Raw genomic sequence first — 115,343 nt, 5'->3', positions numbered from 1 at the left:
TACTGTTTAATTTTCAAAGTTCATTTTATTAAATAAATCATTTTGTACTCATTATTTTTTGGTTCCTTGTTGAGCACATTTATTATAATAACATGTTATTATAATATGGTCAACTACTTTTTTACATTTTTTCTTAAATTTATTAATTATTCATATTTTATAATACTATTGCGACTTTATTTTCAAATATGTAACTATTAATAATAACACTTTCAAACTATAATAATACTATATATAATTACAATTAATTTAGAAGGGAGCTAAAAAATGCTTAGAAAGATACTATACGTTTTGACAATACTTTCTATATCTATTTTTTTCGTTGTGGGATGTTCAAACTCACAAAAAAAACAAAACACAGAACAGAATAAAGAAATATCAACACAAGGAGATTCTCAAAATGCTGATGATAGTAAAAATACTTCCAATGTAACTGTTTCAGATGGAACAGACAGTCCATCAAATAAAAATACTGTGAACAATGATAATGAAAAGTTAGATGTGTCATCTTTGGATAATACTGCTCTTGATTGGTTTTATATACCAAATACTAAACATCAAACTCCAGAAGTAAATACTGACATCAAATTTAATTTTTCTGACTATAATGCTATATATAATGGACCCATCAAAGATGGTCAAAAAACATTATATCTTACATTTGATGAAGGTTATGAAAATGGATATACATCAAAGATACTAGATGTTTTAAAAAAAAATAAAGTAAAGGCCATTTTTTTCGTTACCTCTCCATATATAAAGGAACATGAAGATTTGATAAGAAGAATGGTTGCAGAAGGTCACATAGTTGGAAGTCATAGTAAAACTCATCCTTCTATGCCAACAAAAACAAGCAATCTAGAAAGCTTTAATGATGAATTTGAAGATGTTGAAAAACTTTATAAAGAATTAACTGGAAAAAACATAGTTAAGTTTTTCAGACCTCCTATGGGTAAATATTCAGAAAAAAGCTTAGCAATGACTAAAAACCTAGGTTATAAAACTATATTTTGGAGTTTCGCATATAGAGATTGGGATACTGAAAAACAACCATCACATGAGGAAGCTAAGAAGAAAATAATGGATAATTTACATGATGGTTCTATCTTATTACTACATGCTGTTTCTAAAACTAGTACAGAAATTCTAAGTGATTTTATATCAGATGCTAGAAAACTAGGATACAATTTTGAGCTTCTAAATTATTAACATTTAGAAATATATTTAAAAGCTATATTTTAAATGTAATATTCAGATATTAATTTACATAAACTATTTCAAATTAAATACTTCAAAAAAAAATAGATGTATAGTTTTTACATGATACAAAAGTCTTTTAGTAGATAATAACTGTACATCTATTTTTAATTTATATGATTTTTTATTTTTAATTTATATAAGCTTTGTTAATCTACAAGTAAAATAATATTAGCTTTTATTTTCTAAATAATGAATACTGCTACTATTGTTGTTACAATGAGACCTGTTATCACAGGAATAAAGTTCCTTTTTGCCAATTCAATAGGGCTAACTCCACAAATTGCTGCTGCTGAAATAAGCCCCCAAGGAACTAGACATCCTCCACCAACCCAAATACCACTAATTTGACCTAATGCAGCTAATGCACCAACACTTGCATTAATAGCAGTTCCAAATACAGATGCAAGTGAACCAACTAATGAGATTCCAGAGAACCCAGAACCATCAAGCCCAGTTATTGCTCCTACTACAGTTTCTATACCTGATACTGCAAATTTATTAAGTGGTATAGTTTGAGAAAGAGCTATCCCTATATCTGATAATAATCCTTGAGAACCAGGGGCTAATACCTTTCCAAATACACCAGTTAAAGGTGCAACTTCTCCCATGTAGAAAAACGCTGCTATTGGTATAATAGCTCCAAATATCTTTATACCAAACACAAAACCATCTATTATATTTTCACACACATTTTCAAGACTATTTTTACCGAAATTTATAGTGTTTATAATAATTATCAGAAACACTGCTGTTCCTCCTAAAAGAGCTGATGCATCTCCTCCTTTTAGGTCAAACATATACATAGCAATTATATCAGCAAGAAATCCTAAAGCTACTAAAATAGTTGCTATCTTAGACTTTCCATTAAATTCTTTTACTTCTTCACTTTCAAAATCTTTAAGCTCTTCTCTAAACATTCCTTTATTGATATCTCTTTTTAATGTATAAAACGCCATCGATATCGTTACAATTCCCATTACCCAAAATAAAATCATACCATCATTTATGACATATGATACTGCTACTCCTGCGGCACCAGCTGTTATACTTGGGGCTCCCTGAATAACAAAGTCTGTAGATAAGGCAAGACCATGACCAAATAAGTTTAATGCTACTGCAACACCAATCGCTGGTAATCCAGCTCTAATAGCAACAGGTAAAAATACAGCTCCGACTAAGGCAACAGCTGGAGTTGGCCAAAAAAACCAAGAAAGAATCAACATTACAAATCCAGTTACAAAAAATGCTGTGTTAGAATTTTTTATAACTTTGGAAAATGGTCTTACCATATACTGTATGGCATTATTTGCTTCTAGAGCTTTAGATAAAGCTACCATAATAGCTATGATTAAAATAATAGGTCCCAACTCATTTAAAGATATAATAAACGAGTTAAACACTGCTGTTATAGCTCCAAAGATATTTTTTTCAAAGAATAGCCCCATGAAAAAAACACCTAATATACATGGTACTATAGTATCTTTTTTCATAAGCATAGTAATTAAGATAATTACCATAAATACAATGTAAATATAATGCGCTCCTGTTAAAACCATATTATTATGTCCCCTTTTTTTAAGATAATAATATTATATGGTCTTACAAGTAAACTTGTTACTTGGTCATAGGCACATAACAATTGGCATGTGTAGTACTTAATTTAGACATTTATGATTCATTTACTGGAATAGATATTTCAATAGAAAACTCTTTGTCACCTGAGTTTACATTTATACTTCCATTGTGATATGCAATTATCTTTTCACAGTTTTTTATGCCAATTCCAAAACTTTCTACATCTTTATGAATGTTACTAACTTTGTTTTTTTGTATAATTAACAGCTTACCATCTTCAACTTTAATTAAAAATACTATTGGTCTATCCCTTCTTGCATACTTTATTATGTTGGAACATAGATTATCAAATATTCTTCTAAATTGTGTTACATCTACATAAATATGATATTGATTATAAAGTTCATTTTCTATTTTTATATGAAATCCCTTTTCTTCCAATGTATATGAACTATCTAAAAGCAGTTGAAATATAAATTCATTTGCATTAATCTTTTCATATTTTTTAGAAACTTCTTCTTCCGAATTAACAAAATGTGTAAAAAGGTCATCTGTCAAATCTTTTATCTGATATGCTTTTAATCTCACATTTTTTATATATTGCTCCAATTGCTCAGGGCTATTATACTTATGATCTTTAATTAAATCCAAATAACAAATTACTGATGTCAATGGAGTTCTGACATCATGTGATATTGAAGTTACTATATCCTTATTTTTATTCTTCATTTCTCTTTCTTTTATAATCTGATTATCAAGTGCCTGACTCATCTCATTAATACTAGATGCAAGTGATGATAATTCATCGTTACCCTTAACAGGAATTCTATACTTTAAACTACCACTTTCTACTATCTTTATGCCCATCTCTATTTTTCTTAGATATTTAATCTTTCTACTCAACAGCAATAAAAATGTTACAATAAATGTAATTGCCATAAATGTGATAGAAACAGCTTCTATAAAGTTTTGAAATCGAAATCGAAACAGTGCTACTATAACTACACTAGCTTTAATATCAGAAAATTGTATCTCATAATGTCTAGCCATAGAGCTACTATAAAATTCATTTTCTTCACTCTTATCAGGTACTTCATCTGGATAGTACAGTGTATCATAAAAAAGCTCATTTCCTTTATATACTTTCATAGATACAAACCAATTGTCATTATTCCAATTTGATATATCTTCTCCATCATTTGAACTTAAATTTTTATCATTCACATAGATTTGAAAATCAGCCATTAACTGGTCTGCTTCTCTTTTAAAGTAGGTTCTACCTTCTGATACATCCTTTACTATTGACTCAACGGCAGAATAAAATGGTATATTTAAAATAAAAGCCACCCCAGCTGAGATTACTACATATATCAATAGTATGACACCCAACTTTGATGGCTTAATTTTGCTAATCAATATAGTACCCCTTTCCCCATGCAGTTTTTACATATTGTGGATTTTTCTGATCTTTCTCTAATTTTTTTCTTAAATTTCTAATATGTACCATTATAGTATTATTTGCTGTATAAAAATATTGCTCATCCCAAATACTTTCATATATATTTTCAGACGAGAAAACTTTTTTTCTATTTTTTAGCATAAGAACTAGTATGCTATATTCTATAGTTGTCAAAAATATAGTTTCTCCATCCAATATGACATCTTGAGTATCCAAATTTACACTTAAACCTCTTGTTTTCAATATATTTTGCTCCTTATTCTTTTCCTTCCCCTGATATATATAATAACGTCTAAGTAGTGACTTAACTCTTGAAATTAACTCAGAATATGAAAAAGGCTTTGATAAATAGTCATCTCCTCCTGCTGAAAACCCAATAACCTTGTCGGAATCTTGAGTTTTCGCAGTTAGAAATAATATTGGAGCTGTTGTTTTTTCTCTAATCTCATTACATGCAACAAACCCTGTCTTTACTGGCATAACAACATCCAAAATAATCAAATCAATTGTACTGTCTACTAAATTTACGGCCTCTTCTCCGTTCGTCGCCATAACAACTTCATAACCTTCACCAGTTAAAAGTATTTCTACAATTTCCCTAATTTCTGGATTATCATCAGCTACTAAAATTTTTTTTTGAATCTCTTTATTCATCGCTAAGCTCCTTTTTTACTATATTTCTTAAATATTTCAAACTATATAAAATATTATACTTTATTAGTAAAAGCTTAGCAATGTCATACGTTTTAATACTTTCTACTATTGTAAGTATGCTCAAAGTTTAATCAAAACGTACACACATATCCTTGATGTAAAAAATAAACTATACAATACTATCTTACATAAACAACTTCTTTTACTGACTTAACTTTCTCAGAAGATTTAACATGTGCTACAATACATACTAAACCACTTATAGCAACGAATGCATAAAAACTTATTCCTCTGCTAAGTAACATCGCTGGCACTAATAAATGCCCTGGGAAAAATATCTTAAATAATGTCATAAAACTATTTTCAGATGCCCCAACAGCTCCTGGTAATGGTAAAGATGAAACAGCAATATTGAGTAATGATTGTATTGCTAATATTTCAAACACAGTATATGTTGATAGATGGAAAGCTTTGTATACAAAGAATGGTACTAAAAACATAGCTGTTATTTGCACAATAGTTATAAGTAAAATCTTAATTACTAACTTTGGATTTTGTTTTATATATTGAGCACCTTTAACATATTCTTCAATTTGAGAAGTTATCACTTTTCGTGAACCTTCAACATCTTTTATTATTCTTAATTTTCCTAATAAATTCGTTATGAATATTATGAAGTTATTTACTAATTTTTTTGAAAATATAACTGCAATTACTCCAACAACAAGAGCAACATTCGTTATTACACCATATATCAATAAAATACTCATTCCTCTTACATTGTTTAGTATAAATTCACGTTCCATAATGAACATTATTCCGCTATATGCCAATACAACAACTTGGTGAATGACAACAATAACTAATAGTATAAGTGAAGAATAAGATATGTTTATATCATCTTTCTTCATGTAATAAACTTGCGCTGGTTGACCTCCAGACGCTGAAGGTGTAATTGAACTAAAATAAAATCCAACAAACGCATATCCCATACATTTTAAAAATGTAGTTTTTTGATTTAAAGCCTTTATACCTAAATATATATTTATACCTTCACAAGCAACATATATAAACATCATTGCAAATCCAATTAATATAAACACAGGACTTGCACCTTTTAATGATTTTATTAACGATTCAATTGATTGACCTCTAAAAACAAAGTATCCAGTTATACCCATTAGTAAAACTAAGAAGGTTACACTACCTAGACACTTATTTTTCTTTTCAGTTTTACTTATCATAACTACATCCTTTCTGGTGTTACAAATTTAAAACCACTAGCTTTGAGTTTTGGAATAGCTATCTTTAATGCTTCGATAGTACGTTCAGGTGCGCCAACTGCTCCTCCTGAGTTTTCTCCTGCATCATGCAAACAAATTATAGAATTTTCTTTTGTTCTATCTATTAACTTATTTACTATAATCTCTACTGTACTATCTTTACTCCAATCTTCTGCCATTACATCCCATAAGGTCATCTTTAAGTTATATCTTTTAACAAATTGATATGAAAATATATTAGTATGACCCCATGGTGGACGATAGTAGTTTACATCTACACCTAAATTTTTCATTGTATTTGTACTTTCAATAAAATCTTTTTTAACATAATTATAACTATAAAGCCATGCATTCTTATGTTCTAGTGAATGTAAACCAACTATGTGATTTTCTCTTAACATTCTTTTTATAATTTCAGGCTCTTTTTCAGCATTCTTTGCCACTACGAAAAACATGGCCTTTATATTATTTTCTTTTAGTACATCCAACAATTTTTCTGTATATCTTTTGTCTGGTCCATCATCAAATGTAAGAGCAATTTCATTCTTCTCAGTCATATTTTTCAATACATCTTTATTTAATAATTTATTATAATATGTAGGTATAATTGAATGGATTAAAAAAATCAAAGCAACAACTATAATTAAACCTACTACATACATTCTCTACACACTCCTTGTCCATCAAATGAAAATAAAATATTTTCTAATGAATTATTATCAAATTGTTTTTTAAGTTTTTTCATATTCAAACTCATTTCTTTAAGTGTAACATCATCATAGATTAAGTCTTTTATCTCATCTACATAGTATTTTTTATTTTTATCAAGTATTCTTCCAATTCCATTATTTAGTATAAAATCAGCATTATTTATCTCTTGTTGCAAAAATGGATTGAATGCTAATATTGGAAGCTCTGAGTAAATTGTTTCAAATAATGTTATTCCACCTGGTTTAGAAATAATAAGGTCAGCACTCTCCATATAGTTGTATACTTCATTAGTATAGCCTACAACCTCAATATTTTCATATCTATTGTACAATTTATAGTACATTTTTTTATTATTACCAGTTATTACAGTAGTTTTTACTCCTTCTAAACTATTTAGTTCTCTATAAAATTGTTCTGACTTAGGCAATAAACCTAAGCCCCCACCCATTATGAGGATGTTTTTTTTATCTAAATGATTTATATGTTCTATTTTTTTAAATTCTTTTTTTACAGGTATCCCATTAACTTTTACTTTATCTTCATCTATTCCTTTTAAAATAAGTTCTTCTTTAGTAGATTCACTAGCCACTAAGTAACAATCTGTATTTTTACTAATCCATTCTGAATGACTACTTATATCTGTTATACATGTTATCAAAGGAAGATTTGAATTATACTTTTCTTTATATCTTGATACTACTTGAGAACAAAATGGAAAAGTTGAAATAACTACTGTTGGTTGTATTTCATTAAGTAACTTGTCTAATTTAGTTAAGAAATAATCTGAAAATGTAAATTTTATATCTTTTTTTCCATTTTCAGTGCATTTGTAAAATAAATTATAAAGACTACTTCCCCGATTTACAAGAATAGAAAAAGTTTTATACATTTTATCTGAGTAGTTAGGCATAATATATTCAAATATATCCTTAATTATTATTTCAGAATTATTAAATTTTGTTTTTATATCTTCACTTAAAGAGTTTGATGCTGAGTAATGACCCATACCAAATTTTCCTGTAAGAATTAATACTTTCATAAGATTCCCTCCTCATTAAAGCCTTTAAATACCTTTAATTACTATATTTATAAGTATAAACTTTAAATCTTTAGAAAAACCTAGTATAATTCTTAAGAAATCTTAAAGTTTTAATTAAAAAATACAAAACCCAATTAATATTGGAAGCTATCTCCTAATTAATTGGGTTTTGTCTTTATAAACATACTTAAACATAAATACTATCATTTTAATTCTTTAAATATGTCTTATTTAATTATACTTTTAATTAATCCATAATATTATATTCTTCATATAGAGGATATTTTTCAGTTAAACCAACAACCAATGTTCTTGCCTTAGATTCTTCATCATAAGTTAAACATAGGTCTATAGCCTCAGCAATTACTGCCATATCTTCCTCTTTCATGCCTCTAGTAGTTACAGCTGGAGTACCAAGTCTTACTCCACTTGTAACAAGTGCGCCATTTGGATCAAATGGTATTGTATTTTTATTAGCAGTTATGTAAGCATCATCTAATCTTTTTTCTGCGGCTTTACCAGTTATATTTTTATTAGTTAAATCTAATAATATTAAGTGATTATCTGTTCCTCCAGAAATCAATTTAAAATCTCTCTTAATAAGTTCTTCAGCTAAAGCTTTTGCATTTTTAGCAACCTGTTGTTGGTATGTTTTAAATTCATCACTTAAAGCTTCTTTAAAACATACTGCTTTAGATGCAATTATATGCTCAAGAGGTCCCCCTTGAATTCCAGGGAATATTGCTTTGTCTATAGCTTTAGCATATTTTTCTTTACAAAGGATAACTCCTCCACGAGGTCCTCTTAAAGTTTTATGAGTTGTTGTTGTAACAAAATCAGCTACTTCACATGGATTTTGATGAAGACCAGCAGCTACAAGACCTGCTATATGAGCCATATCTACCATAAGTAATGCTCCAACCTCATCAGCTATTTCTCTAAATTTTTTAAAATCTATCTCTCTAGGATATGCACTTGCTCCTGCAACTATCATTTTAGGTTTTACTTCATGTGCTATTTTTCTAACATCATCAAAATCTATAAGTCCACTATCTCTATCTATTCCATATTCATAAAATTTATAATATTGACCAGAAATATTAACTGGAGCACCATGAGTTAAATGCCCACCTTGAGATAAATTCATTCCCATAACAACATCACCTGGTTTTAGCATAGCAAAATATACACCGATATTTGCATTTGCTCCAGAATGAGGTTGAACATTAGCATGTTCTGCCCCAAATATCTTTTTAATTCTATCTATTGCAAGAGTTTCAACTTCATCTATGTACTCACATCCACCATAATATCTTTTGCCTGAGTAACCTTCTGCATATTTATTAGTAAGATGACTTCCCATAGTTTCCATTACTGGAACTGATACTATATTTTCAGATGCTATCAACTCAATATTCCTTTGTTGTCTTTTTAACTCTCTTTTCATACTTTCATAAATCTCAGGGTCCGCTTTTTTCAAGTTCTCAAACATATTACTCCTCCTAGTTATTATTTAAATTTTACTTTTACAGACATTTCATAATTTTCGTTTTTATCAATATGATAATTTATTATTATAGTCTTTTATAAATTAATAGTCAAGTGTTTTACTACTTTTACATGTTTTCTTTCTGTATTTTAAGTTAAAATATAATAAATAATATTGTCTAATTCTTTTAATTGGATATAATTTAGATGTGACTATTTTTAAATAAAAAAAAGATAATATAATTTATATATATATAAGGAATATTACTTAAAAATTTGATATAATTTCAATATTATGTTTTTTAATTTGGAGGTGTATTTATGAATCAAAATGAGGAACTTGAATATAAAAAAAATATTCTAAAATTAGCTCTATTTGTAGGGGAACTTATGATAAAAAATGGAGCTGAAACATCTAGGGTTGAAGACAGTGTCCTTAGAATATGCAGGTCAAGAGGATTTTATCATGTAAATATTTTTACAACTCCTACAGTAATAATTATTTCAGATGAAAAATTTGACGGTTTTTCGTTTATGAAAACGATTCAATCAAGAGGTATAAACTTAAATAAGATTTCCTTATTAAACAGTTTTTCTCGAGAATTTGTAAATGATAAAGAATATGATATTGATACTGCTATTGCACGTCTTTATGAAATTCAAGAGGTAAAACCTTATCCTTTATGGTTGTTTTACTCTTGTACAGGAATTGCATCTGCTTGCTTTGCTTGCTTGCTTGGAGGGAATTATATATTAAATTTTATTCTTACATTTATAATAGCAATATTTGCTGCAATTACTTATGATAAAACCATGAAGATAAGTGCAATATCTGCATTTTCATGTTTAGTATCTTCTTTTTTAATAGCACTTTCAGGAGTTTTACTAGTTGAAATAGGTATTTTGAATGACCCTAAAATGCTTATAGTTGGAGCAATAATGCCACTACTCCCAGGAGTTGCTTTTATAAAAGCCATCAGAGATTTAATATCAGGTAATTTAATATCAGGAATTTCTCGTGCTTTCGATGCTGCTATGATTATTATTGCAATTGCTTCTGGAGTCGGTTTTGTCCTTGATACATGGTATAGAATTGGAGGTCCTTTCTAATGACTGATATGTCAATGATTTTACATTTTTTATTTTCAGGCATTGCAACTGCTGGATTTGCTGTTTTTTTTAATGCACCACTTTATCTACTTCTTCCAGCTGGAATAACTGGTGGAGTTGGTTGGATTGTGTATGTATATTTATTTAATTTTACTACAAACTCAATTTTTGCGGGTTTTATAGCTGCCGCTTTGGTTTCAGCATGTAGTGAGATATTGGCTAGAAAACTAAAGCAACCAGCTATTGTATTTGTAATTCCAGGTATTCTTCCTCTGATACCAGGAATTGGATTATACAATACAATGTTATCTTTAATTCAAAAAAATTATGATTTAGCTATGTCAAAAGGTACTGATGCACTATTTTTAAGTGCTGCAATATCGCTTGGTGTATTGGTTGTAACTTCTTTTGTAAGAACATTAAACCTTTTAAAAATACGAAAGAACTTTATTCCTCAAAGAAAATCAAAATAAAAATATAAAAATAGCAATGTACCGAAATCCTATAAATATACATTAAGTGTTTATAAGAGTACATTGCTATTTTTAAATTATAATCATTTTAAAGGTCAATTAAGATTCTTGTGATTACTGGTATAAATTCTCTACTATCTCTAAATTTTTTATCATTCTTCTTTAAATACAAATAACAAATTATTGTAAGACAAATCCCAACTAATCCACTTATCGCTTCAACGCCAGATGTCATGCCAATTGCTCCCAATATATAGTATGTTCCTATTGTTCCAACAAGAAGTGCTACAAGAGGTATTATATAAGCCATCACAGCTGCTTTTAATACATTCATGTTATCCATACTTACTTCTACATGGTCACCAACCTTCGCACCAATTGTATTGTCTACCTCCACTAATATCTCTTTTGACTCTGATGAGTCAGCAGTAGCACATTTTCCACAAGCAGCACAAGCTGAGTGTCTTTGCATTTTTAATTTTGCAGTTCTATCATCAACAATCTCCATAATAAATCCTTGTTGATTCATACCTAACCGCCCCCTTATTTTGTAAATTTATTTATGGTATCCATAAGTTCTTTTATCATCTCTTCAGTTTTTTCACTATCATCATGTTTGATACTTTCTGCTACACATCCTTTTATATGATTTTCCAAAATAATTGTACCCACTCTATTTATAGCAGACCTTATAGCAGATATTTGAACTAATATATCAACACAATAACGCTCCTCTTCTACCATCTTTTGTATCCCTTTAACTTGACCCTCTATTCTTTTTAATCTTTTTATAAGAGCTTCTCGCTCATTGTTTGGTGCTAATTTTCTTTCTTCCATAAACTCACCTCATACTCTTATGATGTTCTATACAATTATGATTTACTTACCAATTTGCTTAAAATATAATACAGTTATTACTATTATAAATGCTAAAATTGATATTGCTATAGACCTGCTCTGATGCTTAGTTTGCTCCATACTTAATTTACCATTCATCTTAAACCCTGCTAATGGAAATAAAAATATAACTAATGCGTCAATTCCAAGTACAATTTGGGCTGCAATAGTCCATTTGCTCAAAAAGCAAAATATTCCACCTACACCTAAAAGAACCTCCAATATATTTATAAACTTATAAGTAGGTTTTTTTATTATATATTCTTCAATTTTTTCCTTACATTCTGTACGGCATGGATATATATTGGTATTGTCATCGTATTTTATAGCCAATTTATTATTTGGTGACTTTATATCCCTATTACAGTAAAGACATTTTTTCATTTTATGTTCTCCTCATAGTATTCCTCTTAAGAAATTTTATCTAAATTATTATATGTTTCAATACTATTATACCAAATAGATACAAAAAACAAAAATAAAAGGACTCATTTTAGCTATTTCTTTTATATTACTACTTAATTTATAATAATAATTAGATAAAATTATTTATATTTAAATTATCTCATCATATTAATATGCAATTTTGGTATTAAGCATCGGATTTTAAGTATTTATATATTAATAATATCTACAATAATAACTTCTAAAGTTAGGTTATCAAAATATAAATCATTATTAAAATCTACATTTCATAACAATAAAGAGACTGTCATTAATATTAAGACAGTCTCTTTATTGTTTATTATCTATAAGTTTAGATAACTGGTGTATCAGATAGGTAATCATTACTTACATAACCATATCCACTATTGTATTTTATTTTTACCCATCCAGTAGCAAACATTTCTACAGTTTCTACCTTACTTCCATATGGAAGTTGTCCTATTTTTTCATCTTCCGTACTTGGTCCTTTTCTAACATTTAGACCATCTTTTTCTTTTACATATTTTATCTTAACATTCTCACTGCTGTTATTAGGTTTATTACTTGTTAGATAAGACCCACTGACATATCCAATATCGTCATTGTATTTTATCTTAACCCATCCCGTTTTTAGTACTTCTAAAACTTCTACTTCATCACCATTGTTTAGATAACCCACTACAGAAGCTTCTATTGTAGCATCACTTCTTACATTTACTTTATCTGTATTAGCTACATACATTACTTTCTTACCAGTACTACTCCCTTGTAAATCTTTTAGTTCTGCAAATGCATTTTCATTTCCACCACTACCAACTTGAGTTATAGCAGTCGCCTTTTTATTTGTAAATATACTCTTTTGAGTTGCACTCAATTTATCTCCTACTATAAGTACTGGAGAATTTTCTTTTGATGCCAATACACCTACTGCTAGAGCATCTATAAGTTGATTTTGTTTTTTCATTCCATCTTTAGCTACAAATACATTATCTAAGTCATTTGATGTATAAAATTTTTCTATTACCTTTCCATTTGTTTCATTTCTATCTGCTCCACCTATTCTTTCTGAATTTGGTAGACTTTGTTTTATTTTATCTGATACAGCATTAGTAGAGCCTATTATGTATGACTTACTTATATTTTTAGAAGCTATAAAATCCTTAAAACTAGACACTCCAGATGCATCAGAAACCGGAAGTATAACCATACCATTAGTAGCAGCTACAGAAGCTATACTAACTGCATCTGCAAGACCTGTATATCCATTTATCACAGCTATTTCTGATATGTCTTTTAAACCTTCTATCTTTTTAGCTATGTTTAAAGCTGTCTGATGTCTGTCACTACCACCAATTCTATCAACTGTTAAGTTATTAGATTCTAGTTGTTTTTCTACACTATCTGATACAGAACCAGATAGTCCAATTATATAGACTTTTTTAACACCTAATCTTTCTAATTCTTTCTTTGTTTGTAAATTTAAATTATTTTTTTCTGTAAGTAGTATTGGAGCGTTCTTTAATTTAGCAAATGGTGTAACAGATAATGCATCCACAATAGATTCACTATTCACTATTACAGCTTCATTTGCGCTACTCCAACCCTCTTTACTTACTTCAATAGCTGTTTGATATCTATCTTTACCTATTAAAGTATTTTCTGTTGCCGTTCTACCCACTTCATTTGCATATGATATTGATGATAAGCTTAAAACTAGAGATAAACACAATACTGATGATATTGATTTTGTTGATTTCATATTAACTCCCCCTAAAATTATTATATCTACAATTTTTATTTACTCTAAATATTATATCACAATAATTTAGCCTATATCATCCATTCTAAAACATCAATAAAAGACAACTTTATTCTTCTCCAAAAGTTTGAAACTTATCTAAGCTTCCATATCTATTCATTAAAATATTCCATTCATGTTCATCATAAAACTCACAATTTCCACCACAATAGTGTTTTGCTACTTCAACAACAAATCTTCCTGCACTCTCTAAATCAGAATAATTACTTGCTCCAGTTGCACATCCAGCAACTGTTGTCTCAGTTGTTATAGCAACTCCTACTACAGGTGCTTTTGTAGCTACAGCAGGCTGAAGAATACTATTTATATGGTATAAACCATTTCCATATGGAGTTATATCTTGTATTGACACTGGAAATACGCAAGGAAGTCTTCCTGTAGTAGTCTGCATTATGTCTAATAAATCATTACTTGTTTTTAGAATATACCCTTCTTTTATTGTGGGAGATATAGCAAAACCTCTTGTATTTATAACTCTATTCCCTTTAGTTGTATCTATTGATAATATAGCATCACAGCTTAAATCAACTTCATTTTCATTCATAGTTCTCATATCAATTGGAGAATCCATAAATGGAACTGGTTTATGTTCTTTAGTAGGTGCATCTGGACATATGTGAGTTGAAACTATTACATCTCCATCAATAAAATCTCCCTTATTTTGCATGTCCAATAATTTTGCTCCTACTGCTATTGCTACTAAAGCTCCATCAGCGTCAGAAACCATACCTATCATTTCTGGTCTTGCTCCAATTCCTCCTAGTCTTCCTAAAACACCTAATGTCTTAGCTGTTCCTCCTGATGATTTTCCATTTTTTCCTGGTATTGTAAGCTTTACTAAGTCAGTAGACCCTTTTTCCGTACCTAAAGTTTTTACTAATATATTCTTCCCACCATAGCTTTCCAAATATTTTTTTACACATTCTCCATCTACTTCTGCACTATCAATAATATCATAAACTTCCAAAACTTGTTTTAACATCATATTTGCTCACCATCCAATTTTATTTCTTTTATTTATAGTTTTTGTGTAAATATTTTTACTTTTATTTTTATAAATATTACAGCATTTTTTTATTTTATCTATATTTTTATAAACTTTTTCTTATTATCTTTCATATCTTATTTATTTTTTTATTTTTATAAACTTTTTCCTAAGTATTTGTTTTATTTATAGTTTTATAGGTATTATATTGCTCATTAAATTTAATCAATTTTAATTCTTCAATCAATCAAATTACTACATATCCTAATTAACTCCAATTATTTTTTTATTTAATATATCTTCTATATCTTTTAATAATTCTTCTTGTGTCATTGTTATTGAAAGTTTTAAATTTTCTTTAGAAGTTTTTATTAAAACTATCTCTTGCCCTTCTCTGATTTCTGCTGATGTAACAGGCATGCCTGTGTTTTTATCAAAAGTCATAATTAAGTCTGGAAATGTTGCTATTCTATTATTCTCTTTTTCTATTGTCATATATTCATTCCAAAAAGTTACCTCATAACCATTTACAATCAATTTACCTACATCAAATCCACCTGTAGTTTCTAACTCTAAAATTTCTATTGTTCCTTCTGAAACTACATCTCCATTCAAAAATTCGACAACGTTGTTTATTGCTTTATCTTTTGATATTTCTAAACCTAAGTAAAACTCTCTACCCAAATCTATTGCATGGCTTATACCTCCTATAGCAGCATTTTCTTTTACAACAGATGCTTTTACAGGATTTCTAGCTACAGCAACTAAACCTTCTGCTGCTACAGCACACTGTCTAACAAGTCCTGCTGTCTTATTTAAAGAACCCTCTACAAATCCCTCTATATGATTATCAAGTTCTGGATTTCCACCAGACACAGCTTGATAAGACTTATATGTTTTATCTCTATGTAATCCAAGGCTCCCCATCAGGCCTGTTGGATGGGCTCTACCATTGCAAGGTGCATCTATTAGTGGTATTGTAAGTACAGAAGACTGAAGCCATCCATTTATTGTTGCACATCCTCCATTTTCATTTGTAATAATACCTTGTATATCTAATCCTAGTTTATCAATAAATATCTTGACTGTATTTATATAATCATCATTATCAGCATACTTGAGTGGTGCTGCTGGAGCTCCTACTGCTGATACATTTAAGACAATTGCATCATCATGTAATTCATCTATACTTATTAGATTTGGAAATCCATGTTGTAAGGCATATTCCCCCATCTCTCTTCCACTTTCCTTTGCACCACCACCTCCTCCACCTAAAATTGTACCTCCTATTAAAGCATATTCTAATATTTCCTTAGTTAATTTCATATTAAATATCTCCTTTATTAGTTAGATTATGTAAATGTATTAGTAAATATTTACATAACTTTATGCCATATTATAGTTTATTATACAAGCTTTGTATTATAATGTATAATATATAATTAATTATCAAATTTATATAATTCAAGTTATATTAAAAGAGGTGTATTTTATATTATGGATTTATTGCATCTTAAGTATTTTCAAACTGTCGCTAGAATGGAACACATAACAAAAGCATCACAAAAACTAAATATAGCACAACCAGCTTTAAGTAAAACCATATCTTCTTTAGAAAAAGAACTTGGGGTTCAGTTGTTTGATAGAAAAGGAAGATATATTGTACTAAATGAATATGGTAGATTATTTCTAAAAAGGGTGGATAGTATTTTAGATTTAGTAGAAATGTCAAAAAAAGAATTACAAGATATTTCCTTAGAAAACTCTGGTGAAGTAAAAATATTAGCTACAGCAGCTGCTAATGTATTACCGCCACTTTTGAGCAACTTTAGAAAACTATATCCTAATATTACCTTTAATGTTTCACATACTCTACCATCGTCTTATAAGAAAAGTGATTTTGATTTGTATATATCTTCTTCATTTACAAAATTAAACTCAGAAAATAATATAACATTAACCTGCGAGGAAATATTATTAGGAGTTTCAATAAACCACTCTCTATCCTTAAAAGATGAGGTTTATCTAAATGAAGTTTCAGATGAAAATTTTATAGTTATAACTAAAGGTGAGAATTACAGAGAAATAATAGATATATTATGTGAATCAGCTAATTTCAAGCCAAAAATAGCCTTTGAATCCGATTCTCCATATACAATCTATGCTCTTATAAAATCACTTCAAGGAGTTGGATTTATATGTGGAAAATCATGGGGCTTATCTCGAGACCCTGAAATTAAACTATTACATATAAAAGATATTGAATTTAAAAGATATTTAAATCTTTCATGGTTTAGTGAGAATTATGCATCTAAAGCAGTCTTATTATTTAAAGACTTTCTTATAAACTATTTCAAAAATCTTTAAACCAAAGCTGGTATTATTAAAGAGGATATATCAAACAGAGTTAATAACTTTATCTTTAGCGTTTGACATATCCTCCTATTTTATTTTTTATCAAAATTGTACCTTAACATATAATGTAAAATTATATATTGTAACTATTTTTTCTGTCTTTTAAGTATGGAATATCGTTCCTATATTTTTCTATTTCATCTAGGTCAATCTCTGCTAATATATATTTTTCTCTATATGTATCTAATTGACTTATTATAGTTCCTCTAGGATTGCATATTTTACTCTTTCCAAACAGTATCAAATTAGGGTCATTACTTACTAAATTTACTCCTACTGTATACACAGTATTTTCTAAAGCTCTTTGAGATACGTTTAAATCCCACATATCTTCATCTTGTATTCTCCATGCAGAAGGTATAAATATTATTTCAGAGCCTTTTAATGTCAACTCTCTAGCCACTTCTGGGAATCCTGCATCATAGCATATCATTACACCAAATTTACCAAAATCAGCATCATATACATCTACTTTTTCCCCTGCTTTAAAGTATACTGCTTCTAATGACCATAGGTGATTTTTACAGTATTCTCCCATCATATTACCTTGTCTATCGAATATAACAGCTGAGTTGAAAACATGTGTAGAGTCCTTTTCTAAAGTTCCATATGGAGATATTAGGTATACATTATTTCTTTTAGCTGCTTCTGACATTGATTCTTCTATGTATTTGTTATGTTCTCTTATTAGGTCTAATGTTTTAATTCCACCTAAATATTCTAAGTTATATCCTGTAGCAAATAATTCTGGCAAACAAATAATATCTGCACCTTGATTTCCTAAATCATCTATCATCTCTACTGCTTTTTCTATATTTTTTTTAACATCTCCAAGTACACTATGCTGTTGAATTATACCTATTTTCACTTTACGACTCATACAAATTCCCCCTTTATTTATCCTTACTTCCAAAACATTTCATTAGTATATAATAAAGAATCATACTTACTACAATTCCATTTATTGGTGGTATTAAGAAACTTATTTTTGAAGTATAATATGATGCTGCAAAACCAATTAACCAACTTATTACTGCAATCCAATTTATTCCTTCTCTGTGTTTATAAGTTCTTCCTTGTATAAAATAATATTCACACCACATAATTCCTGCTATAGCTGGAACTGCTATTCCTAAGAAAGATAAGAACGATTGGAATTTGAATATTATACCAGTAGCTGCTATTGTTGTACCTATTAGACCTGCAACTAAAGTTAATACATTTCTCTTTACATTTGGAAAAATAGTTTTTAGTGCCAATCCACCAGAATAGGCATTTGATACATTGGTTGACCAAGATGCAAGTATTAAAATAACAAATGCTATCCATCCAAATCCTAAATTAGCCAATACTTCTGTTATATCCCAAGTAGGAGCACCCATAGACATTACGCCTGCTGCAACTTGTTGGAACAATGAAATAATACCTAATCCTAAAAAACCAATTATCCAAATATCTTTTACTCCCCTTGTATATCTTAATTGGTCAGGTGATATAATCGCACCGACTATGATAAGACCAACAACCATATTTAATCCTTCAACCATACTCATTGTTGTTTGAGGAGTGTAATTGTAGATAGCTTCAACTCCATAAGTAGAAAAAGCTTTAAAAACTCCCCAAGCCATTAATATTATAAGTGGTGGTATAACTAAGTAATTAAACTTAGCCATTGCCTTAAAACCATACAAAGCGAAAACTACCATTAATAATCCAAGTATAACTGTGACTAGAGTTAAGTTTACACTTGGAAATATTTTTTGTACTGATAATCCCGCAACTCCTGCTTGTACACCAAACCAACCAAAGCTAGTTATTCCAAGCAATAGAGATATTAGATATTTTCCACCTATCTCTCCAAATGCCCCCTTAGCTAATACATATGTATTTAACCCTTCTTTACAACCAATATAACCTTGTATCATAATAATTGCGACTAATATTAAGTTCCCTATAATTGATGTAATAATCATATTGGAAAGAGTCATTCCTAAAATTAAGGTTCCTCCAACCATTAATTCTGATATGGCTATATTAGAGCCAAGCATATTAAATAATGGAGCTAACCATCCAACTCTTTCCTCTTTTGGAACTGGATTTAAAACTAATTCTTCTCTCTCTTGCAAGATTATCCCTCCCTTTCTTTGTAAAAGAATCTTTTCTACTTTTTTCTACATTTTTTTCACCCTTGATAGTTTTTTTTCTTTCTATAATTATAATTCTACTCTACAAAAAAGTATAATATATAGTTTATTATCAATTTGATATAATTTAAGTTATAGATAGATAAATAGTCTAAAATTATTATTTAAATTTAGACTATTCACACATATTTTAAATTTATTTCAGTTTTATTAGAATTATACTTATTTTATTAAAATTTTATAGTGTATAATTTATTCCCAAATATTTTTTATGAGGCTTATAAATACTTCAATTTTTACCTATTCTAACTTATTTTTAGTGAATTTATTACAACTTTACTAATCAAATTTAGTCTAAATTTTCTGATTATTATTATAAAAATAGTTTTTAAAACAAAATTTACTTAAAAACGAATTCATGATAAAATTTTAAAATACAGTATTTTTATTATATTGAATATGAATACAAAGGAGGATGTGTAAGATTATGGCTAGAAGACCAAAGATAAAGATAACTTTAATGGATAAAAAAGAAAAAGGTGCTTGCCACTATGGGCATAAAATTGGTGATTTATTTGAACTTAGTATTTACTTTTTATTCAAAAGGGGAGTCGCCTATTTTTTAGTACGCCCCCCCTTTATATATTTCAATTGTAGAAAAGATTATCAAAAATCATATTCATAATTTTACTTATACTACCCCAATTGCAGCTAATATTATACAAATAATCATAACTGAAATTAATATCGTAGTTGTCTTGACTTTTTTTCCTAATAACCAATACATAATTCCAAATATCATAGCTGGAAGCATACATGGCATTATTTGGTCTAAGTAAGTTTGAATAGGCTCTGCCCATTCTCCACTCCCTACATTAACACTAAGTTTTAGTATTACATTAGAGGCGGTCATCCCTCCAATTACCATAAGTCCTAGCATTGATGCTGCTTCCATAACTTTTGAGACTATATTTGAACCACTTACATCTTTAAAAAATTGAGTTCCATACTTAAATCCTTTATCTAGACATATATAACGAATAATAAAGTGAGGAATATTTATTATTAGAAGGAATAAAATTGGACCCATTATATTCCCCTGAGAAGCTAAAGCTATACCAACTCCAGCTGCTATAAGCTTTAATGTTCCCCAGAAAAATGAATCTCCTATTCCAGAAACTGGACCCATTAAACTTGATTTAACAGCATTTATACTCTTTGCATCAAACTCTTCATTCTTTGCATTTTCTTCTTCCATAGCTCCAGATATACCAACTAAAAGAGTACTTATATGAGGTGTAACTGACATAAATTCAAGATGTCTTTTTAAAGCTTGAGATTTTTTTTCTTTATCATTTTTATATAATCTACGGATTATTGGTGACATCGTATATGCATATGCTATATTTTGCATACGTTCATAGTTCCAAGATGAATCTAATGTTAAAGACCTTCTAAAACATTTCCAAAAGTCTTTTCTTGTTATTTTGCTATCTGGCGAAATTGTTTCTAATTTCTTAGAATTCGTTGTCATCTACTACTACCTCCTTTTCTCCTAAAAAGTTAACATATATTAAAGCTACTGCTAATCCAAATAATGCAACTCCTGTTACTGTTATTTTTAAATAAGCAACCATTATAAAACCTAATAATAAGAATGCTATCGTTTTCTTATTAAGCATCATTCTAGCTAACATGGCAAAACCTATTGCTGGTATCACGCCTGCTGCAACATCCATACCATGAATTACATATGATGGTATAAATGAAAGTATTTTTTCTATTACTGGAACACCTAATGAGAATCCTGTACCTACTATTATTGCTAGTATTAATTTATTGCCTATACCAAATAATAATTGTATACGTTCTACGCCTTCAATGTTACCATCTTCTGCATAACGGTCAGCAAGATGAGCTCCCCATGTAAGTACTACTGTCATTAAGAAGTTGTCTATAAGTAATACTAAAGTTGCTATAGGAACTGCAAGTACAACTGCTGCTGATACATCTTGACCAGTTAATATTACAAATGCTGTAGCAATAATAGAACCAGATACAAAGTCAGGAGGATTACTTGCTCCAACTGGGAATGCACCCATAAATACTAGTTCTAATGTTGACCCTATTACTATACCTGTACGTAAATCTCCTAGTGCTAAACCAACAAGTGGTGCAACAACTATAGGTCTATTATGCATTGTAGAACCTACAAAACAATGCATATATGCAAAGAATGCAATTAGAGTTATTAGAATAACTTGTGTAAATTCCATTTTTATCCCCCTAAAATTATATTAGTTTCATTACATTTGTAGCATCATCATCAGGAACTAATTGTACGAATACATTTACACCTTCTGAATCTAATTCTTTAATCATGTTTATATCATCCTTTGATACATGAACTGCTTTAGATATATTTTCACGATTATCATCTGATTTTGTTCCACCAAGGTTTATTGATTTAATAGATTTAACTTCTTTAGATAGTCTATAAACATCTTCTACAGATTCACAAAGTATCAAAAGATTGTATTTGTCAGTTACACCTGAATTAAGTGCTTTTATAGAATCTGCTATACTTTTCATTACAAGTTTGACATTAGATGGCTTAGCCATTTTAAGCCCTGCCATTCTTAAATCATCCTTTAATAGTTCATCACTTGCTATTAATATACAATCTGTATTTAAAAACTTTGTCCATGTAAATGCTACTTGTCCATGTATAAGTCTGTGGTCTACCCTTACTAATTTAATCATTATAATTCCTCCCTAATTTTTTTTATTTCATCCATAAATGTTTTTACGTGTTCTGCACTAACATCTCCAAAGTCTTGGTAATTATCTTTGAAGTAACTTCCTATTATTGCCATATCCCCTATCTCAAGCTGCTTTTTTGCATTTTCTAATGTAACTCCAGCTGCAATAACTAAAGGGAAATCTCCTACATTTTTGCGGAATAATTCTATTTTTTCCATTGATGTTTCTTGCCCTGTAGCATTTTCTGTAACTGCTATAGCATCACATCTTGTCATTCCTATCTTTAAATCTTCTTCAACAGTATTTTCTGATAAAACTGGTTGATACTTAAAACGTACCCCTCCAATTAAATAAGCTTGACATTTTGAGCGGTGTAATTTGAAAAATTCTTCTAAAGTAGCCTCATCTCTAGGTTTGACATGACCTACTACAGAGTCAACTTGTACATAGCTTGCATTATATCTTGTTGCTAGTTCAAATCCCATAGTATCAACATTTAAGCAATTTACTCCATATGGTATTGACAAATTAGATTTAGATACATATTCAAGTATTCTTTCTAAATCATAGTAATTGCCATAGTAATTTTCTAACATTATTCCATCTACACCATTTGCTTCTAAGATACTAATTTCTTTTTTAGCTCTTTCAAAAATATCATCTGAAGTATCTCCCTTTAGGTGTATCATTGCTATAATTGGCTTTTTGTTTTTAAAAACTGATAATATTCCCTTATTGTCCATAAACTAAAATACCTCTTCTTCTTCATTTATTTGTAATGTTACATTTTGTATTCCCATTCTAGATTCTTTTGCTAACTGTTCTGCATCTTCAGTTGTTAATTTATCAGAAAATCTTGTAAGAAGCTCTAATACCATATTTAAATTCATTCCTGAAAATAGCTTAACATTATGTAACTTAGTTAACCTTAACATAGCAGTACATACACTTGCTCCGTATAAATCAGATAAAATTATATATTCACATTCTTTATCTTCTACTATTGTTTTTTCTAACTCTAAAGCAAAATCTGAAGCGCTTTGTCCAGGATATAAACTGTATGAATTAACGCAATTTGCTAAATCTCCTACTATCATTTTTACTGAATCTAAAAGCCCTTTTGAAAAGTCTCCATGAGACGCTAATATTATTTTTCTCATATTTATTCCTCTCCTAAGTGTAAATTATATTTCTGCTGATACTGCATATTTATACTTATCACTTCTTATAAATTGTTCATTGTAATATAAAACATCATTATTCTCTGTATATACTAATTGTCTTACTTTTAATAATGCCATATTGCTTGCACATTTAAGGTGGTCAGAATATTCTTTGTTTGAGTGTTTTACTTCAAATATATTTTCCACACGATTAGGTAGTGTACTTATATTATTAGATATAACTTCCATTAAAGACTTATCTTCCAGCTCTTCTTTTAATAAAAACATGTAATCTATTCTAAAGTAATCAACTTCAAAAATAACAGGTACTTCATCTATTAATCGAAGTCTTTTAATACATATTATCTTCTCTTCTAGTTCAATATTTAAAGCTTCAGCCACCTGCTTATCAGCTTTTTTTATCAAAATAGAGATTATCTTAGTACTTGGTTTTGCATTAATACGATGACAAGAATTAGTAAAACTATTTCCTGCACATGTTGCTTCTATTCTCTCTGGAATAGTTACATAAGTTCCTTTTCCACGCTTTTTACATAATATATCTTCTTTTACAAGTTCATTAAGCGCATTTCTCACAGTTATACGACTTATATTAAACTCCTTACATAGGTCTACTTCAGATGGAAGTTTATCTCCTGGCTTATATATACCAGCTGCTATTTGTTTTTTTATGTTGTCATATAGTTGTTGGTACAAAGGAATAAATGAATTTACCTCTAAGTCCATTTCTTTTTTTTGCTTTTTTTCATCCATTTTACTCACCCCCTCATGTAGTATTTTTATAACATTATATAACAAGTTCTTTATTACATATTATAACAACTCGAAATCGTTGTCAATTTATTTTTAAATAATTTTTAATTTGGTAATTTTTTAATTTTTTTGTCTAATATAGTATTTTATTGTTTGTAGTATCAGGTAGGAATAGTTTGGATTATTAATCTAACAGAATTCTTTTTTAGAATTGTGTAAATAATAATTAATGTTACTTTTAATTGACAATTATTACTATTAAATAGTACAAAAAAAGACGTCACCCTATTTTTAGTGCGACAGTCTTTTATATATTATTTCTTATTCATATATTATTCTTTATCTTTTATATCAACTTTTATACTTAATTCATCCAATTGCTCATCATCTGCTACTGTAGGAGCATTTGTCATAGGACAAACAGCATTTTGATTTTTAGGGAATGCAATAACTTCTCTTATATTTTCAGCTCCTGCAAGCAACATAACAAGTCTATCAAGCCCAAAAGCTAGACCAGCATGAGGAGGAGTTCCATATTTGAATGCTTCTAATAAGTAACCAAACTTCTCATTAGCTCTTTCTTCTGTAAACCCAAGTGCCTTAAACATTCTTGATTGAACATCTGAATTTGATATTCTAACACTTCCTCCACCTATTTCATATCCATTTAATACAATGTCATAAGCTTTAGCTCTTAAAGATGCTTTATCTCCATCTTCTAGTTTATCTAAATCTTCATCCATAGGTGATGTAAATGGGTGATGCATTGCTGCAAACTTACCTGTTTCTTCATCTTCTTCAAAAACAGGGAATTCAGTTACCCATAATAAATTATATACATTCTTATCTAATATATTAAGTCTATTTGCCACTTCAAGTCTAACTTGTCCTAAAGCATCAAATACTACTGAGTTTTTATCAGCTACAAATAAAAGTAAATCTCCTGCTTCTGCATTCATTCTTGTAAGTATAGCATTCATTTCATCTTCGCTAAAGAATTTTGCTATTGGAGAAGTTACTCCATCTTGACCTACTTTCATCCAAGCAAGCCCTTTTGCTCTATATGTTTTAGCATGTTCTTCTAATGATGATATTTGTTTTCTAGTAAAATCGTCAGCTTTTCCTTTTACATTTATACCTCTAACGCTTTTTCCTGGTTGTGTAGCATCAGCAAACACCTTAAATCCACAATTACAAACGACATCAGATATATCTGTTAGTTCATAACCAAATCTAGTGTCTGGTTTGTCTGAACCATATCTAGCCATAGCTTCTGCATAAGTCATTTTAGGAAGTGGAAGTGTCAATTCTACATTTAAAACTTCTTTAAATATAACTTCAAGTAATCCTTCAATCATACTCATAACATCTTCTTGTTCAACAAAAGACATTTCACAGTCTATTTGTGTAAATTCTGGTTGTCTATCAGCTCTTAGGTCTTCATCTCTAAAACACTTAACAATTTGGAAATATCTATCCATACCACTTACCATTAATAATTGTTTGTATAATTGTGGTGATTGTGGTAATGCATAAAATTTACCTGGATTAACTCTACTTGGTACAAGATAATCCCTTGCTCCTTCTGGTGTTGGAGCAATTAAAAATGGTGTTTCTATTTCACAAAATCTATTATTTGATAAGTAATTTCTTGTAATATTCATTACTTTATGTCTTAACTTTAAATTTCTTTGCATAGATGATTTTCTCAAGTCTAAGTATCTATATTTTAGTCTTAGTGCTTCTGAAACATCATCATCATCTTTTATATAAATAGGTGGAGTTTCTGATTTATTTAAAAGTCTAAGTTCAGTTGCAAATATCTCTATGTCCCCAGTTGGCATGTTAGGGTTTTTAGACTGTCTTTCGCATACTTTTCCTTTTACTGCTATTACAAACTCAGCACCTAATTTTTCAGCTTTTTCAAAAGCTTCTTTATCTACATCTGTATCAAAAACTATTTGGCATAATCCACTTGTATCTCTTAAATCAACAAATACAAGTCCTCCTAAGTTTCTTTTTTTCTGTACCCATCCCATAAGTACAACTTCTTCATTTATGTTTTTTTCTCTCAACTCTCCACAGTAGTGAGTTCTCTTTAAACCCTTTAAAGTTTCCAAGATACTACCTCCATTTTATTTAATTTTAATGCTATATATTTATCTAATACACAAAACATCATACTTTCTTATTTTACAGCTTTTGCTTTAATTCTTCAACTAATGTACTTAATTTTACAGTAGTTTGCTCTGATGTTTTCATATTTTTTAATGTTGCAGTGTCATTTTTTAGCTCGTCATCACCAATTACTATTGTAAATTTTGAATTTATTTTATCTGAATACTTAAATTGTGCTTTTACACTTCTTTCTATATGGTCTTTATCCGCACTTATATGATTTTGTCTTAAATCTTTCAACAATTTAAAGCTTCTTGTATTTGCTTCTTCACCTATAGTTACTATAAATATGTCTGTAGATTGAGGGTTTTCTATTTCAATTCCATTACCTTCAAGTGTAAGTAAAAGTCTTTCAATCCCTAGTCCAAATCCAATTCCACTTATACCTTTTGGACCACCTAGTTGTTCAACAAGACCATCATATCTGCCTCCACCACATACAGTACTTTGAGCACCTATATCATTAGATATAATTTCAAAAGCAGTTTTTCTATAGTAATCTAACCCTCTAACTATTGTTTTATCAATTACAAAGTTTATATTCATTTCCTTTAAGTATTCTTGAAGTTTATCAAAGTGAACTTTACAATCATCACACAAATGGTCTGCAATAAATGGTATATCTTTGATATTTTCTTTACATGTAGGGTTTTTACAGTCTATAACCCTCATTGGATTTTTTTCTCTTCTCTCATTACAAGTTTCACATAATATATCTGCTTTTGAATCAAGATATTCTTTTAATAAAGCATTGTACTCTTTTCTACAAACTGGACAACCCACTGAATTTATACTCACTACCAAATCATTTAATCCAACTTCATTAAAAAATTGAACAGCTAGTGCTATTATTTCAGCATCCATTGAAGGAGTATCACTTCCAAGTGCTTCTATACCAAATTGATGAAATTGTCTCTGTCTACCAGCTTGTGGTCTTTCGTATCTAAAACAAGGTGTAACATAAAATAATTTTGTTGGTTGAGTATCTGCATATAATTTATTCTCTATAAATGCTCTTACTACACCAGCTGTACCTTCTGGCTTTAGAGTAATTTCTCTATCCCCTTTATCTTTAAAAGAATACATTTCTTTTTGAACTATATCTGTAGTATCTCCAACACTTCTCTTAAAAAGTTCTGTATGTTCAAATATAGGAGTTACCATTTCCTCATACCCATATAAAGCACATATTTCTCTAAATTTATTTTCTACATAACGCCATTTATAAGCCTCTTTTGGAGTTATGTCTTTAGTTCCTCTAGGAGCTTTAGTCAACATTTTTATATACCTCTTCTTTCTTCCTTTTTATCATTTCATCTACTCTATCAATGTATTGTTCAACATTCTTTACATTTTCTACTCTTTCAATTCTATCTTCATCTACATAGACAAATTTTGATATAGCACCTGCACCCAAGGCATAGTTGCTTTGTTTTTCCTCCATAATTTGTATATTGTAAATACACTCATATCCTTCTTTAGCATAACCTATATTTTCTAAGTTACCTAGCATATGTTTTTGTCTGTACATATAATATGGATTAAGTCCCATATCCTTGGCATATTTCATTGATAAATCTATCATTTTTATCATTTCTTCATACTGAGTTAAATGTTCTTTGTACTTATCCATATTTATATTTAGGTTAGAAGCTCTTTTTATAGCTAATGTATGAACTGTAAGACTTTCAGGAGAAAGCTTTTTTATTTCCTCTAATGTATTTCTTACCATGTCTAAGTCTTCATCTATAAGACCTAAAATTATATCCATATTTATATTGTCAAATCCCATATTTCGAGCCATATTAAAACATTCTACTAAATCAGAAACTTTATGTTCTCTTCCAATTTTAACTAAAGTATCATCATTCATAGTTTGAGGATTTATACTAATTCTACTTACATTGTGTTTTTTTAATACACTTAATTTTTCTTTGGTAATAGTATCTGGTCTACCTGCTTCTACCGTAAATTCTTTAATTTTGCTTAAGTCCAATTCTCTAAAGAGAGCATTTATAAGTAAATCCAATTCTTCCTCATCCAATGTAGTAGGAGTTCCACCACCGATATATAGAGTTTCAATTTCTTTATTAGTATCCTCAATAACTTTGGAAAACCCTTTAATTTCTTCAATCAATTTATAGACATATTCTCTTTTTAAATGGCCAAATTGCTTTAACGAGTTTGAAGGAAATGAACAGTATACACATCTAGTTGGGCAGAATGGAATACTTACATAAAGAGAAATTTTATTTTTGTCTATCGGATACATAAATAAGCGTTCTCTTTTAGCTATTTCAAGAGCTAAATCTATTTTCTCATCCATTATAAAATAGTTCTCTTTTAGAATAGTTCTTATACTATCATCATCTAGTCTTTCATCCATCAGATTGTGGACAATTTTGACTGGTCTTATACCAGTCAAAATGCCCCATGGAACATAAGAATTAAATATTTGTTTAAGTACTATAAACATACTTTTTTTAATACTTTCTTTGCATAATTTTCTAATCTTTCTCTTACTTTCACTGTCTAGTCTATCTAAAAACTCTTCAATCGTATTATTATTACAAAATCCATTTAAAAACTCCGTATTTATATCTTTGATATTTTGTATTGATTCATACTTTAAGTTACCACTTTCATAATATTCAGTAATTGAAAGTAAAGTATCATTTTCACAAATCAATCTATTTATTAAATATCTTGACTCTATACTATTGCTACACTCAGCAAAGTCATTAAATTTAAATTCACTAGTAAACAATTTTATAAGTTCTGCTACTTCATACTTATAATCATGTCCTTTTAAAAAAACATCCAACATCAACTTAACTCCTTCTATTTAAACACTAGAAGAACCCCATCACTGATACATTTATTAAATATTTGATACTATTTTTAAATATTAATATAAAATTACATGTAAGGATTTGTCTTCTTTTCAACACCTAGAGTACTAGTTGGCCCATGACCAGGATATACTCTAACAGCATCTTCATATTTACATAATTTTTTAAGTGATTTCTCCATTTGGTGGAAATCTCCACTATATAAATCAGTTCTACCAATACTTCCAGCAAACAAAGTATCTCCTGTGAACATGTCATCTTCAACTCTTATACACATACATCCTTGTGTATGACCTGGTGTATGCAAGAAAGTCATTTTTAATTCACCAAGTTCCATTTTATCTTTATCATTTACATATACATCTGCATCAAATTCTTGTGCGCCACATCTCATTGTGTAACTTAAGTTTTTATTTTTATCATTTAATAATTCTTTTTCATCAGTATGTGCAATTACCTTAGCACCAGTCTTATCTTTAATATCTTTAACATACCCTATATGGTCACCATGTCCATGAGTAAGAATTATATATTCAACATTCAATCCATTTTCTTTGACAAAGCTTAATGTATCTACTAAACTTCCTCCTGGGTCTATAACTGCACATTTTTTAGTTTTTTCATCACCTAACACATAAGTGTTTACTCCAAAATAACTATCTACAAATTTTTTTATAACCATTAAAGTTTTCCCCCTTAAAAAGATTTACTTGAGTCTAATAGTATTGTTACTGGTCCATCATTAGTTAATTCTACCATCATATGAGCTGCAAATTGACCTGTACCTACTGTTACACCTTTATCTTTGGCTTTTTTTACAAATTCTTCATACAAATCATTTGCAAGTTCTGGTCTAGCTGCGTTACTAAATCCAGGTCTTCTTCCTTTTCTACAGTCTCCATATAAAGTAAATTGAGATACTACTAAAAGTTCTCCACCTATGTCCATTAGAGATAAATTCATCTTATCATTTTCATCTTCAAAAATTCTTAGGTTTAATATTTTATCAATCATGTAGTCTACATCACTTGATTTATCATCATGAGTCACTCCCAACAGTACTAGCAACCCCTTATTTACTTGACCTATAATGTTTTCATCTACTGTAACTTTAGATGAAGATACTCTTTGTACTACTGCTCTCATATTTTCCTCCCTATTATTTTAACTCTAATTTGTCATTCTATAAATACTTTCTACACCAGGAATTGCTTTTAATTTTTTCATTAGAATTTTCAATTCCTCAGTGTCATTAACTTCTACAAGTAGATTTATACTTACAATACTATCTTTTCCTTTTCTTGCATTTATTCCATTTAAGCTAAGTTTATCCATTGCAACAATATGAGTTATTTCATTAACAATTCCTCTTCTGTCAACAGCCTTTATTTGAATCTCTGCTTCAAACTTGCCTTTACCTGCTGAACTCCATGACACTTCCACCAATCTATTTTGGAAGAAATCTCCATTGTTATTTGCATTTGGACAATCCGCTCTGTGTATAGCTACACCTCTACCTTTAGTGATATATCCTACAATCTCATCTCCTGGAAGTGGATTACAACATTTAGCAAACCTTACTAAGATATTATCAAGTCCTTTTACTACAATACCTTGTGATGAATTTTTCTTTCTCTTTTTGCTGTATTCTGTTTCGCTCATATTGTGTTTATTTAAATCTTCTTCTTGCATCTGTTGTTCTTTTTTTACTTTTTTAATTTCTTTTAAATACAAATCTTTTACTTTAGATACAACTTGAGATGACATTATACCACCATAACCTACAGTGGCAACTAAGTCTTCAACACTTGGCTGATTAAACTTCTTGGCAACTAATGCCATGTATTTTTCAACAAGAGGGTCTTTCTGTGGTATATCATGTTTCTTAAACTCTCTTTCTAATATGGTATTCCCACGGTCAACATTTTCTTCTCTTCTTTCTTTCTTGAAAAATTGTCTAATTCTACTTTTTGCATTTGGTGTTTTTACTATGTTAAGCCAGTCTCTACTTGGACCATTAGAATTAGATGATGTAAGTACTTCAACAATATTACCATTTTGAAGCTTATAATCAATAGGTACTATTCTTCCATCAATTTTTGCTCCAACACATTTATTTCCTACATTTGTATGGACTCTATAGGCAAAATCTATTGGAGTTGATTCTGCTGGTAATTCAATTACATCTCCTCGTGGAGTAAATACATAAACCTGACTATTAAATACATCTTCTTTAAGTGCATCCATAAATTCTTGTGGGTCTTTTAAATCTTTTTCCCACTCCATCATTTGTCTTAACCACTGAAGTTTCTCTTCAACTTTTACTTCTTTGCCAGAAATACCTTCTTTGTATTTCCAGTGTGCTGCAATACCATTTTCTGCTATATTATGCATTTCATGAGTCCTTATTTGTATCTCTAAAGGCTCTCCATCAGGCCCTACAACAGTAGTGTGCAATGATTGGTACATATTTGGCTTTGGCATTGCTATATAGTCTTTAAATCTGCCTGGGATAGGTCTCCATAATGTATGAACTATACCAAGTACAGCATAACAGTCTTTTACATTATCTACCAGTATTCTTACAGCCGTTAAATCAAAAATTTCTTCAAAAGTCTTGTGTTTTTTCTGCATCTTTCTATAAATACTGTAAAAATGCTTTGGTCTACCATATACATCACATGGTATACTTAAATCTTTAAACTTATCTTTAAGAAGCTCAACAATCCCTTGTATATAGTCTTCTCTTTGACTTCTCTTCATTGACACTCTATCAACTAATTCATAGTACCCTTCTGGGTCCATAAACCTTAATGCTCTGTCTTCTAGTTCCCACTTTATCTTAGATATACCTAATCTGTGGGCTATACCTCCATAAATCTCTAAAGTTTCTTTTGCTTTATACTTTGCTTTTTCTGGAGGCATGTATTTTAACGTTCTCATATTATGCAATCTATCAGCAAGCTTTATAAGTATAACCCTTATATCTTTTGCCATTGCTAGAAACATTTTTCTTAAATTTTCAGATTGAGTTTCTTCTTTTGAACGATATTTTATCTGACCAAGTTTTGTTACTCCATCAACTAAATCCGCTACTTCTTTTCCAAATTCTTTTGTTATGTCTTCATAGGTATATTCTGTATCTTCTACAACATCATGAAGCAAACCTGCTGTTATAGTTTCAATATCTAATTCCATCTCTATTAAAATATTTGCCACTGCCAATGGATGAATAAAGTATGGTTCCCCAGATTTTCTATATTGTCCATCATGCGCTTTTTTTGCAAGATTGTAGGCTTTTTCAACCTTTTCAAAATTTGCATTAGGTGCATAAACTTTTATCTTTTCAATTATTTCTTGTAATTCTTTATCATGCATATAACCACCTATTTTGTATAAAATTTTAATATATATGAAAATAGTTGGTGCTATACCAACTATTGTAAAAGTACTAGTATTTTATAAGAGAATTAACATCATAGTTAGATAACTTTTCTCTCCCATTTAAGAATTCTAGCTCAATTAAAAATTGCATAGAAACTACTTCTCCACCTAATTTTTCTACAAGCTTAGCAGCAGCTTCCATAGTTCCACCAGTAGCCAATAAATCGTCTACTATTGCCACTTTTTGACCTTTTTTAATTGCATCTTTATGTATTTCTAAAGTATCCGTACCATACTCTAATCCATACTCATAACTCTCAACTTCTCCTGGTAACTTTCCAGGTTTTCTAATTGGAACAAATCCTACTCCTAGTGCATATGCTACAGGTGTACCCATCAAAAATCCTCTTGCTTCTGGACCTACTACTAAATCCACACCCTTGCTTTTCAATTCTTCAGCCATAGAATCTACTGCATATTTAAATGCCTCGCCGTCTTTAAATAGAGTTGTAACATCTTTAAAATCTATACCTGGCTTTGGGAAATCATCAATATTCCTTATAAAGTTTTTTAAATCCATGGGAAACGCCTCCTAATAACTGCTATTGTATTGTTTTTCTAATTTTTTTAAATTATTGAGTATTAAACTCTCATTTAAGTCTAATTTTTTCTGTGGTTTTGGCAATATTCTTATGAGTACAGAATTTTTTTCATAATTTAAATTAAAGTCAAGTAAATTTAATTCTCTAAACACATTCAATATCGTAAAAAACTTTAATGGAATTACATTAAAAGTTCCCTTTATATTTACCATATCCAAATCAATTTCTTTTTTTATAAGTGCTTGTTTATAAATTGTTATAAATTCATCTCTTGATGGAACTATATTACTAACTACATTCTTTAAATATAATAGGTCTGTTTTATTATAATATTTTATAATTTCACTTTCTTCTCTTTTATTCTCATATATATACGAATATTCGCCTTTATTGTATAAATAATCATAAAGAATAATATTATTATATCTTTTTAAGTCTATTTTATCAATATTAGGAGAAAATATAAGCTCTAATTTATCAGTATTTTTGTTAATATCTTCAATAATATTGTAATTTATGTTAAAATCCAAATCTATAAGTGATACATCTGATATTGCTCTATAGAATCCATTTATAGAATTAGATATTATCAATGTCTCTTTTTCAAAATAATCAAATATATTTATATCTGTATTTCCATCAAATAATTCAAAACCAGACTCAGATATATTATACAAGCTTTGTGAATCTTTTGGTATTATTTTTGACATTAATTTTAGCGAAAGTTTGTCATTACTTGCACTTTTAGGTCGAGCTAATCTAATATCTTTAAGTAGAAACTGCACTTTCCTATTTCCCATATAGTTGTTCTCATCTAGTTGAAACAATACATCTACTTTATCTCCTACCTTGAATAATGATTTTAAATGACTCATGTTAAATCCTATACATTCATAGCACTTTTCATTTTCTATGCTTAATTTCAAATGTTGTTGATTTTTACCTATGATTTTTAAGTCTTTTAGAATATAGTTCCTAACTATAAATCTAGGATTAGGATTATTTAATCCAAATGGTTCTAACTTATGTAATTCCTCCACAAGATTTAAACTTATTACATTTTCTTGTAGTTCAAATTCAACATTTACATTTTCTATCATATCATCTTCAGTCAAATTATAATCTGCAAACTTATTTATTTCATTAGCCAAAGCTTCCACATTTTCTGAATTTAAAGACAATCCAGCTGCTTGCTCATGTCCACCAAACCTAGTCATTAAGTCTTTGCACTTTACAAGAGCCTCAAATATATTAAATCCTTTTATTGACCTTGCTGAACCAGTAGCTTCTCCATCTTCTACACCTAAAAGAATCGTTGGTTTATAGTATTTTTCAGTCAACTTAGATGCTACAATTCCTATTATCCCATGTTGCCAACCTTCTTTAGCTAAAACTAATACTTTATCTTCATTATATCTACTATTGGACTTTAATATTTCCTCAGCTTCATGATACATCTGAGCCTCAATCATCTGTCTTTCATTATTTTTTTCTTCCAATATATTAGCTATTTCAACAGCTTCATCTTTAGATTGAGTAGTAAATAACTCAACACCCAAATAAGAATATCCTAAACGTCCTGATGCATTTATTCTAGGCCCAATTGCAAAGCCTATATGAGAAGAACCTATTTTTTCACTTTCTACACCACAAACTTTTATAAGCTCTCTTAATCCAATATTTTTGCCTTCTTTCATTAATTTTAAACCATTTTTTACAATTATTCTATTTTCATCCACAAGTGGAACAATATCACAAATAGTTGCCAATGTTACTATTTCTAAATAATCATACATGCTAGTCTTAAAATCTTCTTTTGGAGTAAGTGCTTGTATCATTTTAAATGCTACACCACATCCACATAATGCATCAAATGGATAGTTACAATCTTCTTGCTTTGGATTTATTACTGCAAAAGCTGAGGGAATTTCATTTTGGCATTCATGATGGTCTGTTATTATAACATCTATACCCAAATTATTTGCTAGGTTAACCTCAGATACTGATGTAATTCCACAATCAACACTTATAATCAAGTCACATCCCCTAGAGCTTATAAGCTTTATAGCCTCTTCATTTATACCATAGCCTTCTTCTAGTCTATTTGGAATATAGTAATCCACATGATATCCTATACTATTAAAATATAAGCATAAAATAGAAGTAGAAGATACACCATCAACATCATAATCTCCATAAATCCAAATTTTTTCTTTTTTATCAATAGCTGACTTTATTCTATCTACAGCCTTTTGCATATCTTTCATTAATAAAGGGTCTCTTAAATAGTCTAAAGATGGATTCATGAATATTTCTGAATCTTTTTCAGTATATATACCTCTATTTTTTAAAATTTGGCAGATTTCCGGGGAAATATTAAGTTTTTTGCTAAATTCACTTTCCTCTATCTTCCCTTTATATTTCAGTGTCCATTTTTTCAAATTTAATTCCCCCTAATCTTTTTTGTATTTTGACCTAATACTTCTTATAACTAAGCATAGCCCTATTATAAAAGAAATAAAGAACCCTGCTATAGCAGTAAATTTTATCCATATATTATTTTCTATATTTGGTGATGCAATTATAAGTGAAGAACCTACTATGATGGATGCTAATACTAAACTTAATGACATTTGAGAAGTTAATTCTGTTATACAAATTTCTAATTTTGTCATTTTAACATCTTCAATTTGCATTTTTATATTATTTCTTTCTACATTTCTTAAGATTGCTTTTAACTGTTTTGGAATAGTTTTTACGTCAAGCAATATCTCTTCCACATTTTGTCTTGAATTTAAAACTACATTCTTAGGATTGAATTTACTTTTATAATGATGCTTCATAAACTCTTTTCCCATAGAGCCAAGAGAAAAATCTGTATTTAAGGTTCTACTTGTACCCTCTAATGTTATAATAGTCTTTGCAAGTGTTACAAACTGTGCAGGCATAATTATCTTATACTGTCTAAAAAATCTAAACAATTCATTTAATATATCTGTCACATTTATCTTTTCTATAGAGATATCATAGTAGTAATGTATTAGATACAGTAAATCCTGTCTAAGACCTTTAACATCAGCTTCTCCATTTAATGCATCCATTTCTATTAATAAGTAAATTATTTTATCAACATTTTTTTCTACACCTGCTAATGCAATTTCATTTAATTGGTTCAAAGTTCTATTATCAATAATTCCAATCATTCCAAAGTCTATATATGCTATCTTGTTTCTGCCAACTATAAATATATTACCTGGATGTGGGTCTGCATGAAAAAAACCATGTGACAATACCTGTATAAAAAAAGACCTAACACCTATTTCAACAATAGTTTTTGTATTGTAACCTAATTTTCTTATTTTTTCTACATCACTTAACTTTGTGCCATTAACTTTCTCCATTACTAAAATTCTCTTACTGTTATACTCTGAATATACTTTTGGTATATATACTTCATCACTATTTTTAAATATCCTAGAAAATTTAGTTGCATTTATAGATTCAAAATTGTAGTCAAGTTCTCTCATTAATTGAGTTTGAAATTCTTCTATCATTTGCTCTAAATCTAAATTAAAATCTTTTTTTAAGTCTTTTAATGTATGTGCAATAGTTCTAAGAATCTCCAAGTCAGATTTTATTATCTTCTCTATATTTGGCCTTTGAATTTTTACAATCACTTCTTCTCCTGTTTTAAGTATTCCTTCATAAACTTGACCAATTGAAGCTGCTGCTATTGGTTCTTCTTTAAATTCTGAGAATACTTCTTCTATGCTTAAGCCTACTTCTTCTTTAAATATTTCAATAGCTATATTTGAATCAAATTTTTCTACATCATCTCTAAGCTTTGATATTTCATCAATTATATCTTGGTCTAACAAGTCTTTTCTTGTACTCAATATTTGACCTATTTTTACATATGTAGGTCCTAGTTCTTCTAAGACTCTTTTCATTCTCTCACCAGTTGTCATGTTTTTTATTTCTTCTGGTGGGTCAAATAGTGGTATTTTATATGCTATGCCCTCTATATTTAATCTTTCTACAATAAAACTAAAACCATACTTTATCAAAATATATCCAATTTCTCTATATCTCTTTAAATTCCTATAACTTATTCTCAAATTTTTTCACTCCTAGAATAGGTATACCCAAAAACTTACACCTTAATTTATCTCTGTCTACGACATTATTTTACTAATTGATACTCTAATATCTTATATCCTCTTTAATATTTAATTTTATCACATATACTAGTAATTTTATTAAATTTCTTTAACTCAGTTAATTTTTATTTTTGACATTTCATACCTATTCTAAACAACTGCTTTCTCAAAATTAAAATACCAACTAACCTAATAAAATAAATTAGTGGTTGCCTCAAAACAAATTTAAGCATGTTTTGAAACAACCACTCTTTAATTGTTATTTTTGATTTTGTGCTGCTTCTAAATACCATTGATATGACTCATCAATATATTTTTTATCTTCTTCAGTAAGTTCTCTAACTACTTTTCCAGGAGAGCCCATTATTAAAACTCCTGGTGGGAACTTTTTATTAGATGTAATTAATGTACCTGCTCCAATTAAAGTGTATTCTCCTATTTCAGCATTATCTAGTATTATTGAACCCATTCCAATTAAAACATTGTCACTAATTTTGCAACCATGAACTATTGACCTATGCCCTACTGTTACATTATTCCCAATTACAGTATTTTCATCTCCATGTACTATTGAACAGTCTTGTATATTAGTATTTTCTCCAATAGTTATTGGTCCTTCATCTCCTCTAACTACTGCATTGTACCATACACTTGAATCTTTACCGATTTTAACATTTCCAATTATATCTGCTGATTTTGCTACAAAGACACTTTCATCAATTAAAGGTTTATCTTCTAAATACTCTCTAATCATATATAAACAACTCCTTTAAGATATAAATTTAATTATTTGCTCCTTCTAACATTAATTTTGCTTGTATCATAATAGAACATTCTGTACGCTTTCTTTGCATTTCACAGCCCAACTCATATGGTTTTGATATATCATTGTTGAAGTTTATTGCATTTGCATGACATCCACCTGAACAATAGAACTTATTCCAACATTTTTTACACTCTTCCTTAGTATATACATGAGCTTCTCTAAATGTATTTTTTAACTTTTCTGGAAGTACAATTTCTTTATCCAATATATTTGCCATTTTAAATTCTTCATTTCCAACAAATTGATGACATGGGTATATGTCTCCACTTGGTGTTACAGAAAGATACTCATTTCCAGCACCACATCCAGTTATTCTCTTTATTACACATGGTCCTTGATTTAAATCTATCATAAAATGGAAAAATTTAAATCCATCTCCTTGTAACTGTCTATCTGCATACTCCACCGCAAATTTTTCATATTCATCAAATATTTTTGGTAAATCTTCCTCTCTAAGTGCATATGGATTACTTTCATCTCCAACAACTGGCTCTACAGATGTTAATTTAAACCCTAAATCTGCAAAATGCATAACATCTTTAGAAAAATCTAAGTTATCTCTTGTGAATGTACCTCTTATATAGTAATACTTATCTTTTGCTCTTCCTTCTACAAGTTTTTTAAATCTTGGCAATGTAATATCATAACTACCTTTGTCATTTAAAGTTGGTCTCATATTATCATTGACTTCTTTTCTTCCATCTAAACTTAAAACTACATTATGCATATTTTCATTTATATAATCTATAATTTCATCATTTAACAGCACACCATTTGTAGTTATTGTAAATCTTATATTTTTATTATAATCCTTTTCAATACTTTTTCCATATTCAACTAATTGCTTTACAACTTCAAAGTTCATTAGAGGCTCTCCACCAAAGAAATCTATCTCTAAGTTTTTTCTACTTCCAGAATTGGCAATCAAATAATCTATTGCTGCTTTACCGACTTCAAAACTCATAAGTTCTTTTTCTCCACCAAAATCCCCTTGAGCTGCAAAGCAATACTTACATTTCAAATTACAATCATGTGCTACATTTAAACATAATGCTTTTACTACAGGCTCTCTATGTACAAAGCTTGGATGATATTGATATGTATCTTCTGTATATAAAAGACCTTCTTTTTCTAAATTTAATATTTCTTCATATGCTTCATTTATTTTTTCTTCTTGATATTTAGATTTTAATATATCTAGTACTTCTTCTTTACTTTTTTCTTTATAAAAATCTAATAAATCGTATGCAACATCATCTAATACATGAACAGCTCCTCCATTCACATCTAAAACGATATTATATCCATTCATAGAAAATTTATGTATTATACTCATAACCTACCTCCTAAACTACTATCTATACTAAAGTTTTTTACTGTTTTAATTAAACTTTACCCTTCATTATATCATACAGTTTGCTTAAAATACATACAATACAAAAATGACTTACTACTCGTAAGTCATTTCAATGGATACACTATATCCCCCTAAATTAGCACACTTATACATTACAAAATAAAGTATATTATGTACTCATAAAATAAAATTTTTGTATCTAATTACTTATTTTATATTTATTAAAAGTATAATAAGTTCTTTTTATAATAATTCTATATAAATAATTTGCTTATTTTGTATTTATTAAACCATAATATTTCTTATAATTATTTCATATAAATAATTGCTTGTTTTTAATTTATCTTTTTTAAATTCTTAATTTCTTTTGGTACCTTGGGTTGATGTATAATCCATGGACAAGTGCTATTTGCTGACAAAATTGCAGTACTCAGTGCTAATGAACTAGCACACTTCATAATTTTCACAATAAACTTTTTCATAATTTAATTCTCCCTCGTACACATTTTACTTATATTCTTTTTAGATTTTAATTTACCTAATACTAGCATTATACAAATCCAAAACATTGCAAAAGCACTATATATAAAGTAATCCATAAATACATTTGATGAAAAACTTGAAACTGTCATTAACAAGACTACTGTAGACATAGATATAGCAATTTTTTTATAAGTTAACTTTTCTATCTCACTTATAGGATTACTTTTATGCTCTACTGGACACATGATGCAAATTCCAATCCAACTAATACTAGCAATAATCATAATAATATTTTTAAATAAATATACATTTAGATTTTCTATAATAAATATTGTAGATAAGATTATAAAAATAAAGGTTAATAGACATCTAAAATAGTTATTTGCATGATACCCTCCAGAAAATTGTCTTATTGGACAGTAACATATTAAAAAAAATAATATATATGTAAATTTCCCAAATAAAAAACCTAAGAGTAGTATGGTCGTTATATTAACTATAAAAGCAATTAATATTTCAAATCCATAAGAATACACCCTAGATTCATGGTTATCTATCATGTTGTTATAAATTAAAACAGATGTCATTTTATCAGCATATCTCTTAAACATTATTACCTCCAGAAAAAAATTTTACATATATAGAATAGCGTCTTTTTTGAGAAAATTCAATATATTTTTCAAAACTAGTTATTGAAATTGTAAAACTGGTCAAAAAAAGACCTATATAATCATTTTGTTATTTTTTATATAATAAAAAAGTTATAATAAAAGAGTTTTATTAAGCTTTATATGCATAAAAGCACATAACTTATAGCATATAAGTTATGTGCTTTTATTTTTATTATAAATCCTTAATTTTATATTTATTTTTATGATATACCTTAGTTTTGCTTTTATTTTCGTAATATATATGTTTAACTTTGTTTTTGCTTCACATATTGAAGTGCTTTTCTATTCTGTTTTACTGCCTCTAAACAAACTTTTTCTGTTTGATTTTCTACATATTCCAAAGCTCTATAATTCTGTTTTACTGCTTCTAAACATATCTTTTCTGTTTGATTTTTAACATATTTTATCATTCTATAATCTTGTCTTACTGCCCTTAAACAAATATCCTCTGTTTGTTCTTTTACATATTTAAGTGCCTCAAAACTTTGATTTACTGCTTCCAAACAAACCTTTTCTGTTTGCTCTTTTACATATTGTATAGCACTGTAATTTTCTTTTACCGCCTCTATACACATTGATTCTGTTTGCTCTTCTATATATTTAAGAATATTTCCATTTTGCTTTACTGCCTCTAAACATACTTTTTCTGTTAGTATCTTTATATAGGTCAATATTTCTTTTATTTCAAAATCTTTAAATGAGCCCCTTATAGCTTCTATACATATTTCTTCTGTCTGTTTCTTTACATATTGTAATACTTTCCCATTTTGTCTTACTGCCTCTAAACAAATATTCTCTGTCTGCTCTTTTACATATTGTAGTGCTCTTCCATCATTTCTTACTGCCTCTAAACAGATTTCTTCCGTCTGCTTATTTACATATTGAAGAGCCATATAACTTCGTCTTACTGCTTCTATACATATATTTTCTGTCTGTTCATTTACATAATACAAGGCAAAATCATTTTGCTTTACTGCTTCTATACATATTTCTTCTGTCTGTTCTTCTACACAAGGCAATGCACTGTAGTTTTCCTTTACTGCTTCTAAACATATACTATTATTTTGTTCCTTAACATAAGCTAAAGACTTTCCATCTTTTTTTACTGCTTCTAAGCATATTGTTGGAGTCTGTTCTTTTATATCCTTTAATATTTCTGCCACATCATTTTTTGATGCCCTTTCTATTAATTCTAAACATACCTCTTCTGTCTGCTCTTCAACAAATCTAAAAACTTCCATAACATCATGAGTTGATGCACTTCTTATAGCTTCAATTAATATATTTTCTGTCTTGTCGTTTACGTAATATAAGGCTCTATAATTCTGTTTTACAGCTTCTATACATATAGCTTCGGTTTGATTTGTTATGTATTTGAGAGCTTTATAAGTCTGCTTTACTGCCTCCATGCACACCCTATCAGTCTTATCTTTTACAAATTCTATTATTGTACCATCTTGCCTTACTGCTAGTAAACACATTTCTTCAGTTTGATTTTCTATGTCTTTTAATTCTCTATAGTCATATTTCACTCTGCTTAAGTCATTTAAATGTACATTATTATCTTCTTCTGAATTATCCTCATTAATTTTTATATCATCCTCAAATTCTTCATCATCTAAATAGTCATCTTTATCTGGCAAAAACATAGATTTAATTTTATTTTTTATATCCATAAAATTAACCTCCTTTAATACGATTTTATCATTAAAGTAAATCATTTTTAAGTATTTATTTAATTAATTTTATATTAAGTTCTTTTAAAAGTCCATTCATTGTCGATAGATTCTATTTTATATTAATAATTTAATTATAAACATGCGGGGTAATAAAGTTAATAGTGGACATTTTTCATCCCATTAGTATATACTATTTATATTTAATACTCATTTATAGTTATTTTTTTCAATTTTTTCATCATTTACTATATCATATTCATTTAATTTATGATATTATTTAAGTATAATATAAGTTTTATAAAGTATATTAAATATATTATAAGATGGAGGTCGAGTAATTTTGAAAGGAAACATAGTACAATATAATTTTGCAGATATAGAGGAAGAAGTATATTCATTGGATTATGCTATAGCATGGAATATAGACGAGGAAAACGTAAACATTATACCATTTACAAATAAATTCTGTAAAGAATCTATAGAATCTTTTTGTTTAGGTAAAATTGACAACTTTGTTGAAATATTAAATGAAGGCTTTGTTGAAAATCATCATTATGTACATTTGGATAAGATGGTAAGTGTTCCTAAGAAAAAAGTTAATTTAGTATATCAACAAGACACATATGGTTCTCTTTTAAGAGATAGCAATAGTAATCTTATTCCTGTAAAAATAACTTCAGAACAATCTAAGTCTATATCAAATAAGGTTGATTTATTTTGTGCTGGTGAAGAAAAATGTTTAATTAATATATTACTAAAGGCTGACCCATCATATGTTTTGGATGTAGATAGCATAAAAGATAAAAACATCTTAAATTTAGGTTATGAATCTATTGATAGATACAAAGAATATAACTTTGATGATGATAAGATTTTAATATTTTTTATAAATAAAAAGCGTTATTCTGTAATTATGAAAAAAACAAATAATTCTAATGGAGATTTAGCTACTAGAAACAATGTTATTAAGGAGTTATTTGCTAATAAAGCAGGAAATATCAACTAATCTTAGGATTTTAATGTGATAATTTTTGATTAAATAATAATATACAAAGTGGGAGTAGAAAAATCTACTCCCACTTATTTATAATAAACAAATAAATCCCTGAATCTATTGAGTGATTATAATTTTTAGATTGTACTAGCTTACATTTTTAAATTTACATTTTAAAATTTAAGGTGCACTTTCTACTCTAAACTTTAATCTCTACATCAATATCATCAACTGTAACACTTACAATTAAATCTTTAATAATCAAACCTTAGACCATATATATTAAAACTCAAATTAAATTCAGGATTTATCTGGATATCACATTAGAATTATACATTCATATTCAATATCTTAAGTTCTTAATTTATTTTACCCTTAATTCTATTATTAAATACTTTTAATTATTTTTCAATATAATATCAAATTTTAACATTAATAATTTTAAGTTTAAATTTATTTCGTAAATCCAGATACTTTCCACACTCCACCATCATTTATAACATCAATATTAATATCAGAAAAACCTAACTTCCCACCAGCTTTTTCTACCCCATCATTGGCAAATATTACATTATAACTTCTTTTATCTTTTTCTTCTCCTAAATCCATTTTTTCTATATATACAATTGTATCGCTATTAATATAATCTGGTAAATTCATTTCAAATCTAGTATCAGTGAACTACCATCCACTTAACTACCTACGGTAATGTTTGAAGTGGTGGCTTCTTGGTCAAGATAACTATTGTTATCAGTATCTCCAAGCTATTGGGCTAGTTCCTAACCCTTATGATTACCATTTATATGGCTAAGTTTAGTAGATTGATACTTGCATTGATATCTCTATCGTGGAATGCTCCATACTCTGGACATTCCCATTCTCTTAGTCCTAAGTTCTTCACTAATGGATTTTTATATCCACATTTAGAACATATATCCACATTTAGAACATAATTGACTAGATGCGAAATTCTTATCTGCTACTATTATTTCTCTACCATACCAATTAGCTTTATATTCTAACATTCTTCTGAACTCCGACCAACTTGCTTCGCTTATAGCTTTCGCTAACTTATGATTTTTCACCATATTCTTTACCTTCAAGTCCTCAATAACTATAACTTGGTTTTCGTGTATTAGTTTAGTTGATAACTTATTTAGGAAATCTGCTCTTTGGTCTGATATCTTTTGATGCAACCTTGCTACCTTCAATCTTGCTTTATATCTATTATTGCTTCCTTTTTGTTTTCTTGATAAGTCCTTTTGTAGTTTAGTTAATCTTTTCTCTGATTTTCTAAAGTGTTTAGGATTATCTACTCTAAATCCATCGCTACATATTGCAAATTCTTTCAATCCAACATCTACACCTATTTTCTTATCAATAGTTTTTAGTTTCTCTATTTCAGTTTCTGCTAATATAGAAATATAATATCTATTACCTGGTGTTCTCGATATAGTACAACTCTTTATTTCTCCATCAAACATTCTATGTTGTTTTATCCTAACCATCGATTTTAGTTTAGGTAATTTTATATATCCATTTTCAATCCTTACAGTACCTTTTTGGTTGTTAGTAGTATAACTATGATAGTTTATTTTCTTAGATTTGAATTTAGGAAAACCTACTGATTTATCTCTAAAAAAGTTTTTATAGGCTTTATCTAAATTCATTTGTTCATTTGCTAGTGCTAAACTATCAACTTCTTTTAGGAACTCATATTCCTTTTTGTAATGTGCAGGTGTAGGATATTTTATTTTTTTAATATCTAAGTCCTTGTTTTCCTCATATGCTTTAATCCTATCGGATAACATAAGATTATATATAAGTCTGCTACATCCAAAAGTTTTAGCAAAATATTCTTTTTGTTCGCTATTTGGATATAATCTATATTTATATGCTCTTAGCATATTATCCCTACTTTCCTTGATTTTCTATGTATTGTTTTACAACATCCAATGGAGCTCCACCAGTTGTTACTAGACAATAACTTTTGCTCCAAAAGTATTATTTCCATAAGGACTTACGAATACTTGGAAATTCATTCTTTATTCTTCTACTTGATGCTGATTTATAAGCATTTAGGAGTTTAGATATCTCTGTATTTGGTTTTGCTTTGAATAACAAGTGCACATGGTCAATATCATGATTCCATTCTAGCAACTCCACTCCATAATTTGGGGAGATATCTACAAATATATCTTTTAGTCTATCTGATATAGAGTTATCTATTACTTTTCTTCTATATTTTATACACATAACTAAGTGATAGTGTAACAAAAATACTTAATGATTATTACTATCTAATTTCATTGTAGTTACTTCCTTTCAGTTTTTACTACTGATTTTATAATACAATACATTTTTTGAAAATCAAGTAAAATAAATAACCTATCGGTTAGGCTTACATCCTCCATCTCCTATGACGAGGAAGAGGAATTTCGCCATAGGAGGTTAAATATATACTCTTTAAACCATTCACCCTTAATATATATTACCATATTTCAAAAGTACATCCACATAACATTAATACATATTCAGGTGCAATTACCTAAAAAATAAGTCTACAAAAAACACAAACTATAATTAAAGTATTATAAATTTTAATTTATAATAATAAAAAAGCCATAGCGTATAAAATAAACTATGGCTTTTCTTTACTTATTGAGTTATTCATATTATTTATAACATATCTACATGGATATTTTATATAATATAAGTTTGTAAATTACATATTATATATTTTATAAATTACATGTTAAAAGTTGTTTCAATATATCTTTTTATTTCTTCCGCAGTACCCATATTAAGTACTTCATCAGCTAATTTTTTCATATCCGCTTCTTTAACTGAAGTTATTAATTTTCTAGCAGGAAGTATTGATATTGGAGACATAGAAAACTCGTCTAATCCCATACCTAAAAGTATTGGTATCATTTTTTGGTCTCCAGCAGATTCTCCACACATACCTGCCCATTTACCTTCTTTATGTGCATTATCTATAACTGTCTTTATAAGTCTTAAAACAGCTGGATTAAATTGATTATAAAGATAGCTTATCTTTTGATTCATTCTATCAACTGCACAAGTATATTGTATTAAATCATTAGTTCCTATTGAGAAGAAATCTACATGTTTAGCAAGTATATCAGATATTACAGCAGCAGATGGCACTTCTATCATCATACCGATTTCTACATCTTTAGCATAAGCTATACCTTCAGAATCAAGTTCTGCTAAAACTTCTTTTACAACTTCTTTAGCTTGTAATAATTCTTCTAAAGATGAAATCATAGGGAACATTATTCTCAATCTTCCATGAACACTTGCTCTATATAAAGCTCTTAATTGAGTCTTAAATATATCTGTTCTATCTAAACAAAGTCTTATTGCTCTGTAACCTAAAAATGGATTCATTTCAGGTTCCATAGTCAAGTAACTTAACTCTTTATCTCCACCTATATCTAATGTTCTTATAACTATAGGTTTACCTTCCATTCCTTCTAATACAGCTTTATAAGCTTCATATTGTATTTCCTCAGTTGGGAAAGAATCTCTATCCATATATAAAAATTCTGTTCTATAAAGACCAACACCTTCAGCATCATTCTTTATTAGACCTTCTATATCATTAGGAGTTCCTATATTACCAGCTAATTCAACGTGTTTCCCATCAAGAGTTACTGATTGCTTTCCTTTTAATAATTGTAATGCTTTTCTTTCCTCTTCATACTTAGCTTTTAACTCAGTATATTTGCTTATAGTTTCTTCATCTGGATTAACGATTACTTCACCAGTATCTCCATTGAAAACTACAAAATCTCCATCTTTAACATTTGAAGTTATATCACTTAGTCCAACGATTGCAGCGATTTCTAAGGTTCTAGACATTATAGCTGTATGAGAAGTTCTTCCACCTATGTCAGTTAAAAATCCTAAAACCATTTTTTTGTTCATAGTTGCTGTATCTGATGGAGTTAAATCATGTGCTATTAATACTACTTCTTCACTTAAAGCAGATAAATCAACAACTTTGATTCCTAGTATATGTCTAAGTATTCTATTTGTAACGTCCTTTATGTCTGCTGCTCTTTCTTTCATATATTCATTGTCCATAGACTCAAACATACTAACAAACATTTCTTTTATTTCATTTAAAGCATATTCTGCATTTACATTTTCAGTTTTGATTTTATCAATTGCAGAACCAATTAACTCTGGGTCTTCTAAAACTAATAAATGTGCTTCAAATATTTCTGCCTCTTCTTCTCCTAATTCTTGAGAAGCTTTTTCCTTAACTTTTATTAATTCTTCTTTAGAAACTACAACTGCATTTTCTAATTTAGCAACTTCCGCTTCAACATTATCTATAGTTTTTTTCTCAATTACTAATTCACTATGCTCAACTACTAACGCTTTCCCTAAAGCAATACCAGGAGAAGCTCCTATTCCTTTGTAAGCCATAACCCTACCTCCTAAAAATATCTTCTGTATTTTGATTCCAAATTTATAATTAAAAATATCTTACTTATTTCATCATTTAAAATATTTATATTTTCATACCCAATTAATAATAATCTTAATCTTCTGATTAAATAAACATGAAAGTAACAAAGAAACTAAATATTTACAAACTTTTGTCTGTATATTTTTAATGTTTCTCTGTTACTTTTACTCTAAGCAATGATTAGATTATAAATACCAAATTTTTAGAAATTATTATATCTACTCTCCAAATCCACTTTCAACTAATTCAACCATTGCTGCTAAAGCTACTTCTTCATCTTCTCCATTTACAACTAATTTTAATTCTTCTCCTTGAGCTAAACCTAAACTCATTATTCCCATGATTGATTTTGCATTTACAGTTTTGTCTTTTGCCACAACTTCTACTGTTGATTTAAACTCAGCAGCCTTCTTAACAAACATTCCTGCTGGTCTAGCATGTAATCCACTTGCATTTTTGATACTAACTACTTTTTCCATTTTTTAAATCCTCCTATAAACCTAACATTTTATATTTTTTAAAATTGTTTTCCTATTTTTTACTTTAATGGCACTTAGTGGTACTTTTTTGTCCTATGGTCATTTTTTGTTCCCACTAGTGCTACAAAAATATTATACTACTAATATACACTTTTTTCGAGTATAATTACAAATTTTTTTTTGTTTTTTATTTAACTTTGACTTTTTAAGTCTTTTATAATACAATTTGTCAATAATTTTGTGTTTTTGTTCTTTTTAATACTGATTTTAGGTCTAACTTCAAAATTTGATGCTAAATTCTTATTAGAATCAATATTTGTATTTACAACATCTATAACCTTATTAAAATCATATAATTTTACCCTATTTATACTATTTTCTTCAAGTTTTTTCTCATATACACAGTAAAATAAATCTTTATATGAAAAATTTTTGGGTAAACCAAGTGTCTCACCAAGCTTTGGTATTACATTTTCCATAACAGTTCTAAGCGAAACATCTCTTTTTATATTCAATAAGTTACAAATACATTGTATTGTTTCATTACTCATTCTTCTAAATCTATCAAAACAATACTCTTCATCATACTTATACTCTACATCAAAGTAATACTTAATACCATCGCATCTTTCATAAGCTTTCATAGTATCTAAATATCCTAATCGAATATTTTTTTCTACATTATCTCTATCTTTATTAAGAGAACCGCCTAAATATTCTGATGGTATTATGGTTTTTATATTTATATTTTGATGTTTATTTAGGTTCATTTTTCCAAGAAAATCATCAATTAACCTAATTACAACAACATCTTCATATCCTTTATCTTCTAAAAGCCCTATTGGCATATTATCACAAAACATTCCATCCAAATACAATTTATCATCCATTACATTTGTTTGGAAAATAGGCAAACTAGAACTAGCAATTAAATAATCAACCAATCTACCTTGTGGCATATCTTCTATATACAATGGATGAGGATTAATTTTTTTATCCCACCAAACCGTAACAAGTCCAAAGTCTTTTTTTGATTTTCTTATTATATCTTCATTTAATGTAGTTTCCATCAAGTGTCTTAATGGGCTTATATCTATACCTTCATTTTTTCTGGCTTTATTTATAAGTTCAAAAACTGCATTGATATTTTTCGTAGTAAAATCTACATTTTTAAATCTCTCATAGCTTTCTTTGTCAATATTCATAAAATGAGTATAATCATAGTTTAGCCATATATCTTCCATTACCTCAATATCGTTTTGAATTATATATGCTCCATTCAAAGCCCCAATTGATGTTCCTGTTACTCCTTGAAATTCTATACCAAGTTCTCTTAAAGCTTTATACGCACCTATTTGATAAGCTCCTTTTGTTCCTCCACCTTCTAAAACTAATCCTTTCATATTATCACCTACTATTTAAAGCGTTCCTAATTTATATTCCTCAGCAAATATTAATTCAAAAAACTACTTTTAGCTATTGGAGAAAAATAAAATTGTACAAATTTATTTTTATTTTATCAAAAAAATATTCAAAAGTATATATTTTTAATATTTTTTATATGGTTAACTTTTTCTTTATCAATTTAGATAAATTATTAACATTCAACATATTTTTTCATATCCATACTTATTTATATTCCCAAAGAATCTATTACTAATTTATCTATTTTTATCTGCAATTTTTCTACTCTGTCTTTGTCTATTGTTTCATTTAATAAAATTGATATTATTTGTTTTGATAAATCCTCTATTGCTTCATAATTATTATCTCTAAAAATTCTTATCTTCATAACCTTATTAGGATAATAATCATATATATTTTTACTCATTTTTTTAGCTGTTATTTTAAAGTATTTATCATATACACTAGAATTTAAAATTCCAACTAAATATTCATATGAAAATTTATCTAAATACTCATCTTTTATGAAAAAAGAATATACATCTGCACTTGAAAAATTATTATCATAATCTATAGCAAACCTATTTTCTTTGGATTTATATGGATACATTATCTTTTTTCTTTCGAAAAAAAGCTTTTCTCTACCCCATTGAAGCTCATACCACTTTCTTATTCCACTTTTACATTCTCTTCTGTTTTCTAATTTAGTCTTATACACACCTATAATTTCATCAAGTATTTTTTTGTTTTTAACCTCGTCATCTATATCATTTGAGTATATTAACTTATATTTACTTTTCTCTACTACATACTTGTTTATATTTTTGCTTTTTATCCAATCTTTTAAAAGCTTCTCATCTACAAAATTTAACTTTAAATCCCCTTCACTTAAAATAAAAGCCTTATCACATCCTGTAATTATGCCTTGAAAGCTTACAGCTATGTCTTCTAGGCTATATTTACCTTTTTCTTGTATTTTATTATAAAAAGATTCATTATCCTTATTTACAATTATCCATTCATCAGAAAGCAAGTTTTGATTTATATTAAAATATTCAAATTTACTACTATTTAAAAGTTCTTCTAGTGTTTCAAATTTATTTATAGATACATCTTCATTCTTTATTCTAAATATATCTATAGGCGTATCATTCAATTTTTTTTTATTAAAAGTAAGAATACAACTAGAAACACCTATATTTTTAAATATATTTGCACCCAAAAAATCTACTATTTCTTTAATATTAACATTTGACTTAATATAATCTCTCAAATCTTTTCCTGACAAACTTTCTAAGAAATATCTCGGCGTTATAACACTTCCAGTTCCTCCACATTTTAAGATATCTATAATCTTTTTATAAAAACAAAAATATAAGTCAGCTTTATCTTTATAAACTTCACTGTACTTTTCTAAAAGAAATTTTTTATATTTTTTTTCAAGTTTTTTATGTCCAATATACGGAGGATTACCAACTATGTAATCAAACTTATATCGCCAGTTTTTCTTTAGACTATCACAACAAAATAGGTTGATTTTAATACCTTCATCTTTTAAATCATTCGTTGTCTTTTTGTTTTTTAAGCTATCCTTTAGTATATTTATAGCATTTTCATCGATATCAGCACCATATATACAATAGTTCAATATATGATTGTGTATATTATCAATCTGCCAATAATTTTCATCATATTTATTTTTTAATTCATAAATATTTTTTTCAAATAAGTCATATAAAATATCATATACTTCCAAAAGAAAGTTCCCACATCCACAAGATATGTCAAGAATTCTCGGATATGGATTTTTAATTATATCGTGATTTCTCAAGGTTTTTTTAACAATATAATCGACAATGATTTTAGGTGTATAGTATATTCCACCTGCTTTTTTAGTATCTACATCTAAACTATTCTCATACTCTTTAGATAATAGAAAATTATCTTGAGATATATCATCCATAACTGAAAACCTCCAACTATTAGCTAAGCTAAAAATTTATTATTCTAATATCTGTCTTATAGATTTTCTTGATAAAAGTTTATAGATTTCTTTTTCTATCTCTAGTAATTCCTGATTTACCTTGCAACCTTTTAAACAATTACTACAATTAGATACATATCTAGTACATTTATTTATATATATTTTCCCATCAATTATTTCTACAATTGTTCTCAAACTTATTGTATCCAATGATACATTTAACATGTATTTCTTTCCATCTTCTTTATTAAAAGTAAGTAAATTATTTGCACAAAGTTTTCTAAGTAGTTTATATAGTGTTAATATTGGTATATCTTCATTCTTTAATATTGTTTTGACATCTATTGGATTATTTTCTCCATTATTAAATATAGCTCTTACAATTCTTATTGCATAATCTACGTCTTCTGAAATCATTATTCCACCTCCTCAACTGCCATATATTCTTTCAAAAGACTCTCTTCTAAACTTATATTACTTCTTCCAGTAAGAAGTTCCTTGTAACTACATTCATCTATTGGCTTAGAAAATACATAACCTTGTATAAAATTACATCCCATATTATTTAAAACTTTAACTTGTTCCATATCCTCTACACCTTCACATATAACAGCTAGATTTAAATCGTGCGAAAGATTAACAATGGCTTTTATCATAACCTTTGTTTTTGAGTTGGTTACTATATCTAATATAAGTGACCTATCAATTTTTATAACATCTACTGGTATCCCCTTAAGATTGATAAAATTTGAGTTCCCTATGCCAAAGTCATCCAATGATATATTCATACCTAAAGATTTAATTTCATAAAGTCTCTCACTAATAAATTTTACATCATTTAAAGCTGTTGTTTCTGTTATTTCTATTTCTACAAGTTTTCTAGGAACATTATATGTATCAAACATCGACTTAAAAAAATCTACTAAATCATTCTTATAAAGTTCTACTCTAGATAAATTTATTGAAACTGGTAAAACATTTATCCCTTCTGAAATCCATTTATCAATAGTAATAAAAACTTCTTCAATCACCCATCTACCAATATTATTTATCAAACCACTTTTCTCAGCTATAGGTATAAAATTATTTGGAGCAACCATACCTAAGGTTGGATGAATCCATCTTATTAATGCTTCTGAACCTATAATTTTATTTGTACTTGAATCAAATTTAGGTTGGTAGTGAATTATGAACTCTTTGTTTTTAATAGCTAAAAATAAATCTTGTTCTATTTTCATAAGTGATTTTATTTCTTTTTCCATAGCATCATCAAATTCAACATATTCTATATGCTTTAATCCTTTTGATTTAATTCTTGCCATATCAGCATTATCTATGGCTTTTTTTATGTCAATTTCATCATTATTAAATTTATAAATACCAATAGAAGCTTCAATGTTTATATTCATTTTAAAACTATCTATCTGACTCAAGGTCACAATTTTATTTTTAATAAGGTTTGCCAAATTAGGAATCTTTTCATCTCTATCTTCAAGTTTTATTATTAATAAAAAGACATCGCTTTTTAACTTTCCATAAATAGCTTCATTTCCAAAATAATTTTTTAAGTTGTTTGAGATATTGTCTAATGCTTCATCCCCTAGCTTATAACCATATATCTCATTTATAAGTTTAAGTCTGCATAAATCAAAGCATGCTAACACACAATTTTCTCTCTTATTAGCAAATATATAACTTTGAATATGTTGTAAAAAGTCATCATCCTTAGTGATGTTTATAAGTTTATCCAAATTACTTGTGATATCTAAATTAATTTCGTCTTCATATGCCTTAACCTTAAGGTATGAAATAAACATACTTATGCTAAATAAGATTAATAAAAGCAAAATTTGACTCTTAATGTCTATTCCAATATGCTTCGTAAGTAAAACTATTCCCAAAACACCAATTATAATAAAAACTATTTTATTTAACCAACAAATTTTCATTATACTTTTTTTATTCATATAAATTCCCCTATATTATTTTTTAAATTATTTTACAATCAAACTTTTTTTATATTATATATTAATTATAAGGCACAATTGCTAGTAAATCAATCTAACTTAAAATCACATATAAATAACTCCATTTCTACGATTTTATTTCTCTATTTTTTTCAAATACCAACTAATTTTGACAAAAAAAACTATGAAGACAGACATACATAAAACAGTCTGTAGTTTCATAGTTCTTGAATCTAAATAATCTTTTCAGTATGAAATCATACTTTTAATATAATTCACACCTTTGCATTTTTAATTTAACTTTTACATTTAGATAGTAATTAAATTATTTGTTTCCCTTAGAATCCAAATATGAAAGTATACCTTGAACAATTCCCTCTGTAAGTTGCTCTTGATATTTCGCATTTATTATTTTTTGCTCTTCTGAAGGCGTTGTTAAAAAACCACACTCTATTAATATAGCTGGCATATTTGATTCTCTAAGTACTTCAAAATTATTTTCAATTATTCCCCTATCCCTTACTTTAACATAAGATGCTATTGTACTTTGAACTGTTTGTGCAAATTCTTTTGAGCCATCTGTAGCTTTATTTCTATACCATGTTTCTATACCCGTTGCTGTATTTCCATTTTTTTCTGCATTTAAGTGTATAGAAACAAGTACATCAGCAGAGCTATTTTTTGCTAAGTTTACTCTATCCATTAATGATACATATGTATCATCAGTTCTAGATACAACTACTTGAATGTCCTTTTGCTTAGCTAATTTATTTGCTAATTTCTTTGAAATTTGTAAAGTGAGGTCTTTTTCATATCTGTTACTAGTTTTACTTTGAGTTCCTTTATCATTTCCTCCATGACCTGGGTCTATAAATACAGTATATTTTTTGTTTTTATTTTCGTTTTCATCACCAAGGTCAAATTGTTCTGAGTCAACTTTTTGTTGTTGATTTGCTTTATTATTTTTATCCATCCCTTTGACCAAAGCTACTACACCTTGAGTAGCCTTAAATGCAATAAATAAAAATAACGCTGTAAAGCAAATCAGTACTACTAACTTTTTTTTATTTATTTTTCTTTTTTTTCTATTTAGATAGCTGGTATTTTTAGATTTGTTTCTTGAATTATTGTTATTATTGCTTTTCGACATTTCTTCACCCTTCTTGGTATAGATTTTTACATTTTTTCATATTATTAGTGTTATTTTACCACCAAGAAGTTTTTTTTTCAATAATTTAAAATACTCTACAATCTAAAAACTGAAATTTCTTAATTATCCGCCTAAAGTGACATCTTGTGTATCATACCAACTAAAGGCATCTTTTATATCATCACCTTTGAAATCTGGCCAATAATTATCTATAACATAAAAGTCTGCATAAATTGATTGCACAGGCAAGAAACCGCTTAATCTGCGTCTTCCTCCCCATCTAATTATCAAATCCAGTCTTGACACATCAAATGACTGTATGTAATCCTGTATGTTATTCTTATTTACATTTTCTACTCCTGATATATTATTTAAATCCCAATACCATCCATAATTTACCAGTAAATTTGCTCTTATCTGTCCATCTTTAGCTTGAATTCGATTTGTATATGGTAATAATTCTTCTGGGAACATTGGAGATTTTGTGTTTCCAACAACTAGTAAAGCTGCACCTTCTTCTATCAATATATTTGCTGCATCAATACATGCTTTTGTAAACGCTTTTGTCTGGACTGATGGACGTCTTGTATTATCAGTTGTAAATCCATAAAAAGTTACTTCTTCACAACCTAAATCTCTACATAATCTATAAGATTCTAGTCCAGGATTTATTCCACTTTCATATCCTCTATCCTTTGTCATTCCATTTTGACTTGCCCATCTTCTGTTTCCATCTGGGATAATTCCTACATGTTTTGGTACTCTCATTTTTAATCACCTCTTAATAGGTATTATTATCAAATTCTTACATTATTAATCAAAACTGTAACATTAAATACATTTATTTTTATATAATTATGTAGTAAACTAAATTAAGATAGAGTTAAAAAAACTTGGAGGTTTCTCATGAAAAAAATTTTAATGTTGTTTTTTTCAATAATCTTATCCTTTGGAATGGTTAGTTGTTCTTCAAGTAGCGATTATAAAAACGTTTCTACATCAAAAATTGAAAAAGCATTAAAGTCTTCTGATTTGCTTATAAAAGAATCAAAAATTTTTGATGCAAAAGAATTTAATTATTTTAACGATGTAGAAGAAGACATTACACAAGGTTTTGTAATCAATTCTTCTGAAAAATTATATCTAGAAGATATCATTGTCATAAAAACTGACGATGTAAATAAAATCTATAAAACTCTAGAAAATTATAAAAGAGACATGATTCAAGCACCTTTTGGAGAAGGACATGGAGAAAAAAACAATTCTGAAATAGCAAACAGTACTATTGTTGAAAAAGCAGGTAAATATGTTTATTTGATTTCCGCAGAAAATGCATCTCAAATAGAGGACAAAATACTGAGTATCATAAAAAAATAAATATCTTTATTGATGTTTATTAAATATCAATGTAATTTTTATATAAATAAATTTATTTTATCAAAAATTACATTGATATTTTTTATTTATTCAATTAGTATCATTTAACCCTCTTTGATATTTATATTTTTCTTTTTTCCTAAAACTAAACTTATTAATATCAAATCGACCATAATTACAGTCAATACTAAGTATGTCATCCATGCTAATGTATATCCACCAGACATATCATATAGTTAGTTAGTTTCTATTTCTGCAATTTCTCCCAATACTTCTTCAAGCTGTAATTTATATGCTTCCTTTAATTTATCATTTATACCAGCCAAAATAATCTTTTTCATTTAGAACCCCATCATAGATGGCTATCCAATTTTTATGACTTCTTTTATCTTATCTACAACACCATTTTCAGTATTTCTTTTTGCTCTAAATCTAGCAATTTCTTTCAAATACTCATTTGCATTCTCCATGGCATAGCTATGATAAGCACTCTTCATCATTTCCACATCATTCAATTGGTCACCAAATACCATAGTTTCTTCATATTTTATATCTAACATTCTTTGTACTTTTTTTATGGCACTTCCTTTATTCGCACCTTTTGCAGTTAAGTCAAGCCACTCTACCCCAGAAATACATACTTGAGCTCTATCAGAAAACTTATCAAAGTAGATACTATTGTTATGTTCTGCACCTTTGAAATCATGTATAGCTATCTTTAATATATCACCTTCTACTTCAGTCAAGTCATCTACAATTTTAAACTTTGCATAGTAAGTATTAACTTCTTCTATAAAAGCTTCATCTTTGCTCTCTATATAGGCGTATTTTTTACCACTCATTACAATTTTTTTCCCTTTTATACTTCTTGTTGTCTCTATGATTTCATTTACTAACTCTTTATCCAAAGGATTTGATAATATTTCTTCTCCTTTATATACTACTAATGTTCCATTCTCTGAGATAAACATCATATCATCTTTTATATCTTCAAATTTTTTTATAAGATTTTGATACTGCCTGCCACTTGCAGCAGAAAACATTATTCCCCTCTCTCTTAATTTTTTAAATACTTTATAAAATTCTGGATTTATTTCGCTCTTTTCATCTAACAAAGTTCCATCTAAGTCTGTTGCTATTAATTTTATCATACATTTCCTCCCCCAAATTATATAATTTATGATTATTTTTTATTAATTTTTATCAGTTTAAATTTTCAATTCCTATTATACACCAAAAATTCTAAATTACAATTTACACCTTTTGTAAGATGATATAACTACAATCAGGAAAATATTTTTTCCAATATATACAGTAATTTATAAAAATTTAAATCTTCATATAATTATATTCCAAGAAAATTAATAATAACTACACACTTCCTTCTATAAAATATTATAAAAATAATTATATTATGACAAACTTATGCTAATTTATTGTGTTTTTTATTGCTTATGTAACAATTTTTTAATATAATTAACTATGTGTAATTAAAAAATTTAGAAAGTAGGGGATATTATTGTCAGGACTCAAAAAATTTGTTATATTTCTAGCCCTTTTAGTCATAGCATTTCCTGTCAGTGTATACGGATATGTTTTTACTAAATTAAAAACTATCCAAGATGATAGTATAAATACAGAGGCTCTTAGCAGTAATGACTATAAAAATGAAGAAGATATTACAAATATATTATTATTAGGTACAGATGCAAGACCAGGAGAAGAAGTTTCTCGTTCTGATGCCATGATGATATTAACTATTGATAATAAAAATAAAAGTCTTAAATTAACATCATTAAATAGAGATACGTACGTTAATATACCAGGACATGGAGAGCAAAAATTAACACATGCTTATGTATATGGTCAAGCTAATTTATTAATAGAAACTATAGAAGAAAATTTCCAACTCGATATACAGAATTATGCTGTAGTTGACTTTTTCTCTTTTATGGATATAGTTGATGCTCTAGGAGGGGTTACTGTTACAGTTGATAAGAGTGAAATAAGAGAATTAAACAAATTTATACCTGAAACTTATAAATGGCATAAAAATTCTGACAAAGGCTCTCTTGAGTATATAAGAAGTTCAGGTGAGCAAAAACTAAATGGATATCAAACACTTGCATTTTCTCGTATAAGAAAAAATGATAGTACAGATGAGAGAGATAGAAGACAAAGAAGTGTTATACAAAGTTTAATAAATGGTGTTAAGGATTTACCAGTTACCAAATATCCTAATCTAGTTAATACTATACTTCCATATGTTAAAACTAATATGAGTCCTAATGAAATAATTTCTCTAGGAACAAAACTTTTAAGTATTGGAAACTTAGACTTAAAATCAATGGAATTCCCTCTTTCTACTGAAAATGGTAGAAAAATTGGTAGTGCAGGCTATGTAATTCCTTTTGAAGAATATGAATTAGATGCAATGCACGACTTCATATTTGAAGATATTATGGTTGAAGAGTAAAATATTTATTTATATTAATAAAAAGTTATATACAGAATTTGACAGTAAGTGCATGCCTTTCAAGAAGCAAATTATTTTGTAATTGATAGGTGTGTACTTATTTTTATTGTAAAAAAACATATAAATCTTATTTTTCTTTAAAAATTTAATTAATTTTTTAAAGAGTATACTACACATACTTTTAATTATATATAAATTGACAAATTTTCTTATAAATTATGCCATTGTCTTTTTTTTGTAACTGAAACAAGTATTGAATATATCTCAATACTTTAATATAATTAAGTGTATGCTATTAAAAAATATACAGGAAAAAGAAGAAAGAAGGGGTACTTTTGTCAAAATTAAAGAAATTTGTTATACTACTGGCTTTCTTGGTAGTAATATTCCCTATAAGCGTCTATGGATATTTTTATTATAAATTATCTACTATTCATGACTCAAGCATAAATAGTGATTTATTAGATAATAATGACCATAAAAATGAAAATGGGATAACTAACATACTACTTATGGGAACAGATGCTAGACCAAATGAAGATTCTTCAAGGTCAGATGCTATGATGATATTAACTATTGATAACAAACATAATGATATCAAACTTACATCATTAGCTCGTGATAGCTATGTAGACATCCCTGGTCATGGTAAACAAAAACTTACTCATGCCTATGCTTATGGACAAGCTGATTTATTAATACAAACAATTGAAGAGAACTTTAATGTTGATATTCAAAATTATGCTTGTGTTAATTTCGAATCATTTATGTATATAATTGATGCTATTGGTGGCGTTGAAGTTACAATTGAAAAAGGAGAAATAAGTGAATTAAATAAATTTATTCCTGAAACTTATGGTTGGAATAAAAGTGATGATAAAGGTAGCATACAATATATTAGAAAATCTGGAGTACAAACTTTAAATGGATATCAAGCATTATCTTTTGCACGTATCAGACATAATGATACAGCTTTTGCAAGAGATGGAAGACAAAGAGAGATTATACAAGCTATAATCAAGAAAACAGAAACCTTACCTGTTACTAAATATCCAGGTTTATTAGATGCTGTTCTTCCATATGTTAAAACTAATATGAAGCCTAATGCAATACTTTCTCTAGGAGCTCAAGTTTTAAAAATGGGCGACTTAAATGTTAAACAATTTGAATTCCCTATTGATGATGAAATTCATAGTACAGGTGGTATATATGGAAAGGCTGGTTGGGTTCTTAGATTTGACCCAGATACTTTAGATATATTACATGATTTTATATTTAATGATATAGAATTTAAACAATAATAACACTAAAAAACATTTAATACAAATATTATTATAAAATATAAGATTAAATATAGAAAAAGAACTATATTACATAATTATTTTCAAGTTGTTATCCATGCTTGATTATAAAATGTATATAGTTCCTTTTTTAATTTCTACTTTTATTTAATACTTTTTAATTTAACATTTTCCAATTTGATACTTTTATTTTAATTTGCCTTTATAGAATTTATAATATAGCATCTTTATTAAATTCTTACTACTGAACTAAGTTTAATAAACTGTTTAATGCAGTTTGATTTATGCCATCTCCAGCTTCATATACTAGACTTGTCTTTTTAGGCTCTAGAGCAGTTTTCTGAGCAGATGTTACACTATTTCCAAGCATAACTACTGGTGATTTTAATTTTGCTGCTAAAGGTCCTGATGTTAATGCATCTACTAACTGATTACTCTTACTTACAAATATTGATGAATATTCAACATTTGGATAGAATTTCTGTATTACTTTTCCATTTGTTTCTTCTCTATTTTCTCCAGCTATTCTATTTTTAGATACATCATTAGTAATAACTTTATCTAATTTACTTATTACTGAATCAGATATACTTAAATTACCACCTATAAAGTATGCATCTTTTACATTTAAGTCTGATACCCAGTTATAGATTTCATCACTTACATTATCTTTTGATACTAATACGATTGGCTGTTTTTCTTCTCCTGCTTTTGAAGCTATAGAAAGAGAATCTGCTTCACCTGTACCACTTGTTATATATAGTTTGTCTACTGGATTAGTCTTAGCTAATTCTTTTGCTATTAAAAGAGATGTGCTATATCTATCTGAGCCACCTACTCTGTTTATTGATACATTTGATAATGTATCTTTTATCTCACTTTCAATTTTATCTCCAATAGAATTATTTCCTCCTATTAAGATAACTTTACTTGGATTAAGTCTTTTTATTTCATTTTTGGTAGATGTTGGTATGTCACCCTTATTTACTAATAATATAGGTGCATCATTTGCAGTAGCAAGTGGAGTTGATGTTATACCATCTACTATAGAATATCCATTTACTAATACTACTGTATCTGAATTTGTAGCCCATCCTTTTTTACTTATTGCAACTGCTGTATCATATCTTTCAGCACCTCTTAATTTTTCCACCTTGACATTAGATGGTGGAGTCACTGGCTGTTCATTGCTGTCAGAGTACAAGCTCTTTAAATCATTTTGTATAGATGTACTATTTGCTATATCTTTAGCTGAAAAATACATACTACCCTTTATTTCACTATATTTTCTATTTAATGTTACTTGCTTAACTATTTCTTTTGCTATGTTTTGCCCATTATAACTTGATTGCCCTTGCTTATATATGCCTTGTCCTATGTATAAATCTACATTTGTTCCTTTTACTTCATTTGCCCACCATGCTACTAATTTAGAGTAATCTGCAGCTTTAAGACCAATTGGCCAGTAAAGTTGTGGAACTACGTAATCAACTAATCCTTGTTTTATCCATGCTCTTGTATCTGCATATGTACCTACATAACTTTCATTACCTGATGTATCTGAACCTGTTGGGTCACTACTCTTATTTCTCCATATTCCAGCTGGACTCACACCAAACACAACTTCAGGCTTTATACTCTTTATAGATGCCTTTACATCTCTAAGTAGAGTATTTACATTTTCTCTTCTCCAATTGTCTTTGTTTTGTCCTTGTCCATATTTTTGATATGTAGCAGTATCATTGAAGCTTACTCCTGGATAGAAATAATCATCGAAATGAACACCATCTATATCATAATTTTGAACTACCTCTGCTATACTATCAACTATGTACTTTCTAACTTCTGGTAGACCTGGGTCATAGTAATACTTATTTCCATGTTTAACTACCCAGCTTGGGTTTTTCTTTGCTGGATGGTTTGCTGGCAACTTATCTATGCTCTCATCTGCCATAGTTATTCTGTATGGATTAAACCATGCGTGAAATTCCATTCCTCTTTTGTGTGCTTCTTCTATTAAAAATGGTAATGGGTCATATCCAGGGTCTTTACCTTGAGTACCTGTAAGATATTCAGACCATGGATTTATATTTGATTTATATAAAGCATCTGATTTTGGTCTTACTTGAACCACTGCTGTGTTTATCCCTGAACTTTTTAATTTGTCTAATAGGTCTGTGTATTCCTTTTTTTGCTTGGCTTCATTATTTTTAGTCTTAGGCCAATCTAAGTTATAAACTGTAGATATCCAAGCTGCTCTCATTTCCTTATCATTTGACGAATCAGCAAATGAACTTACACTACACATTGTAAGTGTCATTACCAACGATAATAGTAATATACTTATCTTTTTCATTTCATCCCCCTTAATTTCTTAAATTTATTTTTTTCTACAATATACTCCTTACTAAGTATATCTAAAATTCATATTATCTGTCAAATATTGAATAATATAGTTAATATTTATATTTAATATTTGATTATAATATGAAATAATTTATTATAAAAAAAACAGCAAAGAAATTTATCTTCTTTGCTGTTTTTATAACGTTCATCACTATTTTAATATTAATTAATACTTCACTCTCTATGTAAAACATTAAACATAACTGCATTTAATGTTAATATTCAATCCTATGTAAATTAAATCTATTATTATTGTAAAACACGTGTAGCAGTTATAAGTCTTCTAGCATAATTAGTTCCTGGAGCCATACTAGTAACTTTTACTACATCTCCTGTTTGTGGTGAATGTATAAATTTAGAATCTCCTATATACAACCCAACATGATTTATTGAACCACCTGAACCAAAGAAAACTAAATCTCCTGCTTTTAATTCTGCTCTAGATACTTTCTTTCCTACTGTTGCTTGTGATCTTGATACTCTTGGCAAATTAACTCCTGCTCCATTTTTGTAAACATAAGAAGTGAACCCAGAACAATCAAAAGAGTTTGGTCCAGTTGCTCCCCATCTATATGGTTTACCTTGTTGCTTAAATGCTAAGTTTAAAACATTTTGTACCTTTGCGTCTACATTTCCACCTTCAATAGTTAAATAATCTCCATTTACCCATCCTGTAACATTGTCAACTGTTTTTATTTTTATCCATCCATTTGAATGTAATTCTAAAACTTCAACCTTGTCACCTGTGTTTATCTTTCCTACTATTGCATCATTTGCACTAGCTCCACTTCTCATGTTTAAGAAGTCACATTGATCTACTGTCGCAGTCATAGGTGAATTAGATAACTCTGCTGCACTAGCTGTTATTGCTCCCGCCTCCACTGTAACAACTCCTGCTATTAACACCATCGCTATAAATTTTTTCAATATATGTTTTTTATTTTTAATATTCATCATAATCTCAAATACCTAATCCTTTCGAAAATTTAACATTTTGTTCCTTCGTTTCCAATTCCTAATTAACATTCTAACTTACATCAAAATAAATTGCAACCTTTTTTGTAATCTTTTTGTAATCTTTTTGTAATCTTTTGTTTCTTTTTAGTCTCTATTTGTTTCTTTTTGCTCCCCCTAGTTACAAATTAGAAATATATTCTACTTATCTCGAGTTATTGCAATTTCCTTGATATTAGCATCTTCTGGTTTAATGTAAGTTGGTACTAATTTTCTCATTACACTATCTATTTTTTCAGTTTCTTCATTATTTGTAATTTCTTTTAAAAGTTTTAAGTATTTTGTTATTTCTTCTCTATCAACATCTATTGGCCTACCAATAAAAATCTTTTTATGCTCTGTATCTAACAGACCTTCTTCTGACATAAGAAGTTCTTCATACAATTTTTCTCCTGGTCTAAGACCAGAAAATTCAATTTTTATATCAACATCTGGTTCAAACCCACTAAATTTTATTAAATTTTTTGCTAAATCCAATATTTTTACAGGCTCTCCCATATCAAGCACAAATACTTCTCCACCTTTAGCCATAGCTCCAGCCTGTATAACAAGTCCTACAGCCTCTGGTATCGTCATAAAATATCTAATGATATCTGGATGTGTAACAGTTACTGGTCCTCCATCTTCAATTTGCTTCTTAAAAAGGGGAATTACACTTCCATTACTTCCAAGTACATTTCCAAATCTAACTGCAACAAACTCAGTCTGACTTTCATCATTCATTGTCTGTATAATCATCTCAGCAGCTCTTTTAGTAGCTCCCATTATATTTGTAGGATTTACAGCTTTATCTGTAGATATAAGGACAAACTTCTTAGCTTTATATTTTGAAGATAAACCTGCTATATTTAAAGTTCCAAATATATTATTTTTTATAGCTTCACCAGGGCTTGACTCCATAAGAGGAACATGTTTATGAGCTGCTGCATGGAACACTACTTCTGGCTTATATTTATTAAATATTTCATCCATTCTTTTTTCTTCTCTTATTGAAGCTATTATTGCTTTTAAATCCAGCTTGTTTTTATATTTTCTAAGCAATTCTTGTTGTATTGCATAAGCATTATTCTCATAATTATCAACTATAATAAGCTCTTTAGGATTAAATCCTGCAATTTGTCTGCAAAGCTCTGAACCAATTGAACCTCCTCCTCCAGTTACAAGGATTACTTTTCCTTCAATATAGTTACTTATCTCTTTTAAATTTGTTCTTATAGGCTCTCTACCCAATAAGTCTTCTATTTCTACCTCTCTAATCTGTTTTATGTCAACTTTTCCATCTATAATTTCATAAATCCCTGGTATTGTCTTTATTTTACAATTAGTATTTTTACACATATCAATAATTTCTTTTTTTCTGCGTTTTTCTATGTTGGCAATAGAAAAAATTATTTCATCTACTTTATATTCTTCAACTATATCATTTATCTTTGAAGTTGTTCCTACAATCTTTACATTATGAATTATTCTTCCGATTTTATTTTTATCATCATCGATTATAGCTACTGCTACTTTTTTAAGTTCTGGATTTCGCTTTAATTCTTGTATAACCATCTCTCCAGCATCTCCTGCTCCAATTATAAGAATGTTAGAAACCTTCCCTCTAGAATAGGTTTTATTCAGGACTATTCTTATAGCTCTGTACCCTATTCTCACTCCACTTGTAAACATTATAATGAATATCGTATTTAATACATAAAGCATTATAGGATAATCAAGTCCCAATATTCTATTTATCACATAAGCTGGAATTAGATAAGCTAAAGTTGCAATAAAAATCGAAATAATTTCTTCTTCTCCTGCATATCTCCACAATGTGTTGTAACACTTAAACAATCTAAATGATACTATATGGAGTACAATATATATACAAACTGAAATTATTACATTATTAATATTGAATACATCTAAATTTCCTGTCAAACGCAAAGACATTCGAAATGCTACTAGCACGCTACAAATATCTAGAATTAATAATGTTAGTTGTCTAAATTTATATTTTTTAAAAAGCTTATTAAAAAAGCTTTCTTTCTCTAAATCTATACTTTCTCGCATAACTAGAAGCCCTCCATTAAACAGCAAAAGCTACGCACCTAAGCATAGCCAACAACATCTATCTTTTGCTGTATTTTTCAATTCTTATTTTTTATATTTATCTAATATAGAGTCGTATATTTTTGCTATATCATTAAAGTTTAAATTAACTTCATAATTTTCTCTAACAAACTGACGCCCTTTTTTACCCATATTAAGTCTAAGTTCATCATTTTCCATTAGCTTTATTATAGCATTTTTTATTTCTTCTGGTTGCTTTGGCTCTACAATTAGCCCAGTTTCATTTTTCAATACAGATTCTGGATGTCCACCTACATTTGTAACAATGACAGGAACTTCACAAGACTCTGATTCTATTGCAGCTACACCAAAACCCTCTCTCAAAGAAGGAAATACAGTTACATCAAAAGAATTAAAAGTCTTGCTTACATCCTCTGGAGATATTCTACCTAAAAATTGAACATCTTCTTCTAGTCCTAATTCCTTAGTCAAATTCACTAAGTTATCCATTTGACTTCCAGAACCACCTATTTTTAAAATTATTTTCTTTTCTTTATATTCATCTTTCAACATCTTAAATGCTTGTACTAAATATTCAATTCCATATTTTTTTTCCAAACTCTTTATAATTCCTATTACAAAAGCATCTTCTTTTTCTACTTCCATAGGTTTAAATCTATCCATATCTACTCCGAAAAAGGTTACATCTACATGCTTAGTTGTATATTTATTAGCTTCTTTAGCCATGTCTCTACTATTTGAAAATATACAATCTGCTTTTCTAAAGTTATGTTTTATAATTTGTTTTTGTATAAAACCATTGTTTGGGAAATCGTAAATATCAGTACCCCAAACAGAAATAATATATGGATGATACCCAAGTAAACTCCCTATAAATCCATAGCTACTTGCATATTGTGCATGAAGTATATCTGGCTTTATTTCATTTACTAGTTTCTTTATTTGTTTTATTGAACCTAAGTATCCTGTTTTTTTAGAAATATTTTCATTTTTCAGTTCTTCTACGTTAGAACCAAAATCATATATTTTAATTCCTTCCATGTGACCTCCATTTAAAGAGATTACATGAATGTCATATCCTTTATTTTTAAAAAAACTACACCATTTCAAAGTATGAGGATTTGACCCATCAGCCAAATAACAAACAGTCTTCATAATATTTACCTTCCTATCGAATAATACTCAATACCTAGTTCTTTCATATCTTCAAGCTTATAGCAATTTCTTCCATCTAGAACTAAAGGATTTTTCATCTTTTCCTTATACTTATGTATATCATAATTTAAGACATCTTTCCACTCTGTCATTATAAAACATATCTCTGCATCTTCTATTGTATCATCTATAGATTTAGCATAAAGTATAGAATCTCCAAATATTTTCTTAGTATTTTCAACTCCTATTGGGTCAAATGCAGTAACTTTTGCTCCTCTTTCAAGCAAATATTTTATATTTGGGATAGATGGAGCTTCTCTTATATCATCAGTATCTGGCTTAAATGTTAGTCCTAAAACAGCAACTTTCATATCTTGAAAACTCTCTACTAGTTTAGATGCCTTTCTAACTAATTTAAGTTTTTGGCTTTCATTCACTTCTATAGCAGCTTTTACTGTTTTTAACTCATATCCATTATGTTCAGACAACCAGTGAAGAGCTTTTGTATCTTTAGGGAAACAAGAACCTCCATAACCTATACCTGCTTTTAAGAATTTACTTCCTATTCTATCATCATAACTCATTCCTAAGGCAACATCTTCCACATTAGCTCCTGCTATCTCACAAAGATTTGCAATATCATTCATAAAAGATATCTTAAGTGCTAAAAAATTATTTGATGCATATTTTATCATTTCAGCACTATTTCTATTAGTTACTATTATAGGTTGATTAAAAGGTTTATAGATTTCTTCCAGTATTTCTCTTGCCCACTCACTTTCCACTCCTATAACGATTCTTGAAGCATGTAAAGTATCTCTTACTGCGCTACCTTGTGATAAAAACTCTGGATTAGATGCAAGTTCAACTTTCACATCATTTTTTAAGTTTCTATTTATATAATCTTCTATTTCTTCATTTGTTCCAATTGGTACTGTAGATTTTATTACTACTAAAGTATCTTTTGTTACAGTTTCAGCTATTTGCTTTGCAACTGCCTTTATATAATCTAAATTAGCTGAACCATCACTTCTTTCAGGAGTTCCCACAGCTATTAGTATTATATCTACATCTTCATAAGCTTTTTTATAATCTGTAGTATAATTTATTCTTCCTTTTTTATAATTTCTAACCATAAGTTCTTCTAGGCCTTCTTCATATATAGGTGCTATCCCAAGTTGCATCGATTTAACTTTGTGTTCATCTATATCAACACAAATTACATTTTCATTGCCTACCTCTGCTAGACAAACACCTGTTACTAGCCCTACATATCCAGTCCCAGCTATAGCTATTTTCATTTTTTTACCTCCAAGTATATAAAACTTATACTCTTTTTTTAATGGCATTAAAAACATAGAAACAAAATACATATAGACTTTTTGGTAAACTTAAATTTTCAACATTTCTATAAGTATTCCAAGTTCGTTTTAATGCTTTTATCTTATTGCTTGATATAGAATTCCCAACTAGCCTATAATTCACTAAATCTTCTTGAATTCCATATGCATATTTTTCCTTTTTAAGTAATTGTAACCAAGTTGCAGTATCTTGTCCTCTTCTTACTAAAGGCATACTAAATTCACCTATGACATCCTTATCGATGACTACAGTAGAACACCCTATTATAGTATTTCTAAGTAATCCTTCATAGTCAATCTTTTTAGGTGCTCTTGCAACTTTACTCGTTTTTGTTCCATCTTGTCTCATATATCTATAAGATGTAAAAGAAAACCCGATATTTTCTTTTAACATATATCCTATCTGAATTTCTAACTTTTTACTCTCCCATAAATCATCACTATCTACAAATGCAATAAATCTACCTTCCGCATTTTCAATACCAACATTCCTAGATACTGCAGCTCCAGAATTTTTTTCAAGCTTTATATATTTTATTCTAGCATCTTCTTTTTGAAAACTTTTTATAATTTCACTTGAATTGTCCTTAGAACAATCATCCACTAATAAAAGCTGCCAATTTTTATAAGTTTGATTTTGGATTGACTTTATTGTCTCTGATAAAAACTCTTCTGAATTATATACAGGAGTAATTATCGATACTAAAGGCTCATTCATATTTTTACTCTCCTTATATAGCAACTAGCAGTACTATACCAACAAGTTTACTTAGATACTAACTTTTTTTGTCCAATATATTTGTAATATCCTAATGGGAACAACACTAAATACAATAATTTATCAGATATTTTTTTGATTTCGCCAAAATAATGACTGTCAGATAACAATGAGTATCTAGCTAAATTTATGTAATTCTTTATCCACATATATGGATATCTACCTAAAGGATATGTATTTTGATTTATTAAATATAAAAACTCTAATGCTCTACCTTTTAATGCATTTTTATTTAATATATTCTTAGTCAAACCATCATCCAAATAATCTCTTATTATCATAGGTTTGTTTACACATTTAACATTATAGTATTTAGACATTTCATTCCATACTACACTTTCTGGTAAAAATCTCACTTCTTTTCTTTCTGGAAAAGGAAATTTTATAAGCTCATCAGTTACAAATACTATGCTTTTATCTCCCTTAACACCATATTTAAAATATAGGTCTGCAAAGTGACATATTTTTTTATCCTCAGGCATTTCTGTGCCTATTAAATCTCCACTTGGGTATACACAAAGTCCAACAACTCCACTAAATCCTTCTTTATTTTCTACAGAATTCCATTCATCATTAGCAATTTCAAGAGAATCTTTAATTAAACCATCATCACTATCTACAATGAAAAATAGTTCTCCATCTGCATTTTTTACACCTAGATTTATTGCAGTATGCTTTCCTCCATTTTCTTTGTATATATATCTTATATTTAATTTATCTTCTGATATAAATTTTTCAACTAATTCTTTAGTACCGTCACTACTTCCATCATCAACAATCAACCATTCAAAGTCGTTGAAATCATATGTTTGAGCTTTTAAATCATTATACAAATTTTCAAGTAAATGTGCTCTATTATATGTTGGAGTAAATACAGTAAATTTATATTTATACATTAATTAAATCTTCCTCTCTATCTAACTTTTTTTAATTCCATTTATTCCATAATTAATAAAGTAGTATATAGCTTTGTATAGAGGTATTTTTTCTATATTTCTATATATATTCCAAGTCCACATAGCAGCCTTTATCTTATTACCACTAAGGGAGTTACTAGATTTTCTATATAATGCTAAAACTTCATTTATTCCATGAGCGATATGTCCTCTTTTCAATATAGATAACCACAAGACATAATCTTCATGTCTTACACCACTCATTTTAATTTCAAAATCCAATTTAGACTTATCAATTACAACAGTAAGACATCCCAAAATATTTCCCTTTAATAACCTTCTATAATCTACATTAGGTGGCACTTTTATTACTTTATTTAACTTTTTATCATTTTCGTCCATCAGTTCATATGAAGTAAATGAGATTACATAGTCATTTTCTAACATAAAGTTTACTTGTTTTTCTAACTTACTACTATTCCACTGGTCATCACTATCTAAAAAAGCTATAAATTGTCCTGTCGCATTACTTAATGCTAGATTTCTAGCATTAGAGACACCCTTATTAGTCTCAGTCTTTATGCATTTTATTCTACTATCTTGTTGCATATAAGATTTGACTATACTAGGACTATTATCTGTTGAGCAATCATCAATAATTAACATTTCCCATTCTTGATAAGTTTGGTTTAATACTGATTTTATGGTTGCTTCAATAAATTTTTCAGAATTATACATGGGAGTAATTATAGATACTAAATTCTTCTTCATATTACCTTCCTCATCATTTATAAAATATTTATTTAATTTTACTTAATACACAATCATATATCCTCTTGCAGTTCTTATTGTCATTATATCTGAAAAACTTATTTCTTTCATTTTTTTGGTTACCCATAACCTCAAAATTATTTTCAATAATATCAATAAGTTTATTCACAGCTTCATCATTATTATAAGCCAAAGACCCAAACATTTCGCTTTTTAAATCTATATACGAGTCAACTTTTTCCATATATTCATCTAAATCAAATTGATAAAATAAAATAGGTCTGTTCATATAGAGAAAATCTATGGCAACACTTGAATAATCAGTTATGTTTGCAGCTGATTTTCTTATTTCATTTGCTAGAGTTACCCCTTTATCTAAAAATACAATTCGTTTACCAGTTATGTTTTCTTTTATGTCATCTATAAACTCATGCATAAGATGATGCATATAAATTTTTACATTTATATCTTTCTCATCTAATATTTTATTTAATTTATCATCATTCAAGAAATTCATTATATTTTTAAAATAATCTGTATCTGTAAATTTTCCTGAACTAAATTTTATCCAGTCTCTCCATGTAGGAGTATATAATATATCTCGTGTTTGTGCAACTTCATTTGTTGGTAAATTGTCATATCTTGCATTTCCAATTATATAAACTGAGTCATCTAACATTCCCCAATCATTTACCATAACATCTCTTTCAAACTCAGAACTTGCTGTAACTATATTATAACTTTTATATAGGTTATCTATAATATTTTTAAACTTTTTATTCATTGGCTTTCTCTTTTTAAAACTTATCGTTCCATGATTTAAGAACACTTTTATCGTCTTTTTATGGAAATAATTAAGAACAGGTACAGCAAAGTTATAAGGTGCTATATCTGCTGATGGCGCATGTGAAAATACTATAGCTTTTGAATTGTAATAATATAGATAGTTTTCTACACTTCCTCTTATTAATTTCTTGCCTGGAATTTTATTGAATACTTTACTGTCTTTATTTACTACCCAATAAGTTTCTACATCATTATGTTCTTTCAACATATACTCATAAAAGAACTTGGCATTATCATTGTATATATCTCCTGAATGTCCACCTATAAGCCAAATATTTCTACCATTAAACTTATGCTTACTAAATGGATACATAAAAAAAGCCAAAAGCATATTTATTAAAAATTTAACCTTGTCCATAAACACCATCCTCATTATAACTTATACTGTCTAAATCCATTAATTCTTCCTTTTATAGTGGCACTATGATAATCTTTGTTGGAACTCAATATAAGACCGCCTATATTTCTTACAAGCTTTGATGCCATAACCTTTACAAACTTATAATTCTTTCTATAGACTATTTCTTTTTTGCAAATGGCTCCAAAACCTCTTCCATAGTTATAATCTTTTTGATACTTTTCTTTAGATTTAGAATGTTTTTTTGCAGGATGGTAAATTATATCATTCCCAAAGTATTTTCCTTTAAATCCTAAACTCAACAGGTTTAAAACATAATCTATCTCTTCACCAGCACCAAAATCTCCACCAACACCTAATTTTTCGTCAAATCGTGTATATTCTTTTTCTCCAAAATCAACAAAAAAAGTTATGGATGTTATAGTATTTAAAACGTTGGAACTTGTGATATCACAAGTTCCATCATACATTTTCTTAAATGCATCAATTTTATTTGCATCCATAGTTTTACAGCTGTATATTTTATAATCTTTATTTTTATTAAAGAAGTTTGTAACTTTTTCTAATGTATCATTTTCGTAGACACAGTCATCATCAGGAAAACCTATAATTTGCCCTTTAGCATTATCTATGCCTACATTTCTGTTATAACTTAATCCTAGCTTATCGCTTTTTATATACTTTATATCTAACTTATCAACGTATTTATCAACTATCTCCTTAACTTTGTTATTATCATTTTGATCTATTACTATAAGTTCAAAGTTTTTGTAAGTTTGATTTTCTAAGCTATCCATAAGTAAGTATATATCATCATATCTATTTAATGTTGGCATTATTAATGATATTAACATTACTACCTCCTACTTTTCATTTTCCACAAATCTACCTCTCTTTTATCGTTTAATATTACTTCTTTTATTAGTAATACTATTGTGAAACTAAATGAAGCTTCTAATAATAAATTTTCTGCAAAAGAATATAGTAAAAATATGAATAAAGCTACTAAATACTCTTTTTTATCTTTTTCTATAAAGCTTTGTATACCTTTATACATCAAAAACATAAATAAGATGCAAGCAATTACTCCTAGTACACTAATTATATATATATAAGAACTGTCTAATGGATTAGTTGCTTTTATAGCAGCACTATATGAATTTCCAAAAGGTTTCATAAAATTTCCCTCTTGAGCTAAGTATACATTCCAGAACTTAGGTCTACTTGCTAATAATCTATTTAGTACACTACTTTTAGAAAACATCATACCAATAATTACACTAAATAAAGTAAGTATTATCGGTGATGTCTTTATAAGCATTGGTAGTACTTTTATTTTTTTTAGGTCTATCACTCTTATTATCTCTACAAATATTAATCCTGCTAATATAGTAAAAAAGCCAGTTCTACTATATGTAGTTTGATAAACAAAGAATGCAGATCCAAATAAAATTATTCTATCCCATTTATTATAGTTTTTATATCTTAAGAATATATATGCTGCATATATAGTAACCATATAATAAAATACTCCATTTGGATTACCAAGTCCAAAATCCATTCTTGTAACAAGCGTATCTAATTTTCCTATATATCTATAGTGGACTTCCTGATTAAATACTAATGAAGGAAATAAATTAAATAATAATATAGCTCCTATTAAAAAACATACAGATATTATTAAATAACTTTTAACTATACATTTATCATCTATTTGTTTAGCTGATACAGCTAACAAAACAATTAATAATATAGCTCCTTCTCTATTTAATATATAAAGTAATACACAAGCTCCAACTAGCACCATTTCTGTTATACTTTTTCTCTTATCAAATAAAAAAAGTAGCATTAGTATTCCTATTGAAGAATAAAATAACGCTGATTTAATCATCCCTATACTCATATCTGGGTCAATAAATGATATCATATACTTTCTAAGTACTATGATAAACAAAACAAATATATAAAGATATTTTTTAATCATAATATTTCTATCATCGTTTAAAGTCTTCATTTCACTTTCTCCCTTTTAGCTTCTTAAAGTATTACTTGCAAATATTTTACAACACTTCCATATCTTATTTACACCTGTTAAGTGCTTACTTTCTAAGAAATAATTTCTTTTCTTAGCCCAACTTTTTCCCCACCAATGTATTCCATAAGTATTTTCTGTAATACATTCTGGTGTAAAGTCTTCTTTAAATCCAAAAGGATAAAAATATTCTTTATCGTAGACACGGATGCCTTCTTCATAGTTATTTTGGTCAATCTTTTTATAATTTTTTTCCATAAGATAAGTCATAACTTTTGGTATTGTAAACAATGAAGAAGTAAGCACCTCTTTTTCGTAGTACTCTAATAAATCTTTAAAGAAAGGATGTCCTTTTTCTACACCTACTATGGCTGCATTCATGTATTCTCCATCATCTTCATATCCACATATAAGCCTATTATTTTCTAAAAGAGGAGTTATATCCTTTAATATCTGCATATCTGTATCCATATAAACTCCACCTTGTTCATAAAGTACTCTTACTCTTGTATAATCTGATATGAACGCCCAAAGCTTTCTTTTATAACATTCTTCCAAAAACTTATTTCCTTTTATTTCTTTCTCTATATCAAAGTTTTTTTCATTCCACTCTACTATCTCATATTCTGGAAGTTTTTCTTTCCAGGAATTTATACATATATTTTCTATATTTCCTTTTGGACCACCAAACCATACATAATGTATTTTTTTAGGAATCAAATGAACACCTCCTACATATATTCTTGTCTATCTTCTTCTTTTAATTGCTCTACTATCTTTTTGACATCTTGAGCTTTATCTTTTCTACAAACCATAACTGCATCATTCGTAGATACTACTATCAAATCACTAATACCTATTGTCGATATTAATTTGTCATCTGAATATATAATTGAGTTTTTAGTATCTATAGTAATATTTTCACCTCTTTTGATGTTACCTTCATCATCAGTTGGATATATCGCACCTAGGGAGTCCCAAGAACCAACGTCATTCCAACCAAAATCACCAGGAACTACTATAACATCATTACTTCTTTCCATAATACCATAATCTATAGAGATTGATTGTATTGTTGGATAGATTTCTTTTATTTTTTCTATTTCTTCTTCTGTTCCTAAGTAATTACTGATTTCCTCTAATTTTTCATATACTTTTGGTAAGTATCTCTTAAAATCTTCCAATATCTTGGATACCTTCCATACAAACATCCCACTATTCCACACATATTTCTTAGAATTTACATACTCTTTAGCAATTTCATAGTTTGGCTTTTCTACAAACTCCACTACTTCATATGCAACATTTTCTATTGTATTTTCTCTACTAAAGTTTATGTATCCATATCCTGTTGATGGGAATGTAGGATTTATCCCAATAGTTACTAGTTTATCATTATTTTCTGCTATATAAATAGCTTTTTCTAAAATAGCTTTAAATTCTTTTTCATCTTTTATATAATGGTCAGCTGGATATACACACATAACACCATCACCATATTTTTTCATTATGTTAAAGGCTGCAAAACCTATAGCTGCTGCCGTATTTCTGGCACATGGTTCTGGTAAGATATTGCTGTATAAACATTTATCTTTCACTGTATCTTTTAAAGCGTCCATTTGCTTCTCATTAGTTACTATAAATAAATCCTCTTTGTTTGCTAGAGAATCTATTCTGTTTATAGTTTCATTTATTAAAGCATCTTCTCCACTTAAATTTATAAGCTGCTTAGGTACTTCTTGTCTACTAAGTGGCCAGAAACGAGTTCCGCCTCCTCCAGCCATTATGACATTATATACTTTCATCGTTTATCTCCCCTTAGCTCTTTATATAGAATCCACCACATTTAATATATAAGATATTAAATTATTCAACTTAGATTCTACATCTTCTTGGTTATCTGAATTTGCTCCAAAGTAAAATTTAATTTTAGGTTCTGTACCTGAAGGTCTTATAGCTATCCAAGAACCATCTTTAAGTAAAAATTTAAGTACATCTGATTTAGGTAAATCATCTACTCCATCTTTATAATCTAAAATCTTATCTACTTTTACATCAGCCACATTATCTATTTTAACACTTCTAAAGTAAAGCATCATCTCTTTTATTTTTTTTATTCCTTCTATGCCTTTTAAAGTCACTGACTTTAATTCCTCTTTGTAGTACCCAAATTTATTATATGTATCTATCAAGGCTTCATACAAGTTCATACCTTTTGAAAAATAGTATGCTGCCATTTCACATATCATAAGCGAAGATACAACACCATCTTTATCTCTAGCATGAGTTCCAATTAAGTAACCATAGCTTTCCTCATATCCCATTATAAAGCTTCTATCATTACTTTCTTCAAACGCTTTTATTTTTTCTCCTATAAATTTGAACCCTGTTAAAGTATTCAAACAATCTACATTATAAGCCTTTGCTATTTTTGCACCTAGTTCTGATGTAACTATAGTTTTTATTATTGTAGGATTGTTTTTAGGAAGTTTATTTTCTTCAACTAAACTCTCTACTATATATCTAACTAAAAGTGAGCCAACTTGGTTTCCATTTAAGACTACATACTCACCACTAGAATCTTTTACAACAACACCTACTCTGTCACAATCAGGGTCTGTCCCTATTATCAAATCAGTACCATTACTCTTTGCCATTTCAATAGCTATATTAAATACTGACTTTTCTTCAGGATTAGGATACTTAACTGTTGAAAAATTAGAATCTGGCAATTCTTGCTCCTTAACCACCATTACATTTTCAAAGCCACATTCATTTAAGACTCTTCTTACTGGTTTATTTCCGGTTCCATGAATAGGTGTATATATTATTTTTAATTTTTTTCCATATTCATCTATCGTGCTTTGTCTTAAAACTTGCTTCTTAACAGCCTTTATAAACTCATCATCTATTTCATTATCTAATATAGTTATTAAATTTTTAGATAAAGCTTCTTCAAAATCTACACTTTTAATGATACTGTAATCATCAATCTTATTAACTTCTGTAATTATATCATTGGCCATATCTATACAGATTTGACCTCCATCTGAGTCATATACCTTATATCCATTGTACTCTTTAGGATTATGACTTGCTGTTATTACTATTCCCATAGCACACTTTAAATGTCTAACAGCAAAAGAAAGTTCTGGTGTAGGCTTTAACTCTTCAAAAATATAAGCCTTTACACCATATGCACTTAAAGTTTTAGCTACTTCTATACAAAACTCTCTTGACATGTATCTACTATCATGTGCTATAACAATTCCTTTTTGCTTTCCTTCTTCACCTTGCGTCTTCATAATATAATTTGAAATTCCAAGTGTTGCACGTCTAACAGTATAAATATTGATTCTATTAGTTCCCGCTCCTATTATACCCCTTAGACCACCTGTCCCAAATTCTAAATTTTTATAGAATCTATCTTGTATTTCTTTGTCATCATCCTTTATACTTAATAGCTCTTCTTTGGTTTGTTCATCAAAATAAGGAGAATTTAACCACATCTCATAATTATTTTTATAATCCATATTTTCATCCTTTCTGACTCTATTTTAATTTTTTAAGGTAAATGTCTATCTTTTAAGTAGTTTTTGCTTTCCTTTTTTTAAAAATTCAAAAGCTAAGTCCATCTCTTCTACCTTAAATAAAACTATCAATATCGTATATACAGAAGCCCCACCTAATACTCCAGTTCCAACTGCTATAATTTCTTTAATTGTTCCTGCACCTATAAATGCATATAGATTGTTATATATCAATAAAGTGACTACTGCCATCACACCTGATGCTACCAAACTTTTAAGACCAGTCTTTATGATTTTATCTCCTCCAAAATATCCAGTTTTCTTTTTAAGAGATATAAACAATAATATAACTGTAATTATATTAGACGTACTAGTTGATATAGCAATACCTGCATGACCAAGTGGTCTTATCAATATTAAATTAAGAACTATATTTATTATTAGCGCAATACTTCCATTTATCATTGGTGTCTTTGTATCTGAAAGAGAATAGAATGCTCTATATAAAACATCTCTTACCCCACAAGCCAATAAACCTAACGAATATAATCTAAGAGCTATAGATGTAAGGTCTGTTGATAATGCATCAAACTTACCCCTTTGGAATAGTATTCTAACTAGAGGTTCTGCTAGTATAATAGCTCCTATGGATATTGGAAGCACTACCAATATAATACAATTTGATGACTTTACAATAGTACTTATAAATCCTTCTTTATTATCTTTACCCGACATTTTTGCCAACTTAGGATATATAACTGTTATTATAGATGTAACAAATAATGCCATAACAAACTCATTTAGTCTATTTGCATAGTTAAGGGCAGACAACTTTCCATCCCCCAAAGTAGTTGCCAATAACCTGTCAACAAATATATTTAACTGTCCAACAGCTACACCTATTAACATAGGCAAGACTAGATTCACTAATTCTTTTATGGACTCATCCTTTAAATTTATATATGGTTTATACTTGTAGGACTTCTTAAATGCAAATGGGAGTTGAAACAATAACTGACTTGCCATGGCAATCAATGCTCCTGCTGGTAGTATCCATACATTTTTACCTGCACTTAGTGCTATTGCTGCTATTATTATGATATTATATGGAATTCCTATAAGACCTGGAATTACAAAACTGTCATTCACCTGTAAAAATGAACTAAATATTTTACTTCCACTTAAGAACAAAACTCCTGAAATCATTATTTTAGTAAATAGTATTGCTGCTTGAAACTTAGCAGGGTCACTTCTAAATCCTGCTGCAAATACTGTAACAAATTGCTCTGTAAATAAAAGCCCAAAAATAGCTATTATTATAGCCATTATATAGCATATATTTAAAACATTGTTAGTAAATTTTAAGGCACCTTCATCTCCGAGTCTTTTCTTTGTCTCAAAGTACATAGGTATATAAGTTGTAGCAATTGCAGAACCTATGACTGCTATGATTAAACCAGGTATATTTAATGTTAATACAAATACGTCTGCATACATACCTGTTCCATAGAAATTTGCAAGTACAAGTTCTCTAAGGAAACCTAATACTTTTGAAAACATAGTGGCCGCCATAATCCACAATGCTGCTTTAGCTGTTTTTGACATTTTCTTTCTCCTTCTCTAATTTAAACTCTAAAAGTAGAACTTTTAAAACTGCTTATAAACATTATTCTGATTAAGTAAATTTAACCTATGAAAAGCTTCCTTAATAAATTAAAGACTATCTTGACTCATATCTAAGCGCTCTAAATACAATCAATAGTAATAATAGTATTAATATTATACAAGATAAGGATGTTAAATTAAGTATACTCTTTAACAGACTATAATTACCTACTGTATATCCAACTTCAATTACATCACTTATGTTGTTATCTTTCAAGAATTTATCTTGTGCATGACTTAAATTATCACTACAAATCAGTATTGGCATATTTTCTTTGGCCGATACTACTCCCAAAGAAATATATTCGTTTACATCAGATCTACTTCCAAAATCTAATTTAGCAGTATAGATTTTCTTTATATCTTTTTCATCATAAAATTTCTTTATTAAATCGACATTTGTGCTTGACTTATTTATTTGCTTTATACCTTCTATATTCTTTAAGCTAGAATCAATGTCTGCAATAAACTCTTTTGAATCACCTAATGCATATATTTTTTCAAGGTTTTTACTTTTTAAGAAGTCAATTTGTTCTTCAAAACCTTCATCTTGAGCCCATATTATTGGCATTCCATTTTTAGCTGCATAAGAATATACAGATATGGCATTCTCTAATCCTGTAGTTGAGCTAAGTAAAAATGCCTTATCGAATCCTACTGTTCTGTACATTTCTCTAGCTATCTTTAAAGATGTATCATATCTGTCTTTTCCTCTTATTCTTTCTACTTTAATTCCCATTTTCTCTATATTACGTTCAGCATCTTTAGATACTGCCTTTAAACCACCTATTATCGTAACCTTCTCTGGACCTAGCTCTTTTAGATAATTTCTTGTTACTCTACCAACATTTTTACTCTTAGTTACAACTATCGGAGCATTTTTTACATATGCCAAAGGTGTTGCACTTATACTATCTACAATTGACTCTTCATTTACAAGAATTACTTCTTTAGAATTCTTGAATACTCTTTTATTTAATTCTGTTGAAATCTCTGGTATACTACCTTCTATCAACTCTTTTTTAGGACTTACATCTGCAAATACCCCCACTGTACTAGAAATAGAGATTAGCAAAACTAACGATAATATAGTAGAAATTTTTTTAATCATAAGTTCTCATTCCTTTTCTTTTTGTATTTTTTGACAATAAAAAAGCTCTTTTTTAAAGAGCTTTTTCATTGATTAATAATCTAATATTTTAAAATTATCTAGCTCCGTCTCCTGTCAATACTACTTTAACAGTTTTAAAGAGTATCTTAAAGTCAAGTAATATACTCCTATTTTTTATATAGTAAATATCTTCTTTAAGTTTTTCTTCAGGAGTGATTTCGTATCCACCATTTACTTGTGCCCAACCTGTAAGTCCAGGTTTTATAGCAAGCCTGTTGATAAATCCAGGTATTTCCTCATTAAATTGAACAGTAAAGTTTGGTCTCTCTGGTCTAGGACCTATTAAGCCCATGTCCCCCTTTAATATATTAAACAGCTGTGGAATCTCATCAATTCTAGTTTTCCTAATAAACTTTCCAACCTTAGTTATTCTAGGATCATCTTTTTCAGCCCATTGTGCGCCAAATTTTTCTGCGTCTGTTCTCATAGATCTCAATTTATATATATAGAATCTTCTCCCGCATTTTCCTAGTCTTTCTTGCTTATAAGTTATTGGTCCTTTGTCCTCTATTTTAATAAGAATTCCAAATATTGCTATTAAAGGTAAACCTACTACAAGTCCTAATATAGATAAAACTAAATCCACAACTCTTTGGTACAAGTCAAACAACACTGTGCCTTTTACTATGCTATAGTCAATCTCACTTGCAATTTCTTTATCTGCCCCTGGATAGCTTGTAACTTTAGGTATTTCACATTCATCATTAGTATATCCAGACATAGTTACCTCCATATTGGAATAAAAAATTTTTAAATTCTTAATTTCAACGTATTTCTATCTTATTTTTGACTTATTTCTATATTATACTCAATAATGAGAAGTTTATCAATACAATAAACGTCATTGTAAACAATTTGATTCTTTGCAAAAATATATCATCTCTTGCTATATTTTACATTATAACAGGAGATGATATATTTTGCTTTAATATTTTTTATTTTATTTTACTGTATCTTCTATTCCTATTCCAATTTGAGTTCCCATTGTCTTTACTTTTTCTGCTGTATTTAACTTGTCCATGTCGCTCTTATTGTCTATAAATGCGCATTCTACAAGTATTGCAGGATATTTATTGTTTCTTAATACATATAGGTAATCATTTCCATTAGCAAGTGTTCTTGTCTTGATTCCTCTATTTTGCATATTAAATTTCTCTAATATTCTTTTTAATATATTTGATGCAGCAGTCTTAGTTGTTCCACCATTTTTATCTTTTACTTTGTAAAAAATTTCCACACCATTACCAGCTCCATTAGATGCATTGTAATGTATACTTGTAAATAAATCTGGCTTTATAGTGTTTGATAATGTCGTTCTTTCTCCTAAAGCCATTGTTTTATCTGTATCTCTAGTCATAACAACATTTATACCTTTTGAACGTAAATATTCAGTAGTTGCTAGTGCTGTATTAAGAGTATATTTCTTTTCTTGAGCTCCACCATTTAATCCACTTGTTGCTCCTGAGTCAGAACCCCCATGACCTGGGTCTATCACTACAGTTTTTCCTGCTGCTGAACCTGGATTTTCTGGTTCTGTTGGTGCATTGTGTTTTGATAAACTAGATGCTATAGAACTTATAACACTATCCTTCATTCCATCACCAATTTGATATACTGTTCCTGCTGTTTTTTCTGATAAGTTTGTACTATGGTATGCAGAAACGTAAGTTTTTGGAGTTATAAGTATTGGAGATTTCAACTTAGCTGCTAAAGGTCCTGCTGTTATTGAGTCAACTATTATGTCAGATTTTGCAACTAACATTGCGCTCAATTCTTTATCTGGATAGAAAGTCTTAATTACCTTCGCATTAGTTTCATGTCTATCAGCTCCAGATACTCTGTTTTTTGAAGTCCCATTTTTTGCTATCTTAGATATTTTATCTATAAGTTTTGATGATAGACTTTGGTCTCCACCTATGTAATAAGCTTCTTCTAAACCTTGTGAAGATAGCCAATTATATGTACTTTCTGGTACAGAATCTTTATTAGCTAATATTATAGGTTGTTGGTCTTCACCTGCTTTTGATGAAATATTAAGAGCATCATACTCACCAGCATATCCATTTGCTATATATATCTTATTAACATCATGATACTTATCAATTTCTTTTGCTATAAGTAAAGATGTTTCATGTCTATCAACTCCACCAATACGAGTTACATTTACATCTACAGCAGATTTTATTTGAGATACTGCCTTTTGTGAAACTGAACCATCATCACCTATGATTATTACATCACTTGGGTTTAGACGTTTTAATTCCGCCTTTGTACTTTCTGGTATATCATCTTTATTTGCAAGTAATATTGGTGCATCATATGTAGAAGCAAGTGGAGTAGCTGTGATTCCATCTGCTGCTAGTTCTCCATTAACTATTACAACCTTACTAGCTCCATCTTTCCATCCTTGTTTACTTATCTCAACTGCTGTCTCAAATCTAGTAGCTCCTGCAAGTTTTTTTACTGGTGCAGAAGTTTTTCTCATATATTCATTCACTGCTTTTGTTGAGTTAGCATCACTTATTATAAACTCTTGTGTAACATCATAATCTTTAAGATTTAACCCCATAGATTCTAAATCTTCTTTATTTAAAACCTTCTGTCCATCTTTACCATTTACTTTTATGCTTTGAAGTTCCCATACATTTAAGTATTCTGGGTCTTTGTTATAGTTTATTACACCTTCATATGTATCTGTTTTTTCATTGTAATTTAAAGTAGCTTCAAGTGGCATATCATAACACATAAAGTTTAATGTTATTGAATCAGCATTTAATTTTTCTTTAAACTTTACACTTGCATTCGATTTACTTCCTAACACAACACTTTTTCTTTGTAAATTTATATTAATATCTGAATTAGATTCTGTATTTGCAGTAGTATTTTCCGCTGCTAAAGCCACGTTTGGTGCCACCATTGCTATAGACAACATTCCTGTTGCTAATAATTTTGTTCTCTTTCTCATCGTATCCCCCCTAGATTTTTAGATCTTTAAATCTTATTTAATTCTTCTTGAACTTGTTTTATATTACATAAATTCAATATTATGTAAATCTTTTTTCATTATAGCACAAAAGATTACAAATTGTAATCTTTTTGTAATCTTTTATGGCATGTTTTTTTAATTTTCGCTAGGGAAAAACTGGATTATTACTGAGAATTTCTGCATATTTAAACAAATTGAATAAATATTTTTTTAAACAAAACACTACATTAAATTTTAATAAATATTTTCTTTTTATACATAAACGACATTATTATAACCCAAAACAATACATACAAGAGAGAAAATACAAGAGAATCCCATGTTGTACCTGCCCAAGGTGTTATAAATTCATATGTAGTCCATTCCACCAAAGTAGTGGGATAATCTACTTTATCAGTAAGTTTTGGTAAATTCCAAAACACATGGCTCAATATTTCAAGACACATATATGTAAAAATAGGGCTACTTCCAAGTGCTATTATTGGAGTAAATATTTTGCTTTTATTTTTGATGTCACATATAAAGTAAAATATTGCCAATAAAATACCATAACTTCCAGCCATTAAAAGTACGAATGAACTTGACCATAATCTCTTATTAAATGGAAAATATTGATTAAAAGCAAAAGCACATATAAGTAAAATGATACTCATAATTAATATTTTAAATAATTTTTTATACTGTCCTATATTTTCTTTTAGAAGTACACACCCCATAGTACAGCCTAACATACCTGAAGAAATTGCTACTATACTCGTTAAAAATCCATCTGGTTCAAACTCTGGCTTGTACAAATGTCCTTTGAAAAAATGGAAATCCACTAATTGTGCAAGAGAACCTTCTAGCTCAAATCCATATGGTTTTGCCACTATATAATATCCCACTATGATAAATGCAGATATACATAAGAAAGTAATTATAGTTGCAGTGCTTCCTACATTCAGTTTTTTTAGTAGTAAATACACTAGACTAGTTACAAGGTATACTAATCCCATACGTTGAAGCACCCCAAGTATTCTTACAGTACTTAAGTCATGATTTCCTAGGTAATTTAAGAAAAATCCAAACAACATTAGTAAAATACTTCTCTTAAATATACTTAGTATTATTCGTATTGTAGATTTATTATTCTTTAGTTTACTGTTTATTGATATTGGAATTGTAACACCTAAGGATATAACAAAGAAAGGAAATGCAAAATCTGCAAGTGTTACACCATGCCATATAGCATGTCTAAGTTGTGGATACATTCTCATCCAAGTCCCAGGATTATTGCAAACTATCATGATGGCTATTGATAGCCCTCTTATTATATCAATTGATTTAACTCTATTTTTCATAATTTTTGTATCTAATTTACCTTCAAATCCACTCTCCATATTACCTCCCCAAGATTTAACTGTATATTTATCTTTAGCTATGAATCCATCTAACTATATATTTTCAAATATAAGTATAAAATATAGCTTTCTTAAATATACATCTTTTTAGTTAAGAAATTTCTTTAGAAATCCAAGTTTATCTAATATATCTTGTATCTTATTAATTTTCTGGCTTATAGAATCTATAGCTTTTTCAATTGAATCAACCTTAGCTTCTAAATCTTCAACCTGATTTACTTTTTTATCTATAGTTCCATGATTAGTGATGTCACTATTAGATGAGTTATCTATAAGCTTTCCTATATAACCATCATTAATCAATTTTGTATCATTAGCAGATGCCAATATCATCATTGTTTCTATATCTGAATTTCTAGTATTTTCTATAACTCTACCATTTTTGTCACGAACTGACAATATAGTTATTGTATCATGATTGTTAAATCCACCTTCTCCAATATTTCTCACTATAACATTTACTAAAGTAGCATAGTTATTTACCTCACCATTAGGCATATCAATAGTGATAGTCTTTGAACAATCACCTTTTATATTCACAGTTATTGGCTTATTTGTTACCATTCTAAAAGCTTCATTTACAGTATCCTCTTTTGGATTAAAGTTAATAATGTCATTAGGACTTGCAATATTTATCATATTAGTTAATTCCTCAACGGTTTTAGCTTCAAAGATAGTTTTATCTTGTAAAGTCTTAATTTCATTAAAAGCTTCTTCATTTCCATTTCCACCAACTTGTGTTACAGTACTTAATTTTTTAGTACTAAGTATATCCCTTTGCTTTGTATTTAGTTTATCACCGACCAAAACAACAGGTGATTCATTCTTTGCTGCCAATACTCCAACTGCCAATGAATCAATAAGTTGATTTTCATTTTTACTTCCATCTTTAGTTACATATAGATTGTTTAAATCTACATCAGAGTAAAACTTTTCTATAACCTTGGCATTAGTTTCATTTCTATCCTTTCCACTCAATCTTTCTGCATTAGGGAGGCTTTTCTCTACAGTTCTTGAAACAGAATTTGTACCTCCAATTACATATGCCTTTATAACTTTCTCATCTTTTATAAATTTCTCAAATGCTTCTACTCCATTCTTTGGACTAGATAATACTACAGGCATATTATTTTGAGCAGAAGGTGCCCCAACACTTACAGCATCACTTAGCCCTTTTTCGCCATTTACAACAGCTATCTCCTTAACATCTTTAATATCTTTTAGTTTATTTGCTAAAAGTAATGAAGTTTCATATCTATCATTACCACTAATTCTTTCTACATTTAATCCATCATTTTTTAATTGATTCTCTATATCCTTATTTAGTACAGCAGTCCCACCAATTAAATAAATATCCTTAGCTCCCAAACGCTTTAGCTCTGTTTTAGTTCTATCATCCAGTTTATTGCTTTCTGTCAAAAGTATTGGAGCTCCTTTAACTTTTGCAAATGGTGTAGCTGAAAGAGCATCAGCCAAAGAGCTATCATTGACTAATACAGCATTATTACTAGAACTATATGCTTTTTGGCTTATCTTTACAGCAGTTTCATATCTCCCTTCACCTATTAATTTTTCCTCTGTAAGTGCGTATGATGAAGTTATAGAAATCCCACTTAAAGTAAGCGCTATTGTCAATATTGTTAAAATAGTTTTTGGTGCTTTCATTTTATTACCCCCTTATTTCGTTTAAAATCTTACTATATTATATTATAGAATATCTTTACACTATTTTACAGTTTAAAATTATTACATTTTTATCTATAAAAATTTCTCAAGAAATAAGCCCCAACCATATTAACAGTTAGGGCTTATTTCCTTTATATATTTTTAAAGCAATATTAAATATTTTTTAAACTATAAAACATTTAACATTATTATTTTCCTAAAAGACTATTTAATTCATTAAAAGCACTTTCATTTCCATTTCCACCAACTCTAATTGGAGTTTCTATTTTCTTAGATTTAAGTACAGTTTTTTGACTTTCATCTAATTTATTTCCAACTAGAACTACTGGTGAATCAGTTTTAGCACCTAATGCTCCTACTGCTAGTCCATCTATTAAGTCACCTTGACTTTTTGAACCATCTTTAACAACAAAAGCATATTTTAAATCTGAATTAGTATAGAACTTATCTATTATCTTAGCATTAGTTTCATTTCTATTGCTTCCTGCAAGTCTTGTTGGATTTGAAAGCTTACTTTCTAAGTTTGATGATAAAGTAGCTGTACCACCAATTATATAAGACTTAGTTATTTTTGATGAATTTAAAAACTCATCAGCACCTTGTAACTCACTCTTTTCATTAGTAAGTATTATTGGCATATTGTTATCTGCTGCTGCTGCACCAACACTTATTGCATCTGCAAGTCCATTGACACCATTTGCCACTGCAACTTGTGAAACAGATTTTATACTGTTTAGTTTTTGAGCTAGAGATATACTAGTCTTGTATCTATCACTACCACTAATTCTCTCTATTGATATACCCATATTGCTAAGTTGAGTTTGTATATTCTTACTTAGAGAATTTTCTCCACCTATTAGATAAACTTTTTTAGTTCCTAATCTTTGTAACTCTGCCTTAGTTTTTGAATCTAAGTTATCTTTTCCTGTTAAAAGGATTGGAGAATCAATTGCTGCTGTAAATGGTGTAGCTGTTAAAGCATCCACTATTGCATTACCATTTACTAGTACTGCATTTTGTGAAGAAGTCCACCCTTTTTGACTAACTTTAACTGCTGTTTCATATCTGTCAGCTCCAGTTAAAGATTCTCCTGAAGTAGCCTGTCCAGAAGATGTCTTTGTTATAGCTTTTATAACAAAGTTACAAGGAGAGAACTCGCTATATGTATTTATATCCTCAAATTTATTGTTTTGAAGTATGTAACTTTCACCTAAGTTTGCTTTAGCTTCATATAAGTAATATCCATCTATGTTAGTTTCATATGCTAAAGTAGATTTTTCTCTATTAGGATTTGCTGAGTTATCTATAACTACTACTATTGCTCCTTTTCCTTTTGGTAGGTTATAAGAGTTAGTAGGTACATTTATGTATCCAGAGTATGATACTGTTCCATTTGCAAGTTTTGTCATTGAGTTATTTTGAGGAACTCCATTTACTACTGGTGCATAATATACTTCATATTTTGCTCCTACAGAGTCTGTTTCAAACATAACTGAGTCAAGTTTTTCAGAGTCTCTACTGAAATCAAATACATTTGCTGCTGTTATTTTATTTGACATTATCTTGCTAAGACCAGCATATTCAAGTTGATACATTTTTTTGTCACTGTCTGGTTTTGATACTGATTTCATTGCATAGTTATCTGTATCTTTTAAAAGAGTTTTGTCTTCATAAGAAATCCAGAAGAATCCTTTTTCTGAGTTAAATTCTCCCCAACTACTTTTCACTAACCATGCTCCATTTGATTCTGGTCTAGCACTTGGCTTGAACTTATCTTTTGAATAATTGTCATCCCATCCTACAATTGAAACAGAATGATTTAAAGGTTCACTTCTATCATTACAATTATATGAATTTTCATCATCACTTAAGTAAGCTGAATAGTGTGCATATCCTGATGTCACTGCACCATATTGCATTATTGCATTTTTAACAGAAGTTTTATCTTTATTAACTCTTACAACATCTGTTACATTAAATTGTGTAGGTGCAGTATCCATATTTTGAGGTTTAGTTGCTCCTTCATCTTCTGATTTAAAATTATATGGAATATCTTTTTCTAACTTAGGACCTGACCAGGCTGTAAGATATCCAATTGCTGTTACATTCGAACTACCTGTCATATCAGTTAAGTCCCATCCATGTATTCCTCCAGTTGACCACCATCTAAAATGCTCTTCTGAAAGATCATAGGTTCCATAACCTTTTAATTTCAAGTATGCTTCTAGTGTTGACATCCCAGAAAAAGCCCAACATGTATTAAGTTTGCCTTGGTCTTTTGCTGGTGTAGTTAAATCTAATTTTCTTGGATCATATGATACACTTGATTTATATGATGCTGGAAGACTACTTCTTCCTTTAGTCTGAAGTGTTGTTCCTTCCATTTCATAAGGAGTTGGTATTACTCCATTATATTTTGCTGTATCTCCTTTTTTTACATCTTCTAAATATCGAAGATATGCTTCAGAATATTCTGCAGTTTCTACTCCAGTCAGAGTTTTATTGTTTTGTGCTGAGACAGGTATCGTTGACACTATTAAAAAGCAAACTGTCAACAATGCCAGTAGCTTTGACAATTTTTTTAATTTATACTTTCTCATATTTACCCCCTTATATGTATTTAATTTTTATTATATCAGATTTCTAAATCTAGGTCATATTTTATTTTGATAAAATATGAATTATAATTATATATATTGTAAAATACTATTTTATACTGCATATTTACTGACTAATATATGATATACTAATTACATAAATAATATATATCAAGCAATGGAGGGAAATTTTTTGATATTAAAAAGACATCTAGAAACAATATTATATCTCTTTTTTGGCGCTTTAACAGTTTTGATAAACATTATTGCTTATCTATTTTTTACAAGAATTATTAATTTTACTTTTTTAGTATCAAACTCTCTAGCTTGGTCTATAGCAGTTTTATTTTCATATATAACAAACAAATTCTTTGTATTCAAAAGTGAAAAAACTGAGATTTTTTTTCTCTTAAAAGAATTTGTATCTTTTTTATCTTGTCGTTTATTTTCTGGTTTTATAGAAATATTACTTATGTATTTAATGATTGATTTACTTTTTCTAAATGATATCTTAGTAAAAGTAATCACTAATATCATTGTTATAATTTTAAATTTCATCTTTAGCAAGATAGTAGTTTTCAATTATAAAAATTAACCTTACTATGTTTATACTTATACAGAATAAGGAGTTGTCTAAAAAAGACAACTCCTTATTAACTTTAAGAAATAATTTCTATTTTATCTGTTACTCCCCATTTTTCAACTTTATTATTTTCTCCTGATGCTAATTCTACATAAAGTCCATTTACCTTGCTTCCTTGTAAAGTTATATCACTATTAGAACTACTTTTCCAACTGGAGTCTATTTCATCCCCTACATTCATAGGCTCTGGTTTTGTAGTCTTTATTCTATAGTAAACTTTATTACCATTGTATCCAGTTACACTAATAGTTACTTTAGAATCTTCATCAATAGAAATACTTGACTTTATTCCACTTGCTACCACTTTAAAGCCATCATCTGTTGTCCCAGCTCTCCCCCATCTTGAAACTTTTTTTCTTGAATAATCAATTTCAACAACTTCTATATAGGATCCATTTTTAGCATTTACTTTAAACGGATCAGTATTTTCAACCAAATCCCAATCATTTATATTAATCCTATCACCGACCCTCATAGCTGATGGTTTATATGACAATACTCTGTAATAAATTTTATAATTTGAATTTTTAGGTTTTTGAGGTACATTTAACATAATTTGATTATTTTCAATAGGAAAACATGCAGTTATACTTGGAGATAATCCTGCTGCTGTATCACTATCATCATCTTTATCTGTATTATTAGTATTAGGCTTATTGCCACTTATTCCTGGTTCTTTATTTCCACTAACAGTATCAATTTTTCCTGAATTTCTTATATTAGTACTTGAAGAATCATTATCTACCTTCGTTATAGTTCCGTCATTTCTTATATTTACATCTTTTGCAGAACTAAATATTGTCATAAGCCATATTTGTCCATCATTTTCATTTTCAATCTTACAACCATTATCATCAGAAATATCCATTTGGTTTATATAACCTGAGTTAGTTAAAGTTCCATCTTTTATATCTTTAAGTATCAATGTTTTACTTATATCACCTGTATTATTCAATTCTCCGTTTGGCATATTTATAGTTATCGATTGACTATATTCTCCAGAAAAATCAACCTTTATAGCTTTTTCAGTCTCTAATTTAAAAGATTCACTTATCTTTTTATCAGGTCTAAATTTTATAGTGTCATTAGCATCAACTTTCTTTAAAGCGGAATTTAACTCCTCTATTGTTTCAACTGTATATTTAGTTTCTTCTTGCATATCTAGAATATCTTTATAAACATTTTCATTTCCCATTCCACCAACTTGAGTAACTGTACTAAATATCTTAGTATTTAGTACATCCTTTTGAATAGAATCAATTTTGTTTCCTACTAATACTACTGGAGAATTATTTTTCGCTGCTAACACTCCAACTGATAGTGAATCTATTAAATCACTCTGTTTCTTCATTCCATCCTTAGTTATATATGCATTTCTTAAATCTGTTTCTTTATAAAATTCCTTTATAACATTTGCATTTGTTTCATTTCTATTATTACCTGATATTCTTTTAGCATTGGGTAAGCTTTTTTCTATTTCACTAGAAATAGAATTTAATCCTCCAATGATATAAGAATTTTTTATATTTTGAGACTTTATAAATTTATTAGCTACCTCAACTCCACTATTTGAATTTGAAAGTATAATTGGCACATAGTTTTGAGCTGCTATTGAACCAACACTTACAGCATCTGCTAGGCCTTTTTCTCCATTTACTACAATTACATCAGAAATATCTTTTTCTTTATCCAATTTCTCAGCGAGTTTTACAGATGTTTCATATCTATCATTTCCAGAAATTCTTTCAACTGTTATTTTCTCTGATTTCAATTGATTTTCAATATTTGTACCTAATGCATTTGAACCACCCACTAAAAATACATTTTTTACTCCAAGCCTTTTCAATTCTGACTTTGTTCTTGCATCTAATTCTTTATTTCCAGAAAGTAAAATAGGTGCATCTTTCAATTTAGCAAATGGAGTTGCAGATAATGCATCAGCTATTGAATTATCATTTACTAGTATAGCATTGTCAGTCCTTGACCATCCATTTTGACTTATTTTTATTGCTGTCTCCCATCTCCCTGAACCTATTAAATTCTCTTTATTAGATGCATTTACAATATTGCTAGATAAAGCTATTGATAAAAATGATACTGTTAACAAAGGTATTATTTTTTTTGATATTTTCATTAATTATTTCCTCCTAATTTAAATATAATTTTATGGAGCATGAACATACTGTATTTTATTTAATTCTAAGTCATCAAAATGAGATTTTACAGAATGATATCCTATAGCATAATGATTATTTTCAGGATTCCATTTTTTATATGCATTCATTGCACTTAATAACTTCTCTTCTTGACTAGGTAATACCTCCCATACCTCTACATTTGGATTAACTTTTTTGAAATCATTATAATCATATGGCTCTACATAAAATCTTAAATCTTTTATTTTACCTTCTTTGTATAGTTCTAAAGCTGCTTCACCTAATGCTCTATGGTCTTCATGTATTCCACTAGCTTTAAACGGAGTAACAGTCTTTACTTTCGCATCTGGATATTCTTTTAAGTACTTAAGAATTATTTCCCTTGCTTTTTCCTTATTTAATTCTCCATCATGAGCTCTATTATCTTCTATATGTATATTACTTTCTTTTACACCCATTGCTTCACAACTATCCTTAAACTCTTCATCTCTATCTTTTGAAAATTCACTTTCTGATAAAGAATACTTATGCACATCTTTAATATGATAAGAACATGACCCTCCATCATCTAAGACTTTTCTTATTATTGATTTACTACCATCTGTACACAATATTACATGTGTATCACTTTTTTCAACATGCTCAATTATAGCACTACCCATACTTAAAGTTTCATCATCTTGATGTGGTGTAAAAAATAAAGTTGCATCTACCACTACTATATCCTCCTATTTCATAAAATGTTATAATTTACAATAAATAGCATAACTATAGAAAAAGATTCCTCTGTTTATTAAGGAATCTTCTCCACAGTATAAGTTATTACCAACCTAGTATCTTAGCTATCTTTTGTATTACTGTCAATTCAACTCCATTACCTATTTGAGTTACTTCTGCACCAAGATTTAATTTTTTACCAATGGCATTCTTTTGTGAGTCTGTTATATCAGTTTTAGCTAGAAGTATTGGACCTTTACCTGCTGCTAGAGGTCCTGCTGCCAATGCATCTACTAGCATACCATTATTTCCATATCCATCTTTTGCTATATATAGTTTATCTAATTTATCATAATATGTTTCTATGACTTTAGCATTAGTATCATGTCTTGTTTCTCCTTCAACTCTTTGAACGTTTCTATCTTTATCAATATCAACAAGTTGATTTTCAATTTGGCTAGATACATTATTAGAACCACCAACTATGCCAATCTCTTTTCCATCCATCAACTTTATGGCTTCTGCTGAGAGATCATTCCAACCATTTACTATTATAGGAGCCTTAAGTTCAGCAGCTTTAGCAGCTATACTCATAGCATCAGCTTCCCCTTTTGCACCTACTACAAATGCATCTTTAAAAGAACCCATAGCTTTTGCTACTGCTACTGAAGTTGTATGTCTATCATCTCCAGCTAGTCTTTCAACATTCTTAGTTATTGATTCTAATTGTTTTTTAGCTGTGTTTGATACTGCTGACTCTCCACCTACTATATATATTTTAGCAGATGAGCTTTTCTTAATTATATCTTTTATATAGTCTAAAGTTACTTTTGGTATTTCATTATCAGATGCCAACAGTATCGGTGCTTTTTTAGATTGAGCTAGTGGTGTAGCTGCTAATCCATCAACTAATTTATTTGAATTAACTATAACTACATTATCAGTATATTTTGTTTGTTTTGCTATAGCTACTGCAGTTGCATATCTATCATCTCCAGCTATTAATTTAACTTTTGAATTTCCTTCTAATGCTGATTTAGCATCTTTTAACTCTTTTTCATTAGTACTTTCTACAGTAAGTTCTATAGCATTTCCAGATGCATCAGTATATTTAACAGTAAATTTATACTTTCCTGTTTCTGAATCTTTTTCTGAGATATCACTAACTGATTTTGATGTACCATTTACTACCATATTACCTTGAACAGTTAATCTATATCCATCGTATAAATCTTGTGGTGAAACTGTATTTAAATCACTATTTTTTATAGTTATTTCAGCTAATTGAACATCATCAATATTTTTAGCTCCTGCTACACCTAATTTATTTATTTTATTTACTCTAAAACCTTCTGCAGAAGGATCTAAATTTGTTCCAGTTGAATCAACTGGATTTACTGTTAAATCAATTTTTTCATCACCAATACCTATATCTATAGTTCTAGAAGTCACTGTTTCTGTTTTGTCCCTTAAAGTTATAACTAACTTATCTTTAACACTATCATATGAAGCTTTTACATCTGCAACTTTATAAATTCCATTAGTTTCAGTTTTAGCTTTTTCTGTTATTGAATTAGCTTCAGCAGAAAGGTCTGCTGAATTTTCATACTTTTCAACTGCTTCTGCAACTACTTCATTTGCACTATTTGTTATATGCCCTTTGTCTGTTATAGTTACAAGAAGCTCTTTATTTTCTCCTAAAGCATTTACTAGTTTTTCTAATTCATCTATATTAGTTATTATTTTTAATTGTGATGAAGTTTCACCAACTTTTATTTCATATATTGGTTGTCCAACTTGAGAACCTCCGGTATATTTTTGAGATATTAGGTCTCTAACTTTTGAAACTAACTCTGTAGCTTCTTTTTTAGTTATTGTTTGTTTTTTTACCTGTGTAGTTTCGGCAGCAAAAATTGGAGCTACTGATGTACTTATCATTACAGCCGTCATAACTACTGAAAGATTTTTTCTATTCATGGTGTTTTCCCCCTAAAAAATTCAGTTTTTTATCAAATTTTCCTTATTTACCAATTATAATATATATCTGACATTATTTCAATAAATAGGATGTATTGTAATAATTAACCATTCACTATAAAATTCCTTCTAGTGCTTTATTTTATAAATATTTATGTATACAAAAAGGTAACAAAATTGTAATTTTTTTTTATAATCCAGTTTATAACTAATAGACTTTTCATGCTCTTTATAGTATAATATTAAATGGAAGAAAGAAATTTCAAGCATCTCTTTTTTCCGTATTTCTCACACAGAAAAAGAAGCTGATTTTCAGCTTCTTTTTCATTTGCATGGATTTAATAATTTAATCGTAATTTGGATCTATAAAATTAAAAATACTTATTAATCTTTATATTTAATAACAACCACGTAAGTAATTCTTTTTAATTAAATTTATACAAGTATTGTATAGTAGTCTCTCTTATATTTTTATTTAACAATTCAAACATATCATATCCTTCCATTGCATATTCTTTAAATGGATCTTTTTGTGCATATGATTTAAATCCTATATATTGTTTTAACTGATCCATAGCATCTATATGTTCTACCCAATATTGATCAACAACTTTTAAAAGAACAACCTTTTCCATTTCTGTTATTTTATCAAGACCAACTACCATCTTTTTCAAATCATAAACTCTTTTTGATATCTCATAAGTACTACTAATTATTTCTTCAATATTTTTATTATCTAAATCAGGTATTAGCAAAGTATTGGCTGGCATAAATGTATTATAAAGATATTTAAAATATCCATAGTAGTCTCTCTTTCTTTTCACTAAATACTTATCAGCTGACTCTTGTATTATCTCTTTAACCATTTTTTGAATGTCTTCATGTATATCTTCATCACTTAAAACTTTATTTCTTTCATTATATATTACTTTTCTTTGTTCATTTACAGTATCATCATACTTAAGGACATTTTTTCTTATTTCAAAATTTTTACCTTCTACTCCTTTTTGGGCTCTTTCTATAGCTTTTGTAAGAGATTTACTCTCAATAGAACTATTTTCATTTGAACTTGTTCGTTTCATAAGTTTTTCTATAGTTTTTCCACCATACAATTTTATTACATCATCTTCAAGACTAACAAAGAATCTTGAAGTTCCAGGATCACCTTGACGTCCAGAACGACCTCTAAGCTGATTATCAATTCTTCTCGATTCATGTCTTTCAGTCCCTATTACATAAAGACCTCCTAATTCTTTCACTCTATTTTCTTCTTCTTTGTCACCTGCTCCTAAAGAAATATCTGTTCCTCTACCTGCCATATTAGTTGCAATAGTTACTGAACCCAACTTACCAGCTTTTGATACTATTAGTGCTTCCTTATCATTTTCCTTGGCATTTAGAACTTGATGTTTTATTCCCTCTTTCTTAAGCATACCAGACAACATCTCTGATTTTTCAACAGAAACAGTACCTATAAGAATTGGTTGTTTTGTTCTATGTATCCTTGTTACCTCTTCTACAACAGCTTGATACTTTTCTTTCTCTGTTCTAAACACTTTATCATGAAGATCTGCTCTTATAACTGGTTTGTTAGTAGGAATTTGTACAACATTTAATTTATAAATTGATTCAAATTCTCCCTCTTCAGTTTTTGCAGTTCCTGTCATTCCAGAAAGTTTATTATATAATCTAAAGAAGTTCTGAAATGTAACTGTAGCCATAGTTTTAGATTCATCTTTTATTTCTACCCCTTCTTTTGCTTCTATAGCTTGATGTAGACCATCTGTATATCTTCTTCCATCCATTACTCTACCTGTAAATTCATCAACTATCATTACTTCTTGATTAACTACAACATAATCAACATCTTTTTCCATAAGTTTATGACCTCTAAGAGCCTGATTTATATGATGATATAATTCTATATTTTCTATATCTGTAAGATTTTTAATTCCAAAAAATGATTCAGCCTTATCAATACCACTTTCTTTTAAAGATACTGTCTTATCTTTTCTATCTAATTCATAATCTTCTTCTTTTATTGTTTTTATAAATGAATTTGCTAATTCATAAAGCTTTGAATCTTCATCACCCTCTCCAGCAATTATAAGTGGAGTTCTAGCCTCATCTATAAGTATTGAATCCACCTCATCAACTATAGCAAAATTCAACTCTCTTTGTACTTTATCAAACTTTTTAGTTACCATATTATCTTTTAAATAATCAAATCCAAATTCATTATTTGTACCATAAGTAATATCACAATTATATTGAACTTTTCTAACTTCAGGTGTAAGATCTGCAATAATCACCCCTACAGACATACCTAAAAACTCATATACTGGTTGCATTAGTTCTTTATCACGTTGGGCTAGATAATCATTTACTGTAACAACATGTACACCTTTACCTGTTAAAGCATTTAGATACACAGGTGCAACTTCCACCAAAGTTTTACCTTCTCCAGTTTTCATTTCTGCTATCTTTCCTTGATGAATTACAATACCTCCAATTAATTGAACTCTATATTGACGCATTCCTAACACTCTTTTTGAAGCTTCTCTTGCTACTGCAAATGCTTCTGGGAGTAAACTATCTAAAGTCTCTCCTTTTTCTAATCTATCTCTAAATACACCTGTCATTTTTTTTAATTCACAATCAGACATATTTTCCATATCTTTTTCTAAAGATTCTATTTTATCAACTATTACATTAAGCTTTTTTATCTCCTGCTCGTCTGCTTTATCCAATATTGTATCCAAAACTGACATATTTAATTTACCTCCTTTTTTATCATACAATTACTATTATACCTTAAAATTATGGAATAGTAGACAATTTTTTTTATTTATAGTATAATAATCATACTTAAATAAATTACATCTTTAATTATTTAGGTATTTCTCACAAAAAAAGGAACTATTTTTAGTTCCTTTTTTAATTTCTTTTTATAAAAAGAGAACTTCTTTATAGAAGTCCTCTCTTATTTATAGTTTAATTTTATCTTATAATTCTAATAAATCTTTTATTCTCTTAATAACTGAATCAGCTATTCCTTTACCAACTTGAGTTAATTTCTTAGAATCATCAGAATTTGTAACTTTACTTATTGCTACTGATTGGTCAGAAGATAAACTATCAGTTGCTAAAACTATTGGAGCTTCATAGTGACCTGCTACTGCTGCTATTGCTAAGGCATCTACTAATTGGTCTTCTTTTGTAGAACCATCTTTAGCAACGTAGAAGTTTTTAACACCTGTTTTAATTACACTATCATCATTATCTTTTTCAAAATAAGTTTTTATAACTTCTGCATTAGTATCTTGTCTGTCATCTCCACTAACTCTTTCTGGACTCTTACCAGTAGCATCATCTATAGCATCTTCCATATCTTCAGAAACACTAGATTTTCCACCTATTATATCTACATAAGCACTTCCTATAAAGTCTTTTGCATCAGTTGATAAATCTTTTCCTTTTCCATCAACTACTACTATTGGCATTTCTTTATTAGAAGCAACTGATGCTATACTCATTGCATCTGCTAATCCAGTACCACCAACTACAAATACTTTATTATGGTTTAGACCTATTTCATCAGCTATTTCTAAAGATGTAGCGTATCTGTCATCACCAGATAATCTTTCAACTTTTAATCCCATATCTTTTAACTCATTTACTACTTCTTTAGATACAGAATTTTCTCCACCAGCTATATAAACAGTCTTTTTAGATGTTATTCCAGTTTTATCATCTAATCCCATTACTCTCTTTATCTCAGATTTTACTGATGAATCTAACTTATCTTTTGAAGTTAATAATAATGGAGCTTCTTTAGCAGCAGCTAAAGGTGATGCTACTAGACCATCCACTATTGATTGTGATCCTACTAATACCACATTTTCTGCTTCTTTGTAATCAGACCCAATTCCTCCATCTGCATTATAAGAATCTTTACTTATTTCAATTGCAGTTTCTATTCTATCATCACCAGCTAATACAGAATTATTTGAATAAGAATTATTTGAAGTTCTTAATTCATCTAAAGCTGATTTTAAGTTATTCTTATTAGTAGATCTTAATGTTATTATAGCAGGAGTATCTACTCTATCACTTTCAGGTAACTCTGGCTTATAGTTAGATGATGCATATGTTGAAGCTGTATTTAATCTTTTTCCTGTAGGATAAAGAACTACTTCATAATAATCATTGTCAGTTTTTTCAAAATCACTTGCTGTTACTGTCTTATATGCATTCTCTAATTCAGTATCTTTAAATACATATTTTTTAGCTAAAGCTTGTGCTTTTTCTTTTGCATCTCCAGATATAGTAACTGTTTCATCTGATGCTGCTATAACTGTTACATTTGATACAACTGCTCCAACTTTTTCTCCAGTTTTTTCAAAACTTAATTTTGATGTACCATCAGTAGTGTTAACTGTTATAACTGGTTTACTAAAATCATATATTTCTTTAGTACCATCAATAGATGTTACTTCTGCATCTAAAGTAGGTGCTGCTGCTGTTTGTGCATCATATTTTAATTTAACTGCACCTGCTACATCAGCAGCATATGCTGCTGTAATAGCTAATGTTCCTGTAGCATTATTACCAGTCTTAGCAGTAAATTCAGATTTTGTAACTGCTGCCTTTGTAGCTGCTAAAACTTCAGAACTAGTAGCTCCATCTACATAAGCTGATGTATTTGTATCATATTTTTGTAGCTTTAATTTAGCATCATTTTCTATTGAAGCTCCATTTTGATCTACAATTTTAACTGCTGTTGCAGTACCAACTTTAGTAACTACCGCATCATCACCAAGTGCTGTTAATAGTGTATCATCATATTTTTTTGCTGTTCCATCTGCAACTTTTACAGATATCTTTGCATATTCTCCAGCTTTTAAATCTTTAATTTCATCTTTAACATAACTTATTTGACTTTCTACTAAGTTTGATATAGATACACCTTTTGAGTTACCTTTTTTATCAAAAAAGTTAACTGTTATATTTTGTACCCCATCTGCAACATATTTTTTAAGTATTCTTTCTATATCACTATACTTACTACTAGATACAGTGGTATTTCCATTTGGAAAACTATCCTCTGCTGCAGCAAAAACTGGTGCTGCTGAACCGATTACTGTAACGGCAGACATTACAACTGCCAAACTTTTCTTATTCATTCCTTAAATTCCTCCCAACATTATATTAATTACATCTCTTTAATTATGTACATTAAAATTTCATGTTCATATAAACCAAATATTTCTCACACTCTTATGATAGACTATATAAAATAGAATTTCAATAATTTATGCAAAATTAACAGAAGTTTTTTCCAACAAATTAACCTTTTTTCCAACATTTCACTTTCATTTAAACTTCATTATTAATTCTAATTTTATTATTAATTTTATCTAATTAATTGCCTATACATTTTCTACCATAAATACTAATATAAAGTCTAACTATTTAGAAATTCCATTGTAGCATTAACTTCACCTTGAGTAGAAACATACATTCCAAATCCAAAACTATAAAACTCTTCTTTTAACATATTATCATTATACTTAGAAGACTTCTTCCATAAATCAAAAATGGACTTTGCTATATCTTTTGCATCTTTAGACGTATAAACAGACTTAACATTTATAGGTAAATATGCAATATTTTCATCACTTCTCATTCCAAAACCAGAAAATACTTCAGCTGCATTTTTTCCATCAATCTCATGTGCAAATATCTTCTTCTCATCCATATACTTAGACCATGCATTTGCCATTCCAGCTAAAGAATCTAATTCCCTTAAAGGCTTTTTACCTTTTTCATTTCTATAAGAATTAACTAGATTGTATAGTTCATTAGAAACCATTGCCTTAAACTCATAACTATTTGGTTCCTTTGTATTTGTATTTACAATTACCTTGACATTTACACTAATCTCACACTTTTGACCAAAATTATCATAAGCACTTATTTTCAAGACATAAGTTCCTGCCTTACTAGTATCCACATTGCCCTCAATATTAGGCTTTAAATCATTTCCATAATAATCAGCAGCAACTATATTTAACATACTATTATCAAACTTATCCCCTACAGAAATCTCAACATCATTAGCAGTTATTGTAGGCAAAGTATTTTTATCAGATGCAGAACTAACACATTGGTCCACAACATTCTTATCCATTCCGCCTAAAGAAGTAACTTCATCAGCACCCCTAAGCACACTCTTATCACTTCCATCATTAACAAGTACTATAGGCTTGTCCTTAGCTAATGAAGAACCTGCCACAGCATCTACCAATTTATACCCTTGGGACACATAAAACTTCTTTGTTCCCTTATAAAAGCGTTGTATAACCTTCTTATTAGTCTCAAATCTATCTTTCCCAGCAATCCTAACAGAATTAGTCTTACTTACAAGTTCATTACTCATAATCTCTTCTGACCCAAGAGAATAACATTGAACATCCTCTACATTAAATGATATACTTTTTCCATCTGTAAGTATTACAGGTACTCCATCTCTTGCAGCTACAGAAGACACACTCATTGCATCAGCTTCACCTGTATATCCATTTACAAGAAATACTTTATCACCTTTATTTACTGGCTTAATAGTAGAAATCTCTTTTGCTATAAGATAGCTAGTCTTTATTCTATCTTCTCCACCAATTCTCTTAACATCAATCCCCTTATTCTTAAGTTGATTTTCTACAGATTTACCTATAGTATCCTCTGTACCTATAACATAAGCATTCTTAACATCCTTTAATCTTTTTTCAACATAGGCTGGTATCTTATCTTTTTGTACCAACATTATTGGCGCTTTTGCAACCCCTGATAATCCACTTGCACTTAATCCATCTACTATAGAATTATCAGTATTTACTAATATGACTGTATCATATATTTGTTTATCTGCTATCAATGCAGAAGTCTCATATCTGTCTTTCCCTTGTATCTTCTCTATACTTGAAAATGCATTGATATTTATTGCCCCTGCCATTATTAATGATACTGTCAATCCTATTGATAATATTCTCTTATTTACCTTCATAAAACTCCTCCTACCAATCTTTTAATAATTCAACTCATTATAAATTACATCCTCAGTAGTTATTCCCTTAAAATTTATAAATTCTAAAATAAAAAACATCTAAAATACCATAACCTGTAATATAATAACAAAACAGATTACAAAAAGTACTTTAGATGCGATTTTAAATTTTATGATATCAGTAAATTAATAAAAAAACAAGATTTATGGTAGTTTTTTACAAACTACCTTCATTACCATTTAGAAATTCTTGAGTAGCATGTACCTGACCATCAGATAATATATAAAGTCCAAATCCAGTACTATAAAAATCATCACTAAGCATATTGGCATTGTATTCAGGAGACTTCTTCCACACTTCAAATACAGTCTTTGCCAAATCTTTTGCATCTTGAGTCGTTTGCACATTCTTAGAATTAATATAAATATATGCTATATTTTCCTCACTTCTCATTCCAAAATCAGAAAATACTTGTGGAGCATTTTTACCATCTATATAATGTGCAAAAACTTTTTTATCCATCATATACTTAGACCATGCATTTGCCATCCCCTCTAACTTACTAGACACTACCAAAGGTTCTTTACCTTTTTCTTTTCTATATGAATTGATTAAGTTATACATTTCAGTAGAAACCATTTTTTTAAATTCTGGGCTATTATAATCATGAGATTTATCATCTAACACTTTTATTTCTACTCTTTTTTCTGCACTTTTTCCCCATTCATCTGTAGTCTTTAATGTCAATATGTATGTACCTACTCTATTTGTATCTATAAATCCATCAATTTCTATTGGCAATACCTTCCCAGCATTATCTTTAGCAACTATATTCAACTTACTACTGTCAAACTTTTCACCTTTATATAGTTCTGTTGTTCCTATTGTGATTGTTGGAGATTGCCCATTTGACTTTGATGCGCTTACACATTGTTCTATCACCTTGTCACTTAACTCACCTATAGAAGTTATATGCTTAGCTCCTTCTAACACAACTTTACTACTACCATCATTAACTAATACCATTGGAAAATCTTTAGTTAATGGTGCAGCTGCTATAGCATCTACTAATTGATAGCCATCTGATACATAGAACCTATCTACATTTTTATAAAAATAGTCTATTACCTTCTCATTAGTTTCAAATCGGTCAGTTCCTTCTATTCTTACTGAGTTTGTATTTTTAACTAGAGCACTACTCATTATTTCTTCTGAGCCTATACAATATGATTGTATACTTTTAACATCAAAAGGCACACTCTTTCCATCTGTAAGTATAATTGGAGCACCATCTCTAGTAGCTACTGATGATACACTCATAGCATCTGCTTCTCCACTGTAGGCATTAGTTAATAGTACCTTATCCACTTTTTTTATAGTTGCTATTTCTTTAGCTATTAGATAACTTGTTTTTAGCCTATCTTCTCCACCAATTCTCTTTACTTCTATATGTTTAGAATCTAGTTCTTTTTCTACTGATTTACTTATAGTATCTTCTGTACCTATTATGTATGCTTTTTTGATATTTTTTAGACACTTATTTGTCTCTGTTGGTATCTTATTTTTTTGTGTAAATAATATTGGTGCTTTTGTTGCACCTGACAACCCACTTGCACTTAATCCATCTGCAAGAGATTTTTCTGTATTTACTAAAATAACTGTTTCATAAGTTTGCTTGTCAGCTATCTTTGCTGCTGTTTCATATCTATCTTTGCCATATATTTTTTCTACTACTGATGATGCATTTACACTTTTGAAGTTTACCAAGATTAATGATACTGCTAGACCTAATGATAATATTTTTTTATTCATTTTCATATCCCCCTGATGATTTTTATGTTTTATATTTATATGGTTTTTACTTTTTTTTATTATTTTGTTATTTTTTGTATATTATAAAGTATATCTTATATAAATATATTACGTCTATATATTAATATTTTATTTAATTAAAAATTCAAAAACTATCTCTAGTTATATTTTAAATATTTGTAAGATATATTTCATTATTAAAAATAATTTACATCACTTTACAAATTAAATTTAATTCTACTTAAATTTTCACATATATTCCAGCATAATATTATTAAGATAATATAAATAAAAATAAGAATGCACTTAGACATATGATTTATATCTAAATACATTCTTATTTTAAACTTACTTACTTATATTTACTTTGATATTTATTTTGATTCAATTAAACTCTTAATCTTATCTACTACAGATGAAGCTATTCCTCCACCCACTTCATACAACTTAGATGAATTTTTATTTTTTAATGATGATTCTTGTGATTTATCTAACGTATTTGTAGCAAGTACAACTGGCGAATTATTTTTAGCTGCCAATGGACCAACTGCCAAAGCATCTATAAGCTTATCTTGATTAGCAACTACAACCCCATCCAATTTGGAATGAGAATAGAATTTATCTATTACTTTAGCATTTGTCTCTTGTCTATTTTGACCTGCAACTCTATTTTTTGATACATCTTTATTTGTTATTTTTCCAACTTGCTCAATAGCCTTGTTAGATATTTTTTCTACTCCACCAATAAAGTATACATTTGACACTTTGTTTGATTTAATAAATTGTTCTGCTTCATTATCTACACCATCCTTTTGTGTAAGTACTATTGGAGTTTTTTCCTTTCCAGCTAATGATGCTATTGATAATGAATCTGCTTCTCCATTTCCTGCTCCTATGTACAACTTGCTTACATTATTTGTCTTATCAATTTCTTTTGCTATATTAATAGAAGTTTGATATCTTGTTTCTCCACCTATTCTTTGTACTGATATCTTTGAATTTATGCCTTTAATAGCTTCAACAACTGAATTTGGCATTGAGTTATTTCCACCTACTACAATTACTTTTGATGGATTTAATCTTTTTAGTTCTTCTATAGTTTTTTGAGGAAGTTTATCATTTGAAGATAAAAGAATTGGTGAATTTTTTACACTAGCAAGTGGTGTAGCAGTAAGCCCATCCACCATACTTCTGTCTTCTCCATTTACTATCACAACTGTATCTGACTTTGTCCATCCACTTTGAGATATTTTAACAGCAGTTTCAAATCTATCTGCACCTTTTAATTTTTTTACTTTAACATTAGATGTAGAGTCGCTTGAACTTCCTCCACTAGAACTACTACCTCCAGATGAACCACCTGAATTATTATTTCCACCATTATTATTGTCATCAGAATTGTCTGGTGGTAATTCATCTGGTTTAGCTAACTCATTATCAACTACATACTCTAAACTTTTTGGAAGTGTAACTTCAACATACTTACTTATTGTAGCTTTTCTTCCTTTACTTGATTTTTGTGATAATCCAAGCTTCAATATTATATTTGAACCACTTTCTTCTGTTTCTTTACTAACAACAGAATAGTTTATTCTAATATTATTTAATAAATATTCAAGTGATTCACTTTTCTCAACCTTATATTTTTCAGGATCGTTTTTACTAGTTCCAGTTCCTCCTATTGGTTTTACTTCATTCTCATTGATAAGAGTAAAGTTTAAACTTTCACTAGAATCTATACTTTCATAATCAACGGTTTTATTGTTGTAAGTTACAATTTTTAAAGCTGGTTTGGAATTTTCCCCATTACCCAATATTTTATACTTAGCACTTGAATTACTTCCAGATTTTTTTACTGATATTCTTCCTATATTTAATGTATTTCCATCTAACAAATCTTCATTTGATGTAACATATATATCTAATGTTGTTGTATTACTTGCTTTATCATATGTTGAAACACAATTGGCATTTGCATTTCCACTTTTTATCTGAGCTTCTATATTATCAGACCACTTAATCTTTTGGCCTGGCTCATTATCTAGTACTTCAACCTCACCTTGTACTTTTATACTAGCTTGAAATGAATATACTATATTTTCTACTGAATCCACAGATATATCTATAGTATTTACTTTTTCATATGTCTTTGTTCCTTGTAACACTGGAGCAGCATATGCACATGTAGCACTACCAGTTACAGCTACTGCCATAGTTGACACTGCAATAGTTCTTATAAGAGATTTTCCTTTACTCATTAACACCCGTCCTTATCTACCATCAGCCAGATAGATAAAATCCTTTATTTATCTGGCTTTTATATTTAATTTATAAATTACCCTAAACTTATAGTTACATTATATATACTTTACTTTTAACGTCTTACTCTTTTAAAACTTTTCTAGTACCTAATCATACTAAATATCCACTATTTGCACTAGCATGTTTAGTTTTTTTAGATTTCTATTACTTATTTATCTCTGACAATATTACCTTTTACTTTATTATTTATAGATGTAACCTTCTTATTGCTAATATCAATAGTATTCTTTGTAGCTTTTCTCGCTTTACTATTACTATCAGTAAGACTTATCGTCTTTAACTCATCATAAGTTTTAGCTTCCACAGGAACATACATTGTATCACTTACAAATCTTTGACCTATTGGAGTATCTCCTTGAAGGTCATTATATCTATATAATTCTGCCTTAACTTTATCACTTAAAGAATCAAAGCTTTCTTTTGACATATAGTAAACCCATGTACCTTTGCTTATTTCACCTAATTCACCTTTTTCTGGTACCTCTGCAAATAAAAGTGCTTCCCCAGAGATAGTTTTATTATTTTTATCTATAAGTAATGGTAAATTAAATGCTGGATTTCCACTGTATTCACCTGTAATTACTATTGAACCTGCTGGAATCTTAGCTGTTTCATCTTCACTCGTATTAGTGTCATCCTTTTGATATACATAGTCTTCTGCTAATTTTCCAATTCCATTAGTGCGAGTTTGGTCTACACTATTTACTGTTCCAATCTCTATATTGTCACCTGGAGGTCCTATTACATCAAGCTCTGCAACCTCTATATTAGACTTATTGTTTGATATTAGTTTTACATATCTAGCTTGGTATGTCCAAAGCTTACCATCTTTATTAAATGTAACTCTAGCTTCATTATCTTGGTCTTTTCCTCCACCAACTAAGTCTTGTCCATATTCAAAAGTTCCTTGGCTAACATCTTCCCAATTCTTTTTATCATTACTTACTTGTATTTTGTAATTAGTTAAAGGATTGTATGTTGTACTAGTATCCTTTCTAAGATTGAATAATCCTTTTAATGAGAACTTTCTAGCTTCAGTTTTTGGCTTTGTATATTTTAGCCCTACTATAGGTAATGTTTCCTTCATATCTACTATTATATATGGATTTTCTTCTACATTTATATCTGGGTCTTTTTGAGGGTCTTTGTTCCACTCAGCTTTACTTATTCTTTTTCCTTTATATGTAGTACTTGCATCATTATCCTTGATGTTATCAATCTCTGGATTTTGTAGTGGTCCATGTGAGTCATTTTCAGTTCTAACATCACCATCAGAAACAGTGTTTGTTATAAATGACCATGCTGATTTGTTTATTTTTCCTTCATCTGATAATTTTACAGTGCCAATTTCAAACTCATCTGTTGGATTTAGATGATAATCGTATGCAACTACTTTATATGTAAATGCTCTATTATTAAGAGGAGATATATTATCAGTAAATTTAGCTTGACTATTTCCTTTTGCATCTACAAATCCTACTGTTCTATATTTTACTTGAGTTCCATTTTCACCATCTAAGTAGTTTCCATCACTTCTTATTATCTCGTATCCTAATATCTTGTCTTTGTCTTTATCGACATCTAGGTCTATTGATATTTTATTAGATTTAACTAGAGAACCACTTTGTACTCCATCAGCAAAAACAGCACTTACTTTAGTATCTTCTGCCATACTAGATATATTTTCATTTAAAATCTTTCTTCGAGCTTCATCATTTATATATTGTATCTTTCTAGACTCTTTTTCGTACTTTTTACCATCCATTATACTGTTTAACTCTGGTGTAATTTCTACTCCCCATGCTTTAAAGTAATCTCTTAAATCTTTTTCAACAACACTTGATGCCATTGCTACTAACATTTGGTCTTTTGGTAAATTATTTATTAGGTCATCACTTGAAAGTGCTCTATATTTTCTTGAAATCTTAGCATAGAATGTGTCATTGCTTAAATCAGCATCTGAGTTATTCTTTAGCATTGAACCAGTAAAATCATTATCATAAGCTAAATGTAGTTGCCACAACATTCCAAGTCTCTCAAATACATTACTTGGTATACCTACACTGTTTGAAGTTACATGTTCATATATCTTGTCCATTGTTGAACCTTCAAGTCTTGAATGTGTCTTATCATCAAATGTTTGAGCAAGTAAAGCAAGTACATTGTTACTAGTTTCGCTATATGTCATCTTCCCAATGTCTGTAACATGTCCTATCTCATGACCTATTCCCCATCCAAACAAACTTCCTCCTGTAGCTTTTCCAGTAGCATCTATTTGGAAAGGTACTCCATTCATAAGTCCTGGAACTGAACCGTATTCTACTCCTACATGTAAACCAGAAGCATACATAAATGCTCCAATAAACATTCTTTGATATTTTATATTCATACGAGATTTAGGAGCCATATCATTTTTAGTTATGTCAAATTCATTATCATCTACAGTTCCATTTCCATCTAAATCTTGTGTCTTAAATACTCCTCTTTCTGAGTATATTAAGTCCATTATTTGTTCCCATGCAAGCATACTATTGTATAATCTATCTACTTGTGTATTTAAATCAGAATTTCCACTTGATATTCCTTGGTATACAGCTGTTGCAGGAACATTTAACGTAACTTTATCACTTTCAATATCTGTAGTGTTTAATACACCTGTTGTTTCTGAATATCCATATGAATTGCCAATATTCGTTCCTGGATAATATGGCTCTCCCTTTATATCATTCTTATATTTAGCTAATTCTTCTATATAGGTTCTTATCTTTTTCTTAGATGCAGAAACTCCTTCAGGGCTCTTATCATTTATCATTCCATTTAAGTTAAGATGTGGTATCTTAGTAGCTCCTGCTACACGTACTTTTATATCTCCACCACTTGGAGCATCATAAGGGTATCTTATATACAAGCTTCCTCCACATTCTACATCTAGACTATGAAGCTTACTTAACTGAATTACATTTTTACCAGTGTTAAGATTTATTTCTCCACTCTTATATGCACCCGACTCTCCATAGTATTGTGTATATATTAACTTAGGAGTTCTACCACTTTTACTTCCAACATATACTGTGATTTCATCTCCAGCTCTAGCAGCTACACCCAATGCTTGCCAGTCATTTCCCATACCTAAATTATTGGACTTAACAGTATAGTTTCCACTCTTATCTTTATACTTTCCTGAAACATTTATATCTTGATTTACAGTTGTTACATCAGCAAGTGTAGCTCTATCATTATATAAGTCTTGAGCTAATTTTAATTCTCTATCAATAATTGTCTTGTATGGATGATATTCCCCACTCACTTTATCAGGAGTACTAATTCTATCTTTTAATTCTGTTATTTTTTCTTGAGTTACATCTTCTTTTAATTCAACTTGTAAGTCATCTACAAATAGATTTCTTACATCTTTTTCTATACTGTCATATTCATAGAATTTAAGTTCTGATATATTAGACTTATATGAATAAGAAGAACAAACACTTACTTGTATCTTAGTAGCATTTATTGGTTCCTTTAATCTTACCATTACATATATATTATTATTTACAGGGTCTGTTTTTGTTTCAAAGGGTACATCTCCTAAATTATGTACTTGACCATTTTCATCCCAGTATTTTATTTCAAAGTCATTGATTGTCTTATCAGAAACATCAAAACGAGGGGTAGCCATAAAAGTATCCATCGTATAAGCTTTATCAAAAGTTATGATTGGACCTCTATTCGTTCCCTCAGCAGCATTATATTTTGGGAATGTCCAATGTGTTGTAAAATCTCCATCTACTATATTAAATTTATTAAATGGATTTTTGTCACTATATTCACTTTTATCATATCCAGCTGGATAAGTAACATCTACTATATGATTTGTTGGTATCCCAAAACCTGCATCTAACTTAGGAGTATTAATTAGTCTATAGTTAGGTGTTGTTGGAGCATCAACACTCTCAGTTGTTCCTATATATGTTTTAGACATTCCACTCGTACCTAAATGGTTCGTAGCTGTCATTCTAACTTCATATGTTGTATTATCCTTAAGCCCCTCTATTTTTAAACTTGTTCCACGAATAAGTTTGTCATTATATTTTATCCAAGAGCCATTAGAACTTTTTTCTCTATAATATAAATCAAAGTCTTTAGCTTGTTTATGATTTTTCCAACTTACATCAAGAGCCTTAAATCTACCTTTGACATTTATACCTTCTGGTGGTTCTGGTTTTGTATCTGGAACAACTTGAAATTCTATTATACTGTCTGGACTAAATTGTATAGGCTTATAGTTTGAGTCTACATTTTCTGGGACTCCATCTAAGTTTTCTGCTGTTGCCTCTTTATATCCACTAGCCCAATCTCCATTTAAAGACTGTATGCTCACTCTATATAATCCATATGCTTGTATATCTCTTACATCTATAGTGCTTTTACTCGTTTGTAATTTTTTAGTCGATAGTACTTTTCCTTTACTGTCAATCGTATCTAATATAAGTTCATATGCAGATACATTTACTTCATTATTCCAATAAAAAGATACTTTTTCGTTTCCAACAGCAGTACTAGTCGATATTTTATTGATTTTAGGTATATTCATATCTGGTTTTGGTATTTCTTTATAAACATTATTTAAAAATTCAACTTTAGATATTTCTGCAAGATTTCTATCATTTGCTGTCGTAGCTGTTATTTTTATTGTTATCTTTTTTACTGCTACTTGTTTACCAAGATTTATTACTATATCACTATTTTGAACTTCTGCATATGTTTCTACTGCTGACCTACCATATGTAGATGTTGTAGAATTATCATCTTTGCTGATATTGTCTTCTTGTTTTGATGTATCTTTGTCTGAATCAGACTTATCTGTTGATGAATTTTCTTTATCGTTGTTTTCTTTATCAGTTGTATTTGAATCTTCTTTATCATTTTTTTCTTCTTGATTATTGTCTAAATTATTGTCAGACTGCTCTATATTTTCATCTTTATTATTTGTTTCTTCTTGCTCATTATTTACTTCCTCTTGCTTCTGCTCTTCTTTTAAAGTTTCTACATATTCTTTATTTTCATAAGGAATCTGTTGAACATTACCATCTTTATCTGTAACTTCAACTATTCCTTTTGCTGGAGCATTTCCTTCAGGTGCTTTTATATTTATGACTTCCATATCAAGTGCTTCTGATAAAGCTATATCCATTACTGCTGGTTTTTCTTCTGATATCTTATCATCTGCATTTGCTGGAGATATTTTAACTCCACTATTATCTCCACTGAATAAATCCTCTACAGTACCTTGAATATTTGTATCACTGTTTTTTTCTAATGTTACTTTACTTGTATCTACTATAGGATTGGTAGATACTATACTCTCTAGGCTTTTTTCATCTTCACTTTGCCCTAAATTTTTCTGAACATAGTCTAAGTCAGCAATATCTACCCTTCCATCTCTATTTAAATCATATTCACTTTTATTTGAGTTTATATTTTTCAATACATCCTCATAATCCTTCTTATCAACTTTGCCATCATTATTCACATCGCCCATCAAGAATAGTTCATAGTTTAGAGGTTTATTTTTATCATCAACACTTGCTCTATTACTTAACAAAACTCTTTGTGAATAACTTGATATATCAATGTCCTTAATTTCCTTACTCTTGAATCCTCCTCCAGAGACTTCTACATTGTATTTTCCAACAGGTAAATTATTAAATACAATATTATAATATGATATATTTTCATCTTTATTTTTTATTTCACTTCTACTTGCAGATAGTTTTTTTATAGTATACTCTATGTTATCTGCCCCAATATTTAATGTTCCTGAATCTTTTTCTCCAAGCTTTATTATTCCACTGTTATTACTATCATCTTTTAATTCCAATTGTGTATTAGTTATACTTTCTGATTCATTATTTTTTATTGGAAGTGAAAAATTTAAATCTACTTCAAGATTCCCCTTTAACTTCTCTGTAACTGATTTTTCAACTGCCCTTAACTTCCCCTCTAAGATAGGTTCTGCAAAAACGTTTAGTGGTGCACTACACATTGATACTGCTAGTACACAAGATATTGCTTTTTTCATGAAACAACAATCCTCCCTCAATAAATTTCTAATTTCTCATGAATTTAAATACTATAGTTTCAGACAATAAAAAAAGACACTCAAAGAGAATCTTAATTATAAAATAAAAAGACTTTACTCTTTTTAGCAACTGGCTGATATGGCTTTAAAAGCTTTAACCCCTATAGTTTTGCGTCATTAAGTTTCCCTAATTTTGCCATTTAATTTTCACTACTTTCTTACCCATTTTATACCATATTTAAACTTTTTGATACAATTTTTTCACTAAATTTTTAAAAAAATAACATTTATATTATTGTATTAATATAAATGTTATTTTCCATTATAATTTTATTATTTATATATTATTTTCTCACAGCTATCATTTTGTGTGTAGTTACATTTTGTAAGATGCCTAAATCATAACAAATATTTATTCTTTATATCTTCCATAAAACTCATGTGTTGCGTATATAGTCTTATCCCCCGTTATGGCTATTCCAAATCCCATTATTTCATATCCTTTATGTAGCATATTGGTACCTTCTTCAGGATTTGTCTTCCACTCATTGAAAATAAAATTTCCTATATCATCTGCATCTCTATTTGTATAAACGGGTTTATCTGGAATTTTATATTTAATTATATTTTCACCTTGAACTGCAACATATCCAGATTTAATCTCACTCCAATCTAAGTACTTTAGAAAAGTAGAGTATGAGTTTTTGCCATTTATTGTATGCGATAAAGTCTTCTTATTTGCCATTAAATTAGACCAATCATTTGCTAATCCCTCTAATCTACTTGCTACAGATAACTCTTTTACTCCGCTTTCTTTTCTATATTGTCTTATATGAGCATACACTTTTCCCTTTATTCTGTCCTTAAATGCTCTATCATTTGGATTATAATATAGTCCTTGTTGATTTGGAGAAGCTTGATTTATACACTGTTTGATTACATTCTGATTTATCCCTCCAAGTACTGTAAGTTTATCTGCTCCACTTAAAATACTCTTATTGCTACCATTTTCTACTAATACTACAGGAGCATTTTTTGCTATTGTAGAAGCAACTAATGCATCCGTTAATTGTAGACCCTTGCTTAAGTAAAACTCTTTACTGTTTTTATAAAACTCTTGTATAACTCTCTTATTGGTGTCAAACCTATCTGTTCCACCTAACCTAACAGAATTTGTACTTTTGACCAATTCATCACTTATTATTTCACTAGTACCAAGTGCATAACTCTTTAATCCTGTAGTATCAAATCCTACACTATTTCCATCTGTAAGTATTATAGGTACTCCATCTCTTGCCGCTACTGGTGATGCACTTATTGCATCTGCTTCTCCTGTAATTCCATTAGCTATAATTACCTTATCAATAGGCTTGATTTCTTTGATTTTCTCAGCTATTTTTACGCTCGTATCAAATCTATTTTCACCAAATATTCTTTGTACAACCTTCTTTTTAGAAAGTAATTGATTTTCAATATTTTTACTTATTGTCGATTCTGAACCTATTATATATACAGTGTTTGCTTTGTTCAGTCTTTCCATAGTAGTACTTGGAATTTGATTTTGTTTTGTCATTAAAATAGGCGCATTTAAAGCTCCAGCTAAACCACTTGCACTAAGACCATCTGCCAAGCTATTATCTGAATTAATTAGTATTGCTGTATTATAGCTTTGTTTATCTGCTATTTTTGCTGCTGTTTCATACCTGTCATTACCTTTTATTTGTTCGACAGATGTCAACGCATTTACTATAGGAGTATTTACCATTACTAAAGATAGTGTAAGTCCTATAGCTAATATCTTTTTACTATTCTTCATATTATTATTTACCCCCAATATATTTTTCGTATTTTTTATCAATAATTTTATCCATTCTCAATAAAAAGTTACAGTTTTGTTACCATATTTTATATATAATACCATAGTTATCCATATAACTCAAATACTATAATTAAAGTCTTTATTCTCCGTAAATTCAAAACATTATAACTTATTTTATTTAATTAAGTAATAAATTCAAAATAATATATGTTAATAAGATGTTTAATCATTATAAACAATATCATTTATAATAATTTTTTTATAATATGAATTTTACAGTATTATAATCAAAAAATAAAAAAATAAGGTATCTCAAATTAAATCTAAATGAGATACCTTGTTGTTATTCTTTACTGTTATTCTTTTTATTTCATTATTTGTATATATTTTATATTGTAGACATCATATCTTATCTAAGCATCTTGTATAAATGTACATTATAGACATTCTATATTATCTAAACAAACTTATAATATCAATTTTTATATACTATTAGTTCTTATTTAAATAAGTTTATTTTTTCTGCTATTTTCTCAATAGCATTTTTAGCTATTCCTTCACCTATTTGTACTAACTTAGTAGCATTTTTAAGTCTTAACTCAACTACTTCTTCCTGTGACTTAGAAAGTTCTTCTGTAGTTAATACTATTGGTGCTTTTGAACTAGCTGCAAGTGGTGCTGCTGTAAGTGCATCAACTAATTGTCCATTTCCACCTACATAACCGTCTTTTGCAACATATGCTTTAGTTGCTCCTGCATAGTACTTGTTGATTACTTTAGCATTAGTATCTTTTCTGTTTTCTCCAGCTAGTCTTTCAACTTTGTTGTTTAAATCTATTTCCACTAATTTATCTTCAACTTCTTTTGATACAGAATTCTCTCCACCAACAATTTCTAATTCTTTTCCTTTTAATAATTTTTCAGCACTTGCATCTAACTCGTTACCTGTAACTATTATTGGAGCTCCAAATTGAGCAGCTCTAGCAGATATACTCATAGCATCTGCTTCTCCATTTCCACCTACTACAAATGCAGTTTTAAATGTATCTTTTAATTGTTTTGCTATTTCTAAAGAAGTTTCAAATCTATCATCTCCAGAAACTCTCTCAACTTTACTTACACCCAATTTAGAAAGTTTTTCTTCAGTTTCTTTTGATATTTTAGATTCTCCACCTACTATATATATTTTCTTAGAAGATAAGTTACTTCCAAGTACTCTTAATATCTCAGCTTCTATTTCTGATGGTAATGAATCTTTTTTAGATAATAGTATTGGTGCATTTTTTTGAGATGCAAGTGGTGCTGATGCTAATCCATCAACTATAGCATCTTCTCCAACTAAAATTATTGAATCTGCTTCTCCATCTTTGAATCTTTCCTTACTAACTTCTACTGCTGTTGTAAATCTTGAATCTCCAGATAAAACTTCTACTTTTAATTCTTTTCCGTCTTTTACATCAGTTAGTACTTTGTGTAAATCTCTAACTAATTTATGGTTTTTACTTGATACACTTATTGTTTCTGGCTTTTCATTTGTCTTACTTAAAACCATATCAAAGCTTGACTTTTCTGGCTTATCTTTATCATCACTATCTTCTTGCTCTTGAGTAAGTATTGCTTCATTCTCAAATGTTAAAGTATATCCATTTTTAACTTTATTAACTATTTCTCTACCTAATGTAGTTAATCTAACTCCATCAAATAAATCTTCTGCTGATATGTCTTGTAAATCTGCATTTTTAACTGTTATTGTATGT

General features: G+C 28.8%; 88 protein-coding genes, 2 pseudogenes and 1 riboswitch (1 of these 91 only partly in view). Of the genes and pseudogenes, 10 read left to right on the top strand and 80 right to left on the bottom strand.

What is annotated here, in order from left to right; genetic code table 11:
* Positions 1-267 precede the first annotated feature (267 nt).
* The gene (gene pdaA / locus IC213_RS08720) at positions 268-1,209 is read left to right on the top strand and encodes a delta-lactam-biosynthetic de-N-acetylase (RefSeq protein WP_227863003.1); all 942 of its coding nucleotides are present in this window, start codon (positions 268-270) and stop codon (positions 1,207-1,209) included.
* A gap of 233 nt (positions 1,210-1,442) precedes the next feature.
* On the opposite strand, the gene IC213_RS08715 is transcribed toward pdaA, so the two are convergent.
* From IC213_RS08715 to glyA, 7 genes are all read right to left on the bottom strand, one after another.
* Entirely contained in the window at positions 1,443-2,816 is a 1,374-nt protein-coding gene (locus IC213_RS08715; protein WP_227434519.1) for a hypothetical protein, read from the bottom strand.
* A gap of 112 nt (positions 2,817-2,928) precedes the next feature.
* Positions 2,929-4,251, bottom strand: coding sequence for a sensor histidine kinase (locus tag IC213_RS08710; RefSeq protein WP_227830813.1), 1,323 nt, complete (start codon positions 4,249-4,251; stop codon positions 2,929-2,931).
* Positions 4,244-4,948, bottom strand: coding sequence for a response regulator transcription factor (locus IC213_RS08705; protein WP_227434517.1), 705 nt, complete (start codon positions 4,946-4,948; stop codon positions 4,244-4,246). The genes IC213_RS08710 and IC213_RS08705 overlap by 8 nt, the downstream gene beginning before the upstream one ends.
* A gap of 179 nt (positions 4,949-5,127) precedes the next feature.
* Positions 5,128-6,192 (bottom strand): lysylphosphatidylglycerol synthase transmembrane domain-containing protein, encoded by a 1,065-nt coding sequence (locus IC213_RS08700; RefSeq protein WP_227434516.1) that lies wholly within the window; start codon positions 6,190-6,192, stop codon positions 5,128-5,130.
* 2 nt (positions 6,193-6,194) lie between these two features.
* Positions 6,195-6,893: a polysaccharide deacetylase family protein gene (locus IC213_RS08695; RefSeq protein ID WP_227863002.1), complete on the bottom strand. Its 699-nt coding sequence runs from the start codon at positions 6,891-6,893 to the stop codon at positions 6,195-6,197.
* The gene (locus IC213_RS08690; protein ID WP_227434514.1) at positions 6,884-7,981 is read right to left on the bottom strand and encodes an MGDG synthase family glycosyltransferase; all 1,098 of its coding nucleotides are present in this window, start codon (positions 7,979-7,981) and stop codon (positions 6,884-6,886) included. Before IC213_RS08690 ends, IC213_RS08695 begins: the two co-directional genes overlap by 10 nt.
* A 247-nt stretch (positions 7,982-8,228) precedes the next feature.
* Entirely contained in the window at positions 8,229-9,473 is a 1,245-nt protein-coding gene (glyA, locus tag IC213_RS08685; RefSeq protein WP_227434513.1) for a serine hydroxymethyltransferase, read from the bottom strand.
* Between the two features lie 317 nt (positions 9,474-9,790).
* On the opposite strand from glyA, the gene IC213_RS08680 reads away from it, so the two are divergent.
* Both IC213_RS08680 and IC213_RS08675 read left to right on the top strand, forming a co-directional pair.
* Positions 9,791-10,579: a threonine/serine exporter family protein gene (locus IC213_RS08680; protein ID WP_227434512.1), complete on the top strand. Its 789-nt coding sequence runs from the start codon at positions 9,791-9,793 to the stop codon at positions 10,577-10,579.
* The gene (locus IC213_RS08675; protein ID WP_227434511.1) at positions 10,579-11,052 is read left to right on the top strand and encodes a threonine/serine exporter family protein; all 474 of its coding nucleotides are present in this window, start codon (positions 10,579-10,581) and stop codon (positions 11,050-11,052) included. Before IC213_RS08680 ends, IC213_RS08675 begins: the two co-directional genes overlap by 1 nt.
* A gap of 88 nt (positions 11,053-11,140) precedes the next feature.
* On the opposite strand, the gene IC213_RS08670 is transcribed toward IC213_RS08675, so the two are convergent.
* The 6 genes from IC213_RS08670 to IC213_RS08645 all read right to left on the bottom strand — a co-directional run bounded on the left by IC213_RS08670 (position 11,141) and on the right by IC213_RS08645 (position 16,505).
* Positions 11,141-11,581: a SoxR reducing system RseC family protein gene (locus IC213_RS08670; protein ID WP_227434510.1), complete on the bottom strand. Its 441-nt coding sequence runs from the start codon at positions 11,579-11,581 to the stop codon at positions 11,141-11,143.
* Between the two features lie 14 nt (positions 11,582-11,595).
* Positions 11,596-11,889, bottom strand: coding sequence for a metal-sensitive transcriptional regulator (locus IC213_RS08665; protein ID WP_227434509.1), 294 nt, complete (start codon positions 11,887-11,889; stop codon positions 11,596-11,598).
* Between the two features lie 42 nt (positions 11,890-11,931).
* On the bottom strand, positions 11,932-12,333 hold the full coding sequence (locus IC213_RS08660) for a hypothetical protein (protein ID WP_227434508.1): 402 nt from the start codon (positions 12,331-12,333) through the stop codon (positions 11,932-11,934).
* A gap of 373 nt (positions 12,334-12,706) precedes the next feature.
* Positions 12,707-14,134, bottom strand: coding sequence for a cell wall-binding repeat-containing protein (locus tag IC213_RS08655; RefSeq protein WP_227835724.1), 1,428 nt, complete (start codon positions 14,132-14,134; stop codon positions 12,707-12,709).
* A gap of 109 nt (positions 14,135-14,243) precedes the next feature.
* Complete coding sequence (locus IC213_RS08650; RefSeq protein ID WP_227863001.1) at positions 14,244-15,179, bottom strand: DUF1177 domain-containing protein; 936 nt, start codon at positions 15,177-15,179, stop codon at positions 14,244-14,246.
* A gap of 264 nt (positions 15,180-15,443) precedes the next feature.
* Positions 15,444-16,505 (bottom strand): DUF917 family protein, encoded by a 1,062-nt coding sequence (locus tag IC213_RS08645; RefSeq protein WP_227851120.1) that lies wholly within the window; start codon positions 16,503-16,505, stop codon positions 15,444-15,446.
* 171 nt (positions 16,506-16,676) lie between these two features.
* On the opposite strand from IC213_RS08645, the gene IC213_RS08640 reads away from it, so the two are divergent.
* Positions 16,677-17,546: a LysR family transcriptional regulator gene (locus IC213_RS08640; RefSeq protein WP_227482138.1), complete on the top strand. Its 870-nt coding sequence runs from the start codon at positions 16,677-16,679 to the stop codon at positions 17,544-17,546.
* Between the two features lie 121 nt (positions 17,547-17,667).
* Here IC213_RS08640 and IC213_RS08635 read toward each other — a convergent pair whose 3' ends face one another.
* Together IC213_RS08635 and IC213_RS08630 are read right to left on the bottom strand one after the other, a co-directional pair.
* The gene (locus tag IC213_RS08635) at positions 17,668-18,474 is read right to left on the bottom strand and encodes a nitrilase-related carbon-nitrogen hydrolase (protein WP_227824271.1); all 807 of its coding nucleotides are present in this window, start codon (positions 18,472-18,474) and stop codon (positions 17,668-17,670) included.
* 13 nt (positions 18,475-18,487) lie between these two features.
* Positions 18,488-19,720: a cytosine permease gene (locus IC213_RS08630; RefSeq protein ID WP_227434502.1), complete on the bottom strand. Its 1,233-nt coding sequence runs from the start codon at positions 19,718-19,720 to the stop codon at positions 18,488-18,490.
* Between the two features lie 505 nt (positions 19,721-20,225).
* Between IC213_RS08630 and IC213_RS08625 the strand changes: the two genes are divergently transcribed.
* Entirely contained in the window at positions 20,226-20,423 is a 198-nt protein-coding gene (locus IC213_RS08625; RefSeq protein WP_227835721.1) for a hypothetical protein, read from the top strand.
* A gap of 6 nt (positions 20,424-20,429) precedes the next feature.
* On the opposite strand, the gene IC213_RS08620 is transcribed toward IC213_RS08625, so the two are convergent.
* The 20 genes from IC213_RS08620 to IC213_RS08525 form a co-directional block, all read right to left on the bottom strand.
* Positions 20,430-21,272 carry a PTS system mannose/fructose/sorbose family transporter subunit IID gene (locus IC213_RS08620; RefSeq protein WP_227863000.1) on the bottom strand — a complete coding sequence of 281 codons (843 nt, stop codon included), beginning with the start codon at positions 21,270-21,272 and terminating at the stop codon, positions 20,430-20,432.
* Complete coding sequence (locus IC213_RS08615) at positions 21,256-22,014, bottom strand: PTS mannose/fructose/sorbose/N-acetylgalactosamine transporter subunit IIC (RefSeq protein ID WP_227434499.1); 759 nt, start codon at positions 22,012-22,014, stop codon at positions 21,256-21,258. Before IC213_RS08615 ends, IC213_RS08620 begins: the two co-directional genes overlap by 17 nt.
* Before the next feature lie 16 nt (positions 22,015-22,030).
* Positions 22,031-22,501 carry a PTS sugar transporter subunit IIB gene (locus IC213_RS08610; protein WP_227434498.1) on the bottom strand — a complete coding sequence of 157 codons (471 nt, stop codon included), beginning with the start codon at positions 22,499-22,501 and terminating at the stop codon, positions 22,031-22,033.
* Positions 22,501-23,244, bottom strand: coding sequence for a BtpA/SgcQ family protein (locus IC213_RS08605; RefSeq protein WP_227434497.1), 744 nt, complete (start codon positions 23,242-23,244; stop codon positions 22,501-22,503). The genes IC213_RS08610 and IC213_RS08605 overlap by 1 nt, the downstream gene beginning before the upstream one ends.
* Positions 23,245-23,247: 3 nt before the next feature.
* The gene (locus IC213_RS08600; protein WP_227434496.1) at positions 23,248-23,661 is read right to left on the bottom strand and encodes a PTS sugar transporter subunit IIA; all 414 of its coding nucleotides are present in this window, start codon (positions 23,659-23,661) and stop codon (positions 23,248-23,250) included.
* Between the two features lie 24 nt (positions 23,662-23,685).
* Positions 23,686-24,438, bottom strand: coding sequence for a GntR family transcriptional regulator (locus IC213_RS08595; protein WP_227434495.1), 753 nt, complete (start codon positions 24,436-24,438; stop codon positions 23,686-23,688).
* 332 nt (positions 24,439-24,770) lie between these two features.
* Positions 24,771-26,558 carry an aspartate--tRNA ligase gene (gene aspS, locus IC213_RS08590; RefSeq protein WP_227434494.1) on the bottom strand — a complete coding sequence of 596 codons (1,788 nt, stop codon included), beginning with the start codon at positions 26,556-26,558 and terminating at the stop codon, positions 24,771-24,773.
* A gap of 73 nt (positions 26,559-26,631) precedes the next feature.
* The gene (gene hisS / locus IC213_RS08585; RefSeq protein ID WP_227434493.1) at positions 26,632-27,894 is read right to left on the bottom strand and encodes a histidine--tRNA ligase; all 1,263 of its coding nucleotides are present in this window, start codon (positions 27,892-27,894) and stop codon (positions 26,632-26,634) included.
* The gene (locus IC213_RS08580) at positions 27,884-29,443 is read right to left on the bottom strand and encodes a coproporphyrinogen III oxidase (protein WP_227862999.1); all 1,560 of its coding nucleotides are present in this window, start codon (positions 29,441-29,443) and stop codon (positions 27,884-27,886) included. The genes hisS and IC213_RS08580 overlap by 11 nt, the downstream gene beginning before the upstream one ends.
* 92 nt (positions 29,444-29,535) lie before the next feature.
* Positions 29,536-30,150, bottom strand: a complete 615-nt coding sequence (locus IC213_RS08575; protein WP_227862998.1) for an MBL fold metallo-hydrolase — start codon at positions 30,148-30,150, stop codon at positions 29,536-29,538.
* A 14-nt stretch (positions 30,151-30,164) separates the two neighbouring features.
* Positions 30,165-30,614 carry a D-aminoacyl-tRNA deacylase gene (gene dtd / locus IC213_RS08570; RefSeq protein WP_227434490.1) on the bottom strand — a complete coding sequence of 150 codons (450 nt, stop codon included), beginning with the start codon at positions 30,612-30,614 and terminating at the stop codon, positions 30,165-30,167.
* A gap of 24 nt (positions 30,615-30,638) precedes the next feature.
* Positions 30,639-32,846, bottom strand: a complete 2,208-nt coding sequence (locus tag IC213_RS08565) for a RelA/SpoT family protein (protein WP_227434489.1) — start codon at positions 32,844-32,846, stop codon at positions 30,639-30,641.
* 73 nt (positions 32,847-32,919) lie between these two features.
* Positions 32,920-33,432, bottom strand: coding sequence for an adenine phosphoribosyltransferase (locus IC213_RS08560; RefSeq protein WP_227434488.1), 513 nt, complete (start codon positions 33,430-33,432; stop codon positions 32,920-32,922).
* Positions 33,433-33,444: 12 nt separating this feature from the next.
* Positions 33,445-35,895, bottom strand: coding sequence for a single-stranded-DNA-specific exonuclease RecJ (gene recJ / locus IC213_RS08555; RefSeq protein ID WP_227482133.1), 2,451 nt, complete (start codon positions 35,893-35,895; stop codon positions 33,445-33,447).
* 12 nt (positions 35,896-35,907) lie between these two features.
* Positions 35,908-37,572, bottom strand: coding sequence for an ABC1 kinase family protein (locus IC213_RS08550; protein WP_227824276.1), 1,665 nt, complete (start codon positions 37,570-37,572; stop codon positions 35,908-35,910).
* 301 nt (positions 37,573-37,873) lie between these two features.
* Positions 37,874-38,368, bottom strand: a complete 495-nt coding sequence (locus IC213_RS08545; protein ID WP_227434485.1) for a gamma carbonic anhydrase family protein — start codon at positions 38,366-38,368, stop codon at positions 37,874-37,876.
* Positions 38,369-38,396: 28 nt separating this feature from the next.
* The gene (scfB, locus tag IC213_RS08540) at positions 38,397-39,776 is read right to left on the bottom strand and encodes a thioether cross-link-forming SCIFF peptide maturase (RefSeq protein ID WP_227434484.1); all 1,380 of its coding nucleotides are present in this window, start codon (positions 39,774-39,776) and stop codon (positions 38,397-38,399) included.
* A 356-nt stretch (positions 39,777-40,132) separates the two neighbouring features.
* Complete coding sequence (locus tag IC213_RS08535) at positions 40,133-40,279, bottom strand: cyclic lactone autoinducer peptide (protein WP_227434483.1); 147 nt, start codon at positions 40,277-40,279, stop codon at positions 40,133-40,135.
* Between the two features lie 3 nt (positions 40,280-40,282).
* A complete protein-coding gene (locus IC213_RS08530) occupies positions 40,283-40,891 on the bottom strand; it encodes an accessory gene regulator ArgB-like protein (RefSeq protein ID WP_227434482.1) in 609 nt (202 codons plus the stop codon).
* Positions 40,892-41,196: 305 nt separating this feature from the next.
* Positions 41,197-42,627, bottom strand: a complete 1,431-nt coding sequence (locus IC213_RS08525; RefSeq protein WP_227862997.1) for a DUF4116 domain-containing protein — start codon at positions 42,625-42,627, stop codon at positions 41,197-41,199.
* Between the two features lie 343 nt (positions 42,628-42,970).
* Here IC213_RS08525 and IC213_RS08520 point away from each other — a divergent pair, with 343 nt between their 5' ends.
* Positions 42,971-43,636 (top strand): hypothetical protein, encoded by a 666-nt coding sequence (locus IC213_RS08520; RefSeq protein ID WP_227434480.1) that lies wholly within the window; start codon positions 42,971-42,973, stop codon positions 43,634-43,636.
* Between the two features lie 441 nt (positions 43,637-44,077).
* On the opposite strand, the gene IC213_RS08515 is transcribed toward IC213_RS08520, so the two are convergent.
* The 11 genes and pseudogenes from IC213_RS08515 to IC213_RS08465 all read right to left on the bottom strand — a co-directional run bounded on the left by IC213_RS08515 (position 44,078) and on the right by IC213_RS08465 (position 55,880).
* Entirely contained in the window at positions 44,078-44,284 is a 207-nt protein-coding gene (locus tag IC213_RS08515; protein WP_227830823.1) for a hypothetical protein, read from the bottom strand.
* A gap of 139 nt (positions 44,285-44,423) precedes the next feature.
* Positions 44,424-45,531, bottom strand: a pseudogene (gene tnpB, locus IC213_RS08510) (IS200/IS605 family element RNA-guided endonuclease TnpB).
* 7 nt (positions 45,532-45,538) lie between these two features.
* Positions 45,539-45,901: pseudogene (gene tnpA, locus IC213_RS08505) on the bottom strand (IS200/IS605 family transposase).
* A gap of 471 nt (positions 45,902-46,372) precedes the next feature.
* Entirely contained in the window at positions 46,373-48,085 is a 1,713-nt protein-coding gene (ptsP, locus tag IC213_RS08500; RefSeq protein ID WP_227434477.1) for a phosphoenolpyruvate--protein phosphotransferase, read from the bottom strand.
* Positions 48,086-48,346: 261 nt separating this feature from the next.
* Positions 48,347-48,607, bottom strand: a complete 261-nt coding sequence (locus tag IC213_RS08495; RefSeq protein ID WP_003422895.1) for an HPr family phosphocarrier protein — start codon at positions 48,605-48,607, stop codon at positions 48,347-48,349.
* Positions 48,608-48,798: 191 nt separating this feature from the next.
* Positions 48,799-50,010, bottom strand: a complete 1,212-nt coding sequence (locus IC213_RS08490; RefSeq protein ID WP_227830826.1) for a patatin-like phospholipase family protein — start codon at positions 50,008-50,010, stop codon at positions 48,799-48,801.
* A gap of 230 nt (positions 50,011-50,240) precedes the next feature.
* Positions 50,241-51,974 (bottom strand): Eco57I restriction-modification methylase domain-containing protein, encoded by a 1,734-nt coding sequence (locus IC213_RS08485; protein ID WP_227824283.1) that lies wholly within the window; start codon positions 51,972-51,974, stop codon positions 50,241-50,243.
* A 39-nt stretch (positions 51,975-52,013) separates the two neighbouring features.
* On the bottom strand, positions 52,014-52,412 hold the full coding sequence (locus IC213_RS08480) for an RrF2 family transcriptional regulator (RefSeq protein ID WP_227434474.1): 399 nt from the start codon (positions 52,410-52,412) through the stop codon (positions 52,014-52,016).
* Positions 52,412-53,962, bottom strand: coding sequence for a GGDEF domain-containing phosphodiesterase (locus IC213_RS08475; protein ID WP_227434473.1), 1,551 nt, complete (start codon positions 53,960-53,962; stop codon positions 52,412-52,414). Before IC213_RS08475 ends, IC213_RS08480 begins: the two co-directional genes overlap by 1 nt.
* A 325-nt stretch (positions 53,963-54,287) precedes the next feature.
* The gene (locus IC213_RS08470) at positions 54,288-55,112 is read right to left on the bottom strand and encodes an N-acetylmuramoyl-L-alanine amidase (RefSeq protein WP_227434472.1); all 825 of its coding nucleotides are present in this window, start codon (positions 55,110-55,112) and stop codon (positions 54,288-54,290) included.
* Positions 55,113-55,235: 123 nt separating this feature from the next.
* The gene (locus IC213_RS08465) at positions 55,236-55,880 is read right to left on the bottom strand and encodes an undecaprenyl diphosphate synthase family protein (protein ID WP_227482127.1); all 645 of its coding nucleotides are present in this window, start codon (positions 55,878-55,880) and stop codon (positions 55,236-55,238) included.
* 138 nt (positions 55,881-56,018) lie between these two features.
* Between IC213_RS08465 and IC213_RS08460 the strand changes: the two genes are divergently transcribed.
* Entirely contained in the window at positions 56,019-56,489 is a 471-nt protein-coding gene (locus IC213_RS08460) for a DUF4358 domain-containing protein (RefSeq protein ID WP_227862996.1), read from the top strand.
* A gap of 104 nt (positions 56,490-56,593) precedes the next feature.
* Here the strand turns inward: IC213_RS08460 and IC213_RS21005 are convergent, their stop codons facing one another.
* On the bottom strand, positions 56,594-56,716 hold the full coding sequence (locus tag IC213_RS21005; RefSeq protein WP_255619065.1) for a hypothetical protein: 123 nt from the start codon (positions 56,714-56,716) through the stop codon (positions 56,594-56,596).
* A 135-nt stretch (positions 56,717-56,851) separates the two neighbouring features.
* Positions 56,852-57,640 carry an HAD family hydrolase gene (locus IC213_RS08455; protein ID WP_227434469.1) on the bottom strand — a complete coding sequence of 263 codons (789 nt, stop codon included), beginning with the start codon at positions 57,638-57,640 and terminating at the stop codon, positions 56,852-56,854.
* 368 nt (positions 57,641-58,008) lie between these two features.
* On the opposite strand from IC213_RS08455, the gene IC213_RS08450 reads away from it, so the two are divergent.
* Positions 58,009-58,965: an LCP family protein gene (locus tag IC213_RS08450; protein ID WP_227434468.1), complete on the top strand. Its 957-nt coding sequence runs from the start codon at positions 58,009-58,011 to the stop codon at positions 58,963-58,965.
* A 335-nt stretch (positions 58,966-59,300) separates the two neighbouring features.
* Positions 59,301-60,266, top strand: coding sequence for an LCP family protein (locus IC213_RS08445; RefSeq protein ID WP_227824287.1), 966 nt, complete (start codon positions 59,301-59,303; stop codon positions 60,264-60,266).
* A 241-nt stretch (positions 60,267-60,507) separates the two neighbouring features.
* Here the strand turns inward: IC213_RS08445 and IC213_RS08440 are convergent, their stop codons facing one another.
* The 21 genes from IC213_RS08440 to IC213_RS08340 all read right to left on the bottom strand — a co-directional run bounded on the left by IC213_RS08440 (position 60,508) and on the right by IC213_RS08340 (position 88,997).
* Positions 60,508-62,622, bottom strand: coding sequence for a cell wall-binding glycosyl-hydrolase Cwp19 (locus tag IC213_RS08440; RefSeq protein ID WP_227862995.1), 2,115 nt, complete (start codon positions 62,620-62,622; stop codon positions 60,508-60,510).
* A 299-nt stretch (positions 62,623-62,921) separates the two neighbouring features.
* Positions 62,922-63,629: an SH3 domain-containing C40 family peptidase gene (locus IC213_RS08435; protein WP_227482123.1), complete on the bottom strand. Its 708-nt coding sequence runs from the start codon at positions 63,627-63,629 to the stop codon at positions 62,922-62,924.
* Positions 63,630-63,827: 198 nt separating this feature from the next.
* Positions 63,828-65,741 (bottom strand): nucleoside-diphosphate sugar epimerase/dehydratase, encoded by a 1,914-nt coding sequence (locus tag IC213_RS08430; RefSeq protein ID WP_227862994.1) that lies wholly within the window; start codon positions 65,739-65,741, stop codon positions 63,828-63,830.
* An 84-nt stretch (positions 65,742-65,825) separates the two neighbouring features.
* The gene (locus IC213_RS08425) at positions 65,826-66,917 is read right to left on the bottom strand and encodes a glycosyltransferase (protein ID WP_227862993.1); all 1,092 of its coding nucleotides are present in this window, start codon (positions 66,915-66,917) and stop codon (positions 65,826-65,828) included.
* 5 nt (positions 66,918-66,922) lie between these two features.
* On the bottom strand, positions 66,923-68,290 hold the full coding sequence (locus IC213_RS08420; protein WP_413926633.1) for a UDP-glucose dehydrogenase family protein: 1,368 nt from the start codon (positions 68,288-68,290) through the stop codon (positions 66,923-66,925).
* On the bottom strand, positions 68,244-68,996 hold the full coding sequence (locus IC213_RS08415; protein ID WP_227482121.1) for a glycosyltransferase family 2 protein: 753 nt from the start codon (positions 68,994-68,996) through the stop codon (positions 68,244-68,246). The genes IC213_RS08420 and IC213_RS08415 overlap by 47 nt, the downstream gene beginning before the upstream one ends.
* Before the next feature lie 47 nt (positions 68,997-69,043).
* Positions 69,044-69,952 carry a glycosyltransferase family A protein gene (locus IC213_RS08410; RefSeq protein ID WP_227482120.1) on the bottom strand — a complete coding sequence of 303 codons (909 nt, stop codon included), beginning with the start codon at positions 69,950-69,952 and terminating at the stop codon, positions 69,044-69,046.
* Between the two features lie 21 nt (positions 69,953-69,973).
* Entirely contained in the window at positions 69,974-70,723 is a 750-nt protein-coding gene (locus IC213_RS08405; protein WP_227434459.1) for a glycosyltransferase family 2 protein, read from the bottom strand.
* Positions 70,724-70,751: 28 nt separating this feature from the next.
* Positions 70,752-71,927, bottom strand: coding sequence for a CDP-glycerol glycerophosphotransferase family protein (locus IC213_RS08400; protein ID WP_227434458.1), 1,176 nt, complete (start codon positions 71,925-71,927; stop codon positions 70,752-70,754).
* A 14-nt stretch (positions 71,928-71,941) separates the two neighbouring features.
* Positions 71,942-72,781 (bottom strand): glycosyltransferase family 2 protein, encoded by an 840-nt coding sequence (locus IC213_RS08395; protein ID WP_227434457.1) that lies wholly within the window; start codon positions 72,779-72,781, stop codon positions 71,942-71,944.
* Positions 72,782-72,783: 2 nt separating this feature from the next.
* Positions 72,784-73,941: a polysaccharide polymerase gene (locus IC213_RS08390; RefSeq protein WP_227862992.1), complete on the bottom strand. Its 1,158-nt coding sequence runs from the start codon at positions 73,939-73,941 to the stop codon at positions 72,784-72,786.
* Positions 73,942-73,956: 15 nt separating this feature from the next.
* The gene (locus IC213_RS08385; protein WP_227482118.1) at positions 73,957-74,679 is read right to left on the bottom strand and encodes a glycosyltransferase; all 723 of its coding nucleotides are present in this window, start codon (positions 74,677-74,679) and stop codon (positions 73,957-73,959) included.
* Between the two features lie 11 nt (positions 74,680-74,690).
* Positions 74,691-75,764 (bottom strand): mannose-1-phosphate guanylyltransferase, encoded by a 1,074-nt coding sequence (locus IC213_RS08380; RefSeq protein WP_227434454.1) that lies wholly within the window; start codon positions 75,762-75,764, stop codon positions 74,691-74,693.
* 21 nt (positions 75,765-75,785) lie between these two features.
* Positions 75,786-77,492: a phospho-sugar mutase gene (locus tag IC213_RS08375; protein WP_227862991.1), complete on the bottom strand. Its 1,707-nt coding sequence runs from the start codon at positions 77,490-77,492 to the stop codon at positions 75,786-75,788.
* 45 nt (positions 77,493-77,537) lie between these two features.
* Entirely contained in the window at positions 77,538-79,094 is a 1,557-nt protein-coding gene (murJ, locus tag IC213_RS08370) for a murein biosynthesis integral membrane protein MurJ (RefSeq protein WP_227482116.1), read from the bottom strand.
* 115 nt (positions 79,095-79,209) lie between these two features.
* Complete coding sequence (locus tag IC213_RS08365) at positions 79,210-80,265, bottom strand: cell wall-binding repeat-containing protein (RefSeq protein ID WP_227434451.1); 1,056 nt, start codon at positions 80,263-80,265, stop codon at positions 79,210-79,212.
* Between the two features lie 94 nt (positions 80,266-80,359).
* Positions 80,360-81,046 (bottom strand): sugar transferase, encoded by a 687-nt coding sequence (locus tag IC213_RS08360; RefSeq protein ID WP_227434450.1) that lies wholly within the window; start codon positions 81,044-81,046, stop codon positions 80,360-80,362.
* Positions 81,047-81,265: 219 nt separating this feature from the next.
* Positions 81,266-83,290, bottom strand: coding sequence for an N-acetylmuramoyl-L-alanine amidase (locus tag IC213_RS08355; RefSeq protein WP_227862990.1), 2,025 nt, complete (start codon positions 83,288-83,290; stop codon positions 81,266-81,268).
* 248 nt (positions 83,291-83,538) lie between these two features.
* Positions 83,539-84,690 (bottom strand): DUF5009 domain-containing protein, encoded by a 1,152-nt coding sequence (locus tag IC213_RS08350; protein ID WP_227862989.1) that lies wholly within the window; start codon positions 84,688-84,690, stop codon positions 83,539-83,541.
* A gap of 108 nt (positions 84,691-84,798) precedes the next feature.
* Positions 84,799-86,376, bottom strand: a complete 1,578-nt coding sequence (locus tag IC213_RS08345) for a cell wall-binding repeat-containing protein (protein WP_227862988.1) — start codon at positions 86,374-86,376, stop codon at positions 84,799-84,801.
* 209 nt (positions 86,377-86,585) lie between these two features.
* Complete coding sequence (locus tag IC213_RS08340) at positions 86,586-88,997, bottom strand: cell wall-binding repeat-containing protein (protein ID WP_227862987.1); 2,412 nt, start codon at positions 88,995-88,997, stop codon at positions 86,586-86,588.
* Positions 88,998-89,172: 175 nt separating this feature from the next.
* On the opposite strand from IC213_RS08340, the gene IC213_RS08335 reads away from it, so the two are divergent.
* The gene (locus IC213_RS08335; protein ID WP_227862986.1) at positions 89,173-89,589 is read left to right on the top strand and encodes a GtrA family protein; all 417 of its coding nucleotides are present in this window, start codon (positions 89,173-89,175) and stop codon (positions 89,587-89,589) included.
* Positions 89,590-89,653: 64 nt separating this feature from the next.
* Here the strand turns inward: IC213_RS08335 and IC213_RS08330 are convergent, their stop codons facing one another.
* The 11 genes from IC213_RS08330 to IC213_RS08280 form a co-directional block, all read right to left on the bottom strand.
* Positions 89,654-91,771, bottom strand: coding sequence for a cell wall-binding repeat-containing protein (locus IC213_RS08330; protein ID WP_285894829.1), 2,118 nt, complete (start codon positions 91,769-91,771; stop codon positions 89,654-89,656).
* A 30-nt stretch (positions 91,772-91,801) separates the two neighbouring features.
* On the bottom strand, positions 91,802-92,509 hold the full coding sequence (locus IC213_RS08325) for a PIG-L family deacetylase (RefSeq protein WP_227839518.1): 708 nt from the start codon (positions 92,507-92,509) through the stop codon (positions 91,802-91,804).
* A 106-nt stretch (positions 92,510-92,615) separates the two neighbouring features.
* Positions 92,616-94,487, bottom strand: coding sequence for a cell wall-binding protein Cwp2 (locus tag IC213_RS08320; RefSeq protein WP_227862985.1), 1,872 nt, complete (start codon positions 94,485-94,487; stop codon positions 92,616-92,618).
* Between the two features lie 425 nt (positions 94,488-94,912).
* Complete coding sequence (gene secA, locus IC213_RS08315) at positions 94,913-97,258, bottom strand: preprotein translocase subunit SecA (RefSeq protein ID WP_227862984.1); 2,346 nt, start codon at positions 97,256-97,258, stop codon at positions 94,913-94,915.
* Between the two features lie 234 nt (positions 97,259-97,492).
* Positions 97,493-99,673, bottom strand: a complete 2,181-nt coding sequence (gene slpA / locus IC213_RS08310; protein ID WP_227862983.1) for an S-layer protein SlpA — start codon at positions 99,671-99,673, stop codon at positions 97,493-97,495.
* A gap of 281 nt (positions 99,674-99,954) precedes the next feature.
* A complete protein-coding gene (locus IC213_RS08305) occupies positions 99,955-101,553 on the bottom strand; it encodes a cell wall-binding repeat-containing protein (RefSeq protein WP_227862982.1) in 1,599 nt (532 codons plus the stop codon).
* Between the two features lie 217 nt (positions 101,554-101,770).
* The gene (locus IC213_RS08300; protein ID WP_227862981.1) at positions 101,771-103,372 is read right to left on the bottom strand and encodes a cell wall-binding repeat-containing protein; all 1,602 of its coding nucleotides are present in this window, start codon (positions 103,370-103,372) and stop codon (positions 101,771-101,773) included.
* A gap of 368 nt (positions 103,373-103,740) precedes the next feature.
* On the bottom strand, positions 103,741-105,624 hold the full coding sequence (locus tag IC213_RS08295) for a cell wall-binding repeat-containing protein (RefSeq protein ID WP_227862980.1): 1,884 nt from the start codon (positions 105,622-105,624) through the stop codon (positions 103,741-103,743).
* A 212-nt stretch (positions 105,625-105,836) separates the two neighbouring features.
* Complete coding sequence (locus tag IC213_RS08290; RefSeq protein ID WP_227862979.1) at positions 105,837-111,767, bottom strand: M60 family metallopeptidase; 5,931 nt, start codon at positions 111,765-111,767, stop codon at positions 105,837-105,839.
* A gap of 122 nt (positions 111,768-111,889) precedes the next feature.
* A riboswitch (cyclic di-GMP riboswitch) is annotated at positions 111,890-111,975 on the bottom strand.
* A 204-nt stretch (positions 111,976-112,179) separates the two neighbouring features.
* Entirely contained in the window at positions 112,180-113,583 is a 1,404-nt protein-coding gene (locus tag IC213_RS08285; protein ID WP_227830846.1) for a cell wall-binding protein Cwp9, read from the bottom strand.
* Between the two features lie 502 nt (positions 113,584-114,085).
* Positions 114,086-115,343, bottom strand: partial view of a cell wall-binding protein Cwp8 gene (locus tag IC213_RS08280; RefSeq protein ID WP_227862978.1) — the 3' portion only. It continues 632 nt past the right edge of the window; the window shows 1,258 of its 1,890 coding nt (coding positions 633-1,890); its start codon lies beyond the right edge, outside the window; it ends in the stop codon at positions 114,086-114,088.

Origin of the sequence: Clostridioides sp. ES-S-0049-02 (assembly GCF_020658465.1) — a bacterium.
In the GTDB taxonomy this organism is placed as follows: domain Bacteria; phylum Bacillota; class Clostridia; order Peptostreptococcales; family Peptostreptococcaceae; genus Clostridioides.
Note: the sequence above shows the minus strand (reverse complement) of the source record. Positions and strands in the feature narration are given on the sequence as shown.

Bases quoted from the DNA above. Each gene is read 5' to 3' on its own strand.
- pdaA (WP_227863003.1), top strand. From the start codon at position 268: ATGCTTAGAAAGATACTATACGTTTTGACAATACTTTCTATATCTATT.
- IC213_RS08715 (WP_227434519.1), bottom strand. From the start codon at position 2,816: ATGGTTTTAACAGGAGCGCATTATATTTACATTGTATTTATGGTAATT.
- IC213_RS08705 (WP_227434517.1), bottom strand. From the start codon at position 4,948: ATGAATAAAGAGATTCAAAAAAAAATTTTAGTAGCTGATGATAATCCA.
- IC213_RS08700 (WP_227434516.1), bottom strand. From the start codon at position 6,192: ATGATAAGTAAAACTGAAAAGAAAAATAAGTGTCTAGGTAGTGTAACC.
- IC213_RS08695 (WP_227863002.1), bottom strand. From the start codon at position 6,893: ATGTATGTAGTAGGTTTAATTATAGTTGTTGCTTTGATTTTTTTAATC.
- IC213_RS08690 (WP_227434514.1), bottom strand. From the start codon at position 7,981: ATGAAAGTATTAATTCTTACAGGAAAATTTGGTATGGGTCATTACTCA.
- glyA (WP_227434513.1), bottom strand. From the start codon at position 9,473: ATGTTTGAGAACTTGAAAAAAGCGGACCCTGAGATTTATGAAAGTATG.
- IC213_RS08680 (WP_227434512.1), top strand. From the start codon at position 9,791: ATGAATCAAAATGAGGAACTTGAATATAAAAAAAATATTCTAAAATTA.
- IC213_RS08675 (WP_227434511.1), top strand. From the start codon at position 10,579: ATGACTGATATGTCAATGATTTTACATTTTTTATTTTCAGGCATTGCA.
- IC213_RS08670 (WP_227434510.1), bottom strand. From the start codon at position 11,581: ATGAATCAACAAGGATTTATTATGGAGATTGTTGATGATAGAACTGCA.
- IC213_RS08665 (WP_227434509.1), bottom strand. From the start codon at position 11,889: ATGGAAGAAAGAAAATTAGCACCAAACAATGAGCGAGAAGCTCTTATA.
- IC213_RS08660 (WP_227434508.1), bottom strand. From the start codon at position 12,333: ATGAAAAAATGTCTTTACTGTAATAGGGATATAAAGTCACCAAATAAT.
- IC213_RS08655 (WP_227835724.1), bottom strand. From the start codon at position 14,134: ATGAAATCAACAAAATCAATATCATCAGTATTGTGTTTATCTCTAGTT.
- IC213_RS08650 (WP_227863001.1), bottom strand. From the start codon at position 15,179: ATGATGTTAAAACAAGTTTTGGAAGTTTATGATATTATTGATAGTGCA.
- IC213_RS08645 (WP_227851120.1), bottom strand. From the start codon at position 16,505: ATGAAATTAACTAAGGAAATATTAGAATATGCTTTAATAGGAGGTACA.
- IC213_RS08640 (WP_227482138.1), top strand. From the start codon at position 16,677: ATGGATTTATTGCATCTTAAGTATTTTCAAACTGTCGCTAGAATGGAA.
- IC213_RS08635 (WP_227824271.1), bottom strand. From the start codon at position 18,474: ATGAGTCGTAAAGTGAAAATAGGTATAATTCAACAGCATAGTGTACTT.
- IC213_RS08625 (WP_227835721.1), top strand. From the start codon at position 20,226: ATGGCTAGAAGACCAAAGATAAAGATAACTTTAATGGATAAAAAAGAA.
- IC213_RS08620 (WP_227863000.1), bottom strand. From the start codon at position 21,272: ATGACAACGAATTCTAAGAAATTAGAAACAATTTCGCCAGATAGCAAA.
- IC213_RS08615 (WP_227434499.1), bottom strand. From the start codon at position 22,014: ATGGAATTTACACAAGTTATTCTAATAACTCTAATTGCATTCTTTGCA.
- IC213_RS08610 (WP_227434498.1), bottom strand. From the start codon at position 22,501: ATGATTAAATTAGTAAGGGTAGACCACAGACTTATACATGGACAAGTA.
- IC213_RS08605 (WP_227434497.1), bottom strand. From the start codon at position 23,244: ATGGACAATAAGGGAATATTATCAGTTTTTAAAAACAAAAAGCCAATT.
- IC213_RS08600 (WP_227434496.1), bottom strand. From the start codon at position 23,661: ATGAGAAAAATAATATTAGCGTCTCATGGAGACTTTTCAAAAGGGCTT.
- IC213_RS08595 (WP_227434495.1), bottom strand. From the start codon at position 24,438: ATGGATGAAAAAAAGCAAAAAAAAGAAATGGACTTAGAGGTAAATTCA.
- hisS (WP_227434493.1), bottom strand. From the start codon at position 27,894: ATGTTGACTAAAGCTCCTAGAGGAACTAAAGACATAACTCCAAAAGAG.
- IC213_RS08580 (WP_227862999.1), bottom strand. From the start codon at position 29,443: ATGTTGGATGTTTTTTTAAAAGGACATGATTATAAGTATGAAGTAGCA.
- IC213_RS08575 (WP_227862998.1), bottom strand. From the start codon at position 30,150: ATGGTTATAAAAAAATTTGTAGATAGTTATTTTGGAGTAAACACTTAT.
- dtd (WP_227434490.1), bottom strand. From the start codon at position 30,614: ATGAGAGCAGTAGTACAAAGAGTATCTTCATCTAAAGTTACAGTAGAT.
- IC213_RS08565 (WP_227434489.1), bottom strand. From the start codon at position 32,846: ATGCATGATAAAGAATTACAAGAAATAATTGAAAAGATAAAAGTTTAT.
- IC213_RS08560 (WP_227434488.1), bottom strand. From the start codon at position 33,432: ATGGATTTAAAAAACTTTATAAGGAATATTGATGATTTCCCAAAGCCA.
- IC213_RS08545 (WP_227434485.1), bottom strand. From the start codon at position 38,368: ATGATTAGAGAGTATTTAGAAGATAAACCTTTAATTGATGAAAGTGTC.
- scfB (WP_227434484.1), bottom strand. From the start codon at position 39,776: ATGAGTATAATACATAAATTTTCTATGAATGGATATAATATCGTTTTA.
- IC213_RS08535 (WP_227434483.1), bottom strand. From the start codon at position 40,279: ATGAAAAAGTTTATTGTGAAAATTATGAAGTGTGCTAGTTCATTAGCA.
- IC213_RS08530 (WP_227434482.1), bottom strand. From the start codon at position 40,891: ATGTTTAAGAGATATGCTGATAAAATGACATCTGTTTTAATTTATAAC.
- IC213_RS08525 (WP_227862997.1), bottom strand. From the start codon at position 42,627: ATGGATATAAAAAATAAAATTAAATCTATGTTTTTGCCAGATAAAGAT.
- IC213_RS08515 (WP_227830823.1), bottom strand. From the start codon at position 44,284: ATGAATTTACCAGATTATATTAATAGCGATACAATTGTATATATAGAA.
- ptsP (WP_227434477.1), bottom strand. From the start codon at position 48,085: ATGGCTTACAAAGGAATAGGAGCTTCTCCTGGTATTGCTTTAGGGAAA.
- IC213_RS08495 (WP_003422895.1), bottom strand. From the start codon at position 48,607: ATGGAAAAAGTAGTTAGTATCAAAAATGCAAGTGGATTACATGCTAGA.
- IC213_RS08490 (WP_227830826.1), bottom strand. From the start codon at position 50,010: ATGAAAGGATTAGTTTTAGAAGGTGGAGGAACAAAAGGAGCTTATCAA.
- IC213_RS08485 (WP_227824283.1), bottom strand. From the start codon at position 51,974: ATGGATGATATATCTCAAGATAATTTTCTATTATCTAAAGAGTATGAG.
- IC213_RS08480 (WP_227434474.1), bottom strand. From the start codon at position 52,412: ATGATTTCAGAAGACGTAGATTATGCAATAAGAATTGTAAGAGCTATA.
- IC213_RS08475 (WP_227434473.1), bottom strand. From the start codon at position 53,962: ATGAATAAAAAAAGTATAATGAAAATTTGTTGGTTAAATAAAATAGTT.
- IC213_RS08470 (WP_227434472.1), bottom strand. From the start codon at position 55,112: ATGTCGAAAAGCAATAATAACAATAATTCAAGAAACAAATCTAAAAAT.
- IC213_RS08465 (WP_227482127.1), bottom strand. From the start codon at position 55,880: ATGAGAGTACCAAAACATGTAGGAATTATCCCAGATGGAAACAGAAGA.
- IC213_RS08460 (WP_227862996.1), top strand. From the start codon at position 56,019: ATGAAAAAAATTTTAATGTTGTTTTTTTCAATAATCTTATCCTTTGGA.
- IC213_RS21005 (WP_255619065.1), bottom strand. From the start codon at position 56,716: ATGTCTGGTGGATATACATTAGCATGGATGACATACTTAGTATTGACT.
- IC213_RS08455 (WP_227434469.1), bottom strand. From the start codon at position 57,640: ATGATAAAATTAATAGCAACAGACTTAGATGGAACTTTGTTAGATGAA.
- IC213_RS08440 (WP_227862995.1), bottom strand. From the start codon at position 62,622: ATGAAAAAGATAAGTATATTACTATTATCGTTGGTAATGACACTTACA.
- IC213_RS08435 (WP_227482123.1), bottom strand. From the start codon at position 63,629: ATGATGAATATTAAAAATAAAAAACATATATTGAAAAAATTTATAGCG.
- IC213_RS08430 (WP_227862994.1), bottom strand. From the start codon at position 65,741: ATGCGAGAAAGTATAGATTTAGAGAAAGAAAGCTTTTTTAATAAGCTT.
- IC213_RS08425 (WP_227862993.1), bottom strand. From the start codon at position 66,917: ATGAAGACTGTTTGTTATTTGGCTGATGGGTCAAATCCTCATACTTTG.
- IC213_RS08420 (WP_413926633.1), bottom strand. From the start codon at position 68,290: ATGTATTTTGTTTCTATGTTTTTAATGCCATTAAAAAAAGAGTATAAG.
- IC213_RS08415 (WP_227482121.1), bottom strand. From the start codon at position 68,996: ATGAATGAGCCTTTAGTATCGATAATTACTCCTGTATATAATTCAGAA.
- IC213_RS08410 (WP_227482120.1), bottom strand. From the start codon at position 69,952: ATGTATAAATATAAATTTACTGTATTTACTCCAACATATAATAGAGCA.
- IC213_RS08405 (WP_227434459.1), bottom strand. From the start codon at position 70,723: ATGAAGAAGAATTTAGTATCTATAATTACTCCCATGTATAATTCTGAA.
- IC213_RS08400 (WP_227434458.1), bottom strand. From the start codon at position 71,927: ATGGACAAGGTTAAATTTTTAATAAATATGCTTTTGGCTTTTTTTATG.
- IC213_RS08395 (WP_227434457.1), bottom strand. From the start codon at position 72,781: ATGTTAATATCATTAATAATGCCAACATTAAATAGATATGATGATATA.
- IC213_RS08390 (WP_227862992.1), bottom strand. From the start codon at position 73,941: ATGAAGACTTTAAACGATGATAGAAATATTATGATTAAAAAATATCTT.
- IC213_RS08380 (WP_227434454.1), bottom strand. From the start codon at position 75,764: ATGAAAGTATATAATGTCATAATGGCTGGAGGAGGCGGAACTCGTTTC.
- IC213_RS08375 (WP_227862991.1), bottom strand. From the start codon at position 77,492: ATGGATTATAAAAATAATTATGAGATGTGGTTAAATTCTCCTTATTTT.
- murJ (WP_227482116.1), bottom strand. From the start codon at position 79,094: ATGTCAAAAACAGCTAAAGCAGCATTGTGGATTATGGCGGCCACTATG.
- IC213_RS08365 (WP_227434451.1), bottom strand. From the start codon at position 80,265: ATGATTAAAAAAATTTCTACTATATTATCGTTAGTTTTGCTAATCTCT.
- IC213_RS08360 (WP_227434450.1), bottom strand. From the start codon at position 81,046: ATGTCTGGATATACTAATGATGAATGTGAAATACCTAAAGTTACAAGC.
- IC213_RS08355 (WP_227862990.1), bottom strand. From the start codon at position 83,290: ATGAGAAAGAGAACAAAATTATTAGCAACAGGAATGTTGTCTATAGCA.
- IC213_RS08350 (WP_227862989.1), bottom strand. From the start codon at position 84,690: ATGGAGAGTGGATTTGAAGGTAAATTAGATACAAAAATTATGAAAAAT.
- IC213_RS08345 (WP_227862988.1), bottom strand. From the start codon at position 86,376: ATGAAAGCACCAAAAACTATTTTAACAATATTGACAATAGCGCTTACT.
- IC213_RS08340 (WP_227862987.1), bottom strand. From the start codon at position 88,997: ATGAGAAAGTATAAATTAAAAAAATTGTCAAAGCTACTGGCATTGTTG.
- IC213_RS08335 (WP_227862986.1), top strand. From the start codon at position 89,173: ATGGAGGGAAATTTTTTGATATTAAAAAGACATCTAGAAACAATATTA.
- IC213_RS08330 (WP_285894829.1), bottom strand. From the start codon at position 91,771: ATGAAAATATCAAAAAAAATAATACCTTTGTTAACAGTATCATTTTTA.
- IC213_RS08320 (WP_227862985.1), bottom strand. From the start codon at position 94,487: ATGAATAGAAAAAATCTTTCAGTAGTTATGACGGCTGTAATGATAAGT.
- secA (WP_227862984.1), bottom strand. From the start codon at position 97,258: ATGTCAGTTTTGGATACAATATTGGATAAAGCAGACGAGCAGGAGATA.
- slpA (WP_227862983.1), bottom strand. From the start codon at position 99,673: ATGAATAAGAAAAGTTTGGCAGTTGTAATGTCTGCCGTTACAGTAATC.
- IC213_RS08305 (WP_227862982.1), bottom strand. From the start codon at position 101,553: ATGAAGGTAAATAAGAGAATATTATCAATAGGATTGACAGTATCATTA.
- IC213_RS08300 (WP_227862981.1), bottom strand. From the start codon at position 103,372: ATGAAAATGAATAAAAAAATATTATCATTAGGTCTAGCAGTATCATTA.
- IC213_RS08295 (WP_227862980.1), bottom strand. From the start codon at position 105,624: ATGAGTAAAGGAAAATCTCTTATAAGAACTATTGCAGTGTCAACTATG.
- IC213_RS08290 (WP_227862979.1), bottom strand. From the start codon at position 111,767: ATGAAAAAAGCAATATCTTGTGTACTAGCAGTATCAATGTGTAGTGCA.
- IC213_RS08285 (WP_227830846.1), bottom strand. From the start codon at position 113,583: ATGAAGAATAGTAAAAAGATATTAGCTATAGGACTTACACTATCTTTA.